Here is a 115,343-nt window from a genome sequence, read left to right as displayed (position 1 = left end):
TGTATCTATAGCGAAAAAGAGAGGTTTTACAAAGAAACAAAAAATAATCAATAAAGGATGGCAAAATGCTAAATGAAGATGGTCAAAGAAAAATTTTTCTATTGTAATTGAGAAGCTCAAATGCTATAATATTGAATGTTATTGCGCTCGCAAAGGGTAAAATGCTCCCGTAGCGGCGTGAAAGATGTGATTTATTTGAGAAATTTTAAAAGCAGGAGGTATAGAAGAGAGGATGTATGCAATAATAGAGACTGGCGGAAAGCAGTATAAAGTGCAAGAAGGCGATGTTTTAAAGGTTGAAAAGCTAAATGCAGATGTTGACAGTGTGATTAAGATTGACAAAGTGCTTGCTATTTCATCTGATGATGGGTTTGTGGTAGGCAAACCTTATGTTGATGGTGCTTATGTAGAAGCAAAGGTTTTAGAGCATGCTAAAGATAAGAAAATCATAGTATTTACCTATAAGTCAAAGACAGGGTATCACAGAAAACTTGGTCACCGTCAGTGGTATACAAAGCTTCAGATAACAAAGATTGTAAAATAGATTCTAAAGATTTTCAAAAGAATTCAAAATGATTATAGCAACCTTTTTTAAACGGAAAAAGATAGGATATTATTACAAAGTAGTTGTAAAAGGGCATAGTGGTTTTGCACCACGTGGGAAAGACATTGTATGTAGCGCAGTCTCAAGTGTAATTCTTGCAAATGTAAACGGGTGCATAGAAATATTAAAGGCAGTCCACAGAATAAAACAGGAAAGTGGATATTTAGAGTTTGAAATTATAGATGAAAATGAAAATGTTTTAAAGGAAAGTTCGCTGCTTTTGCAAACAGCGTATTTGGCTTTAAAAGAAATAGAATCTCAATATCCCAAATATGTTAAAGTGGAGGTGAAAGAAGATGAAATTGGTATTTGACATTCAGCTGTTTGCACACAAGAAAGCTGGCGGTTCAACAAGAAACGGAAGAGATAGCGAGTCGAAAAGACTTGGTGTTAAAAGGTCAGATGGCCAGTTTGTTTTAGCAGGCAATATCTTGGTAAGACAGAGAGGGACTAAATTCCACCCAGGCAAGAACGTTGGTCGTGGCGGAGATGATACATTGTTTGCCTTGGTAAACGGTTATGTAAAGTTTGAGACAAAACGTGGAAGAAAGTTTGTATCAGTTATTCCAGCCGAAGAGATGGTAGCTGTTCAATAATTCAAAAATAGTATGACTTTTTAAAAAGAGGCAAACTTAATTGAAGGTTTGTCTCTTTTTTTGTATCTTGAGAAATGATTCCTAATAGAGTTTTTCAAATAAGAGGTGAATTTTATGTTTGTAGATGTTGCTAAAATTTACGTAAAAGCAGGGGACGGCGGAGATGGTATAGTTGCGTTCAGGCGGGAGAAGTACGTTCCAGCAGGAGGTCCTGCAGGAGGAGATGGTGGAAAAGGCGGAGATGTAATATTTGTTGCAGACAGAGAACTCAACACCCTGCTTGATTTTAAATACAAAAGACATTACAAGGCTCAAAACGGTGAGCGTGGCGGACCTAACAATATGCACGGCAAAGACGGTGAGGATTTGATAATAAAGGTTCCTGTTGGAACTGTGATAAAAGATGCTGAAACTGGTGAGATAATTGCTGACCTGTCGAGAGAAGGCGACAGAGCAATTGTTGCACATGGTGGTAGAGGTGGCAGAGGAAATGCACATTTTGCAACAGCAACAAGACAAACACCAAGGTTTGCCGAGGTTGGGGAGAAAGGGGACGAGCTTTGGGTAATTTTGGAATTAAAAGTTTTAGCAGATGTTGGGCTCATCGGCTATCCCAATGTTGGAAAGTCAACCTTCTTGTCCGTTGCAACAAATGCAAGACCTGAGATAGCAAACTATCCATTTACAACAAAGTATCCAAACCTTGGAATTGTATATATTAGCGAGGGTGAAAGTTTTGTTCTTGCCGACATTCCGGGGCTTATTGAAGGTGCAAGCGAAGGAGCAGGTCTGGGGCATCAGTTTTTGCGACATGTTGAAAGAACAAAGGTCTTGATTCATATTGTTGATGTGTCGGGAAGCGAAGGAAGGGAGCCTGTTGAAGATTTTATAAAAATCAATGAGGAGCTTAAAAAATACAGTTCAGATCTTGCACAAAAGCCTCAAATTGTTGCTGCAAACAAGATGGACCTTCCTGATGCACAGGCGTATTTTGAACTTTTCAAAAGTGAGATTGAAAAGATGGGGTATGAAGTGTATCCCATCTCTGCTGCAACTGGCATGGGTGTAAAAGAGGTTTTAAAAAGAGCTTATGAACTTTTAAAGCAGCAAAAGGCAGCTGAAAATGAACAAGAGGATGCAAAGCCGCGGACGTTTGTGTACTATAAGAAAAAGGATGTAAAGCCGCTAACTATCAGAAAAGAAAATGGTATATATATTGTAGAAGGAACAGTTGTAGAAAAGGTTGCAAGAAACATAGTTTTAAATGACCATGACTCATTCAGGTATTTTCAAAATTTCTTAAACAAGCTTGGTGTCTTTGACAAGTTAAGAGAGATGGGAATCCAGGATGGCGACATTGTGAGGATACTTGATGTTGAGTTTGAATATTATGAATAAGTTTTAGATTTATCATAAAAATGGATATAGACAAAACAGCAAAAATGGGTTAAAATAATTGACAAGCAAAAAGAAATTCTTAAAAGGTTTGGAGGTTATCTTTTCTAAATGGAGTGCATCAATTGTGGGAACTGCAAGGTAGGTAATACCACATACTTTTGTTTTAAGGAAAACGGGTTTGTTGTGGATGTATCAAAACAAATGGTAGTTGAGAAGGTAAGAAGCGGTTGGAAAAAGGGGGATCCAGAGTACGAGAAGCAGCGGCGAAGGTCAAGAAAAGAAGTAGAAGTGTAAAGATAAAAAACGCCGGCAGAAAGGCAAGTTCCTTTCTGCCGTTTTAGTTTTATGGGGAGGTGTGAAGAATGCTTTCATCCAAACAAAGAGCAAAACTAAGGTCAATGGCAAATGCTTTAGATGCAATAGTTCACATTGGCAAAGAAGGAATTACTGACAGGGTATTAAGACAGATAGACGAAGCACTTTGTGCCAGAGAGCTTATCAAAATTTCAATTGAGAAGAATTGCAAAATAGAACCAAAAGAGGCGATAGCTATAGTTTGTGAAAAACTAAATGCTGAGCCTGTACAGGTAATTGGCAGAAAGATTGTTATTTACAGAAGGTCAGAAGAAAACCCGAGAATTCAGATTTAAAAAGTAGAGTATTGACCCTGGTAATATAATTTGATATAATCTAAAGCAATACAATTGAATATTATCAAAATTACTTCTTATCAAGAGTGGCGGAGGGACTGGCCCAATGAAGCCCGGCAACCGGAAAAAGGTAGGGGTGCCCTTTTTCTTGGTGCCAATTCCAGCAGGTATTTTTAAAATACCTGGCAGATAAGAAGTAAGAAGATTTTGAAAAAAGTCTTCTTGTAGCTTATCTGCAGGAAGACTATTTTTTTATCTTTTTTGAAAACCAGGATATTATAAAAATTAACGAAAGGGGAAAAGAGAAGATGGAAGAAAGAAAATACGGTTTTGATACTCTTCAACTTCATGCAGGGCAGTTTGTTGATAGAGAGACAAAATCAAGAGCTGTTCCAATTTACCAGACAACCTCTTACATTTTCGATACACCTGAAGAGGCAGCAGACCTGTTTGCACTCAAAAAAGCGGGAAATATATATACACGAATAGGAAATCCGACCACTGATGTTTTGGAAAAAAGAATTGCTGCACTTGATGGTGGTGTTGGAGCTGTTGCTACCTCTTCAGGGCAAGCTGCTATCACTTATGCGATTTTGAACATCGCAAAAAGTGGGGATGAGGTTGTAGCTGCTTCGACTTTGTACGGCGGGACATATACACTATTTGCTCACACATTAAGAAAACTTGGCATCACAGTAAAATTTGTAAACCCTGACTATCCAGAAGAATTTGAAAAAGCAATAACAGATAAGACAAAAGCCATTTTTGTTGAAACTCTTGGCAACCCTAATATAAACATTCCGGATTTTGAAGCAATAGCAGATATTGCCCATAAAAATGGAATTCCTTTTATTGTAGACAACACATTTGCAACACCTTATTTGTTCAGACCAATTGAACATGGTGCAGACATTGTTGTATACTCAATGACAAAGTTTTTAGGTGGACATGGGACGTCAATTGCTGGTATTGTAGTTGACTCTGGAAAATTTGAATGGAATGAGAAATTTCCAGACTTAACTAAGCCAGATCCGAGTTATCACGGTCTTGTTTATGCAAAAGAATTTGGAAATGCTGCATACATCGCAAAGCTAAGACTTACGCTCTTGCGCGACATTGGTGCATGCATTTCGCCGTTTAATTCGTTCTTGATACTTCTTGGTGTTGAGACGCTATCTTTGAGGATGCAAAAGCATGTTGACAACGCAATGAAATTGGCAAAGTATTTAAATGAACACCCAAAAGTGGAGTGGGTAAACTACCCGGCCTTAGAGGACAACAAATACTATGACCTTTACAAAAAATACCTGCCAAAAGGGCCAGGTGCTATCTTTACATTTGGACCAAAAGGCGGATATGAAGCAGCAAAGAAAATAATTAATAATGTTAAGCTGTTCTCACACTTAGCAAATGTTGGAGATGCAAAATCGCTTATTATTCATCCTGCTTCAACCACTCATCAGCAGCTTTCAGAAGAAGAGCAAAGGGCAGCTGGAGTTCTGCCAGAGATGATAAGATTGTCTGTTGGTATTGAAGATATTGACGATTTAATATATGATATTGAGAGTGCACTAAATAAAATTTAAAATAGTGAATATAAGCCCTATCATCTGCTGCATGAAAGATTGCTCCAGAAGAAGGTTAAAAATTGATATAAGAGGCAATCTTTCATACATTTTAAATAAGCTTCAATGTGGGGGTATAAGAGATTGGAGAAGTTTGAGTTTTGGGAAGAGGGCTATAAAAAGTTTGTAAAGTTCGCACACAACAAGGATTTTGTATTAGAAAGTGGCAAGAGATTTGGACCAATAACAGTTGCATATGAGACATATGGTGAAATTAACAAAGAAAAAAATAACATAATTTTAATAACTCATGCCCTGACAGGCGATTCACATGTTGCAAAACACTCAGAAGATGATCCCAAACCCGGTTGGTGGGACAAGTTTGTCGGCCCTGGCAAGATGTTTGACACAAATAAGTACTTTATTATCTGCTCAAATGTTCTTGGTGGCTGTCAGGGAACAACAGGACCATCTTCCATTGACCCTGAAACAGGCAAACCCTATGGTGCACGATTTCCAATTATAACCATAAAAGACATGGTAAACGTTCAGAGAAAGCTTATGGAGGCCCTTGGGATAGATCATATTCTCTGTGTTGTTGGTGGGTCAATGGGCGGTATGCAAGCTTTGGAGTGGGCTGTAAGTTACCCGGATTTTATGGACGGTGTTATAAACATTGCATCACCCCTTAAGCTCAATGCGCAGTCAATTGCATTTAATGAAGTTATGAGAAGGGCTATTATGGCAGACCCTAACTGGAACAATGGTGATTATTATGACAAGACAGGTCCTGCTCAAGGTCTTTCTATTGCAAGGATGCTTGGTATGATAACTTATCAGTCAGACAAACTAATGGATAGAAAGTTCAATCGCAGAATGAAAGACCCTGTTGAGAGCTTTTTTGAGTCTTTTAACACAGAATTTGAGGTGGAAAGTTATCTACACTATCAAGGTATGAAACTTGTTCAGAGATTTGATGCAAACACCTACCTTTATCTTACACGTGCGATGGACCTTTACGATTTAGAGAGAACATATGGTAGTGAAGAGGAAGCACTCAAAAGAATTAAGGCAAAGTTTCTCTTGATAGCTATAACCTCTGATATTCTCTTTCCAATCAGCCAAATGAGATATATGAGAGATAAACTAAAAGAAGCTGGTGTTGATTTGATTTACAAAGAGATTGAGTCTGACTATGGTCATGATTCATTCTTAGTGGAAGAGGAGAAATACAGGCACATAATTACTGAATTTTTAGAATTACTATATAACAAGGAGATGATAAAATGATTTTGACAATCCTGGGTGCAAGAGGTCCATATCCTGCCAAAGATGAGGCAACGTCTGGTTACCTGCTAAAAACAAAAAGTGCAAATATTCTTATAGATTGTGGAAGCGGTATTTTGGCAAGGCTATTAAACTATATTGCTTTTGACGATATTTCTTTTATAATATGCTCGCATCTTCACGCTGACCACACAAGTGATTTAGGGGTTTTGAGATACTACTTTGCATCCCGTGGTAAAGAGATAGATCTTTTTATTCCATCTGAGCCACAAGAGGAGTATAACTTAATTAGAAAAGGTGTTTACAAGATTAAAAATATCGAAGAAAACTTGCAAACCCAAATAGAAAATATTAAGCTTTCCTTTTTTGAAGGGCAGCATCCATATAAGAGTTTTGCTGTGAGAGTAGAAGAGGAAGGAAAAGTGTTTGTGTTCTCTGGTGATACAGGGTACAAAGAGGATTTTGTAAAGTTTTGCAGCGGTGCAGATTTGCTTTTGCTAAATGCAGCATATACCGATGAAGAGATTGAAAAGATTGAGGAGTCAAAGAGATACCATATGAGTCCAAAACAGGCAGCAATGGTGGCAAAAGAAGCTGGAGCCAAACTTTTAGTCTTGACACATCTAAAGCCTGAGTGCGATGAGCAAAAACATTTGGCAGCGGCAAAAGAGATTTTTAATAATGTAGTTCTTGCAACAAAAGAAAAAATAATAGAATTTTAGTAGGATCAAAATAAGGAACTTTCAATATATGTTTGCTGATGCTCACAGTGACACATTGACAGAAAGCTTTTTAAAAGGTCAAAGTTTATACCAAAATTCTCTTCAGTTTGACTTAAAAAGAGCTGAAGAAGTTGGGGTAGAACTTCAGTACATGGCAGTATGGCAGGATACAAGACAAAAAGATATTGATTTTATGAAGAACATATTTTCGATATTAGATTTTTAAAAGACTATGATGTAAACATTATTGGAAAAACAAATACTGTTGTTGAAGATAAACTAAATGTTGTTATAGCTATTGAGGATATTTCGTTTGTAAATAGTCTTGAGGATGTTGAGATACTAAAAGAAAATGGAATAATATCTGCCACGCTTTCGTGGAATCACAAAAATAAACTGTGTGGCGGTGCTTACGAAGACGGTAATCTTAGCAGTTTTGGTAAAGAGATTTTGAAAAAACTGTTGGACCTGAACTTTATCATTGACCTTGCACATGCACCACCAAGGACTTTTTTTGACGTTGTAGCTGTTGTTGATAGGCCATTTATAGTAAGTCATTCAAACTGCTGGGCGCTTTGCAACCATCCACGAAATCTTACAGATGAGCAGTTAAAAGATTGTAGGAAATTTTAATGGTTTGATTGGGATAAGCTTTTATTCGCCTTTTTTAAGTGAAAGCTTTGCCACAATTGAAGACATTGCAAGGCATATAGCACATGTCTCCCAGCTCACTGGCCACAAGCATGTGTGTTTGGATTCTGACTTTGACGGTGCAGACCAATTTGCAGATGGTATAAATGGGGTCGAGGATTTGCCAAAAATAAAAGAGGTGCTTCAGTGGATTTGGATTTACCGATGAAGAGATTTTTGATATCCTTTACAATAACCTTTTTAGCTTTACTTACGAATTTCTAAAATGAAATTTTTTTATTTAAAACTTGCGTTTTTACAATCTTAAATCCTATTTTTTCGTAACATTGATATTGAAAAATGCATATAAATATGATATAGTATTGCAAAAACAAGTTGAAAGGGCGAAGGGAGAAAGGATGAAGTATTCACAGAGAGCGCTAAGTATTTCAGCATCACCAACCTTAGCAATAGACACTTTGGCAAAAAAATTAAAAGAATCTGGGGAAAATGTAATTGGTTTTGGTGCAGGTGAACCTGATTTTGACACACCTGAAAACATAAAATATGCAGCAATTGCTGCCATTGTTAAAGGATACACAAAGTACACACCGGTTGCGGGGATTGCCTGTTTAAAAGAGGCGGTTGCAAAGTATTATAATGAAAATTATGGAATTTCTTATTCTGCAGATGAAATAGTCATTTCAAATGGTGCAAAGCACTCTCTGATGAATGTTTTTTTTGCTCTCTTGAATGAAGGTGATGAGGTACTCCTTCCATCTCCATATTGGGTTACATATCCAGAGCTTATTAAACTTGCAGGTGGTAAGGTTATAGTTGTGCCAACAACAAAAGAGTCAAATTACAAGGTAAATATAAAAGATTTACAAAAGTATCTCACATCTAGAACAAAAGCACTTGTTTTAAATTCTCCATCCAATCCAACTGGAATGGTTTATACATATGAAGAGTTAAAAGAGATTGTAGAATTTTGTATACAGAATGAAGTATTCATTATTTCAGATGAGATTTATGACAAACTCATATATGATGGACAAAAGCATGTTTCACCAGCTTCTTTCGGTGATAAGGCAAAAGATCTGACCATAATTGTAAATGGTGTTTCAAAGTCTTATGCAATGACAGGCTGGAGAATTGGGTATACTCTCTCAAACAAGGATTTAGCAAAGATTATAACAAACCTTCAGAGCCACACAACCTCAAATCCTAATTCAATTGCGCAGTATGCTGCATATGAAGCCTTGAGTGGTCCTCAAGAAAGTCTTAAGAAGATGGTAGAAGAGTTTGCAAAAAGAAGAGATTTGATATATGAGCTTGTAAATGGGATTGAGGGTTTAAGTAGCGTAAAACCCCAAGGCGCATTTTATATTTGGGTTGACTTGTCAGGCGTTATTGAGAAAAGTTTTGACGGGAAAGTTATAGACAGTGCAAATACCTTTGCAAAGCTTCTTTTAGAAAATGAAAAAGTTGCAGTTGTTCCAAGCGAAGGATTTGGTATGGAAAATCATATGAGGCTTTCGTATGCTACATCTGTGCAGAATATTAAAGAAGGCTTGGCAAGAATAAAGAGGTTTGTTGAAAAGCTCAAATAAAGGTATAATGAAGAGTAGAAAAAACTAAAGCTAAACAGGGGAAGTGAGAAAAGTTGCACCACATTTATGAGACGCCACTTAACTCACGTTATGCAAGCGAGGAGATGAAAAGACTTTTTTCAGATGACACAAGATTTAAACTTTGGCGAAAACTGTGGATTGCTTTGGCAGAGGCACAAAAAGAGCTGGGACTTGACATCTCTGATGAACAAATAGAAGAGATGAAAAAGTATGTCGATAGCATAAACTATGATGTGGCAAGACAAAAGGAAAAAGAACTTCGTCATGATGTAATGGCACATATTCATGCATTTGGCGAGCAGGCAAAAAAGGCAAGACCAATTATCCACCTTGGCGCAACAAGCTGCTTTGTGACAGACAATGCGGATATCATCATAATGTATGAGGCAATGAAGCTTATTAGAAAAAAGCTTGTCAGCTGCATAAAGGTGTTGTCTGAATTTGCTTTAAAATACAAAGACATGCCAACATTAGGATTTACACACTTTCAGCCTGCTCAGCTAACAACAGTTGGTAAAAGGGCAATGCTGTGGGTCCAGGACCTGGTGATGGACCTACAATTTTTAGAGTATGTAATGGACCACACTTATTTAAGAGGCGTGAAGGGGACAACTGGTACACAAGCAAGTTTCATGGCTCTTTTTGATGGTGATGAAGAAAAGGTAAAAAAGCTTGATCAGCTTGTTTGTCAAAAGATGGGATTTGAAAAGAGTTTTCCTCTTACATCCCAGACATATCCAAGGAAATTTGATTATTTAGTTTTATCAATGCTTGCATCAATTGCACAAAGCGCTTATAAATTTGCAAACGATATAAGGCTTTTGCAGCACTTAAAAGAGATAGAGGAACCTTTTGAGAACACCCAGGTCGGTTCGTCAGCAATGGCGTATAAGAGAAACCCTATGAGATGTGAGAGAATCTGTGCCTTGGCAAGGTATATAATGGTCAACATTCAAAATCCACTGTTTACAGCATCCGTACAATGGCTGGAGCGTACTTTGGACGACTCTGCAAACAGGCGAATTGCAATCCCTGAGGCGTTTTTAGCAACCGATGCTATTTTGAATCTTTATCACAACGTTGCAAGCGGTCTTGTTGTGTATGAGAATATGATAAAAAGGCATATTGAACAAGAACTTCCATTTATGGCAACAGAGAATATACTCATGGAAGCAGTAAAACGTGGCGGTGATAGGCAGGATTTGCATGAAAAGATTAGAAGGTATTCCATGCAAGCTGCTCAAAATGTCAAGGAATTTGGAAAGGAAAATAACCTGATTGAACTTATTTCAAACGATCCAAGCTTTGGGCTTTCAAAAGAAGAAATTGAAACTATTTTAGACCCTAAAAAGTTTGTAGGAAGAGCACCATCTCAGGTAAAAGAATACTATGAGGAATATGTAAAACCAATATTGCAAAAGTACAAGGATGACCTTGATTTTGAGTCCCAAGTAGAGATTTAAAAATGGGAGTTTAAAGAGGCTGTCCAAAAACAATAATTTTTAATAACCAAAATCAAGCATTTGATGGTATTTAATGTTAATATTGAACTATGCAGTAAAAAGCAAGAGGGTTGGCTGGCAATTTTGCCCCAACCCCCTATTATTATCTTCGCCAATCTTTCTATGTTATAGGCAATACAAACCAAACTCTACTTTAGCTTCACACCCTTCATACCCCTGAGCAGGAATCTCCTAAACCCTTTATTGTTCTTTATTATCCCAAATACTGTCTCAACTTCTATCTTCCTTTTTTCGTAAATCTCTTCGCCTTCTCTACTTAACAGCCTTTGCCTCACCTCTTCCTTCAATTTCTCTAACCTCGGTCTTATACTAAATCTCTTCTTCCATCTCTTACCTTTATAACATTTTTCTCTGTGTTCACAACCATTACAAATATCTTCACATTGATATACCTTCTCATAACTTACAAATCCTCTCTCATTTGCACTTATCTTCGGATATAAGTATTTCACCTTCTTACCAGCAGGACAAATATATGCATCTTCTTCAGCTATGTACTCCCAGTTCCTTACATTGAAAATATCCTTCTTAAATCTTCTTGTCTGTTCCAAGTCAAATGTGCTATACTTAATGTAGCTATTTATGCCACATTCTTTCAGATGAAGGTAGTTTTCTTCAGACCCATAGCCACTGTCTGCTACAATGTTCTTTGGCATGAAACCTGTTATCTTCGTCACAAGCTCAAGGTGTTCCTTTAGACAGACAGTGTCTGTGGGACTTTGGTGGATGCTAAAACCTATGACAAATCGGTTCTGTGTGCCGATTTGTACATTATACCCGGGTTTTAGCATCCCATTTTTCATATGGTCATCCTTCATCCTCATAAATGTGGCATCATTGTCTGTTTTTGAAAAACTATTCCTGCCATTTAAGATCTGCTCATAAGACTCATATTTCTTGAGTCTTAATACGCAGTTGTTTTGGAGAGTTTTTACAAGCTTTTTCACTCTCCTTTCTTTCCTTTTGCTCCCAAAGTTAGCTTCTGCTATCTTTTGGGAGAGTTCTTCAACTTTTTGTTCAAGCTCTTGGCTATCATAATCAGCTTCTAAATTGACATCCAACTCGCCAAGAATTCTGTCTTCTTCCTCATTTATCCTCTCTATTTCATTAAGAATTTCTCTTACTTTTTCTCTTAATTTCTTTTTGTATGTTCTTGTACTTCTTGCCCATACAAATGTATACTTGTTCGCATTTGCTTCAATCTTTGTCCCGTCAAGGTAGTAATACTCAAAGTTTACATACCCCAGTTTTACAAGAAGTTCAATAACTTGTGCGAAAATCTCTTCAATGCAATCACCTATTATCTCTTTTCTGAATCTATTGATAGTTCTGAAATCAGGGGTTTGAAGTTTTGAAAGCCACATAAAGGTTATATTCTCTTGAAGTGCTTTTGCTATCTTTCTTGAAGAGTATATCCCCTGTATGTAAGCATAGATAAGTACTTTCAAAAGCATCAAAGGATGGTAGCTGGAAGTCCCACCACCTTTGTATTTCTCTACTATGGTTGAGATATCTATTTTATCAATGATTTTATCGATTGCTCTTACTAGATGAGTTTGAGGGATAAAGGCTTCAGGGTCGATTGGCATTATTAATTGGTTGGGGTTATATTCTTTGAAGACTATTTTATCATGTTTGCGTGGCATATTAATCCTCCTTATGTAATCATTTCTGAGATATTATATCATAAATATCTCACAATGTAAATACAGTAAAAATAAAGAGGCTATCACCTCATCTTTTTAGACAGCCTCTAATTAGTGTTATACCTTGAACACTTCAACCTTTTTCATCATATCCTCAGCTAAGCTTTCTAATCTTTTCATTGTACTTGCAATTGTCTGGGCAGCTGCAGTTTGCTCTTCTGTTGATGCAGCTGTCTGCTCGGTTGCTGCAGCAGTCTCCTGAGCAATACTTGCAATATTGGAGATTTCAGTTGATATAGATAAGATATCTTGTGTTGATGCTTGAATACTTTGGTTTATTTCTTCAAATATTTCTATGAGCTTTTTGGTAAGTTCTATAATCTGACTATAAGCTTGTTTTGTGTCGTTTGTGATCTCATCTTGTTTTTTGAGAGCATCTTCAAAACTGCTAAAACCTGCTGTAAGGTTTTCTACATTTGCTTGGATGTTTTTGAGAAGATTACCTATCTGTTTTGCTGAACTTGATGTCTGGTCAGAAAGTTTTCTAATCTCGTTTGCAACAACCATGAATCCTTTTCCTGCCTCACCTGCTCTTGAGGCTTCAATTGATGCATTTAGAGCCAAGAGATTTATCTCTTTTGAAAGGTTGCTTATAAAAGATGTTATCTGGACAATCTCTGTGCTCATAGAAGAAAACTGATTCATCAAACTTTCAACCTTTTGCCAAATCTCTTTGACGTTTTTCATATTTTCTTCCTGGGAGTTAATAAGTAAGTTTCCTTCATTAATTGTGTTGAACACTGTCTGCGCATAGGAGTAAGACTCTTTCATTTTTTCAGAGATAACTTCAATAACCTCTGAAAGTTTGTTTAATCTTTGGCTTGATTGTTCAATAGAATTTGCCTGTTCAGTACTTCCTTTTGCAACATCAGAAATTGCTAAAGCTATTTGCTCAGAGACGTTTGCAATCTCATTTGAAGCAGATGTGAGCTCCTTTGCAGCTTCAAATACAGATAAAGAGACCTGTTTTATCTGTGATATCATATCTTTCATGTTTTGGCTCATGTTGCTGAAAGTTCTTGCAACCTTGCCAATTTCATCATTATAGCTTGTATTTAAGCCTTTATTTAAAGAAAGGTCAAATTTTGATAAAGACTCAGCAAATTCTTCAACTTGTTTTAGTCTTTGGCTGATCGAAATTGTTATTAGAAATATTATCAAAAAGCATATTAAAAGCACAAAAAGTGTTATCATTCTCAGGCTGTTTTTTATATTATTCTCATATGCAACTAAATCGTCTATGTAAACGCCTGTTCCTAAAACCCAGCCCCATGGTTTAAATAATACAACATAAGACTTTTTTGGAAAATTATTGTTTGAATTAGGCTTCGTCCATTGATATTTTACAAAACCTTCTCCTTTTTTCTTTACAACATCTACCATAGCTACAAATAACTTAAACCCTGTTGGATCTTTGTAGTCAGATAAATCTTGACCTTCTAACTCTTGGTTGAATGGGTGCATTATCATCTTTGGTTGTAAATCATTTATCCAGATGTAACCATTGCTGTTGTATCTAAGACCGCGGATAATTTCTTTTGCTGTCTGCTGTGCTTGAGATTCACTAAGTTTCCCGGATTTTTGGAGAGCATACTGGCTTTCACATATTGAAATTGCAACTTGGACGATGTTTTTGAGCTTACTTTCGACTTGTGACTCAATTGTTTTTGTAACAGAAGGAATAAAATAAATTTCAAAAATTAATATAAAAGCTAAAAAGACGAAGGCAAAAAGCAAAATGAGCTTTGTTCTGAGTTTTATGTTTTTTACCAAAAAAGCCACCCCGCTTTTCCAAAATATAGTTTTTGTTTTGTTCTACCATAATTTTTATCACTTTAAAATAGGCTTCAAACAAAAAATTCAGAGAAAGTACTTTAGCTTTGTATAATTTTAGTAAGCTCTTCATATAAGCTACTTAATACATTTTGATAATCCTTTTCGCCCATTTCAACGACTTCCATAAGTCTTTCAAGATTTCTTGTTGTCTCTTCGTTTATATAATCTTGGTAGTGTTGTGCAAGGTAAGAATACACTTTTCTTCCAAGTGCAGTTGAACGAATCCTTCTATATTGATCTTCAAATACATATCCTCTTTTGAAAAGGGTCTCAACCATTTTAGCATACGTGGATGGTCTTCCTATATTCTTTTGTTTCATCTCATCAATGAGCATTGCTTGGGTGAAAAGAGGGGTTGTGTGCTTCTTGTAGTTTTTCTTTTCTGTTATTTGGTATTCTCCACTTTCAAATTTTGAAAAAATCTGAATTGGATTGAACAAGAGCCACCCCTCTTCTATCACCCCAATGGGCATTTCTTTTTCTATTTCTTGTTTGTCAAACCTGAAAATTAGTTTTTGGTATTTTACAAGAGGGTTTTTCATCTGGCTTGTGAAAAATCTATTGAATATAAGTTCGTACACCTTAATATGATTAGCTGTCAAACCCTGAGCAAGTCTTTCACTTGACAGCTCTTTTAACTCCAAAGGTGAAATTGGCTTAACAGGTCTTATTGCCTCGTGCGCACCTTCTGACCCGAAACTTCGGCCTACAAACAAGTCCCTTTTGCCTATCTTTTCTAAGTATAATCTTGCCACATTTTGGCCTGTGAGTGATATTCTATTTGAATCAGTTCTGTGATAGGTTATAAACCCATGCTCAAATAAAAACTGTAAAATCTCCATGATTTCCTGCACGCTAAGGTTTAATTTTTGTGATGCATAAGACAGAAGTGTGGGTGTATTAAATGGCAAAATAGTCTCAAGCTCTTTTTCATTTTCTTCCACTACCTCTACTAATACCTTGTTGCCATCTATTTTGCCTTCTGCCTCAAATCCAAACCCATTTTCAAATCTCACAAAAGTAAATTCTTTTTGACTCTTTGCATATTCCTTTTCCCTTTCTATAATCCAGCCAAGGACAGTAGATTGCACTCTTCCTGCAGATAAATTATAGCTTTTAAAATTTTTCTGAAGCTTTGAACTCAGTTCAAAACCGACCCACCTGTCTTCAATTCTACGTACAATCTGAGATTTTACAAGGTTTGCATTAAAATCGCGCTGGTTTTTTATAGCACTTTCAAAACCAAATTTTGTTATTTCGTGCATTTCAATTCGTCTTAAGTTCGGATTGACAGGTTTTAGATACTGGGATATATCCCATGAAATCTTCTCGCCCTCAACATCAGGGTCTGTTGCAACTAAAACTTCGTCTACTTCAGCTGCTATCTCACGAAGCACCTTTAATATCTCCTTTTTGTCATCAATCTTATCAGAGCCACATTTAGGACATGAAGGATACTCATCAGTAAACTGTGTACCACAGCTTGTACAGCGTTTGATAGAGTTATAGTACGGGATAAAATTGCCGTTTGATATTTCTACCCCATGCACTCCTGTTTTTGTATCAAGGTCATACACATGTCCTTTTGAGGCAGTTATGAGCAAAATTCCATCTGGAGTTACTGATTCGTATACAGAGAGCCTTCCATACCTTCTTGTTGATGCTTTTTCTAAAAATCTTGAAATTGTCTCTGCTTTTGTGGGCGATTCTACAATCATAAGCCTTGACTTTAAATCTGAAGACCGCTCGTTTATTAAAGTTTCATTTCTGCTCATTTCAACCTCTTTAATCAAATCTTCAAAACATACCTCATTTTCGGTTTTCCACTCTTCATCAAGCAAAAACATAAGTCTTGACCTGAGACTTTCGAAAAGTAGATCATCATCTTCAAATAGGATTGAAACTCCTTTTGTCAAAGAGCTACCCAACATTCGTGATGTCCTTCCAGAACCTTGGATATATGTGAAAACATCAGGGAAGAATATCTGACCCTCATCTGAGATTTTCAAGTTTGAAAAGGACTTTTTAACAAAAACAGTCCACTTATCTTGAGAAATATATTTTTTTACTACCTCCCTTAACCTTTCGACCTGATATCTATCTATGCCTTTAAAGAAGCTTTTTAGCTTGGGATGTTCTTCAAGATAGTCAGAAAACACCCTTTCTAAGACAAACCGGGGCGCCTTTTCAATATCTGTTGAAAACCTAAACGAGGGCGTGCCCCAAAATATTGAATACTTTATTCTCAAGGGGAGGTCTATGCCTCTCACAAGCTTTCCATAGTATGAGTATATGCCACATAGAATTTTGAGCTTTCCATCTTTGAATTCCTCAAAACTTTTTTCAAAATCTTCCCACGTTTTACCGACAGATATTCCTTCGTTTTCTAAAAAGTGTGTCACATCTTTACCTTCTTCTTCATTTTCAACAAATAAGAGGATGCCATCATTGAGGATTTTGATTGTCTCAAGCAGCTTTTCTTTTGATTTTTCAGCAATTCTAATATTTGTAATATTTCTTATACTGAATGTGAATCTACCTATTTCGAAACCAAGTAGCTCTCTAAACAAAAGAGGTTTTAGTCCTTGTGGCTTTGCAGTGGCAGAAGATACAATGAGAATGCCTTTAGATAAAGTAGAAGATGTGCCGTTTTGTTTTTGTTCAGGATACTTAATACCTTTTTTGAGGTTTTCAAATGTCTGGTCAATTGTATTTTGGTCAATTCCAATCATTTGCAAAAGAGTGTCAATGTTTTTTGAAGATTTCAAAATAGCATCAACATCATCTACAAACACTAATGAAAATACCTTCTTTGCAAGGTCGTCTTTTCGCTTTGATATAAATTGCGATGAGACAATTAGGATGTCAAATTCGCCATTTTCAAAGCTTTTTTCAAACTCATCCTTTTCAGTTTTTTTCATCGATGACTTATATGACAAAATTTTAACATTTTCTTTTGGCTCTTTATTAGCAAATTCAAGGAGTCTCTGATGCGCTTGTTCAACCAGCGATACAGTAGGAAAGATTAAAGCTACCTTCTTGCCATTTTTTGTCATCCACAGTGTTGCAACAAGTCCAAATGTTGTCTTACCAAGGCCTGTGGGAGCAATTAAAGTGAAACTTTTTGAGAGTAAAAGTCGCCTTGCCCAGAGCCGTTGATATCCTGTCATCGGTTTTCCAACCTTTGATACAAAAAACTTTTCAAACTCTTTATATTCATTTTGGAAATTCCAAAAGTAGGCATAATCTTTTAGGCTATTATGTTGTTTCAAGCTTTCAAGGATATTCATGCTATTTTCAAATGGTAGACACTTTTCACATGGGAGTCCTTTTTGATTTCTTGTATCTGAGTTGATACCACCACAGTTTATACATGAATGATAATATTTTGCTCCTGTTGCCAAGCAAAAATCCCCCTTATTCTTTTTTGAGGGCTTTTAGTTTTTCTAATTTTCAAATATACTAAGGATTTTGGAAAAATTCAATATTAAAAAAAGCTGCCCGCTTTAAAATTTTCCCATCGGGGCAGCTTTTCAAAGTTTACTCTAATTCAAATCTCTGTTTTATAATCTCAACGGCCTTTTCCTCATCTTTCTGATCAATCAAGTATGAGATGTCGACCTCGCTTGTTGTCACCATCTTAAGTTCGACACCTGCTTCTGCCAAAGTGGTGAAAAGAGATGCTGCAACGCCTGGCAAATCTCTCATGGCTTCACCGTATATACTCAGCTTTGTCAGGTTAGAAATTATGTCAATTCTTAAATGCGGAATCTCTTTTTTAAACTTGCTCAGCGCTGAGATTGCCTTTGGCACATTTTCTTCATCAAGACTAAATGATAGGTTTATATTTCCTTTGTATGGAGCTGTTTGGCTAATCATGTCGATGTTTATTCCATGGCTTGCCACTTCATTGAAGATTGAGGCAATCAGGTCTATTTTGTTTGGGACATTATCCAATGTTATCATGGCAACGTTTTGGGTGACATTTAAATTTGTCACAGGCTTCAAATTCAAAACACCTCACATGAAATTAATCAAATCTTTCATATTATATATACCCGCACTTTTACCAACTAAAAACATCGCAGCCTTAATTGCGCCGTTTGCAAAAATCTCTTTTGAAAGTGCAGTGTGTTTTATCTCTATAATTTCATCTGGACCAGCAAAGATAACACTGTGCTCGCCAACAATTGTACCTCCACGCACCGAAAAAATTCCTATCTCATTTTGAGCCCTTTTCTTTCTTCTTGTGTGCCTGTCGTAGATGTACTCATACGCATTGTTTGCAATCTCATTGATAGCATCTGCAAGCATAAGAGCTGTGCCAGAAGGTGCGTCAATCTTCTGGTTGTGATGTTTTTCAACAATTTCAATATCAAACCTACTTCCCAGCGTCTTGTATGCTTTTTGTACAAGATCTGCAACAAGGTTAACACCAAGTGACATGTTGGCAGACCAAAAAATTGGTATCTCTTTTGAAGACTCAACAATCTTTTCTTTCTGTTCACTTGTAAAGCCTGTTGTGGCAATTACAACTGGTTTTTTCGTTGCCTTTGCAAATTCTAAAATTGCAAGTGTAGCCTCTGGCAGGGAAAAGTCAATTATTACGTCAAACTCTTCTTGGATTTGAGAAGGATTACTATAAACGGGGTAATCGAAATTTCTCGTGGTGTTCAAATCAACGCCTGCAACAATTTTAACATCTTCATATGTTTTTGCAACCTTACTTACAACCTGACCCATCTTGCCATTGCAACCGTTAAGTAAAACTCTCAGCATTTGTACATCACATCCATCTATGCTTAGTTTTTTAGAGATGTTTAAAAACGTATTTTTTACTCTTTTATGTGTATTCCATAGTCAATAAGAGCTTTTTTAAGTATCTCTCTATTTTTCTCAGTCATTGTAGTAAGCGGCAGTCTTGGCCTTCCGACATTGAATCCCATCATATTCATAGCTTCTTTTACAGGTATTGGATTTACCTCAATAAATAATGCTTTGATAATTGGAAGTAGCTTTAGCTGCAGCTCTTTTGCCTTTTCAACCTGACCGTTTAAGAAGTACTCAACAATATCATGTGTCTCATCAGGCAAAATGTTAGCAAGAACTGAGATCACACCAATTCCACCAACAGAGAGTACTGGTACAATCTGATCGTCATTTCCAGAGTAGATGTCAATGTCAGGGCAGAGCATAGCAATTTCTGCAACCTGTGTGATATTTCCGCTTGCTTCTTTGATAGCTCTGATATTAGGAAGTTTTGAAAGCTCCTTCATTGTCTCGGGCAGTATATTTAGCCCTGTTCTTGATGGAACATTGTAGACAATTATAGGGATTGACACAGCGTCGTTTATTTCTTTAAAGTGTTCAATCAGACCTTTTTGGGTTGTCTTGTTGTAGTAAGGTGTTACATGCAAAAGACCATCTGCACCAAGCTCCTGAGCTTTTTTGGAAAGATATACTGCATGTTTTGTATGGTTGCTGCCAACACCTGCAATGACAGGTTTTCTGCCAGCTACCCTATCAATGACAAATCTAATTACCTCTAAATGTTCATCATCTGGCATTGTCGAAGGCTCGCCGGTTGTACCGCATACGATGATAGCATCTGTTTTGTGCTCAAGATGAAAATCAACAAGCCTCCCAAGAACTTCAAAATCCACGCTTTCCTCGTCCTTAAAAGGTGTTATCAAGGCAACACCTGAGCCTTTAAAAATTGGCATAGCAATAAAACCTCCCATTTATTCAAAACATTAAATTATGGTCAAACTAAAAAAATTAACTAAAGAAATACTCAATTACCTTCTCAGCTATCTGAACAGCATTTGTAGCGGCACCTTTTCTGATATTGTCAGCAACAACCCAAAGATTTACACCACTTTCAACAGATTCATCTCTTCTGATTCTTCCAACATACACTTCATCCTTACCAGATACATAGATTGGCATTGGGTACAAAAGATTTTCTGGGTCGTCCTGAACAACAACACCCGGTGCCTGTCTTAAAGTTTCTTTTAATTCTTCTAAATCAAATTGTTTTTCAAATTCAACGTTAATGGACTCACTATGACCATTGAAAACAGGTACCCTTACGGTTGTTGCTGTAATTTTGATAGAGTCATCATGCAAAATCTTCCTTGTTTCATTTATCATCTTCATCTCTTCTTTTGTATATCCATTTTCTAAGAAAACGTCAATATGAGGAATTACATTTCCTGCAATTGGATATGGAAATTTTTTTGGTGGTGCACCTTTTAAACCTTCTTCCAAATCTAAATATCCTTGATATCCAGCACCTGAGACAGCCTGATATGTCGAGTACACAATTCTCTTTATTTTGTATTTGTCGTGCAAAGGCTTTAGAACAACAACTGCCTGAATTGTTGAGCAGTTTGGATTTGCGATAATTCCCTTATGCCACTTGATATCCTCTGGATTTACCTCTGGGACAACCAAAGGAACGTCTTTTTCCATACGCCATGCACTTGAGTTGTCAATTACAATGCAGCCTTTGGAAGCTGCAATTGGTGCAAAGTGAAGAGAGGTGGATGCACCGGCTGAGAAAAGAGCAATGTCTATTCCTCTGTCAAATGAATCTTCTTTTAACTCTTCAACAATGTATTCCTTTCCCATAAACTCAACCTTTGTACCAGCTGACCTGCTTGATGCAAAGAGGTAATATTCCTCAACAGGAAGATTTCTCTCTTCTAACACCTTCAAAAATGTTCTTCCAACCATACCAGTTGCGCCGACTATTGCCATTTTGATTTTTCTTGCCACTTTGTATAGACCTCCTCTAAAAATATTTTAATTTAAAGCTGAGAATAAAATCAAATAAAACTAAAAAAGCTGGTTTTTGAGCCAGCTTCTGTTAATATATTGTACTACAAGCATACAATATATTAACAGATAGCGCTCCACCAATTTTTCAATTGGTGACAGTTGCATGGATATTCTCCATGCACCCAGGGAAGTTTCCAAGAAGAAAGAAACTCCCTTCGGCGTCTTTTCCTTTCAGCAGGTTTCATCTGTGTCTTCTTTCACATCCACCTGCCTACTCTTAAAAGACGCGCCTCTATCTATTAATATATTATGAGCTATTCACTTGTGGTATTTATTTAATAATACCATTAAGATTCTTTGTATGTCAAATTTTTTTGAAAGACTAAGAGGTTTTTTCATGTGATATAATTTAAATATCGAAAAGTAAAAGAACAAAAAGAAAATGGAGGATGAATGATTTGGAAAAAATTAGAGAAAGATTTGCTAACTTTCAGAAAGCACTTTTGAGATTGAAAGAAGCGGTGTCGGAAAGAAGCGATAATCCTCTTTTGTATGACGGTGCTATTCAAAGATTTGAATTTACCTATGAACTTGCCTGGAAATTATTGAAGGCGTATTTGGAATATCAAGGCATAGTAAATATTTCTTCGCCTAGAGCAGTTTTCAAAGAAGCATTTTCAGTGGGCTTGATTGAAAATCAAGAAAAATGGCTAAGGATGATTGAAGATAGGAACTTGACGGTCCACACCTATGATGAATGTGTTGCCAAAATAATATTTGAGAGAATAAAAAGTGACTACTTACCTTTGTTTGAGGAACTTGAAAAAAAATTGAGGAGTTGATTAAATGAAATTTGGGATTGAAGATGTCATATTTGAGAAAATTATGGAGCTCATCAGAAGTGAAAGGACAATAAAAAAGGCTATATTATTTGGTTCAAGAGCAAGAGGTGATTATAAAATAAATTCGGATATTGACATTGCAATAGTAGTAGATGGTGAAACAACAGCTGGTTTTAAATTAGATTTGGATGAAGCTGCAGGGCTTTATAAGGTTGACTTAGTTGAACTTGAGAAATTAGAAAACGAAACATTCAAAAATAAAATCTTAAAAGAAGGAATTGTAATATTTGAAAGGAGAGTTTAAGTCAAATGTTTAAAGTAGGGATTGGATATGATGTTCACAGATTTGTCGAAGGAAGAAAACTAATCTTGGGTGGTGTTGAGATTCCATTTGAAAAAGGGCTTTTAGGGCATTCTGATGCAGATGTTTTAATTCACGCAATAATTGACGCGATCCTTGGTGCTATGGGTGAAAATGATATTGGAAGGCTGTTTCCTGATACTGATATGAAATACAAGGATGTCTCGAGTATCACTCTTTTAAAGGAAGTTTCAAAGCTTTTGGAAAGTAGAGGCATGAGTATAATTAACATAGATACAACAATAGTTGCACAAAGCCCAAAGATTTCTCCATATACAGATGAGATGAAGACAAACATTGCAAGTGCACTGAATATTGAAAAAAACCAGGTGAATATCAAAGGAAAGACAACTGAAGGCTTGGGGTTTGAAGGGAGAAAAGAAGGGATTTCCGCCTTTGCTGTTGTTTTACTACACGAATAAATGTTTGATAAGTTTTGTTTGAAATGATATAATTTAATTGTCCATATTTTTAATAGCGGATGTGAGAAAATGTTAGATTTTCATAACTTGGTTCAGCAGATAAATGAGAAGAAAAGTAGAATACTGGAAAAGGAAAGAGAGATAAGAGAAAGTATTAATGAAGTTTCTGAATTTTTGTACTCATTAGATGATAAAAAAATAGAAAAGGTACTTTCTAAAATTCCAAGGAAGGATGAGAAAAACGAAATTCTATTTTGCCTTCCATACTATAGCAATTTCAATGAGTTTATGAGAAGTTTTCCTTGTGAGGTTCAGACAAGTTATGAAGTGTTTGCAGTCGATGGCAGCAATACAGAGATTGACAGGCATATTTCGCAGCCTTACTATCTTTTGAACATTGCCTGTGTGGAAATTACTTATGACAGTAAAAATAGCAATTTTAACTATAAAACTCAAGGCTACATTTACCTTGATGAAGAACTTTACTCAAGAAAAGAAGCTCAGGCAATTAAAAACTCATCAGAAATCTCAAGAGAAAGACAGGCAAAAGAGTATATGGCTATCTTAGAGTATGTTGAAAATTCTTTGCCTAAGGATAGCTTAAGACTTGTACTCTATGATGGTAATCTCATTGACTGGACACAAGACAGGCAAGGTTTGCGCTTTGGCAGAAAGGCAAATCCTGAACTTGAAAAGATATTTAATTTGGCAAAACAAAAAAACATTGCAGTTTGTGGTTTCATCTCAATGCCAAAAAACTCTATTATTTCTAATCTTTACAGGATATATAACTGTGCTAAGATGAGGATTGACTGTAAAGAATGCAGTAGCTATGAGAAAAGAAATTGCGAAAAGGTTGAGAGGATAAGAGATGTATTTTTATTTTCACATCTAAAAACTGGTCAGCACTCTAATGTATTTTACACCTTAGGAAGAGCATTTGATGAGTTTGAGGACACAGATATTGCCTTTGTTTACCTTCAAACAGGCTATGAGGTTGCGAGAATTGAGATACCGCTCTATGTTGCAAAAGACCAAAGTTGGCTCAAAAAATGCATTGGTGCAATATACCATCAGTGCCAGATTGGATTTGGATATCCTATATCACTAACACATGCTCATGAGTTTTCTACAATCTCATATCATGACAAAATGGCCATAGAAAATATGCTTGTGGATTTCGGAGAAGATATTTTGCCATATTCTGCAAAGAAAAGTAATAAAATGAAAAGAATAGTTTAAATGAGGAGTTGTTCTGATAATGGCGGTTGGAGAGATAATAGACATTTCCTTTACTCAAATTACATGTGAAGCAAGAGACCTTGACAATATTCCAACAGCTGGGCAATTTATAAAATTTGACCTTGATAGCTATAGAGTTTTAGGGTGTGTTACGAGGTATGACATAGGAAGTATATCACAAGAAGGGTATCCGCGGGCTTTGTGGAAAACAGCTGAGGAGCTTAAAAAATTTTATCCGCAGCTTGACCAAATTTTAAAGGGCTACTTTAAGTGTATAATCCTTGGCTTTATAGCAAATGATAAATTCATAAATTCCCTTCCAGACAGGAGCATAAAGCTCCACACAATGGTTGAATTTGCGGACAAAAAGGATATACTTTTGGCAACCCAGAGTAGCTTATTTTTAAACTCTGTTATAAAAGCAAAGGATGTTGACATTGTTGAAGTGATTCCGTGGATGCTTTACTTTGCCTATGTTGCAAGAGATAGAGACTATGAGTACATAGAACATATGGGGAAAGAGCTCAATATATATCTTAAATATGATTTGAACCTTCTCACACCTATTATTGAGAGGCTGGAAAATCTAATTACAAACCTGTGATGTAAAGGGTGGGAAAAATGCAAGAAAATTTTTATAAACAGCAAAGAATTGGCAAAATCATAGGCGGGTCATTTTTAGAAGGGCTTGCAATAAAGGTAGAAGATGATTCTGCTGTGGAAGATACAAGGATAGGTAGTATCTTGGTTAGCCAGACGGAAAAGAAAAAGTACTACTGTATGCTCACTGACATGGTCATTGAAGGAATGAACAAGCAGTCGTTAGCTGAGCTTCCAAGGGGAAGCAGTTTTTCGCTATTAAACAGAATCACGAGAGGAACTTCAATTTACACAATATTCAAAGCCCAGCCTGTGCTTGCATTTGACCTGCAAGAGGGCAAAAACCAGCCAATAAGAAACATTCCTCTTCATGCATCAAGTGTGAGAAAGGCAACATATGATGATATCCAAGATGTGTTTGGGAGTTTTGAAAAAGACCCAAAGCGCTTTTTCCCAATCGGAAGCGTGCTTGACATGGATGAAAGTACACAGGTGTGTATTGACATTGACAGGTTTATTGAAAGAAGTAGCGGTATTTACGGTCGAACAGGTACAGGAAAGTCATTTATTGCAAGGCTTATAATGGCAGGAATTGTTCTTTCTGACAAAGCTTCTTTGCTGATATTTGACGCGCACTCAGACCATGGCCCGGATAGTGTTGATGAGGAAAATCATCAAGTAAAAGGGTTAAAGAGTCTTTTTGGAAATAAAGTTCAGATAATGACTATTGAGCCAAGTAGCGCAACCAGAGCAGGAGTCCTTCCTATAGAAATTGATGTGAGAGATGTTGAGGTTGAGGACATCTTGTCAATCTCAGAGGAACTAAACTTAAATGAAACAGCTGAACAAGTGATGATTGCGCTCAAAAACAGGTTAGAAGCCCAAGGAAGACATTGGCTTCAGGAAATCTTAGTAAATGGCGAGGATCTTGCTGAAGAGTTTAAAGATGTAGAAGCGGTTGTAAACAGAAGTTCACTTTTAGCGCTTATAAGAAAACTTTCTGTACTAAAAGAACTTCCTTATCTTAAGTATGACAGAAGCGCGGGTACAAATTCTATCGATATAATCTTAGATTACCTTCAAAGAGGAATTAGCGTTGACATAACCTTTGGCAAGGGAGACAAGCTACTTAATTACCTGTTTGTCACAAATGTGCTTTCAAGACGAATATATAACAAGTACATGGAGATGTATGAAAAACACATATCAAACAGAAAAAAATATCCAGCACCAAGACCACTTGTGATTGCCATAGAAGAAGCGCACAGGTTTTTATCACCAGATGTTGCAAAACAGACAATATTTGGAACAATAGCAAGAGAGATGAGAAAGGCAAAGGTAAGTCTTATGTGCATAGACCAACGCCCCTCGCAGATAGACAGTGAGATTGCCTCGCAAATAGGCACAAGGGTGATTTTAGCGCTTTCTGATGAGGCAGATATTGCAAGTGCGCTTGCCGGCATGAAAAATAGCAAGCAGCTTCGGGGTATCATTGAGTCTCTTGATTCAAAGCAACAGGCACTTGTAATTGGTCATGCGGTTCCAATGCCAATTGCAATAAAAACAAAAGGGTATGACCAGAGCTTTTATGATTTTGTTTCCCTCTACACTCCAAAGAGTGATGTTGAAGAAAATTACAAAAAAACACTGGAAGCTGCAGATGAGTTTTTGAAAGAGATGGAATATTAAAATTTTATAAAGGGTGGAATATAAATGCCTATAAAAGGTGTTCACACAGCAGACCTTCATTTCGGTGTGACAACATACAGCAAAGAAACTCCAGATGGGCTTGGTTCACGTGTCCATGATTTTTTCAGAACATTTGATAGGATTTTGGACTATATAAGAAAAGAGAATATAGATCTTTTACTAATTACAGGTGATATTTTCAAAGACAGGGAGCCAAACTCTACCTTGAGAAATATGTTTTACAAAAGGGTTGTTGAGATTGCAAAAGAAGGGGTATTGGTAATAATAGTACCTGGAAATCATGACATGCATCCATTTGAAGCAAGGCATCATACAGTCAAGGTTTTTGAGATATTTGATCAAGAGAATATTGTGGTAATGGATAGCTTTTTTGAAACAAGAGTATTTGATATAAAAGGAGAAAAGGTAAGGGTTATAGCTGTGCCATACCTTTACCTTGAAAGGTTTATAGATAAAACAATTCCTGAAAAGATTGAACAGCTTGAACAAAACATAGCCAATTTTTTCGAAGAGAAATTGGCAGAGGTTTTAGGTTCCTGTGAAGATGATATACCAACAATCTTGGCAGGACATTTTGCAGTTAATGAAGCTGAAGTTGGCAGTGAAAGAATGATTATGATAGGAAAAGATGTGAAAGTGCCACTTTCTGTACTTTTGAATCCAAAACTCAAGTTTGTTGCACTTGGGCACATTCACAAGCCACAGGTTTTGCACTCTGAAAGCCCAGCAGTTGTGTACTGTGGATCACCTGACAGGATAGACTTTTCAGAAGCACAGGACCAAAAGGGGTTTGTGGTGTTTGAAATAGACAAAAACAATTTTTGGTTTGGATTTCAGCCGGTTCTTGTCAGACCATTTTATCAGATTATAATTGATTTGTTTGAAGCAGACGGTGATGTGAATGAAACACTCTTTTCAGAAATAGATAGAAAAATAAAGAGTTTAGAAGAAAATTCGGGCAATGTAAAAGCATCGATTTTGAAACTTACAATAAAAACACAGAGCTTGTTAAAAGAAAGGCTTGATTTGAACAAGGTAGAAAAATATTTGAAAGATATCTGTTTCATTTTAGCTCCAATTGAAATAGAAGTGACAGATGTCAAAAGGGATTTTAGAATTGCTGACGTTGATGAAAAATCAGACCCTGTTTTTGCGTTTGAAAGATTCTTGTCTGCAAGTCCAAAGTATAAAGATATAAAGAACAAGAATGACATTGTTACAACTTTCAAGGCCTTGTTAGAAGAAGTGAAAAAAATCTAAAAAGGTGGAGGTTTAAAGAATTGAGACCGCTTTTTTTGAAAATTGAGAATTTCAAGTCTTATGGAGAAAGTCAAAACCAGATAGATTTTAATAATATAAAAGTTGCGTGCATTGTAGGTAAAAACGGCAATGGAAAATCCTCTATTGCAGAGGCGATTGCATGGGCGCTTTTTGGCGAGTTTGAAAGGCTTCAAACTGGCAAACGTGGAAAGATCTCGGAGACAGAATATATAAACGCACATAAAGATTACATGCAAGTTGAGTTTGAGTTCGAGATAGATGGTGTAATATACAGAGTTGTTAGAAGACTTGACAGAAGAGGAAAAAAATATCTTTCTCTTTTTATGAAGAAAAACGATGTGCTCATTCCCATTACTGAGGCAAACTACACCCAGACACAAAATAGGCTTGAGAAGATTTTAGGAATTGACTTTAACGTGTTTTTGCACTCTGCATACCTTTCTCAGAAACGAACAGAAGACTTTTTATTGTCTTCTCCAGAAGACAGGCGTGAGATTTTGGCTAAAATCTTAAACCTTAGCATATACGACCAAATAAACGAGCTTGCAAAAGAAAAGAGAAAAGAAAAGAAGGTATTGCTTGACATTAAAATCAAGGAAAATGAAGAAAATATAAAGATTGCTTCTGAAGAAGAGAATATCAAAAGGGCTATTATAGGTCTTGAGGAAAAATCAAAAAAGATTGCAAACGAGTTAGACACTCTAAAAAATGAGCTGAATAATCTTGTGGATCAGAAGTACCAAACAGAGCAAAAACTCAAAGATATCAGAAGGAAAAGGGAAGAGAAGGATGAGTATGTGAAAAAGCTAAATGAGATCAAAAAAAGGATTGAAAATACGCAAAGTGATCTTTTAAAAATAGAAGATGATCTTAAAAACGAACCTGAAATAACTTCAAAAGCTAAGGAGTATGAGCAACTAAAATCTACTTTAGAATGTCTTCAAAAAGATTACGAAACATATATATCACTTAAAAATAATATAGCACTTGTTGAAAAAGAGAAAAACAGCAAAGAAGAACAAAAAAAGATATTTGAAAAGTCTATAGAAGAATATAATACTAAGATTACCAATGAGGCTGCGGAACTTTCTAAATACCAGCAGGAACTGAAACACTTGGAGATGGAAATTTCAAGTGTTGAAAAAGAGCTTGAAAAAGTAAAAAAGCTGAAGTGCCAGTTAGATACAAAAAAAGAAGAGATTACAAAGATTGAAAAGGTTTTAGAGGTGTTTGAGAGCAAGCTCAAAGAACTTGCAACAAGTTACAGATTAATTGAGTCAAATAAAGGGAAATGTCCTGTATGTCTGCGAGAGATAAAGGGTGATGAGGAAAAGGAACATATTAAAAAAGAAATAGCAACTCAAGGTAAAGAGTATAAAGAAAAGAAAGAAGTGCTAAGTGCAAAATTATCAAACCTCAAAAAAGAATATCAACAACTCGAAGAAAAAGTTAAACAGGAAGATGCTTTGCGTTCAAAAGAAAAGAAACTTCATGGGCTTTTTGAAAACTTAAAAGCAAAGATAGACCAGAAGAACAAGAACATAGAGAACTTGCGAAACTCAATTTCAGAAAGCCAACAGAGGATAAATCTTTGTGATGATGAGATATCAAAACTTGAGAAAAAGCTTCAAGATTTGAAAAATGAACTTAATAGACTGAACTTTGATGGGGTAAATTACAGCCGTGTTTCTAAAAGAGTAAAAGAACTTGAAGTGTATTCACGCCTTTTAAAAGAGATAGAGATAAGCAAAGTTAAAGCAGAGAATCTTAAAAACAACCTCCTTGAGTATCAAAATGAAGCTCAACAGCTTGTCAAAAAAATCCAAGAAATAGACGAACAGCTTTTGCAGATGGTTTCTGATTCGCCAGAAGAAAACCTCAAGGAAATTCAGTCAAATATAAATACCTATGAGAGCAAGATCAAAAATCTTCAGGAAGACTTAACTTCTGTTCTAAAAGAAATAGGCATTTTTGAGCAAAAGCTTGAACAAGCAAAACAAGCAAAGGAAAAGGTAATTGCACTTGAGAAAGAGATGGAGGACATAAAAAGAGAAATAGAAGTTTATGACATCATCATTGACATAACTGGTCCTGATGGAATAAAAAATGAGATAATTGCCAACACCCTGCCACTTATCAGAGATGAGGCAAACAGGCTTTTGAAACTTTTGACAAACGGTGCTTTTTCAATTGACTTTAAAACCCAAAAGGAGACAGCTTCTGGTAAAACAATAGAGACACTTCAAATAGAGATTTCAGATATAAACGGTACAAGAAACTATGAACTTTTTTCAGGTGGTGAGCTTTTCAGAATCAACTTTGCAATCAGAATAGCTCTTGCAAAGGTGCTTTTAAAAAGGGCAGGTGCTTCAATTAGAATGCTTATCTTGGACGAAGGTTTTGGCTCACAGGACGAAGAAGGAAAAGACCATATAATAGAGTGTTTGAATCAAATCAAAGACCAATTTGACACGATACTTGTAATAACCCACATTGAGGACTTGATGGATGCATTTGACCAGAGAATAGTTGTAAAAAAAGATATGGAAGGATCTAAAATTTTTGTTGTATAATATATGAGTATTCACAGCAAAAATGAGGAGGTAAAAGAATATGGCAAAAACCAAGTTTCCAGGATTTGGTAGCGGGTTTAACATAAATCAGCTTCAAAAACAGGCAAAAAAAATGCAAGAGGAGATTGAAAAGCTGCAAGAGGAACTTAACCAGAGAGAACTTGAAGTTACTGCTGGCGGCGGTGCTGTGAAGGTTGTTATAAATGGCAAAAAGGAAATTAAAAGCATTGAAATTTCACCAGAGGTTGTTGACCCAGATGACATAGAAACACTTCAAGATTTGATTGTTGCCTGTGTAAATGAGGCAATCAGAAAAGTTGAAAAGATGATAGAAGAAGAGATGCAAAAGATTACAGGTTTGGGGCTTCCAGGTCTTTTTTAAGATGAGGTTGATAAAGTATGCAAAAAGAAAATGCTATATCAAAACTTATCCAGCAGCTTGAAAAGCTACCTGGGATTGGTCAGAAAACTGCCCAGAGGCTTGCCTTTTATATCATTAACATGAAAAGCGAAGATGTCAAAGCACTTGCTGAAGCAATCTTAAGTGCCAAGAATAGTACAAAGCTTTGCAGGATATGCTGTAACTTCACAGAAGGAGATATTTGTCATATATGCAGTGATGATAAAAGAGACAGGAGCATAATCTGTGTTGTTGAAGAACCCCAGGACGTTGTGGCGCTTGAGAAGGTAAAGGAATACAAAGGACTTTACCATGTACTGCATGGTGCAATATCACCACTCAAAGGCAAGTATCCTGAACAGTTGACAATTGATGTTCTTCTAAAAAGGCTTGCGGACACAACGGTTAAAGAAGTAATTATTGCTACAAACCCGGATGTGGACGGTGAAGCAACAGCCTCATATTTAGCAAGGCTTATAAAGCCAATGGGCATTAAAGTAACAAGGATTGCCCGCGGAATTCCGGTTGGCGGCGATATTGAATATGCAGATGAGGTAACAATTCTCAAAGCAATTGAAGGAAGAAAAGAGATTTAGTGTTATATCAAAGCAAATATTGGTGCATAATATATAAAAGAAATATTTCTTAGGCAGTTTAAAAGATGAATATGGAAGTTTTAAGCATTATCTCAAACCAAGTATCTGATGTAGAGTTGCTTTTGCAGATTAAAAACCGAAAAGAAAAGGATTATGAGTACTTACTCAAATACGTAAAAGGACTTTTAGAAGGCGCAAATACTCTTTTTAACTACTCTTCAGACCAAGATTTGATTGAGATTGCCATCTATCAACAGATACTTGCTGAGAAGTGGCTAAACTACTTGTATAAGCTCCTAAAAAAGAGGCTGTCCAAAAACAATAATTTTTAATAACCAAAATCAAGCATTTGATGGTATTTAATGTTAATATTGAACTATGCAGTAAAAAGCAAGAGGGTTGGCTGGCAATTTTGCCCCAACCCCCTATTATTATCTTCGCCAATCTTTCTATGTTATAGGCAATACAAACCAAACTCTACTTTAGCTTCACACCCTTCATACCCCTGAGCAGGAATCTCCTAAACCCTTTATTGTTCTTTATTATCCCAAATACTGTCTCAACTTCTATCTTCCTTTTTTCGTAAATCTCTTCGCCTTCTCTACTTAACAGCCTTTGCCTCACCTCTTCCTTCAATTTCTCTAACCTCGGTCTTATACTAAATCTCTTCTTCCATCTCTTACCTTTATAACATTTTTCTCTGTGTTCACAACCATTACAAATATCTTCACATTGATATACCTTCTCATAACTTACAAATCCTCTCTCATTTGCACTTATCTTCGGATATAAGTATTTCACCTTCTTACCAGCAGGACAAATATATGCATCTTCTTCAGCTATGTACTCCCAGTTCCTTACATTGAAAATATCCTTCTTAAATCTTCTTGTCTGTTCCAAGTCAAATGTGCTATACTTAATGTAGCTATTTATGCCACATTCTTTCAGATGAAGGTAGTTTTCTTCAGACCCATAGCCACTGTCTGCTACAATGTTCTTTGGCATGAAACCTGTTATCTTCGTCACAAGCTCAAGGTGTTCCTTTAGACAGACAGTGTCTGTGGGACTTTGGTGGATGCTAAAACCTATGACAAATCGGTTCTGTGTGCCGATTTGTACATTATACCCGGGTTTTAGCATCCCATTTTTCATATGGTCATCCTTCATCCTCATAAATGTGGCATCATTGTCTGTTTTTGAAAAACTATTCCTGCCATTTAAGATCTGCTCATAAGACTCATATTTCTTGAGTCTTAATACGCAGTTGTTTTGGAGAGTTTTTACAAGCTTTTTCACTCTCCTTTCTTTCCTTTTGCTCCCAAAGTTAGCTTCTGCTATCTTTTGGGAGAGTTCTTCAACTTTTTGTTCAAGCTCTTGGCTATCATAATCAGCTTCTAAATTGACATCCAACTCGCCAAGAATTCTGTCTTCTTCCTCATTTATCCTCTCTATTTCATTAAGAATTTCTCTTACTTTTTCTCTTAATTTCTTTTTGTATGTTCTTGTACTTCTTGCCCATACAAATGTATACTTGTTCGCATTTGCTTCAATCTTTGTCCCGTCAAGGTAGTAATACTCAAAGTTTACATACCCCAGTTTTACAAGAAGTTCAATAACTTGTGCGAAAATCTCTTCAATGCAATCACCTATTATCTCTTTTCTGAATCTATTGATAGTTCTGAAATCAGGGGTTTGAAGTTTTGAAAGCCACATAAAGGTTATATTCTCTTGAAGTGCTTTTGCTATCTTTCTTGAAGAGTATATCCCCTGTATGTAAGCATAGATAAGTACTTTCAAAAGCATCAAAGGATGGTAGCTGGAAGTCCCACCACCTTTGTATTTCTCTACTATGGTTGAGATATCTATTTTATCAATGATTTTATCGATTGCTCTTACTAGATGAGTTTGAGGGATAAAGGCTTCAGGGTCGATTGGCATTATTAATTGGTTGGGGTTATATTCTTTGAAGACTATTTTATCATGTTTGCGTGGCATATTAATCCTCCTTATGTAATCATTTCTGAGATATTATATCATAAATATCTCACAATGTAAATACAGTAAAAATAAAGAGGCTGTCACCTCATCTTTTTAGACAGCCTCTTTTTATTTTTGGTTTTACATAAAATAGATTAAAGAAACTATTTCTTAAGGAAGATATTAAATTGCAAGATGAAAATATTGGATTTTCTAATTAGATTTTTGTTCACTTGCTGTTTTATTGTGCTTTTTAATTTCTTATTTGAACCATACGGACTTCACATTGGGTTTAACATTGTAAACCTTGCAGTTGGTACATTAATAGGATTTCCCGGTTTTGCCTTGCTTTTTATTCTGGCCTTTCTTTTTAGGTAGAAAAATATATTCAGGTAGCTTTATTAATTCTTTCTTTTCCAGCACTCCGATTAAATAGCCTGTCCAGGAGGAAACTGGTAAAAACAATGTGGTTATCCAGTAAGTTATTATTATAACGTTGACTGAATGCTCAGCTTTTGCAATCTCATCTGCATATGAATACACTCCAATAAAAGGGGAGTTCCAAAGTCTGAATGCCACATTTGCCCAGTGAGAGTTTAAAAAACCCTTATCGTTCAGAGATACATAATTTGTTGCTAATATAGTTAAAATAATTGTGGGAAGTGAAGCAATAGCTACAGCTAAGACACCTTCCAAAAAAGACAATGCATCTCTTTTTTTTGCATGGAATCTGCCGCTTGAAAAATTACCGTACAAATAAAGCAGGCAGATAACTATGCCACTTATGAGCTGGGAGGTTATTCCTCTAAAGAGGGAGAAATATAAGTACATAAACGCTAAAAATATGACTGTTGTTAGAAAGTGATTTTTCAAAATGTGTAGACTATACAGAAATATCTTTTTGGCTTTCATTTTGTACGCTGACCATTTATAGTTTCTTAAAGATATTTCAAATTGCTCTTTTGAACGCCTGTATTCATAGTTACCAGGGTCACGATTATACGCTTCGATAAAGTATCGATATGCTTGATTTATCCATCCTCTTTTTTGATATATAATACCCATTAAATAGAACCATTCTGCGTCATTTCGAGGATTCTGATTTAGCAAAATTTCGGCCTGAGATATATTATCCTGCATAATTAATTCTCTTACTTGATGATAGAGAGAGGTTTCCTCGTATGTAGAGTATTTATTGTTTGAATATTGATTGTTGGTAAGGATATTATATGCTTCATTTATTTCTTTTAATTTTTCTTCTGCAAGCTCCCTTAAAGGATTATCTTTGAACTTATCCGGATGGTACTTTTTAACAAGTTCAAAATATGCCCTTTTAATTTCTTCCTTTGAAGCACCCTTTTGCACACCCAAAACCTCATATGGGTCTCTCATTATTCTTTCAACTCCTTGAAAAAGTTTGTTGCAAATCGATCCAAAATTTCCTGTTGTTTCAAGTACATGCCTACCTGAACGATGTTATCCAGTATTGAATTATTCATACTATTTTGAAATAGTCACATAATATAGCAAGATGATTCTCCACATTGACCTTCAAATACTCAGTTCATATTCAAAAAGATCTTTATCTTGCCTGCACTTCTTAACATGATGTTATAACACAGTATCTTATTTCTTCTTATTCAAAGAGCTTTATACTATTACCATTATATCAAAGTTTGCAATTGAAATAAATTAGATATATACTTTATCTATATACGAAATAAAAGGAGTGCAAAGTCTATTGGCTGTACTTGTGACAGGTGGTGCAGGCTTTATTGGCTCACATATTGTAGACAAGCTGATTGAGAAGAACTATGATGTGTGTGTTGTTGATAACTTGAGTTCAGGAAATCTCAAAAATATAAATCCAAAAGCCAAATTTTATAAACTTGACATTCGAGATAACTTGGAAGATGTATTTAAAGAGAACAAAATTGAATATTGTATTCATCAGGCAGCACAGGTAAGTGTGACAAAGTCAATGGAAGACCCAATTTTGGACTGTAGCGTGAATATTTTGGGTACGCTGAATTTATTGAGTTTTTGCGCAAAGTACGAGATAAAAAAGTTTATCTATGCTTCATCAGCTGCAGTCTATGGAGAGCCTCAGTATCTTCCTATAGATGAAAGTCACCCAAAAAATCCGATGTCATTTTACGGGATATCTAAGCTCACGGCAGAAAAGTATATAGAGAGATTTGCACAAAGTTATGGCTTTGTGTACGTTATCTTCAGATATTCAAATGTCTATGGACCAAGGCAGGACCCATTTGGAGAAGGTGGAGTTGTTTCAATATTTTGTGAGAGAATGCAAAATGGCAAAGATGTTGTGATTTTTGGTGATGGCAATCAAACTCGAGATTTTATATTTGTAGAAGATGTTGCTGAAGCAAATTATCTTGCACTTCAAAATCCGATAAAAGGTACATTTAATTTGAGTACAAATACAAGAGTTTCTATAAATGAGCTATTTGAAATAATTTCAGGCTTGACAGGATATCAAAAAAGTGCTGTATATACGCAAAAAAGACCAGGGGATATTCAACACAGCACGCTTGACAACAGTTTACTAAAAAGTCTGCTTTCGTGGAGTCCAAAATATTCGTTAAAAGAAGGGCTTACAAAAACCATTGAATATTTTAAAAATAGAACTGTTTAGCAAAGGATGAATATGGGTATCATTATATTGTTATAAAAACAAAACCATTTTTAGAAAAGGGGTAGTTTTGAGATGATAAAAAGAGGCTTTAGATATCAAACAGGTGAGATTGAAGAGATTGCAAAACTTTTGAAAGAAGGCAATATTCCTGAGGTTGACATTGACTTTGAGAGGGAGATTGAAGAGGTTATATCTGACCTAAAAGTGTACGGATTTGAGGTTGCCAAAGAAAATAGCTATGATTACGATGCAGTTAATAAGATAGAACATCCAGATTTTATGTTCAGGTTAAAGTTGATTGACACGGCTACTGGTAAGACTTGCTTTGTAGACTTTTACGAAGGGCCAAAGGATGAGGATGATGGTTATGATGAAATTTGGTGGGGATAATATAGTGTAGATGAATTTCATGTTGACATGTGCCAATTTTTATACTACAATAGTTTATATTTAGAAAAGAGGTGAAATTTTATGGATATGTTTGCAGACAATGTTGTAACATTAGTAGATGAGGAAGGAAGAGAGATATCATTTGAAATGCTCGATAAGGTTAATTACAATGGCAATGACTATATAGTCCTTCTTCCTTTAGAAGAGATTGAAAAGGAAGATGAGGAGGCAGAAGTCATCATCTTGCGAATCGAAGATAGAGATGGCGAAGAGGTTTATGTTGGTGTAGAAGATGAGGAAGAGCTTGAAAACGTATTTGAAATCTTCCAGTCCCGCTTTGACGATGAAGACTTTGACATGTATGATGAAGAAGATGAAGAATAAGTGGGAAAATAAAGCACGACCAATTTATTTTATGGTCGTGCTTTATTTTTTTGTTGTAAATTATGGTATAATAATAACTAAAAAGTTTAAAATTTTATTCTCCACAAAGAATTTAAAGAGGGTGGCAAGAAAAATGAAAAAACTTATAAAGAAAGCAATCATTCCTGCGGCAGGACTTGGGACAAGATTTTTGCCTGCAACAAAGGCCCAGCCCAAAGAGATGCTTCCTATTGTTGACAAGCCTACAATACAGTATATAGTTGAAGAGGCGTTGGAATCGGGAATAGAGAGCATTTTAATAGTCACAGGGCGCGGCAAAAGAGCTATAGAAGACCATTTTGACAAGTCGTTTGAGCTTGAGGTTGCTCTTGAGAACAAAAAAGACTTTGATAGCCTTCAGATGATAAGAAAGATTGCTGACTACAATGTGCATTATATCCGTCAAAAAGAACCAAGGGGGTTGGGTGATGCTGTTTACTGTGCAAGGCTTTTTATTGACAATGAACCATTTGCCGTGCTGTTGGGTGATGACATAATAATATCCGAGAAACCCTGTTTAAAACAGCTAATTGAGGTGTACGAAGAGTACAGGACAACAATTTTGGGTGTTCAAAAGGTACCAGAAGAGGATGTTAGCAAATACGGAATTGTTGTAGGAAAGCAGATTGAAGATAGAATTTACAAGGTAAAAGACCTTGTTGAAAAGCCCAAAAGAGAGGAAGCACCTTCTAATATAGCTGTTTTGGGAAGATACATAATCACACCTGAGATTTTAAACATTTTGGAGCACACCAAAGAAGGAGTTGGCGGTGAGGTTCAGCTTACTGATGCCTTAAGAGAGCTTTCAAAGAAAGAGGCTATGTACGCCTATGAGTTTGAAGGAAAAAGATATGATGTTGGAAACAAGCTTGGGTTCTTGCAGGCAACAGTTGAGATTGCACTTTCAAGAGAAGATATCGGAAAAGATTTTTATAACTATCTTACTACTGTGGTAAATGCTAAAGATTATAAAGAGAAGTTAAAAGAATTAGAGCAGATTTAAAAAATCTTTGGCCACTTTCAAAAAGTGGCCTTTTTGCTGTTGAAAATTAAATCATATTTTTATATAATATTGGCATAAGAATTTAATACCTGATATTAATATCAAATATTAAATCATGGTGATAAAAATATGGCAAAATTATCCAGGAAAGAAAGACACAGGCTGCTTCTGCAGAAAATAAAGGAAAACCCGTTTATTACAGATGAGGAGTTAGCAGAAGAATTTGGTTGTTCTGTTCAGACAATTAGGCTTGACAGGGCTATTTTGGACATCAAAGAGGTAAGAGAAAGAATAAAAGAGATGGCAAAAGAAAGTCTTGGAAAGCTTAAGACCATCTCACCGCGGGATGTTGTTGGTGAGATAATTGACATAGAGCTTGGCAACTATGCTATTGCTACCTTTGAGCCAGAGCTTTGGATGACCTTTTCAAATTCTCAGATGGTAAAAGGGCAGCATATCTATGCGTTTGCAGAGTCCATTGCAATGTCTGTGATTGATGCAAAAGCAGCACTCATCGGTATTGCGAATATCAAATACAAAACGCCTGTATTTGCAAATGACAGACTTGTTGCCAGAGCTGAGCTAAAAAAGAAGAGAAATAACAAGTATATAGTGTGGGTGTTTATCAAAAGAAACAATGAAGAGGTCTTTAGAGGCAAGTTTATCCTTGTTGCAATAGATGATGAAAATAAAGAAACACACTAGACAGGAGTGTAAGGTTTATGAAGATAGGTATTGATGCAATGGGTGGAGATAATGCACCATCTTCAGTTATTGAAGGGGTTGCGATATATCTTAATAAAAATAGTCAAGACAGTGTTGTTCTTTTTGGAAATAAAGATGTGATTGAAAAGGAATGTGTAGATAGGATAAAAGACCTTTCAAGAGTTGAGATAGTTGATTGCAAAGAGAAAATAGAATTTGATGATGAACCAGTAAAAGCTATAAGGCAAAAAAAAGACTCATCAATTGTTGTTGGCCTGAAATACTTAAAAGAAAAGCAAATAGATGCTTTTGTTTCAGCTGGAAGTACAGGTGCGCTAATGGCAGGCGGACTTTTGATAGTTGGAAGAATTAAGGGGATTGACAGGCCTGCACTTACCACAAAACTTCCTTACAAAAGTGGCCAGTATCTTTTAATTGATGTTGGTTCTAACACAGATTGCAGACCTATTAACATTCTGCAATTTGCTCAGATGGCAACTGTGTATGCCAGCAAGGTTCTTGGTAAAAACAACCCTACAGTAGGACTTTTGAATATAGGCACAGAAGAAACGAAAGGAAATGACCTTTCTAAACAGTCTTATGAAATTCTGAAAAATGCAAAGAATATAAACTTTGTTGGAAATGTGGAGGCACGAGATTTGCCATTTTCACCACCTGATATAGTTGTTTGTGATGGATTTGTAGGAAACATTGTTTTGAAACTCACAGAAGGTTTTGGACTTCTCTTTTTTGATATATTAAAGGATATAGCAAAACAGAGCGTTAAAGCTAAATTAGGTGCACTTTTGTTAAAACCCTACTTAAAAAACTTAAAAGGCAAGTATGATTACAAGGAAGTAGGAGGAGCTCCTCTTTTAGGTATAGATGGAATTATCATTAAATGTCATGGTTCTTCTGACGACCAGGCCATTTTCAATGGTATAAATCAAGCTAAAACTTTTTATGAAAATAATGTATTAGAGTTACTTAAAGAAGAAATCACAGCCGAAAGCGAGGTTTAAAAGTGGCTCAAAATGTCAAGATTCTTTCAACTGGAAGATATGTTCCAGACAGAGTTCTTACGAATTATGACTTAGAGAAGATGGTTGACACTTCAGATGAATGGATAACTCAAAGGACAGGTATAAAAGAGCGAAGGATTGTTGATGGCACAACTTCCACAACCGATTTGGCAGTAAGAGCTGCTAAAAATGCAATGGACAAGGCAGGCATTTTACCAGATGACATTGACCTTGTGATTGTTGCAACGGTTACACCGGAGATGTTTTTTCCTTCAACAGCTTGCCTTGTTCAAAAAGAGCTAAAACTAAAAAATGCATTTGCTTTTGACATTTCAGCTGCGTGTTCTGGTTTTATCTATGCGATGGCAATTGCAACACACTTTATTCAAAACGGGTTTTGTAAAAATGCACTTGTAATAGGAGCAGACGCGCTCTCCAGAATAACAAACTGGTCAGACAGGTCAACATGTGTTTTGTTTGGCGATGGAGCTGGTGCTGCAATTTTGAGTAGCAGTGATGAGCAAGGTATTTTGGGATTTGAGCTGGGTTCAGATGGTGAAAATGGGCTTTTGCTTTACTGTCATGCATTTGGATTGAGTGATGTAACTTATTCACAGGTAAAAGAAAATCCAAACTTTAGAAAAATCTATATGGAGGGTAATGAGGTCTATAAATTTGCAGTCAAGATTATGCCATATGCAGTTGAAGAGGTTTTAGAAAAGGTGGGACTTTCTTCCTCTGATATAGATGTTTTTATTCCTCATCAGGCAAATATAAGAATAATAGAAAGTGCTGCAAAAAGATTAAAAATACCTATGGAGAAGGTCTTTGTAAACCTTCACAAGTATGGCAATACCTCTGCTGCGTCAATCCCTATTGCTCTTGACGAAGCAGTCGAAGAAGGAAGAATTAAAAAAGGTGACAAGGTTGTTTTGGTTGGATTTGGCGGTGGCTTGACATGGGCATCCACTGTTATTAAATGGGTATAGAAAGGAAAGGTGTATAAGGGAAATGGGGAAGGTTGCGGTAATGTTTCCTGGGCAAGGTGCGCAGTTTGTTGGAATGGGTCTTGACTTTTACCAGAACTTTGACGAGTCAAAGAAGATTTTTGATTTGGCAAATGAGGCGCTTGGCTTTGATTTAAAGCACATCATATTTAATGGGCCAGAAGAAGAACTAAAACTTACAAAGATAACGCAGCCAGCAATTTTGACAACTTCAATCGCCATATATGAAGCTGTGAAAGACAAAATAAAACCAGATGCTGCTTTTGGTCAGAGCTTGGGCGAATATTCAGCGCTGGTTGCTGCAGGAAGCATTGAGTTTAAGACAGCAGTGTGGCTTGTTTCAAAAAGAGGAGAGTACATGCAAAATGAAGTACCAGAAGGTATTGGCACAATGGCGGCAGTGATTGGGCTTTCAATAGATGCTGTAAAAGAGGTTTGCCAAGAAGCAAGTAGCAAAGGCACTGTTGAGATTTCAAATATAAACTCACCTGACCAGACTGTCATCTCTGGGCACAAAGAAGCTGTACATTTTGCAATGGAGATAGCAAAGCAAAAGGGAGCAAAAAGGTGTGTCGAGCTCAATGTCTCAGCTCCATTTCATTGCAGTTTAATTAAAGGAGCTGGAGAAAAATTAAAAAAGCACCTTTTGGAGATTGATATTAAAGAGCCTCAAATTCCTGTGCTGTCAAATGTTACAGCAGAGTATCTATCAAAAGACACTATTGTAGACCTTCTTGAAAAACAGGTTTATACAACAGTTAATTTCTTAGGATGTGTAAATAAACTGATAGAAGAAGGGTTTGACACATTTATTGAAATAGGTCCGGGAAATGTTTTAAGCGGACTTGTTAAGAAAATAAAGAAAGATTTGAAGATTGTCAATATAAATAAGGTGGAAGATATTAAAAATCTGTAATAGCGATAAGTAGATTTTAAAATAGGAGGAAATTAGGATATGCAGCTTTTAAAAGACAAAGTAGCACTAATAACAGGCGCTTCAAGGGGTATTGGAAGGGCGATAGCTTTAAAGTTTGGTCAAAATGGTGCAAATGTAGTTATCAACTACTCTTCCAGTGAGTCTCAGGCCCAAACTCTAAAAGAGGAAATAGAAAAATTGGGAGTAAAAGCACTTACAATTAAGTGTGATGTTTCAAACTCAGAGGAAGTAAATGCTATGTTTTCACAAATAGAAAAAGAGTTCGGAAGACTTGACATTCTTGTGAACAATGCCGGGATTACTAAGGATGGATTAATTCTTAGAATGAATGAGGAAGATTTTGACAAGGTGATTGCTATTAATCTAAAAGGTGCCTTTTTGTGCGCAAAAGCAGCATCAAAGATGATGGTAAAGCAAAGAGAAGGTAATATTATAAATATTTCATCTGTTGTTGGGATTATAGGAAATGTAGGGCAAACAAATTATGCTGCGTCAAAAGCTGGTATAATAGGTCTTACAAAATCGCTTGCAAAAGAGCTTGCTTCTCGAAATATCAGAGTGAATGCTATTGCACCAGGGTTTATAAAAACTGACATGACGGAGGTTTTAAGTGACAAGGTAAAAGAAATGATGCTTTCTTCCATCCCACTTGGTCGGTTTGGTGAGGCTGAGGAGGTTGCAAATGTAGCCCTGTTTTTGGCGTCAAACTTGTCGTCGTATATTACCGGGCAGGTTATTGTTGTTGACGGTGGGATGGTTATGTAATAATATTCTTTATGTAATAATATTCTTATAGTGGACATTTTAAAAAGTTCAAATCTTTTAAATCCTAAATTTTTGGAGGTGTTTTATGTGAACAGTGAAATCTTTGAAAAGGTAAGAAAAATTATTGCAGACAAACTTGACATTGAAGTGGACAAAATTACACCTGAGTCATCATTCTTAGACGACCTTGGGGCAGACTCATTGGACATTGTTGAACTTATCATGGAGCTTGAAGAGGAATTCAACATTGAAATTCCAGATGAAGATGCGGAGAAGATTAGAACAGTTGCTGATGCGGTAAAGTACATCGAGGAGCATCAATAAAAAATACTTGCCCCTGCTTTTGATTTTTAAAAAAGCAGGGGTAAAGTATTCAAAATTTAAAGTTTAGGAGGTTGCTTGCATTGAAAAGAAGAGTGGTCATAACAGGACTTGGAGTTATATCCTCCTTGGGGTTTGATATAGATACATTCTGGAGTGCGATAAAGTCTGGGAAAAATGGTATAAAAGTTGTAGAAAAATTTGACATTTCAAACTACCCAACAAAAGTTGCAGCAGAGATTGTTGACTTTGACCCAACAAATTATATAGATAAAAAAGAAGTAAGGAGAATGGACAGATTCACACACTTTGCATTGGCAGCGACAAAGCTTGCTCTTGAGGATAGCAAATTAGACTTAGAGAATATTGATAAGACAAAGGTTGGTGTTGTTATTGGAAGTGGAATTGGCGGGATTGAAACATTAGAAGAGCAGGCAAACATTTTGAGAGAAAAAGGCCCATCAAGGATAAGTCCATTCTTTGTTCCAATGATGATAGCAAACATTGCAGCAGGGCACATTGCCATAACTTATGGTTTTAAAGGAATTAACGAGACAATTGTGACAGCATGTGCATCATCTGCTCATGCAATTGGCGAGGCTTTTAAGATGATTCAACGTGAAGATGCGGATATAATCATTACAGGTGGATCAGAAGCAGCAATCACTCCACTTTCATTTGCAGGGTTTTGTGCGATGAAAGCAATGTCAACAAACCCTGATCCGCAGACTGCCTGCAGGCCTTTTGACAAGGATAGAGACGGGTTTGTAATGGGCGAAGGCTCAGCAATACTGATTTTGGAAGAGCTTGAGCATGCCAAAAAGCGCGGTGCTAAGATTTATGCTGAGGTTGTTGGATATGGTGCATCAGACGATGCATATCATATAACAGCACCTGATCCGGAGGGCGAAGGGCCTATGCTTGCAATGCAAAAAGCAATAAAGGATGCAGGAATTGAACCTCAAGAGATTGATTATATAAACGCACATGGTACATCCACCCCATACAACGACAAGTTTGAAACACTTGCGATCAAAAAGGTGTTTGGGGATCATGCATACAAGCTTTCCATTAGCTCAACAAAGTCAATGACAGGGCACTGGCTTGGCGCAGCAGGAGCTGTTGAGACTTTGATTACAGCTTTAGCGGTATATAACCAGTTTGTTCCGCCAACTATAAACTATGCTACAAAAGATGAAGAGTGTGATTTGGACTACACTGTAAACCAAGGGAAAGAGAGAAGTATTAAGTATGCAATGACAAACTCGTTTGGTTTTGGTGGACACAATGCAGTTCTTGTTTTAAAAAGATATGAAGGCTGATATTAAATGCCCCAATTGAGTGTGTGAGTGGTTGGGGCATTTATATTTTTTGAGTGTTTTGAGTATTTTGTGTAAGATAGGAGAAATACAGCAATGAGAGGTACAGAAATGACAGATATAGAGAAAAAACTTGGTTATAGGTTTAAAAATCCAGACCTATTAAAGCTTGCACTAACTCACAAGTCAGCAACCCATGATGACAAAAGTTGCTACGAGAGACTTGAATTTTTGGGAGATGCTGTATTAGAGCTTGTTGTGAGCAAATATCTTTTTGAGCATTTTCCGCAACTTTCAGAAGGTGAGCTTACAAATCTTCGCACAACAATTGTGTGCAGTGAGACACTTTCAAAGGTTGCTGAAACGCTGAATCTGAAAAAGTATATTGTATTTGGGAAGAATGAAAGAAAAGAAGGTTTTGAGAATAACAAGTCAATTTGGTCGGATGTGCTTGAGGCAATATTTGGTAGTATTTTTCTGGAATCAGGATTTGAGATGGCTGAAAAAATAGTCATAAATCTTATAGAACCGTTTATTAAAAAGGCTGCTGAGGGAAAACTCTTTTATGATTACAAAACAAAGCTTCAAGAATTTATTCAGAGAGAGAAAAATATTGAGATTAAATATATAGATTATGAAAACCTTGAAAATAATTTATCAAGGTTCAAGTCAGAGCTCTACATTGGAAAAAATAAAATTTCAGAAGGGTATGGAAATAGCAAGAAGGAAGCGCAGCAAGAGGCAGCTTTAAAGGCACTTAAAAAGCTGAGAGTGATAGAGGATTGAAATATAGAATTCTTCCTATTTTTATTCCTCAATACGGATGCCCTTTTAAGTGTATATTCTGCAACCAGAAAATAATCTCAGGTGAAAAAGAGGATGTGACTGTGCAGAGAATAAAACGCCAGATTGAAGAGGGGCTTAGTAAAAATAAGGGTAAAGATGTAGAACTTGCATATTATGGAGGAAATTTCACGGCTGTTGATATAAGAATGCAGCAAAAACTTCTTGAGCTTGCAAAAAGCTTTGAAAAGATAAAAAGTATTCGAATTTCCACAAGACCAGATTGTATAGATAAAGAAACTTTGGGATTTTTGAAAGATTACAATGTAAAAACAATAGAGCTTGGTATACAGAGCATGTTTGATGATGTTTTAGAAGCTTCAAAGAGGGGGCATACTGCAAAAGATTCGGTTAAGGCAATAGAACTTATAAAATCATTTGATTTTTTGTTAGGTGTGCAGCTTATGGTAGGTCTTCCAAATTCAACTCCTGAGAAAGATATAAAAAGTGCAGAAATTTTATGCCGTTATCAGCCCAACATTGCAAGAATCTACCCTACCTTGGTTATAGAAGACACATATCTTGCTGAGATGTATAAAAAAGGTGAGTATCAGCCTTTGTCTTTGGAAGATGCAGTTCTAATAAGTAGCCAAATGAAAGAAATTTTTATGGACCATAATGTAAAAGTCATAAGAGTAGGTCTTCAGCCGACAGAAGAGATAAATTATAACGCTAAGGTAATTGCAGGCCCCTTTCATCCTTCATTTGGTGAACTTGTTGATTCAGAAATAATATTTAGAAAGGTGAAAAATGTATTGCCACAAGAAAACCTAAAAGATCTTAAGATTTTTGTACATCCAAAAAACTTCTCAAAGCTCGTAGGGCAGAAGAAAAGAAATATTGAGCGACTGAAAGAAAGGTACAATTTAGATGCCATAAAGATCATAAACGAATATGAAGACCCAGATGCGATAAGAATTTTGGCTGATGAAAAAGAGGTGATTATTGATATTAAAGGGCTGTGAGGTGTTTTTAACATAGATTTAACGTTCATTTTAAATTGATTTAACATTGATATTATAGAATTGAAAAAGTAAGAATCGATACAAAGGGTAAAAATATTTTGTAAACAAAAACTTTTATTGAGGAGTGAAAAGATGAACAAAAAAATTGTTACTCTGTTTTTGATAATTAGTATGCTAAGCTTTTTGCTGTTTGGATGCAAAAGTTCAACTGTTCAAGGCCCATCTTCTAAAAAGTCAATTACAGTTGCGGGTTCTACTTCTGTTCAACCTTTGGCAGACGATTTGGCAAAAGCGTTTATGCAAAAACACCCTGATGTAAAAATTGAGGTTCAGGGTGGTGGTTCTGGAGTTGGAATAAAATCAGCAAGAGATGGTGTTGCTGACATTGGAACATCTTCGCGTGAACTAAAACCTGAAGAAAAAGGTTTGAATGAATTTAAGATTGCAATTGATGGAATAGCAATTGTTGTCAATCCTTCAAACCCGATCAAAAATCTTACCTTGTCACAGATAAGAAATATCTATTCAGGAAAGATTAAAAATTGGAAAGATGTTGGTGGGAAAGACGCACAGATTGTTGTTGTAACACGTGAAGAAGGTTCAGGTACGCGCGGTGCATTTGAAGAGCTTGTCATGAAAGGTGAAAGTATCACAGACTCTGCGGTTGTGCAGCCATCAAATGGTGCTGTAAAGCAGTCAATTTCACAAGACCCCAATGCAATTGGCTTTATCTCTCTGGGAATTGTCGACTCAACTGTCAAGGCTGTGAGCATTGAAGGTGTTGAGGCAACAGAAGAGAATGTCAAAAACGGCAAGTACAAACTACAAAGGCCATTTTTATTCTTGACCAAGGATGAACCAACAGGGCTTGTAAAAGACTTTATTGACTTTGCTCTCAGTAACGAAGGACAGGCTATAGTTGAGAAATACCATTATATAAGAGTAAAATAAAGTTTTAGATTCATCTTACTATGTTTGGCATAAAAATTTTCATAAACGAGGAGTAGAAGAGTATGCCAAAGAAAAGTAGAGGAATTGAACTAATTTTGTTTTTAGCAGCTGCGGTTTCTGTAATCTCTGTCCTGTTGATAACAATATTTATATTCAAAGAAGGCTTTTCAATAATCAAAGAATACGGGCTTTTCAATTTTATTCTTGGCACAAAATGGGCACCTTTGAGTGGCAAGTTTGGTATTTTGCCAATGATAATTGGCTCTGTGTGTGTAACAATAGGGGCAATTATAATAGGAGTTCCTATTGGTATTGCAACTGCGATATTTTTGGGTGAGCTTGTGAGCGAAAAAATTGCGAGGGCAGTTCGACCTTTTGTTGAACTTCTTGCTGGTATTCCTTCTGTTGTGTATGGTTTTTACGGGCTTGTTGTAATTGTCCCACTTATAAGAAAAATGTTTGGCGGTTCAGGTTTTTCAGTTTTGGCTTCATCAATAATCTTGGGAATTATGATTCTACCAACTATTATAAACATATCAGAAGTTTCGATTAGGTCTGTGCCAAAGGAGTATAAGGAAGGTTCATTGGCACTTGGTGCAACCCACTGGCAGACAATAAAAGGAGTAATTTTACCAGCTGCAAGGTCAGGTATAATTGCCTCGGTAATATTGGGAATGGGAAGAGCAATTGGCGAGACAATGGCAGTAATTATGGTTGCAGGTAACAGTCCCAAGATTCCAAAAGGGATATTTGACCAGGTAAGGACTCTTACAGGAAATATTGCAATTGAGATGGGGTATGCATCAGGAAAACATGCCCAGGCTCTTTTTGCAACTGGTATTGTACTTTTTGTAATTATTATGATTTTAAATACAATTGCAAATGTAATTGCAAGAAGAGTTGGTGAAGAAAGATGATAAAGAAAAATAAAATAATACAGGGTATCGTGTTTGCCATTATTGGAATATTTACATTGATAACAATAGCTATTCTTTTAGCGATCTTATTTCACATTGTAATAAATGGAATACAAGGATTGAAATTGTCATTTATTATTGACTATCCTGAAGAAATGGGAAAAAGCGGAGGAATCTTTCCTGTAATAGTTGGTACCATTTACATTACAATCTTGGCAGTGGTTATTGCTGCGCCAATCGGTGTTTTGGCTGCAATCTATCTTACAGAATACGCAAAAAAAGGGAAGATATTGTCGCTTATTAGATTTGGTACTGAAACATTAGCTGGAATTCCTTCAATCATCTATGGGCTTTTTGGTTTTGCCTTTTTTGTCATTGCTCTTGGTTTTAGATGGTCTATCTTGTCTGGTGCACTAACTTTGTCAATAATGATTTTGCCAACAATTATAAGAACATCTGAAGAAGCAATAAAGACAGTTCCAATGTCTTTTAGAGAAGGTAGTCTTGCCCTTGGTGCCACAAAATGGCAAACAATTGCGAAAGTTGTCATACCTCCTGCAATGCCAGGTATTTTGACAGGTGTAATTTTAGGTGTTGGAAGGGCAATTGGTGAGACTGCTGCAGTGCTCTTGACTGCAGGAAGTTCCTTGAACCTTCCGACAAGCATATTTAGCCCGACAAGGACAATGGCTGTGCACCTGTATATCCTCTCTTCTGAGGGGCTTTCAAAGGTAAACTCTTATGCAACAGCAACCCTTTTGATTGTCATTGTACTTCTTATAAATACCTGTGCAAACATGATAATTAGAAGATACAGCAAGATATTAGGTCGCTAATATAAAAAATTTTTATACTTGTCAAGAAGGAATTTTTTAAATCGTGTAGAATTATATAACTGAATAGTTGAACAAGCTGTCACAACACCAAATTCAGGAGGTATGGAAAGGATGGAAGTTCTAAAGGTTGCTGCTACATCAAAACCACAGAAGGTGGCAGGGGCTCTAACTGCTGTGATAAAAGAAAAAAGATGTGCAGAGCTTCAGGCAGTTGGAGCAGGTGCTGTAAATCAGGCTGTTAAAGCCATTGCAATTGCAAGAGGTAAAGTGGCACCAAATGGCATTGATTTGATTGTAATCCCTGCTTTTTCAGAGATTAATATCGATGGGGAAGAGAGAACTGCAATAAAGTTCATAGTCCAAGCAAGATAACAAAGGGGACATTTTAAAGTGGGCAGGTAGAAAAAACTACCTGCTTTTTTTATTTGTTTGACTCTTTGTCAAGAGTTGGGGTGGGTGTTCTGAATGCCCACCTTTCAGTTTAATTAAGCATGTGTTTAATTACAACAATAATACAATATTATAGATATGACTATAATAAATATTTGATTGTGAAAGCTTATCGACCAATTCCATTCCATACTAAAAAGGGAATTTTTAAATATTTACATTTGCCACCTTCTTAATTTGTAAGACTTACCAGTATCCTCTTTTTGAACTTTTCAAATTCCTAAACTCGGTATGCTCTTCTCTTTAACATCTTTGTTCTGTTGTTAAATTCAGAATGTCTTCATATCACTGAAGCCAGTTGCGGAAATGGTAAAAGATAATAAAATATAACTCTAAATTTTGTGAAAAGTACACATTGATTTTTTTTCTTTTTCTTTTTTTATTATAAAGACAAATAAATTACCAAAGAGGCAATGTTATTCCATTAAAATTTTTGTATACTAAAATAATATATTTCCGTTTTATATTACTATTTATATTTCTGCTGAAATTATTAAGGAACATAAGAGTATAAGACTAACAAATCGAAATTGTTTCAATTGTGTAAAAGTTGAAGCAGCTTACAATAACTGGGGAGCTGCTTCATATGCAGATATTTGGGCACTAAGCAGAAATTCAAACTACCCTAGTTTTGACGCAGATTGCACAAATTTTGCATCTCAAGCAATGCATGAGGGAGGAACTTTGCCATTTGATAAACGAAATGGTTGGTATTGCAAGAAAGTTCTTTGGTGGTGGAATTGGGGAACAGCTTGGAGTGTAGCTGATGATTTGTACAGATATCTATCAAACTCAGCCAGGGGAACGATTTTAGGTAGATGGAAATATGAGGGGCAAATAGGCTTTAACGATTATAATGATGTACTTCAACCTGGTGATATTCTATTTTATGATTGGAATTCAGATGGAAGATTTGATCATGCTGGTGTTTCTGTAGGTTTAGGGTACGATTCTACTACTTATGGGAGAACTGGCAATGTTCAAGATCAACACACTTATGATAGATTTCATGCAATTTGGCATTTAAGTCCGTATAACCAAAAACGTACTACAACAACAATAGTTGCAATTCGCCCAAAATAAAAATAGAGAGGTGTTAAAAAATGAAAAGAAAGAAGAAAAGTATAGTTTTAATTATTTCTTTAATTTTAGTTGTAAGCAGTACAATAATAATTGGTATTAGTGTAAAAAGTAATCAACAATTAAATAATGAAAAACAAATAAAAGAGACAATAATAGGTGCTTTAAAGATATACGACCAGGCAAGTATCTTTCCTGCTGAATATGCAAAAGCACCGGACATTAAAATTCCTCAAGAAATTATAAATAAGAAACTGAATGAGGTTGAACAAGCATGTAAAAAGTATTTTAGTAACAAATCTGGTTGGCTTAATAATAGACTGGAAGTTTACAAGAATGCTGTTGTTGGTTCAGCGTATAGCGATCTTAGATTTGTTGAAGATAAAATGACTGATATAAAATTTTTAGAAATAAAAATTGATGGAGACAAAGCAATAGCTACTGTGGATGTATTTGGTGAAAGCAAATCAATTGGTCTTGCCTTGGATAATGATAAAATACCAACTTCTGAATTGAATGAAATAACCAATGCAAAAGGTTATAAAATGTCACCTGAAAAACAGAAAAGATTTGTCGAGAAAACTGAAAAACTACCTAAGAAAATACGTGAGTACAAAATAAAATATGGTATGCGCTACCAATATAGTTTAGAAAAAGAAAACGGAGAGTGGAAAATAATTTCGGAAGACTTTAATTATCTTCCCGGGTATGAGCCATAAAAGTTGCAAGAATGTAATATTTAATCCAAAAATTAAAAGGGGCTGTTCAATAAACAAATAGACAGCCTCTTTTTAATTTGTATTCTTAAATAATCATTCTGAGCCAGTTGCAATAGTAATATAGAATTGTCCCTGTATTTTTGCTAAAATAATTGTTGTTTTAATCTTTATGGGGGAAGAGCTAAAGATGTACATAAAATGGCTTGAAATCTATGGTTTTAAATCTTTTTGTGAAAAGACACGGATAGAGTTTGAAAAAGGCATTACTGCAATAGTTGGACCAAACGGTTGTGGCAAGAGCAATATCACTGACGCAATTAGATGGGCTTTGGGTGAGCAGAGCCTTAAACTTTTGCGAGCAAGTAAACTTGAAGATTTAATTTTTGCCGGGACAGAAAAGAGAAGATCACAGGGGTTTGCGGAGGTTTCTATATGCTTTGACAACTCTGATGGAAAGCTGCCTATTGATTTTGAAGAGGTTGTAATTACAAGAAGGCTTTTTAGAAGCGGTGAGAGCGAGTTTTTTATCAACAAGACAGCCTGCAGGTTAAAAGACATCTACGAACTTTTTCTTGATTCTGGTCTTGGCAAAGATGGTTATTCAATTATCTCACAGGGCAGAGTTGATGAGATAATAAATGCAAGGCCATTTGAAAGATATAAAATATTTGAGGAAGCGTGTGGTATTACAAAGTACAAATACAGAAAAGAAGAGGCTGAGCGGAAGCTAAAAAATACTCACGAAAACATCCTAAGACTCCAGGACGTGATGTTTGAGTTAAAGTCTCAGCTTGAAGAAATAGCCCCAGAGGTTGAAAAAGCAAAGGCATACATAGAGCTGAATAGAAAGCTGTCAGACTTAAAAAGAGAAAAGTATCTTTTTAGCTATAAATTGGTAAGCGAGAGCTACAAGTCTACAGAAGCACAGATAGAAAGTTTAAAAGAAGATCTAGAAAAGCTTACAAATAGCAAACTGGAAATTGAGAAAAGATTGAGCGAAAAGAAGCTTCAACTTGATTTATTAACTCAGCAACTTGAAAGTTCTAAAGAAAATTACAGTAGGCTGAAAGATGAACTTGCTGAGAATACTTCAAAACTGAAATTTTTAAAAAAACAGCTTGAAGGCAAATTTCAGCTCCTTGAGGATATAACAAATGAGCTCAAAAAGATTGATGAAGAAGGTCACGAAATTGTAAGAGTTTTGTCAGATTATAAAGAAAAACTTTCAGAAAAAGATCATATTTACAATCAGATTGTCGAAAAACAGAGCAAGCTTTTGGAAGAATTGGAAGATGTAAAAAATAGGATTTTTCAGATTGAAAATGAGATTCAAAACAAGGAAACCGAGCTAATAGAGAAGATATCTCAGATTGAAAAGGATAATCAGAAGTTAAATGGCCTTTTGCATCTTAAGAACGCTTTGCTTGAAAGAGAAAACAGAATAGAGGAAGAAGAAAAAGAAATTTTAAATGAACTTCAAAGACTGGATAAGATAAAAACAGAGAAAGAATTACAAAAGAGTAAGTTGGAAGCTGAGAAAGAAAGACTGACAAAAGAGCTTGATAACATAAAACAAGGTATAAAGGAGAGAGAAAAACAACTTTTAGATGTACAAAACAAAGTACATGAACTTTCAAGCGAGATGATAAAGAAAAAAGAGAAACTAAATGTATTAAAGGCAATGGAGGAGAATTTAGAAGGATATAGTAAAACCATAAAAGAAATATTCAAAAGGGTAAAAAACTTGCCAGTAGACTTATATGGAACTGTTGGAAGCTTAATCAATGTAAAAAAACAATATGTAAAAGCTGTTGAATCAGCTCTTGGCAATGCAATACAGCATCTTGTTGTTAAAAATGAAAGTGACGCTAAGAGTATTATTGACCTTGCTAAAAATGAAAAGCTTGGGAAAGTGACAATTGTTCCAATTGAGACAGTAGTGATTTCGTCTTCTAAAGAAGATGTGAAAGCAGAAGGTTTCCTTGGGTTTGCAGATGAATTTGTAGAAACAAAAGAGGAATTTAGGAAGGTTATAGAGCTATTGGTTGGACGGACACTTGTGTTTGATACTATTGACAATGCTATAGAGTATCAAAGAAGAACTTCATATAGATCACGATGTGTAACTCTTTCTGGTGAGCTTATAAACCCTGGTGGAATTTTCGTTGGCGGTGAAAAAAAAGCTGACTTTTCTTTGCTTGAAAGAAAAGTTGAAAAAGATGAGTTGGAAAACCAAGTTTTAATTTTGGCATCTGAACTCGATACCCTGGAAAAGCAGATTTTAGAAAAGAGTCAAGAAGTATATAGTTTGAATCAAGAAAAGGAATCAGTAGATGGTAAAATTAAGGATTTGGTTGCTAAGATTGATGGTATACAAAAAGAGGTTGAAATGTGTGAATACAAAAAAGAACAGCTTATTCAAAAAAGGCGGTCTTTAGAAAGTGAAAAAAAACTTATAAATGATCAGGCAACTAACCTACAGAGTGACATTGAAGTTACCAGAAAAACCATACAAAGTTTAGAAAAGTCAAAAGCAGAGATTGAAAGAGTGACCTCGGATTTAAAGTCAAAACTTAGAAAATTAAAGGAAAATTACAGCTTATTTGACAATGAATATAGAAGGCTTTTAGAAGAAAAAAACCAGATCGAAGCGGAAATTTCTATTTTAAAGCATAAGCTCGAAAGTGCACAGCAAAGTTTAAAAAATTTAGAAGATCAAAAGGTAAAAAAACAAGAACAGAAGTTAAAGTGTGATCAAGAGATAAAAGAGCTTGAGGGGCAAATTAGTGAAGTTTCACATGTGGTTGAAGCCCAAAAGGATCATCTTGACAAACTAAAAGATGAGATTGAGAAAATGGAAAAAGAACACTCAAACTTGGCTTTCATGTCTAATAAGGAGGTCGAAATTGTAAATAAAATATCAGAGGATATTCAAAATGCAGAGCGAAAACTAAATAGCCTCGTAATTGAAAAAAACAACTTAGAAAATCAAATTGGGAGCATAAAAGAAAAATATTCTGATCTTTTTAACGAAGAGATATATTTGCCAGATGGGGAAATTGAGTGGTCAGAAAAAAAAGAAGAGGAGATTGTAAATCTCTCTTCAGCTATTGAACAGCTTGGGCCAGTCAACCTTTATTCGATAGAACAAGAAAAGAGGCTAAATGAAAGAGTAGAGTTTTTGCAAAGGCAAATTGAAGACTTGGAAAAGACAAGCAATGAGCTACAAAACCTTATAGATGAGCTGAATAAGAATATGAAAAATATATTCTTGGAAAATTTTGAAAAGATAAAAAACATATTTTCAGAGACTTTTAAAGAATTATTCAATGGTGGTAGCTGTGACTTGAAGTTAATTCAAAGTGAGGAGGAATATGGGATAGATATTGATGTAAAGCCACCAGGCAAAAAACTTCAGAATATAAATCTCCTTTCTGGTGGAGAGAAAGCTTTAACAGCAATAGCACTTTTGTTTGCGTTTTTAATCTTCAAAGGTTCTCTTGTGGGTATATTAGATGAGATTGACTCAAGCTTAGACGAGGCAAATGTTCAAAGATTTGCTCAGTTTCTCAAAAATCTCAATAATCAAAGCCAGATTATAATTGTCACTCATAGAAAGCCTACCATGGAGATTGCAGATGTACTCTATGGTGTTACAATGGAAGAGCAAGGTGTGTCAAAGGTGCTGTCACTCAAGTTAGAAAAAATATAGAAAGGATGATGAGAAATGGGGCTTTTCGATAGATTAAGAGAAGGACTTTCAAAGACAAAGAAAAATTTTACTGAAAAGGTTGAAAATTTGTTAAAAGCATTCAAACAGGTGGATGATGAGTTATTTGATGAGCTTGAAGAGGTTTTAGTACTATCTGATGTTGGTGTAAGAACATCTCAAAAAATTATAGAAAACCTCAAAGAAAAAGTTAAAAAGAACAAGATTTCAGATAGCCAGGCTGTAAAAGAACTTTTAAAAGAAGAGATGTTCAATATCATAAACTTGCCGAATAAATTAAAGGAAAGATATCCGCTAATCATTCTCATGGTTGGTGTCAATGGGGTCGGAAAGACAACCTCAATTGGCAAGATTGCAAACCTTCTCAAGTCAAATGGCAAAAAGGTTATCATTGCAGCAGCAGATACTTTCAGAGCAGCTGCAATTGACCAGCTTGAGATTTGGGCAAAAAGGGTTGGATGTGATATTATAAAACACGTTGAGGGTGCTGACCCTGCAGCAGTTGTGTTTGATAGCATTCAAGCAATGAAAGCAAGAAGGGCTGATGTTTTGATTGTTGACACAGCAGGAAGACTTCATACAAAGAAAAATCTGATTGAAGAGCTTAAAAAGATTGACCGTGTGATAAATCAGCAAATGCCAGATGCTGAAAAAGAAACATTGCTTGTGATTGATGCTGCAACTGGTCAAAATGGACTCATTCAAGCAAAGGAATTTAACCAAGCAGTAAACATTTCAGGAATTGTTCTTACCAAGCTTGATGGTACAGCAAAAGGTGGAATTGTTGTTTCTATCTGTGATGAGCTAAAAATTCCTGTGAAATTCATTGGTGTTGGTGAAAAAATAGACGACCTCCAAGAATTTAATCCAAGAGAGTTTATTGACGCCCTGTTTGAATAGCAAACTTGAAGGCTGTCAGGGAAGAAATGAACTGCCCCCTGTCAAGTAGACAGAGAAAATAATAAAATAAAAATTTTTTCAGGTAGCACCAAGCACAGCGGTTGGTGCTACCTTTATTATCTTGATATACCAAGGAGATGGTTGCGATACTCCAATGGTGACATGCATTTCAATCGCTTCTGATTGTAATTCTTCCAATACAAAATATGCCAGGATTTTTGCAACTTCAAATAATTTTTTTACATTTTCATTTTTAAGTTTGTAACAAACATTTAACCCAATCTTTTCAGGTACTAAAATTTGGGCATCTTTTATAACCATTTCCTGCAGTTTACAAACATACTTAGATTTCTCTAATAGAAGTTTTACAATTTTGATTCTAACAGGATGTGATAAGGCTTAGAATACTTTTGCTATGTACTGAATTTAGTGGGATAATTAATTCACATAATTTTTATTGACAAACTCTTAACAATGTGATATTATATGATTAAATTTGAATATAATCATGGAAAGAGAAGAGTGAAAGATATGAAACTTGCTGAAATTTTCAAAGCATTGGGCGACCAAAATAGGCTTAGGATTTTGAATCTTCTTTTAGGAAATGAACTTTGCGTGTGTGAGATTGAAAAGGTCTTAGGGCTTACTCAGTCAAATGTTTCAAGACATCTTCAGGTACTAAAAATGAGGGGAATTGTTTCTTACAGAAAAACATCTCAGTGGATTTATTATCGCGTATCTGATGAGTTTTGCAGAGAATATGGTGAGCTTTGTGAGTTTTTGAAGACAAAATTTTCATCTGAAGAGCCTTTCAAAAGTGATTTGAAGAAGCTAAAGGAAGAAAATAAAAATGGATTTAGCTGTGAAAAAGCAACAGAAGAAGCTAATAAAACTTTTACAAAAGGTTAAAAAAAAGAAAGGAGATGCCATAGGTATGAAACCAAAAGTTGCTTTTGTGTGTGTTGGGAATTCCTGTCGAAGCCAGATGGCAGAAGGTTTTGCTCGCTACTATGGCAAAGATTTAATTGAAGTCTTTAGTGCAGGTACAGAGATAGCAGACAAAGTCAATCCTTTGGCAATTGAGGTTATGAAAGAAAAGGGGATTGACATCTCAACTCAATTTCCAAAAACAATTTTTGATATTCCCAAAGAGGTAGATTATTTAATCACAATGGGCTGCGGAGTGGAATGTCCAAACTTGCCTTGCAAACACAAAGAAGACTGGGGTTTGAGCGACCCTGCAGGAAAACCCATTGAGGAGTTTAGAAAAATCAGAGATGAGATAGAAAATAAGGTCTTAGATTTGATTGAAAGAGTGAAAAAAGAATATTATGGGGATGAAAAATAACAATGGAACAAAAAGGACTATTAACAAGGGTTATACTGGTAAAGAAAGTAAACCTTAGTTGCACTGTTGTTTACAGTCATTGTGATGTTTTCTCTTAAAGGTAAATACATTGTTGAACTTCCACTACACGTTATAAGGATTGCAATACCTCTTACATTTTACTTTGTAATAGTGTTCTTGATAACCTTCTTTACTTCATATAAGATGAGATATCCATATCCAGAAAATGCAACTGTTGGTTTGACAGCGGCGAGCAACCACTTTGAACTTGCAATTGCGGTTGCTGTTGCAACATTTGGTTGGGGTTCAGGAGAAGCATTTGCAACTGTAATTGGACCGCCAATTGAGGTGCCTGTTATGCTCATACTTGTAAATGTGGCTTTGTATTTTAAAAAGAGATTTTATAGAGCATACAATTAAAGCTACCTTTTGAACAGTGTTGTTGAGAAAAATTTTACTACTTAATACAATTGGTATATTATACCTTTAAAAATCGCTTGTTCTAAATAGAAGTTTTAATTTTTTTCTTATTTTACCAACACCGAATGCTCTTTTATTTTTCATTATACTCCATTCAGCTTCTCGCCTATATGGATTAATATCATTTATTCAGCAATGATTTTTGGAATGTTGAAAAAATAGTACTACTCCGAATTTCAATTTTTTATGAAAAAGTTTTGAAAAAGAAACCGTCCAACTGGTCAAAATACGATTTACGACAGTGACTATTTTATGTTACAATAAAAATAGCTAAGCTTTAAAATGAGGTGATAGCTATGATTGTGAATGCAACAGAATTTAAAATGAGAGTAGGGAAGTATTTAAAACTTGCTGAGAAAGAAGAGATTATTATTACAAAAAATGGAAAGCAGGTTGCTAAACTTATACCAATTAGAAAGAGTGATACCTCTGCAGTAGATTTTTTATATGGTTTGCTGGAGAATTGCAGTAATAAAGAGATAGATGTAAAACAAATAAGGAATGAGAGGCTAAAAAAGTATGAAGGTGCTAATTGACACTAATGTTATTTTGGATGTTTTATTAAAAAGACCACCATTTGACGTTGATTCCTATAAAGTATTAAAGTTTTGTGAGCAAAACATTGTGGAAGGGTACATTGCTTCTTTTGCTGTAACAGATATTTATTATTTTATCTCCAAAAATTTAGGAAATGAAAAAGCACATCAAGGTATTGAAGCATTACTTGGTATAGTAAAACTTGTTAGTATAAATAAAAAGGATGTAGAAGATGCTTTGAAAAATTCAGCTATAAAAGATTTAGAAGATGCTTTACAACTTCGATGTGCAAAAAAAATTAGGGCGGAGTGGTTAATAACGAGAGATGATAAGTTTAAAAAGCTTACATCAAGAGCGATAACTCCTTATGATTTTGTTCATAAGATAATCAAGCAATAAACAAGTTCTCAAGTCAGAACAACTTATGGGTCTGTAAACAATTTTGTGTATTTAAATTGAACCATCCCTCTTGGTAAGAAATCATTCAGGATAATCTTGCCTACCTTTATTTTTTAGTATTACCATTTCAAAGCCTTTCATGAACAAATTTTTTAAAAGCTGGACAAAATTTAATACTTATATGCTCTGATTTTTCTGGTTCTAATTTGTTTTAGATTGCTTCCATGTAAGCAATCTACTTAAATGTTCTTGATACATTATAAAAAACTGAACTAATATTATATCCCAATTTTGGGAGCACATCAAAATATTGAGGTGTGACAGCCTCTTTTTTTCTTTAACGGTATTTTTTAAGCATTTTCATATAAATACTCTTCAATTCTTTCCAGATTTTTAATCCAGATTTCCTTTCCCCAAAAATCTATAAGTCCCTCTTCTCTCATCTTTATCAGCTCTCTTGACAAAGAAGGTCTTTGCACATTGAACTTTTCTGCAAGTTCCTGCTTTGAAAGAGAAAGCTTTATCTTGAGGCTTTTTTGCTTTTTGAACTCTTCAAGCAAAAAATTACAGATCTTTCGTCGCAGAGTTATAAGTGTAGATTCTTTTAGTTTTGAATTTAGAAGTAGAATTCTATCTGACAATATATTTAGATAGTTGTACAAAAACCTTTCACATTTTTTGCTCATATTGATAATAGCTTCTTTTGGTATAAACAAGATTGTAGTATTACATTTTGCAACAACCATTGCTGGGAAAAAATTTGATGAAGAAAATACTACGGCTTCTCCAAATGTATCTCCAGGAAGCAAAGTTGTTATTGTATATTCTTTACCAGATGCAGAGACTTTTTTAATATCCACCATTCCATCAAGAATTAATCCTATTGATGTGCATTCATCTCCTTCAAACGCAATTATCTCATCTTTTTCAAAACTCTTTTGGACCAAGCTGCAGCCACACAAAAGCCTTTCGATATCATTTTCTTCTATACCTTTAAATAATTTCGTTTTGGATAGTTTAGAATAGCTCATAAAATTTTCTCCTCTCAAAATTTAAAACTGTAACATATGTTACCGCAAATATATTCTAAACCATATAAAATATAATTGCAACTAAACAGAGAGGGATGATTGGATATGGTGAGAAAAATAATCAAAATTGATGAAGAAAAATGCAATGGTTGTGGTCTTTGTGTAAATGCCTGCGTTGAGGGTGCAATTGAGCTGGTAGATGGCAAGGCAAAGCTTGTGAGCGAAGAGTACTGTGATGGGCTTGGGAACTGTCTTCCTGTTTGTCCAACTGGGGCGATTGAGATAATTGAGGCAGATGTGAAGCCTTTTAATGAAAAGGCTGTAGAAGAGAGAATTGAAAAAACTAAATCTAAGAGAGAATTTTCATGTATGTGTCCAGGTTCACAAGAAAGGATTATTGAGAAAAAAGAAGCTGCTGCACCTTCGGAAGCTAAGCCTTCAGTGCAAGAGGTGCAAGATTCATCTGAGCTTATTAACTGGCCTGTGCAACTTGCTCTTGTCAATCCATATGCTAAGTTTTTTGAAGATAGCCACATTTTGATTGCAGCTGACTGTGTTGCGTATGCTTATGCGGCTTTTCACAAGGATTTTATGAAAGGAAAGGTTACAATAATAGGGTGTCCCAAACTTGACGATATTGAATATTACTATGAAAAGATTTTAGAGATAATCCAAAATCATGAAATCAAGAGTATAACAGTTGTCAAGATGGAAGTGCTGTGCTGTACTGGTATTGCAAATATAGTTAAAAAAGCTATGCTTCAGGTACAAAAGATTTTACCGTATTCAGAGGTTACAATTACCACTGATGGTGGTATAAAAGAATAAATTTTTGGTAAAAATCTATAGATAACTTTTGGAGGTGTTATTTGAAATGATTCAAACAGAAATGTTTTGTTTTCAATGTGAACAGACAGCAGAGTTGCTAACTTGCAGGATCTTCTTTTGTACCAGCTAAAGGGCATTGCTTACTTAGGTGATCAACTTTTAAAACAGGGAAAGAAAATTGATCAGTACACAACAAGGTTTATGATGGATGCCCTGTTTTCAACACTTACAAACGTGAACTTTGATGAGAAAAGATTTGTAAAGTATATCCTTGAAGCACAAACAGTAAAAGAAAATCTCAAAAATCAGGTGGGTAGCTTACAAAACGTACCTGCTGCAGTAGATTACAGACCACCAGAAGATGTAGAAAAGATGATTGAAGATGGGAAAAAGGTTGGGATTTTAGCAGACGAGATTGACGAGGATATAAGGTCACTAAGAGAACTACTAATATATGGAATAAAAGGGATGGCAGCATATGCTCATTATGCAGCAACGCTTGGAAAGCAAGATGAAAATGTAAACAACTTCTTCTTTACAGCGCTTGCAAGAACCTTAGACAACAACATCTCAGCAGATGAACTGTTTAACCTATGCATGGAACTTGGTAAGATGAACTTCAGGTGCATGCAAATACTTGATGAAGCGCACACACAAACCTTTGGTCATCCACAGCCAACAGAGGTTTTGATTTCAAAGAAGAAGGGGCCATTTATAATTGTCTCTGGACACGATTTAAAAGACCTAAAAGATCTATTAGAGCAGACAGAAGGTAAAGGTATTAATATCTACACCCATGGCGAGATGTTACCTGCACATGGCTATCCAGAGCTCAAAAAATATAAACATTTAGTAGGAAACTATGGTGGAGCATGGCAAGACCAGCAAAAAGAATTTGACGGAATTCCAGGTTGTATCTTGATGACAACAAACTGTCTGCAAAAGCCAAAAGATAGTTACAAAGATAGAATTTTCACAACAGGTGTTGTCGGCTTTGATGGAGTTGCACATATTGAGGAAGTGGATGGCAAAAAGGACTTTACACCAATAATCCAGAAAGCGCTTGAACTTGGTGGCTGGCAAGAGGATGAAGAGGAAAAGAAGATACTTGTTGGCTTTGGACATCACACTGTGCTTGGCCTTGCAAACAAGATAATTGATGCAGTTAAAAGTGGCCAAATTAAACACTTCTTCTTAATTGGTGGATGTGATGGTGCAAAACCAGGCAGAAACTACTATACAGAGTTTGCAGAAAAGACGCTCAGGAATACGTTGATTTTGACCTTAGCATGTGGCAAGTACAGATTTAACAAAAAGGATTTTGGTACTATTGGCGAGTTTCCAAGACTTTTGGATATTGGTCAGTGCAATGATGCATACTCGGCTCTTGTCATTGCCATCGAGCTTGCAAAGGCATTCAATTGTGATGTAAATGACTTACCACTTACCTTAATTCTCTCATGGTTTGAACAAAAAGCTGTTGCAATACTATTGACACTACTGTTCTTGGGCTTGAAGAACATCTATTTAGGTCCATCATTGCCAGCTTTTGTATCACCGAATATTTTGCAGGTTTTAGTCGAAAAGTTCAATATAAAACCAATATCTAATCCTGAAAAAGATTTAAATGAGATTTTAAGCAGGAAGTAAAGTTTTTTTAGGATTTACAAAAACCTAAAATAGTGCTGCCCAAAAACAATAATTTTTAATAACCAAAATCAAGCATTTGATGGTATTTAATGTTAATATTGAACTATGCAGTAAAAAGCAAGAGGGTTGGCTGGCAATTTTGCTCCAACCCCCTATTATTATCTTCGCCAATCTTTCTATGTTATAGGCAATACAAACCAAACCCCACTCAAGCTTCACACCCTTCATACCCCTGAGCAGGAATCTCCTAAACCCTTTATTGTTCTTTATTATCCCAAATACTGTCTCAACTTCTATCTTCCTTTTTTCGTAAATCTCTTCGCCTTCTCTACTTAACAGCCTTTGCCTCACCTCTTCCTTCAATTTCTCTAACCTCGGTCTTATACTAAATCTCTTCTTCCATCTCTTACCTTTATAACATTTTTCTCTGTGTTCACAACCATTACAAATATCTTCACATTGATATACCTTCTCATAACTTACAAATCCTCTCTCATTTGCACTTATCTTCGGATATAAGTATTTCACCTTCTTACCAGCAGGACAAATATATGCATCTTCTTCAGCTATGTACTCCCAGTTCCTTACATTGAAAATATCCTTCTTAAATCTTCTTGTCTGTTCCAAGTCAAATGTGTTATACTTAATGTAGCTATTTATGCCACATTCTTTCAGATGAAGGTAGTTTTCTTCAGACCCATAGCCACTGTCTGCTACAATGTTCTTTGGCTTGTGGCCTGTTATCTTCGTCACAAGCTCAAGGTGTTCCTTTAGACAGACAGTGTCTGTGGGACTTTGGTGGATGCTAAAACCTATGACAAATCGGTTCTGTGTGCCGATTTGTACATTATACCCGGGTTTTAGCATCCCATTTTTCATATGGTCATCCTTCATCCTCATAAATGTGGCATCATTGTCTGTTTTTGAAAAACTATTCCTGCCATTTAAGATCTGCTCATAAGACTCATATTTCTTGAGTCTTAATACGCAGTTGTTTTGGAGAGTTTTTACAAGCTTTTTCACTCTCCTTTCTTTCCTTTTGCTCCCAAAGTTAGCTTCTGCTATCTTTTGGGAGAGTTCTTCAACTTTTTGTTCAAGCTCTTGGCTATCATAATCAGCTTCTAAATTGACATCCAACTCGCCAAGAATTCTGTCTTCTTCCTCATTTATCCTCTCTATTTCATTAAGAATTTCTCTTACTTTTTCTCTTAATTTCTTTTTGTATGTTCTTGTACTTCTTGCCCATACAAATGTATACTTGTTCGCATTTGCTTCAATCTTTGTCCCGTCAAGGTAGTAATACTCAAAGTTTACATACCCCAGTTTTACAAGAAGTTCAATAACTTGTGCGAAAATCTCTTCAATGCAATCACCTATTATCTCTTTTCTGAATCTATTGATAGTTCTGAAATCAGGGGTTTGAAGTTTTGAAAGCCACATAAAGGTTATATTCTCTTGAAGTGCTTTTGCTATCTTTCTTGAAGAGTATATCCCCTGTATGTAAGCATAGATAAGTACTTTCAAAAGCATCAAAGGATGGTAGCTGGAAGTCCCACCACCTTTGTATTTCTCTACTATGGTTGAGATATCTATTTTATCAATGATTTTATCGATTGCTCTTACTAGATGAGTTTGAGGGATAAAGGCTTCAGGGTCGATTGGCATTATTAATTGGTTGGGGTTATATTCTTTGAAGACTATTTTATCATGTTTGCGTGGCATATTAATCCTCCTTATGTAATCATTTCTGAGATATTATATCATAAATATCTCACAATGTAAATACAGTAAAAATAAAGAGGCTGTCACCTCATCTTTTTAGACAGCCTCTATTTTTTGGCTAAATAATGAAAAAATAAAAATGTAAACTTGCAAAATTTAAAGGTTGGTTGTCCAGAATGGCTTTAATATCAATCTGTTAAAAGTTTACTACAAAAATTTTTGAATAATCTTGACATTCAAATTTCATTTTGCTATACTAATGACCAGACTAATGTTATAGGCGAAAAACAAAAAGGGATGACAAAAGGACAGATATAAGCAAAAATCAGTGAAGCAGTCAGCAAGTTTGAAATGGAGTATATGGGCAGGGGTCCAAAACAAATAAAGACAATAATCACAGAAGATGTAATAGTTGTAAGATTAATTGGTTTTCTAAGCCCTACTGAAAAAAAGCTTGCCCAGACAAAAGAGGGGGTTGAGCTTATCAAAAAGGTAAGAGCGACTTTATTTGAAAATGCAAAAGATGAGTTAGAAAAACTCATAAAAGAGGTTATAGATGTTGACATTGCAGGAATATACTCTGATGTCAATACTACCAATGGGGAAAAGGTGATAGTAGTAACTTTAAATGAAAATTTAGAAAAACGTCTAAAGTAAAAAATTGGCAGACCGAGCAAAGGGCCAGAAAGATGGCCAGTTGCAAGGTAGGCCAATATTTACAAGGTAAAAAGCTTTGCAAATATTGGCTTTTTTTGTTGTTGTGTTAAGGTTGAAAAATGTAACTTAAGGAGGTATTTGTATTGTTTACTGAGATTTATGAGGTAAACCTCCACAGAACAAAAGATTTGGCTTCAAAACTTTTGACAAGAAAAGTTTTTTATACTTATAGAGAAGTTTTTTAAAGAGTATTGTGAAACCAATCCTTTTTTAGCAAGCTTCTTTTACAAATACTTTTGGGACGGGAGCTATGTTGATATATGGGCATTGCCACTTGTCTTGTTGGATGTATTTCACCTCAACACAAAGACACTTACCTTTTACACGAACAAAGACAAAAACTTTCTCAAAGATTTAAAGGTTGTTGTGCAGTGTTTAGAAGGTTATGTTGTAGAGTTTTTGAAGGATAATTTTGACGATATCAAGAAAACAAAGGAAACTGTAGACGATTAAAGATACATCTTGAGGCTTGTACTTGAGAAAATAGAGTTTATTGAGAATAACTAAAATTTCGAAACAGGGGGGTATTTATTACAATGAATAAATTATTAAACTTGAAGGTAAAAGATGAAGTCTTTGATATTTTGAATAGCTGCAAGGGAATAACTATGCCTGAAAAAAGATCTGATTTTATTGACCTATCACTTGGTGGAAAAGACAATATGATTTTTGAGGTCAAATACGAGGTTGAAGGCAAGGGTGAAGTAGTTGAGGCAATTGTCACAAGGTGCAAAAATGGCATTGTTGTTAATTATCCAGATGTATACATGAGACGAAGAGACCCTGATAGTTTGATTATCGGTGATGAAGGTGAGACTGATAAGCCAAGGTATAAAGATGTATACGGAGATAATTTTGAAGAGGTCAGAAAAGAAACAATTGAATGGTTAAAAAAACAGGAACTGATTGTATATGGTTTTTATGCTGGTGGGAAAGAACACGGTTATCCTGCTCTTGTAATAGCACCGCTTAATGCTGCGTTTTTTGGTTTTGCACTTGCTGATATTCAGGGGTTTATTCCAAGAAGTGAATTTGAAAAGATTGAGCTTTTTGAGCCGAAAGCGGTAATTTACGTTGCTCCACCATTCAGACACACACATTTTAACGGCAAACAAGTGGTTGTACACAATAGGGTAAACGGTGTTCATGAGATATTTTCGTATAATCTGTATCCAGGACCGAGTGCTAAAAAAGGCGTATATGGTGTACTTTTGAACATTGGCGAGATGGAAGGCTGGGTAGCTGCGCACGCCTCAACTGTGAGAATTGTCACACCATATGACAACGTCATAACAATCATGCACGAAGGTGCAAGTGGTGGCGGTAAAAGCGAAATGTGCCAGCAGATGCATAGAGAAAAAGACAACAGGGTTCTTTTGGGCGAAAACATTATAACAAAAGAGAGAATATACCTTGAGATAATAGAGTCATGCGAAATCCATCCTGTTACAGATGATATTGCTTTCGTTCATCCCAGCCTTCAAACAGGTTCTAAAATGGTTGTAAAAGATGCAGAACAAGGCTGGTTTGTAAGGCTTGACAATATTCCTCATTATGGCACAGACCCGCAATTAGAAAGGCTTTGTATTCATCCTCCAGAGCCACTTATTTTCTTAAACTTAGAAGGTGTGCCTGGTTCAACTTGTCTTATTTGGGAGCATACAATGGATGAACCAGGCAAGCCCTGTCCAAATCCGAGAGTGATTTTACCTCGCAGGTTCGTCCCTAATATTGTAGATGAACCTGTTGAGGTTGATATACGAAGTTTTGGGGTAAGAACACCACCTTGCACAAAGTCAAAACCCACATACGGAATAGTAGGCATATTTCATCTTCTACCACCTGCACTGGCATGGCTATGGAGGCTTGTCAGCCCCCGTGGCCATGCTAACCCAAGCATAACACAGGCTGAAGCTTTGAGCTCTGAAGGTGTTGGTTCTTACTGGCCATTTGCAACAGGTCTTATGGTAAAGCAGGCAAACCTACTTTTAGAACAAATATTACAATTTACAAGGACTCAATATATTCTCGTTCCAAATCAATACATTGGTGCATATAAAGTAGGCTTTATGCCACAATGGATTACAAGAGAGTACTTAGCAAAAAGAGGAAATGTAAGACTAAGACCTGACCAGTTAAAACCTGCTAAACTTCCTCTTTTAGGGTATGCACTTGAGTACATGAAGGTCGAAGGGACATATATTCCGAAGTTTTTGCTTCAGGTTGATCTTCAGCCAGAAGTTGGCGAAGAAGCATATATGGAAGGTGCAAAGATTTTGACAGATTTCTTCAAAAAAGAGATTGTCAAGTTCAAAACATTGGATTTGCATCCTCTTGGAAGACAGATTATAGAATGTTGCTTAGATGACGGGAGTTTAGAGGATTATGTTTCGTTGATAAAGTAGAATATATCTAAAAATAAATAGAATATACTTTCAAGCTGTTGACCTCCTCATGGAATTGAAGATAAAATATTCTTAATTCTATGAGGAGGTCATTTTTTGAAAGCTTTTAAAACAGCTACACTTTTAAAAAGGAGAGATGAGGGAAAAGAATGAACAAAGGAGTTTTTGGCTATCCTCTTATGAAAATAGGTATAATTGGCGGTGGACAGCTTGGGAAGATGCTCTCTCAAAAGGCAAAGCAGATGGGGTTTTATGTTATCTCTTTAGACCCAAGTGCTGCGTGTCCTGCAGCTTCAGTTTCAGACGAGCTGATTGTAAGTGATTTTTACAACCCAGAAAAATTAAAAGAGCTTGTTGAAAAAAGTGACATTACAACCTATGAAATAGAGCATATTAACACAAGCGTTCTAAAAGAACTTTATGATAAGGGATACAATATTCTGCCATCTCCATATTGCTTAGAGATAATTCAAGACAAACTGAAGCAAAAACAGGTGTTACAAAGTGCAGGGCTTCCTGTGCCGAGGTTTGAAAGGGTAGAGAGCTTTGATATATCTTTTTTTGAGAGCTTTGGTTTTCCGCTTGTTCAAAAAACAACAAAAGGCGGATATGATGGTAGAGGAGTTGTGGTTATAAAAAGTAAAGATGATATAAATAAAGTTCTCAAAACTGAATCTTATATAGAAGAATTTGTAGACGTAGAGAAAGAACTTGCTGTTATTGTTGCAAGAAATAAAAAAGGAGATGTTGTTTCATATCCTGTTGTAGAAATGGTTTTCGATGAGACTGCAAACATTCTTGATATGCTCCTTGTGCCGGCAAGAGTTGAAAAGGATATAGAGGATGAGGCAAAGAAGATAGCAATCAAGGCAGTTGAAGCACTCCAAGGTGTTGGTGTGTTTGGTGTTGAGCTTTTTTTAAGAAAAGACAGAAAAATTTTAATAAACGAGATTGCTCCAAGACCGCACAACTCAGGCCACTACACCATAGAAGCATGCATTACAAGTCAGTTTGAACAGCACCTTCGGGCTATTTGTGATTTACCACTTGGTTCTACCAAACTTTTGTCTCCTGCAGTGATGATAAATCTATTAGGTGAAAATGGATACAAAGGAAGACCTGTCATAGAGGGGTTGATTGATGCACTTTCAATAGAAGGTGTTTCGTTTCACTTCTATGGCAAAAAGATAAGTGCACCTTTCAGAAAAATGGGACACGTAACAATAGTTGACGATAACTTAGAAAGAGCTATAGAAAAGGCAAGGAAAGTAAAGGAAGTGTTGAAAATAAAAGCGGAGGTGTAAAGTGCAATGAAAAAGCCACTTGTTGGAATAATTATGGGAAGTGACTCAGATTTGCCTGTTATGAAAGAGGCAGCAAAAGTCTTAGAAGATTTTGGAATTGAGTATGAAATAACAATTGTGTCAGCACACAGGACACCTGAGAGGATGTTCAAATATGCAAAAGAGGCAGAGGCAAGGGGAATTGAGGTGATTGTGGCTGGTGCTGGTGGAGCTGCCCATCTTCCAGGAATGGTTGCTTCAATTTCAAACTTGCCAGTTATTGGAGTTCCTGTAAAAACATTTTCTTTAAATGGACTTGATTCTCTTTTATCCATTGTTCAGATGCCGGCAGGTGTTCCTGTGGCAACTGTTGCAATCAACAATGCTAAGAATGCTGGAATTTTGGCTGCTGAGATTTTAGGGGTGAAGTATCCTGAGATAAGAAAGAAGATAGCTGAGTACAAAGAAAAAATGAAGAATGAAGTTGAAGAGAAGGCAAAAGAGTTAGAGGAGGTAGGGTATGAGGGCTATCTTGAAAGAAGGCAGAGTAAATAGAAATATTTATGTATTATTAGGACTTATTATGAATATATGTCTTGGCTCAGTTTACTCTTGGAGTGTATTCAGAAAACCTTTAGAAGAGACTTTGGATTTGAATGCAACTCAAAGTGGCTTGCCTTATATGTTCTTTTTGGTATTTTATGCATTGTTTATGCCTATTGCTGGAAGATATATTGATAAATATGGTCCCAGAATTGTTGCAATAGCAGGTGGAACTTTAGTAGGAATTGGATGGCTTGTAGCTGGTTTTTCGGACAATTTGTTAATGATGACAATAGGCTATGGAATAATAGCTGGAAGTGGAGTTGGGATTGCCTATGGTGTGCCAATTGCAGTTTCAACAAGGTGGTTTGAAGATAAAAAGGGATTAGCTGTAGGACTGACTGTTCTTGGTTTTGGAATGTCTCCACTTGTAACAGCACCTATTGCAAGAAGGTTAATTACCTACTTTGGACCTTTCGTAACATTGAGGGTTTTAGGAATAATATTTTTCATCGTGATAGTATCGTTAGCATTATTTCTCAAATTTCCAAATCAAAATATGAGAAGAAAAAATAAGGAAATAATTAAAGAAACAAACAGTTTTACAAGAAATTTCACACCTTCTGAAATGCTAAGGACCTCTACTTTTTGGTATTTATGGTTGTGCTTTGTGATTGGTACATTCAGTGGTTTAATGGCAATCGGAATTTCAAGTCCTGTTGCTCAAGAAATTGTAAAACTGACACCTGAGATGGCAGCCTTGTCGGTTTCAATCTTTGCAATATTTAATGGGCTTGGTCGACCACTGTTTGGATTTTTAACAGATAAGATTTCACCACGATATGCTGCTTTGATTGATTTTGCAATTATATTTTTCTCTTCCTTAGGCATGTTATTTGTAAAAGAAGGGAGCAAGGTTCTGTTTATAATAGCCTTTAGCATGTTATGGCTGAGCTTAGGTGGCTGGCTTTCGATAGCTCCGACTGCTACTGCAAAGCTTTTTGGATTGCTTCATTATAGTAAAAATTATGGATTTCTTTTCACAGGTTATGGTGTAGGAGCTGTTTTAGGAAATTTGATTTCTGGGTCTGTGAGGGATATATTCGGAAGTTATGTGTTTAATTTTTATATTACCTCTATGCTATCTATAATTGGCATGATAATTGCCTTTTATGGATTAAAACAACTAAGGAAAAGTTAAAACCAAAGTTCTCCTACTTAACCTATGTTGATTAGATTCAATAACCTTGCCACAAGCAGGTTGATGGAAATTACTTCACCTGTGCTTGTGGCTTTTGTTCTTTTAGGATACATGAAGCAGACAAAAAATGGTGATAAAGACGGATATACATACAAATCCAAAACTATACACGCCCCCTCCAGTGTAAGTGGATACGCGAAATAAAATAGTATTGACATGAAAAAAATCCTGTATTATAATCTTAATAACCAAGTAATTAGATAGAAATTTATGAATTTAAAAAATGACAATTTACCTCTGCTCAAAACTGTTTTGAGCAGAGGTAATAAATTAACCTAAATTTATAGTATTTAGATACAAATAGTTAGTATTAAGTAGGAACATTAATAGAAATAAAAAGATATCAAAGAAATGATTGTTTTGTTTATACTGCAAGTTGTTATGTTGGTACTTCTTTCAGGATGTTATGCAAAAAAGAAAAAGTTAGAATTGCTTTTTTCCAAACATAACTCATGCACAGGCATTAGTAGGAAAAGAATTAGAAACGTTCCAAAAAAGGATAGGCAAAAATGTAAAAGTTGAATATAAGGTTTTCAAGGCAGGTCCGGCCGAGATAGAAGCGTTTTTAGCTGATGAGGTTGACATAGGTTATATTGAGCCAATTCCTGCGATAAACGGCTTTGAAAAGACAAACGGGGAAATAAAGATTATCGCAGGAGCTACAAATGGAGGAATGGTGCTGGTCTCAAGGCAAGGCTTGAATATAAAAAATTTAGGTGACCTAAAAGGTAAGAAAATTGCGGTTCCTCAATTTGGGAATACTCAGGATATTGTATTAAGGTTTTTATTAAACAAAGCTGGACTTAAAGATACTACCAAAGGTGGAAATGTTGAGATTATTCAAGCTGAAAATCCAGATATTAAACTTAGTGTAAAATATTTATAGGACTTGAGATAGAAAAAATGCTCCCTCCTCTTGGGAAAAATGAGAGAATGATATAAAATAATGAGTAAAAAAAAAAAGAAGAAGAGAACTGAAAGGAAAAACAAACCAAAGGAGGGAGCAAAATGTTTGATAATATTATAGCAAAAATAGAAAAACTTTTAAATAGATTTGGAGAAGGGATAGTGGAGATATTAAGAGGAGAGAAGGATATAGCGATGTATTCAATGGAATTGAAGGAGAAGATGGATGAGATAGGGAAGGAGATGATAAAAGAGGCATGCGGACTTGTAGATGAGATTGTAAGGAATAAAAAGAAGAGGAAGGCAAGGTATGAGGTTGTAAGGAAAGATAAGAGGAGCATAAAGACAATATTTGGAGATGTGGAATATATAAGGACGTACTACAAGAATAAAGGAGAGGGAGGGTATGTGTATTTAGCAGATGAAATTTTGGGGATAGAGAAATACCAAAGAATAGACAAAGCAGTCAAAGCAGCAATAGTTGAGAAGGTAGTAGAGATGTCATATGAAAGAGCAGCCAAAGAAGTATTAGGAGAAGAGAAAATTGCAAGACAAAGTGTAATGAATATTTTGAGGAGGATAGAGGCAGCTCAGTTAGATAGAATCGAGCATAATAGAAAAGGAGTTGCAGGCAGTAAAAAAGTGGTAAAAGAACTTTATATAGAGGCAAATGAAGATCATATTTCGTTACAAAACGGAGAAGGGAAGATAGCGAAGCTTGCGTACATAAATGAGGGATATAAGGGAGAAAAGGGAGTTGTCAAAAGGAGGGAATTGAAAGGGGTGCATTATTTTAGCAGTATTAAAGAGAGACCAGAAGATTTTTGGTCAAAAGTAAGTGAATATATAGAGGAGCACTATGAAACGGAGAGGATAGAGAAGATTATATTTGTTAGGGGATGGAGCGGCATGGATAAAGGAAGGGCTTGAATGGATAGTGGGTGCAGAATTTGTATTAGACAGGTTTCATCTAATGAGAGAGGTAATCAAAATAAGCGGTGGAGATAAGAATATATTTGCTGGGATAGTAGAAGCGTTGAGGGATAAGGATAGAGAGAAGTTTGAGGGATTGGTAGCTAAAGCGATGGAAAAGGCTGGAGGGGACAAAAGAGCGTTGAAGAGGATAAGTGAAAGTAGGAGATATATAGCCAATCATTGGGATAATATAGTATTAGAGTTAGATAATAGGATTATAAAAGGATGCAGTGCAGAAGGGCATGTAAGCCATGTATTAGCAGATAGGATGAGTTCAAGACCAAGAGGATGGAGCGAACAAGGAGCAGAAGTAATGGTAAAGTTATTGAGCTTGAAGTATAATGGTGTAAACTTGAAAGAAGCATATTTAAAAGAGATTTGTAGCAAGGAAGAGAAAGAAGAAAAAATATTGAAAGAAATTGTGAGAAAAGATGTTAAGAAGATAAAGAAACAGATTGAAGAGACGAGGAATAATGTGCCAATTTTAGCAAGAGGAAAAGTTTATTTGACGTTTAGAGTACTGAAAGGTCTAAGTACTGGAGATTTCTTAAATGCAGTCGTATTTTAATAAAAAATTTCCCTACAAACTCTTGACACTATCCAATCTTTCTATAGCTATTGACAACAATTATTTTAGATATTATAATATCTATTGTGCAAAGGACAAGCAAATAAGAGCGGGTGTAGTTCAATGGTAGAACACCAGCCTTCCAAGCTGGTAGCGTGGGTTCGATTCCCATCACCCGCTCCAGATAAGAAAGCATACCCCTCAATGGCCAAAGAGCCATTGAGGGTTTTTTGTTTTGCATTTATAAAGCAAAATATTCTATTTCGACAAAATATTACATAAAATACTGAAGGATTTTTTGGGGTAATATAGAATTAGAAGTAATATAACTTTCAAATCGAGGTGCAAAAAATGGATTTTGAAGCAATTATGATGGAAGGAACGCTGATTTTAAAGATAAGAGGTGAACTTGATCAATATAATGCAGATAGATTTCGATTAAGATTTGACATGAAAATAGTAAGTCCTGAGGTACAAAAAGTGGTAATTGACATTTCAGAACTTACCTTTATGGACTCATCAGGTGTTGGCTTTCTGGTCGGAAGGTTCAAAACTGCAAGGGCTTTTGCAAAAGAACTTGTCTTGGTTTGCAGCTCAAGCTATATCAACAGATTTCTTTCAACTTGTGGAATAGAAAAGCTGATAAAGAAATATACAACTATTGATGAGGCTTTGAGCTAAAATTTTTGTAAAATGAACGGATGTGAAGGAAATATAATGAGAATTTTAAACTATATGGAACTTAAAATTTCTTCTAAATCGCAAAACGAAGCGTTTGCAAGGGTGGCTGTTGCTGCATTTGTTGCTCAGCTTGACCCAACATTGGATGAGGTTACAGAAATCAAGACTGCTGTATCTGAAGCTGTAACAAATTCCATAATTCATGCATATGAGGATAAAATTGGGGAAATAATAATAAAAGGAAAGATTTATGAAAATTTTGTTGTTGAGATTGAGGTAACTGACTTTGGCAAGGGAATTGAAGATGTTGAGCTTGCACGCCAGCCACTTTTCACAACCAAGCCTGATGAAGAGCGGTCTGGTATGGGTTTTACTGTGATGGAGACGTTTATGGATAAGGTTGAGGTTACATCAGAGGTTGGCAGGGGTACATGTGTGCGGATGTTCAAAACCATTAAAAAACGAAAGAGCGAGGGAGTGGAAATTGAGCAAAGTTTCCCAGGAGGAATTGATAAGTAAGGCAAAGAACGGTGATAAAAAGGCGCGGCAAGAACTCATTGAAAACAATCTTGCGCTTGTGTGGAGCATTGTCAAAAAGTTTGCAATCAAAGGAATTGAAGCTGACGATTTGTTCCAGATAGGATGTATTGGACTTATCAAAGCAGTTGATAGGTTTGACCCAAGCTTCAATGTCAGATTCTCAACATATGCTGTGCCAATGATAATTGGAGAAATAAAAAGGTATTTACGAGATGATGGTAAAATAAAGATTTCACGAAAGATAAAGGAAAACCAAAACAAGCTCAAGAGATTTCGCGATGAGTTTTTATTTCAAAACGGCAGAGAGCCAACAATTAGCGAGATTTCAGAGACAACAGGTTTGAGCCAAGATGATATTTTGCTTTGCATAGATGCATCACTTGATGTCACATCTTTAAATGAGGTTATAAACCAAGAAGAAGGAAAGCCTATCACACTTATGGACATTGCAGCTGATGAGGACTACTCAAGCAGACTTTTAGACATAATGGCTTTGAAAAAAGGATTGAGAAAATTAAAAGGACGTAAACGCTACATAATACTTATGCGCTACTTTAAAAACAAAACACAGTCTGAGATTGCAAAAGAACTCAATATCTCACAAGTGCATGTTTCGAGGATTGAAAAAAAGCATTGGAAAGTATAAAGAGAGAGTTTCTCTGAAAATGATAAAATTTCAGTTTGACACGCAGTCGGAAAAAATGCGTGTCTTTTATTTTTTTATATTTTGTGATTTAATATAGATAAAATAAATTAAGTTTTAAACTTTGAGAAATGGAAAGACTAATCCAATTTTTCTTTCCTCGTCGCTGCTCATTTTGTGGTAAGGTGGGAAATGACCCATGTGATGAGTGCAAAAAGTTTATACAGTTTATCCAAGGCAAAACCTGTGAAAAATGCGGAATGCCAATTGGTGACTTTGTCTATAGTCTTTGTCCAAACTGTCAAAGAGAGAGTTTTACCTTTGAAAAGGTGCTTCCCGTTTTTTACTATGAAGGTGCTGTCCGAAAAGGTGTTCATCTTTTCAAGTATAGGGGTTTTTACCAGAATGCTTTAACATTTTCAAATCTGATGGCAAATAAAATAATAAGCTCTAATGTACACATAGATATTGTAATCCCTGTACCAATAAGTTATGAGAGGTACTTGAAAAGGGGATATAATCATTCCTACCTTTTAGCAAAGAATATATCAAAAACGTTGAAAGTACCTCTGCTTGATGCTCTAAAAAGAACGCAGCCTACAAAGTCCTTTTACAACCTTTCAAAAGAAGAGAGAAAGAAGGAGATAAAAGATAAGATTGCACTCAAAAGAAGATATGAAAATAGTGTAAAGGGAAAGACAATCCTGCTTATTGATGATATCTTCACAACTGGTGCAACAGCAGATGAGTGCTCAAAGGTTTTGTTAAAAAACGGTGCGAAAAAGGTATACGTATCTGTTCTGGCAATAACAAGACCATCAAGAGAATTAAAATAGGGGGTTGTGAAAATGGATGTTAGAAACTGCAGAAGGTGTGGAAAGCTTTACCTGTATGATGGAAGTCCTATCTGCCCTCAGTGCAGAAAGGAAGAAGAAGAGGATTTTAAAAAGGTAAAAGAGTATTTGTATGAGCATCCAGGTGCGACGTTGCCAGAGGTGTCTAATGCAACAGGTGTGTCACCTGAGAAAATTTTAAGATTTTTAAAAGAGGAAAGACTTGAGATTGTGGGAGAGAGCAATATCATTTTAGAGTGTGAAAGATGCGGAAAAGCTATAAAAACAGGTAGGCTTTGTGATGAGTGCAAAAGAGAAGTTGGTACACGGTTTTTGAGCTATCTTGATGATAAAAAGCTTCGAGAGAGCATGAAGAAGAATGAAGAGTATGCTAAGAGAAAAGAAGGCGGCTATAGATATCTTTCTAAAGATTTCAAGGATGACGAGAAGAAATAAAATTCTGTTAAACTTTTTTGCAAGTTTTAACGATATATTAAGTGAGAATGTTGAGTGCAAAGGATGGGATTTGCTATGAGGATAGAAGATAGGATGAGGATATTCCAGCTATACAGTAGCAGCACAAGAGTAAACAAGGTAGAGAAGAAGCAAGATGTAAGAAATGCAGATAAACTTGAAATCTCAAGTGAAGCAAGGGATTTTCAAGCAATTCTGAATGCTATAAAGTCAACACCTGACATTCGAGAGGAAAAGGTAAATGAAATAAAAAGTAAAATTGAGTCAGGCACTTATAATGTAAGTGCCAAGGACGTTGTGGAAAAACTAATAAGGGAATATAAGCAAGCGAAAAACGCATGGTAAAAAATTTTTCGGTGGCTGCTTTTGAATTTTTAGCAGCCTTTATATTTATTGCTTAAAATTTAGTTAGGAAAGAGTTGATTTTTCATGAATCAAGATGTAAATAGTGTAATTGAAATTTTAGAGAAAGAACACAATATTCTAAGAGAAATACTTGAACTTTGCAACTCCAAAACAAAATTTATAGTTGAAAACAACATATCAGCCCTCATAGAGCAGTCAACAATTGAAAAACAAAAAGCAGAGGAGATAAACAAGTTAGAAGATTTAAGACAGAGCTTGATTGCTAAGATATCAAAGGAAAAGAGTACAGAAATCTCATCACTTGATAACTTGGTAGAATTTTGTAAAGATGAGCAGAAACAGAAGTTAATTGACATAAAAAATTCTATCAGTAAGGTTGTCAGCGAAATAAAGCGTGTAAATGATCTAAATTTGAGGCTTATTCAAAGCTCACTTGAGTATATAGATTTTATGACAAATTTGATCTCTTCCTATTTCACCGACGACACTACTTACCAAAAAAATGGTCAGAGCAAAATTACAAAAAAGAACTTGTTTGATGTAAAGCTTTAAAAATAACAAAGGAGCTGAAAGAGATGTCTTTTTATGGTCTTGAGATTGCAAGAACAGGAATTTATGTAAATAGAAAAGGGCTTGAGGTTACATCCCACAACGTTGCAAATGCCTCAACACCAGGGTATACAAGACAGGTTTTGAATGTAAAATCAATTCCCCCTTCAAATCAGGTGGGGATTTATGATCCAAAGTTTCAGGTGGGAATGGGTGCAGATGTTCAGAGCCTTGTTCAGATTAGAGATATGTTTTTAGATATGCAGTATAGAAATGAATATTCGCGCCAGGGTGAGTATGAAATAAAGGCTGATAACTTAAATTTTATCGAAGCCATATTTAATGAGCCAAGCGATACAGGCTTGTCTGCTGTTATGGATCAGTTTTTCTCAAGCTTGCAGGAACTATCAAAAAATCCTGAGAGCTTGACAGTTCGTGCGCTTGTGCGCCAGAGAGCTCAAGGTTTAACTGATGCAATACATAAGATGTACAAACAGCTTGAGGACTTGCAAAGTGAGCTAAACGACCAGATTTACGACAGAATCCTTGATATAAACAGTATTGCTCATCAGATAGCAGACCTGAACAAACAGATTTTCGTATTAGAACTTCGTGGCGAGAAGGCAAACGATCTTCGAGATCAGAGAAATCTTTTGGTAGATAAGCTTTCTAAAATTGTTGACACACAAGCATATGAAGATTCAGAGGGCAGATTCATAGTCCAAATTAGTGGGGAGACATTGGTTAACCACTTTACTGTGTATGAGCTTGAGACAGACAAAGCAAAGATAAAAAGATTAAGTGGTTTTGATTCAAATGGTCAGCCAACAAACTTTGACCCTGATAATGCACTTTCGCAGCAAAACCTCTATGATGTTCCGGGACTCTTTGTTGTAATGTGGAAAGATACAGGGCAGGTTTTAAATGTTAAGTCTGGCGAGCTAAAGGGGCTTTTGGATATGAGAGATGGTATTGGTGGGATTGACGAAGATTTGACTGTAAATGGACAGGATATTGATGTACCAAATAAAAATAACTTTACAGGGATACCATATTACCTAAACAGGCTAAATGAGTTTGCAAAAAAGCTAATTGAAAAGTTTAATGAGCTTCATACACAAGGATATTCATTAAACGGGCAGAACACAGGTATTAACTTTTTTGAACCGCCGGTTGATTCTGGTAATTTCTTCTTTGCAAGGTATATCAAAGTATCAGACGATATAATGAATGATCTGAACAACATAGCAACAACAACTGACCCTGATAATCTTCCGGGTGGCAATGACCTTGTTGTAAAGATGCTACAGCTTAGAAATGACACATCAATCTTTAGAGAAGGCAAGTTTGAAGACTTTTTAAAATCGCTTATTTCAAACCTTGGTGTTGATTCACAAGGTGCAAAGAACTTTGCAGAAAACCAGAAAGTTATGGTCACCCAGCTTGACAATCGTCGTCAGGCTTTGTCTGGTGTTTCAATAGATGAAGAGATGACAAACCTCATAAAGTACCAGCACGGGTTTCAGGCATCAGCAAGAATGATAAATGCATTTGATGAAATGCTGGATGTCCTTATAAACAGGCTTGGACTTGTAGGAAGATAATTTGAAGCTTTGAGGTGAGAGCAAAATGAGAATAACAAGTAATATGATGGTAAACAATTTCCTTATAAATCTTAATAAAAACCTTGCAAGACTTGACGATTTGCAATATAAGATGGCAACAGGCAAAAAAATTAGATACCCTTCTGATGACCCAGTGATAACTGCAAGGTCGCTAAGGCTCAGAACTGATGTGTCTGAGATAGAGCAGCTTCAGAAAAATGTTGATGATGCAACGTCATGGGTTGATATGACAGAAAGTGCTCTTGCAGATATTACAGAGTCACTGCAAAGAATTAGAGAACTTGCAGTCAGAGGTGCAAATGGTACAAATACAAAAGAAGACATGGCTCAGATTGCAAAAGAGGTTGCGCAGATAAAACAGCATATAATTCAGGTGGGAAATACAAACTATGCAGGAAGATATATCTTCTCTGGTTTTAAAACAGACACAGCACCACTTAATTCAGATGGTTCTTTTTCAGATACAGGCAATTTTGCCTCAAGTGGCGGGTATCCTGTTGATTTGTCAACTGGAAAAAATATTATTCAATTTGAACTTATGAAAGCAAACTATATTAATATAAATAAAACAGCCAACCAGATTTTTTACATCCAGGGTGAAGCAGATGAAAATAAAGGCAATTTATTCAAAGTTTTAGATAATCTTATAAATGCACTTGAAAGCGGGGATGCAACTACAGTAAATTCTCTTTTGAGCGATATTGACAGACACATTGACAATGTTGTTGCACAGCGCGGCGATATTGGAGCACTTCAGAACAGGCTTGAGCTTATTAAAAATAGGCTCAGTGACGACAATGTGAACTTTATTACATTGCTATCAAACAACGAGGATGTTGACATGGCAGAGATTATAATGCAGCTGAAAACCGCAGAAAATGTTTACAGGGCAGCACTTCAGACAGGGGCACAGATTTTGCCACCAACACTTTTGGATTTCTTGAGGTTTTAAATAGTCTTTAACAGAAAAGCTTGAGGAAGTGCTAAAGATGCAAATTGCAAGGATTCAAATTCATCAAACTTTTGCTAAAATAAAACTTCATCAAGAGCATCTTAAAGTCAGAATAAATCAAGACAGGTGCTGGGAAGAAGTAAACCTTGGTTCAACAGATTACTTGGTGCGTCAAAGCGCCCAGCAAGGATATAAACAGGTTTTGAGGTATATACAAAAGACAGCAGAAAATGGCAACAGACTTGCCAGAATTGAAGATGGTGGTGAGCCTATAATTGACATCTGCATTGAAGAGGCTTTTCCAACCTATGACTACAACGTTGATATAATCCCAAAAAGCCGCCCAGAAATCTATTTTGTAGGTGGCAAGGTGTATATAGATTTTGAGATGGGCAAGGTTGATGTGAGGGTATGAACGAAAGAGAGGTTATAATAGATAAGATAAGCAAAATAATGTTTAGAATGAAAAGAATAGAGAGATTTAAAAGTATTACTTTTGAAGATTTTAAAGATAATAGTAATATTCAAGATGTAGTTGCTTACAATTTGTTTTTGATAGCTCAAAATCTAATAAGCCTGTGCAATCACATAATTGCTGATAAACAATTTGAAGTGCCTGAGAATTTTGAAGATATTCCTGAAATTTTAGCTAACGAGAAGGTTATTTCGGATGCTTCTTCCATCTTTATGAAGAAAATAATTGATTTGAGAAATGCAATTGTTTCTGAATATGCCCAATTAGATTTAAATGTTGTATATGACATCTTGAAGAATGATTTAAATGAGATTAAGAAAGTTCTAAAGGAAATTGTGGATTATTTAAAACTATAAAAAAGGGAGAATAAAAAAATGGTAGTTCAAAAGTCAGTAGTCCAGTCAAGGGTATTTGGAGAGCTTGAAGTAAATGAAGAGAATATAATAACCTTTGAAGAGGGGATTCCTGCGTTTGAGAATTTAAAAAAATTTGTAATTGTCAAAGAAGAAGGCAGTCCATTTTTGTGGCTGCAGTCAATCGAAGATAAAGACGTTGCATTTGTCATCATTAATCCATTTGACATAAAACCTGACTATGAATTTGACATAGGCGAGGAAGTTTTGAAAAAGCTTAAGATAGAATCAGAAAGAGACGTTGCAGTTTTTTGTATTGTTGTAATTCCAGAAGATGTAAAGAAAACAAGAGTTAATCTCAAAGCTCCAATTATTATAAATGTGAACAAGAGAAAGGGAATGCAGTATCTTTTAGACGATGAAAGATATCCTCTTAGGTATTACCTTTTTGAAAATTTAAATTCAAACGTGCAGAAATGAGGTATATAAAAGATGCTTGTTCTTTCGCGCAAAGTTGGTGACCAGATTTTAATTGGAGATGATATAATAATAAAAGTCATCAGCATAGAAAAAGATAGTGTAAAACTTGGAATAGATGCCCCGAAAAATATAAAGGTTTTGCGATATGAGCTACTTCAAGAGGTTAAAAATGAAAATGTCGAAGCTTTACAAGGCAAAGATAGACTTAGCAAGATTAAAGATTTAAAAGAAATTTTGTCTGATGGGCAAAGATAAAGGGGCAATAATCAAAAATTTGGAAGAGTAACTAAAGGCAGGAGAAAGGCCTGCCTATTTTTTTTGTAAAATTATTTTATTTGGGATAAGCTCAAAAATCCAAAGTATACTTTAAAAGATTAGCTTCAAAGATATAAAGTATACTTTATATTTTTAGGCTAAAAATTAGAAGTATACTTTACAAAATGCAAAAATGTTTTAAAAGCAAAGCAGAGAATATATATCTGACCCAGCTATTAGAAATGCAGTTTTGATGATAGACAATCTCTTTATTGATAGCAAAAAACTTGGAATTACGGTCGAAACAGCAGTTTTTAAGCATGTATATAACTTTTACAGTGAAGAAAATGCAAAGATAGGCTATTTTAGAAAATCAACTGATAATTAAAAAGAAATTGACATAGTTGCCCAGTTTCCAAATGGTAAGAGCTTAATTGAAGTGAAATTTAGAGAAGATAGCGCACTTGCCGAAAATGATGCAATTGTGCAGATGTGCCAAAAAGAAAAAGATATAATCTCAGCAGTGCTTATTACAAAAAGAGCAGAATACTATGGCAGACTTGAGCTTAATACAAAGGTTCCAATTATAAAGATTCCTGCATTTGTGTTTATGTATTTGTTTGGGAGAGAATGATTAAAAAATTTGAATACTATTAGTGATCATTTATACTGACGTGACATTTTATTATTTTGAAAGATTTATATCAAAAATACTTTATAACTTTAGATTAAAATAGAATCAATGTGGTATAAATAAATTAAAAGTTATTAATTCTGTAAAAAACACTAAAGATGAGGAGGATAGATTAATTTGAAACAAACTTCAGAACTTGAAATTATTATAAAAGAGCTAAAAGAGACTTTAAAGGTATTCAATAAAGCAACAGAGATAAAGCCGAATGACAAAGATGTTTTAGAAAAATTGGAAAAATTTTTAGATGGTATATCAAATCTTAATAGTATTTTTGAAACACTGAATGATATTATAGGTAAAGCAAAAGATATAATTGCCAAAGAAAAGGAAAAAATATCTTACAACTTTAAACTAATTGAATCTGAATTGATCATGGAACTAAAAGAAAAAGGAGTTCCTCTAAGAGAGTGCAGTGATGGTTGGAGAATAAAAAGTATTCAGTTAAAGACTAAACCTCAATCATCAGCTGTTAGCATTTCTTATAATAATCAAACAATCATTGGTTGGACAAGGGTCAATTCAAAAGAAGATATTAAATCTTTGATAGAAGAGGCAGAAAAGTTACTATTTCAATTCCTTATGCCTAAGGATGAACTTATAGATATATTCTGGGATGCATATAAATATGCAAGATTTAAAAGTGGAAAGGATGTTGTGAGTATTTTCGATTTTTATACAGAAGTTAGACTACTTCAAATAAGAAGATATTTAGAAAAAAACAAACCTGATGCTAAGATAACAAAGTATACAGAGTTTCCTAAATGGGCGTTTTTGTATAATTTAGATATCTACAGAAGCATATGGGATGAGATACCTAAAGACAAACGGCTTGCCTTGCAAACTGGCAGTATGCAAGAAACAATGCAGGGTAAGGGTATGTATATAAACGGGCTTAATCCTGATGATGACTACAAGATAATGTGTTATGTGTATGAAGCAAAAGAAGGTGTTTAAAAAATGCAAGTGATAAGCAAGGATAGTATAATAACCTCACTTAATAAAATTGCTCAGAATGGGACAGATGATGTTGAGATTGCAGATTTGATTGATGTTGGGAATCAAGATTACATGAATTATTTTGAAAGCGAAGTGATTGAGAATCTTATTGCAAAAGGCGGGGCAACATGTAAATTTATTGAAGGTGCATATGGTGCGGGGAAAACTCATCTTTTAAATCTAATTTACAAAAAAGCTTTATCGAAAGGTATGCTGGTTGCATTTACAACTTTGGACAGTGCTGTTTCATTGACTGATTGGAAGCTGGTGGTTGAGTACATCTTGGAAAACGTCGAATACAGGCATGAAGGGATAACATACAAATCACTGCCAGAGATTCTAACGTTTGCAGGGGAAAGGTTGGTAGATGGGAGGCAAAAGGAAATTTTAAAGTCAGCAAAATTGCCATCTGCAAGTTTTAAAAATGCCATTTTGCTTGCTCTTAACAAAAAGAATTTGAACAATGAGGCATGGGAAGTTGTAAAAGAGTATTTGGTTGGTCGAAAAGTCAATGTTCAAACCTTTAAAAGCGTAGGGATTTATAATGTAAAGGCAAGCTTGAGTAAGTCTAACGCAGAGAATGTTTTAAAAACAGTTTTATCATCTTTACATATTTTGGGTTTTAAAGGGGTTGTATTGTTGTTTGATGAAAATGAAAGAATGCTTTCAGGTTTTGGAGGAAGAATTTCAAGGCGTAACCAGCTTGCAGCAAACCTTATGCGTCGATTAATTGATGGCTGTTCAAGTGGTGCTTTGGAAGGGGTTTTGATAGTATTTTCAGTTTTGCCTGATTTTATTTCCCAAGTTGCAAATAGGTACGAGGCTCTGGCTCAGCGCTTGCAGATAATTAAAGGTGAAAATAAATGGATTGGTTGGCGTATTCCCTTTCAAAAGGTTGACTCTGTTAACACATTGAGAGACAACCCACAGAGTTTTATGGATAGCATGGTTGAAGCTTATTTGAGATTGGCTAAAAATTTTGGTATTTTAGATGATGATTTTAAAAAAGAAGTCATAAACAGTTGCGTAATGGTACTAAGAAGAAATGTAGGCTCAGGTTACAAACGAGAGCTGGCAAAGACTATTGCTACTATGATATTGGAAAGGATGAGATAAATTGGATAAGGACTTATTTTTAAGAGCATTATATACTATGGCACAACACGGAACAGCACCAGCTGAAGGATGTAAATATTTTGGTGTGGGATATGAGAATGTGTTTGAGGCAATTAGACAAAAATACTTTTATGAGCATTTTGGCCGAAACATTTGCGCACAAAAATTTGTTATAGGTCCATATGGGTCGGGGAAAACACATTTTTTACGTCATTTAATGGAAATTGCAAGAGATGAAAACTGTGTTACTTCTGAAATTGCTTTAAATCGGGATATTGATTTTTCTGATAAGCTACTGATTTACAGTGAAGTTGTACGGAATATGAAAGCACCATTACAGCGGAATGAGGGTTTGAGTGAGTTTTTAAGATACACACTTGAAAATATGGTAAATGACACCCAAAATTCTCAGTATTTGAAAGAAAAATTTTTAAGAGATATCAATGATGGTAGCTTTAAATCACGAGAATTTGGAAAGGTTATAAAATTAGCAATGATTTCTTACCTCAACGGGGATATTTCAACCTTTGATTTGTGCTGTGATTATTTATTAGGCAATATTTCAGACAGTAAACTTTGTAGAGAATTGGGTATATCCAAAGTGACAAAATCAGCTCAAAATAAGCGTGCAGAGGATATGCTTTTTTCTCTTTTCCAGTTTGTTTATTATATTGGTTATAGAGGAATAATTGTGGGTTTTGATGAGGCTGAACAGAGTTTTAATGTTGATAGAAAAAAACTTGCCAAGATTTTTTCAACACTGCGTTCTTTATTAGATGCTATTGTCAACTTAAAAGATGCCTCTGCCCTAATTGTATATGCTATGACAAATGATGTTTATGAAGAAATGAATAAATACCCAGCATTGCAGCAAAGGCTTTCAAGTCCGTATGAGAAGGATTTTTTTAGTGGAAATGTTTTAGCCCCAGTTATTGACCTTACACGACTTGATTCTATTGATTTGTCAAAGAAAATTGCTATGAAGATTTCAGATGTATTTTATGAGACTTTCAAAGACCAAATTAACATTTCAAAAAATGAGATACTAAGAAAAGCTGATGAGATATCAGGGGAAATCATAAAAAAGGGTGTTTCGAGCTCAAACAAGCGTGAAATAACAAAGGCTGTTTGCACATATTTGTTAGAAATTCTTGAAGAAAGAGAGATTGATTATGGTAATTTAGGAAAAATATATACACAAAACATATACGAAGATGAGGTTTAAAAACATGATGAGAGAAGATACCACATTTAAAAAATTAAGGGTTATAGAATCACTTAGATTTGGATTGGTGCCAGAGTATTACATAGACCAGCTTACAATAGGTTTTGATCAGATCAAAGATGTTACAGAAAAGATACTGAGAAAATGCGAGTCTTTTTTGCCTGTTGGATTTCAAGTTTGTGGAGAATATGGCTGTGGAAAAAGTCACACCCTATCTGTTATGAGATATATAGCACGAAAAGAAGGGTTTTTTACTTTAAAAGTGGAAGTTGATGGAGAAGGCATAAGCCTTTCTAATCCATCAAAACTATTGAACATATTATTTTTAAGTATTCAAGACAATGATATATATTCAGACTACCCGTTAGTAAGTCTTTTTTTAAAGGCATTGCTACTGAAAAATGGCAGCTTTGAAAAACTAAAAAGATTTGAAACAATCCAAAAATACCTAAATGTTATAACAGCTTTAGCTGAGGTGGGTTTATTAGATGAATATTCTTATTTTATAGAATCACTTCTTACATGCAGTGATGAGGTAAGTGCAACTGATGTAAATGAAATGCTATCAAGTGCTTTGAGATATTCTGGATATTCAAATTTAAAACTAAAAACTCTTATTAGCAGAAAAGTAGATGAACGATATTTTGATTTTATTGAGGCATTAGCAGGGATTGCCACTTTAGTAGCTGCTGCAGGTTATAAAGGCCTTATGGTTACAATAGACGAGTATGAGGTTGAAAGAATAAAAAATCCAAGCAATTATAAAATGGTTCAAGACATGTTGTACGTAATTGGACGATATTTAAGTGGCGGGTTGAATGTTCCAAGAGCTCCACTTTGTATAATATTTTCAGCAATAAATCAGGGTGGTGAAAAGGGTGACCCAGACATCACAAGATATATTTCAAAAACACCTGAAAATATGTTTGAGGTAACTAAGTGGAGTGAATCTCAAAAAATAGAGCTTTTAAAGAAGCTGCATGTCCTTTACTGTGAGACTTATCAATTGTGGTCTGAGTTTAGCTTAAGCACAGGAGAAAATCTAACAAAACTCATAGAAAGTAAACTTCCTAACAGTGAGAGCAGGCAAATTCGTTCGATTATAAAATGGTATTTGACACTACTGGATTTGCAGTATGGACCACCAGGCATAAGAAGGTGATAAGAAATATGGATAATGGCTATTTAGAAGATCTAAATATTAAGAATCAGCTTTCTTCAACATGGGATATGTTTTTTGGAAGCTATGGTAGACTAAAAGATGTTCAAAGAAAGGCAATTCCCAAAATACTTGAGGGAAAAGATATTTTAATATGCTCACCTACTGCAAGTGGCAAAACAGAAGCTGCATGTGCACCCTTGATTGAGAGGTTAAAGTCAAGGTTCAAGGTCTGGACAATTTTATACATTTGTCCAACAAGAGCACTGGTTAACGATATCTATGAAAGGCTTTATTCACGGCTTATCTATTATGATATTAATATTTTAAGAAAAACAGGGGATTATCAAGCCGAATTTAAAACAATTCCGAATATACTAATTACAACACCAGAGTCATTTGACAGTATGATGTGTAAAGGAAAACTTAAAAATGGTTTTGGGCATATTTTATCTTGTGTTTATGCGGTTATTTTAGATGAGGTACATCTTTTATATGGTAGCTCAAGAGGTGAACAAGTAAGATGGCTACTTGAAAGGTTAAGAAGGCTAAAAGCTCAAGCTTTTAAAGAAAAGTGGTGTGATGATGAAAAGATTCAGATTATTGCAATGAGCGCAACAATGAAGGAACCTGAAAAGATATTAAAGTATTATATTCCTGATGGTGAAATAATAAAAGCTGAAGGGAAAAGAGAAATAAATCTAATATCAGATGAAATTGTTTCAATTGATGAGACAATATTCAAGCATTTTTGCAGCATTGATTTTCAAAACAGGTTTAAGAAAATTCTAATTTTTTGTAATTCAAGAAATAAAGTTGATGCTTTAGTAGCAGAGCTCAGAAGTATTTTAAAAGATTCAAGCTACCAAATTGTATCTCATCATGGCAGTTTAGCAAAGTCTGAAAGAGAAGAAACCGAAGAAATTTTAAAAAGGCATGAAAGGGTTATAGCAGTTTCATCTTCTACCTTTGAAATAGGAATTGATATTGGCTCAATTGATTTGGTTGTTTTGGCAGAACCGCCACTTGATATGAATAGCTTTCTTCAAAGAATTGGGCGTGGGAACAGAAAAAACGAGAGAATAGATGTCCTTTTATGTGCTGAAAATGATACTCAAAGACTAATTCAAAAAGCCATGCTCTTTTGTGCACAAAATGGAATTCTTTTAAATACAGCAGCGGGGAATATTTTTCATGTTATTATCCAGCAGATAATCTCATACATATTTCAGTCAAAAGATTTGAAACGAAGCAAAGATGCACTAAAAAGCTTAATAGAATCTTGTTTAAAATATTATTTTGAAGACTTATCAGTTGCAAATGACATTATAAACAATCTAATTTTAAGCGGCCAGCTCAAAGAAGCGGATGATGGCAAGCTAACTGTAAAGAAGGATTGGTTTGATAAGTTTTCAAACGGACAAATTCATTCAACAATTAGATTTGCAAATGGAATGTCAATCTATGATCTTGAAAAAAACAGGGTTTTAGCAACAAATGTCCAAGATTTTCAAAACAAAAGGATTAAAATTACAGGTCAAAACAAAGAGATAATAAATATTCAAGGAAACAGTATAATTGTAAAAAATTCCTCTGAGAAGTTGGATGGTGGTCTTTTAAGTTATGCACCATATGAAACTATATTTTTTAATACGCAGCCTTATGCAATAAGGACATATTTGGGATTAGAAGATAAAGTTTTTCCTTATATTATTAGAGATAACAAGGTTTATATGTTTCATTTGGGGTCCACACAGAGGGAGTTTTTTATAAAGTTATTAATAAGGATGTTAAACTTAAAGGTTATTGAAGCTGTTAATTCGTTTTTAGTACAATTTGATAAAGGTTATTGCAAAAAAGTTATTTCTTCTTTTAAAGATATAAAATGTCTAAACGATTATTCAATGATTAAGTTTATAGAAAAAGATATAGATAAAATTGAAAAAGAACTCAAAATTGATCCTTTGAACAAACTGCTCCCAATGAAAATAAGAGTGGAAGAAGTATTAAGGATTATAAACTTAGAAGAGGAACTAAAACTATTTAAAAAAGCAGAATTTCAAAATGTCACTCATACACAATTAGAAATGTACCTTGCAAAATTAATACATTAAATTCAAAAATTTTTCACATAACCCCTAAATTCATAAAACCATCTTACCGATAATCTTAATGAAAACAAAATAAAGCTTCACAGGGACGTGAAGCTAAAAAAATTAAGTTCAGGGAGGGTGTTGTTAAGATGCGTATTAATAATAACATTCAAGCGCTTAATACTTACAACAGATTGACAATTAACAATGAGATGCTTTCAAAATCACTGGAAAAACTTTCATCTGGTATGAGAATCAACAGAGCGGGCGATGATGCAGCAGGTTTGGCAATTTCAGAAAAGATGAGAGGACAGATCAGAGGTTTGAACCAAGCTATTAGAAATGCTCAAGATGCTATTTCATTAATTCAAACAGCTGAAGGTGCTTTAAATGAGACACATTCGATCTTGCAAAGAATGAGAGAGCTTGCTGTTCAGGCAGCAAACGACACCAATACAGATGATGACAGGAACGCTCTGCAGGCTGAAGTTGATCAGCTGAAGGCTGAGATTGACAGGATCGCAAGTACTACACAATTTAACACAAAGACCTTATTAAACGGAGGATTGGTAGCAAATACTGGATTAATATTCCACATTGGAGCTAATATCGACCAGAATATTACTTTAACGATACGTGCTGTTAACACAAGCTCATTGCAAATTACTTCTTTATCGGTTGCTGCACAAACGTCTGCAAATAACGCAATTTCTACAATTGACAATGCGATAAAATATGTTTCTGAAGTAAGAGCAAAATTTGGTGCATATCAGAACAGACTTGAACATACAATAAATAACTTAGGTGTTGCTTCTGAAAATCTCACTGCTGCAGAAAGCAGAATCAGAGACGTTGATATGGCAAAAGAAATGATGGCATTTACAAAAAACAACATTTTGATGCAGGCAGCAACAGCAATGCTCGCTCAGGCAAATCAGCTTCCACAAGCTGTTTTACAGTTGTTGAGGTAAGAGGTTTAAAGCTAAATAAAAGGGCCCTGGTTTTAAGCCAGGGCTTTTTTAAAGTTTTTTGGAAGGGAGATGTCATTGGTTTGAGTTGGAGAAAGCTTAGTATTTGTATGATGGTAAAAGACGAAGAAAAAAATTTGAAAAGATGTTTGGAAAGTTTAAAACCGATTCTTAAAGGCGACGAAGTTGAATTGATTGTGGTTGATACAGGTTCGAAAGATAGAACTGTTGAAATTGCAAAACAATATACTAATAACATCTTTTATAAACCTTGGAATTATAATTTTTCTGAGATGAGAAATTACACGATTTCACTTGCAAAAGGTGAATGGATTTTTATTTTAGATGCTGACGAAGAGCTTGAAGACGCAAAGATAATATTAAAGGAAATAGAAATGGCTGAGAAGGAAGGTGCAAATGCAATTAATATAGCCGTAAAAAATTTAGTTGAAGAAAATAATAAACAAAACTTTGTTTTCGGTTTTTCACCAAGACTCTTTAGAAATGGTTTTATAAAATACGAAGGAGCAGTTCACAATCAGCCTATTTTTAGAACTCCTATATACAACAGTAAAATTGTTATTTACCATTATGGCTATATTATGAATGATACTAAGCTTATGGAATATAAATATAAGAGAACAGTTTCACTTCTTAAAAAAGAACTTGAGAAAGACCCATTAAATATTTATTATAGATATCAACTTGGTGTTAGTTATAGTATGTATGGAAAAATTAGGGAAGCAATAGAAGAATTTAGAAAGGTCTATAACCTTTTGAAAATGGAAAATAGTGAAATGAAAAAAGGCTTAGTTGTGGTATATGGTTTGTATGCAAATAATCTTTTATTACTTGGACTTTTCGATAAAGCCTTAGAGGTTGCGGAAGAGGGACTTAATTTTAATGATGAGTATATTGATTTGTATTACATTGCTGGGCTATCTCTTTATGCAATGGGAAGAAGACAAGAAGCATTGGTATATTTCAAAAAATACATGGACCTTTTTAAAAAGCTAGATCAGATTAAACTCCTATACGATGCAAGAGTTGTATTTTACAATATAAGTAATAGTTATTTTGATAATGCTAACGCTATGGTTGTGCAATACTTATTAGATATAAATAATTTTTTAGAAGCCAAGGTACATATAGAGCAATTTAAAGACAATAAGCTAAAACTTCAGTATAGGACTCTTTTGCATATAAAAGAAAGAAATTTTAATGAATTGTTTGATTTTTATTCTTCTTGTAACCTAGAAGACAAAGAAAAAGTTTCTGAATTTATTGAAAAATATATTACTTACTTCAAATTTGATGAGGATGAAAGGTTAGAAATATATAAGAAATTTTCGGAATCAAATGATTTCTATGGCAAATATTGCTGTATAATAACAAAAAAAGAAAAGGTAGAGTCTGCTATTTTAAATATATTTGACTCAAATGTTTTCGGATTACTACCTTCCTTTTACACAAAAGTTCTTTTTAGGGTTGCAGAAAAAAAAGAATTTTTGATTGAGGCATTAAAGAAAGTTGATGTAATGGTTCTGAGGACAAAAATAGCAGAGGCGTTGACAGCAAAGTTTATTGATTTTGAAGATGTTATTAGTCTTTTAGAAGTAATAAAGCCAGAAAAAGCAGATATAGATATTTTAGCTCGTTATATAGCTTTAGCATTGTTGGTATTGTTAAATTTTCCTCGCCAAAGTGATGAAAGATTATATGAGATATTCTTAAACTACACAGAAAATGGTATATTATTGATGAGCAAGCTTTATAAAAGTGAAGAAATTAAAGAAAAATACAGATATTTTTTATCTGAGGAAGAAAAATATTTTGCTTTGATGTACTTGATTTACCTTTCATTGCAAGAGAAGAGAATGGACAAAAGTATAAAATACTTGCGTGAAGCAATATCAACAATGCCAAAATTGGTTAAACACCTTAAAAGATTCTCTAAGGACATCTTGGGAGTGGATGTTGAGAAGTTAGATTAAGTAAAAGTGTAGGGAACAGTTAGTAATTTTTACATACATTTGAGGGAGTGAATTTAAGTGAATGAAAACATTGAGAGTAAAGTTGAGAGAATAAAAAAGCTTCTTAATGAACTTGTTGAAAAAGGAGAATTAGATTATGCGTTAGAAGTGATTAACAAGTGCGAAAATGTTATTAAAAATGATATAGAGATTATTTCAATGAAAGGGATAATATACTACGCTAAAAATGAAATTGAAAAAGCAGAAGAGATTTTCAAAAAAGGTTTGCTTGTTGATGCAACGTATACAGATTTTTATTACAACTTGGGCTGTGTATACGAATTAAAAGAAGAATATGAAAAAGCGGCGAAATTCTTTGCTCGAGCCTTAGAGTTTGCTACTGGCGATGAGACAATAGAAATTGGCAGAAAGTTGAATAATATTTTGTATAAAATTTCTACACCTTTAAAAGACGAGACCAAAATAGCTTTCTTTGTAAAACCGGGGTTAGATAGTTTTTTAAACGATATAATATTAGGCTTGATGGACGAGTACTTTGTAAGAAAAATTGTTGTAACAGATTTTAAACAAATCGACGAAGGCATGCAATGGGCTGATATTTGTTGGTTTGAGTGGTGCGATGAGCTTGTGATATATGGGAGCAGGCATGAGCTTGCAAGAGGGAAGAAGTTAATATGCAGAGTTCATAGTTATGAAGCTTTCACGGATTATATTTTCAAAGTGAATTGGGATAATATTGATAAAATAATATTTGTTGCAAAGCATATTTTTGAACTTGTAAACGATAAATTGCAGGGTGTTCTACGTTCGAAGAGCGTGGTAATTCCAAATGGGATTGATCTCAAAAAATTTACTTTTGAAAAAAGAAATAGAGGATTTAATCTCGCTTACGTGGGTTATATAAATTACAAGAAAGGTCCAATGTTATTATTACAGCTTTTTAAAGCTTTACACGATAAAGATAACAGATATAAATTACACATTGCCGGCGAGTTTCAAGATGAGAGATATCTTCTCTATTTTAAACAAATGATGAAGGAATGGGAATTAGAGGATTCTATAGTATTTGAAGGTTGGCAAAATGATATTAATAAATGGCTTGAAGACAAGAATTATGTTATATGTAGTAGTATCTTAGAATCTCAAAATATTAGTATCATGGAAGCAATGGCAAAGGGGATAAAACCTGTGATACATAATTTTGTAGGAGCAAGAGAGATATATCCTTCACATCTAATATGGACTACAATTGATGAGGCTATAGATATTATATTATCTGAAAATTATGATTCTGTAAAATACAGAGAGTTCATTGAAAAAAATTATTCATTAGAAAACAAACTTTGCGAAATAAAAAAACTTTTAGAAAGTATTTTGCATGAGCAAAATCCTGAAAAAATTAAATTTATCACAAAGGTATATTTCGAGAATGAAGAATATAAGTTTTACCTTCCTAATTTATCCGATTATATTCAAAAAGTCATGTACAAAACCTCTCGCTTTTATGAAGAAGAAATGTTAAGAGACATTAAGCAAAGAATAAAGGGAGAAAGCATTGTTATTGACATTGGTGCTAATATTGGTAATCATACTGTTTTTATAGCTTCTCTGAAAAGGGTAAAGAAAGTTGTTTCAATCGAACCCTATGAATATAGTTTCAAAATTCTACTAAAGAATATAGAGTTAAATGGTTTAAACGAAAAAGTAGTACCTCTGCAGATAGCTTTAGGGAATAGTAATGGAAGATGCAAACTAATTATAGAAAACAAAAATAACTTGGGTGGATGTAAAGTTGCAAAAGATGAAACTGGAAATATAACTCTTGAAACTCTAGATAAAATAGTTGGACAATTAAATTTAAAGAGAGTAGATTTAATCAAAATTGATGTGGAAGGCATGGAGTTGGAAGTTCTAGAGGGTTCTATTCAGACTCTTCTATATTATAAACCAATACTATATGTAGAAATTTTAAATGAGAATTTTAGTAAGGTTAATTCGTTCTTAAATAATTTAGGATATAAGGCAACAAAGGTATTTAATGCCACACCAACATACTTATATGCAAAAGTGGAGTAATATTATATGCTTGTAGACTTGCTATTTTATTTTAAAGTGGTTGTTGAAATTTTTGCTAAAAAAGTTTGTTAAAAACGAAATGGAAAATTTAAACAATACAATGTTGATAATAGTAACAAGTGAGTAAACATGGAAAAGTTCTTCATTGTTATGAAGATAAAATTTTTGCTATTAATTTCCTTTACTTACACTGAGAAAGAAGGTGTTAAAAATGATGAGAAATTACGCCGAGGAACTTGCATATTGGTATTTTAGGCTCAATGGCTTTTTTATCTTAGAGAATTATGTTTTAGAAAAGAAAAATGACGAATTCGGTAATACATATGAAACAGACATTATTGCTGTAAGATTTCCATATGTTTACGAAGATGTTGGAGGTTATAAAGATGATTGGCATGATAAGTTGAAAGAGCTTATTCCTAATTTTGATAAAAATATTTTAGGAGTAATTTGTGAAGTAAAAAGTGGAGAAGGTAATTATCACACGCGTAAATTGTTCAGAAAAGAAAAGCTGGAGAAGTGCTTATCAAGGTTGGGCTTTTTTGAGTATAAAAGTGAAGAGTTTTCTGTGGCGTTGAATGAATTAGAAAAAGGCTCAGTTTACTCTAATGAAATGTATACAATAGTCAAAATTCTTATTTCATTACAAAATAACAATTGCAAGCAAGATGTTAAAAATATATCGTTATTTGAGGTTGATAATTTCATTTGTTCTAAAATTAAGAAGTATGAAGAAAAGTATTCAGACAGAGGATTCTTTATGTCTAATTTGATTCAGTATCTTACATGGGTAAAACATAATAAACCCTAATTTGGTAAATGTTTAAAAAACTCTAATAGTGAAAACTAAAGGTGAGTTATGTTTCTCTGTAATAGTCGTAATAAAATATTTTTGCATATGAGTCAATAAAAGTTATTCCAATACAAGGAACATATAAGCTCATCAAATTAGAGTTTGAAAAAGTTTAAAAAGAAAATGTTAATTTAGTATTTAATATTTCCATCTTATGGAGATGCAAAGACTACAGTTGCCTATGGTCAATTTTAAAGACTTTCTTTACAATAGTTAGATTTGTGGGAATACGACGTTGATAAAGAGATTTTAGGAGGTAAAAATATAATGATAGATTTTTAAAGATCTTTCAATATGCTTCAGTTTTAAAAGATTTAATTATATATCACAGATAGATAAGAAAAAAGCGACAGAGTTAGTTAGTTTTTTTATGACTATTTCTGTGCAATAGAAAAATTAGCTAAATTAATTGAACTTAAAGGATATGCAATTTGTGTTGTTGCAAGCAGAAGGGTTCAAGGTATAGAATTTCCAATTAATGAGATTACAAAAGAAATTTTAAAGTTTTTAATTTTGAATGGGTTGAAACGCTTCGTAATATTGTAAACAAACGGATGCCACTTAAAAATAGTCCTACTAATATTCGAGGAGAAAAAGGTGACACTATGTTGAAAGAAAAAATAGTTATTCTAAGAAAGAAGTAAGGGCAGGTGGACATTTTTGTGTCATCTTCTTTAATTTTTGTTAATAGCTTGTTGAATAAATGAATTAACAGAAAAGTCAAATAATAGATATAAATAAAAAGTCATCATCCTTGAGGTAAAATTTATAAAAGGCAAAACGTACGGCAAAAAGGATGATAATGCTAATTTAGTTATAGCACAAAAACAAAAATTTCAAAGGTCCTTATAACAATTGAGGCATAAAATGGTTTGTTGTAAGGTGTTATCGATGAATAATAACAGTAAGGATACCTTTATCGTAAATTTATATGAGAAGATATTTTACATTTTAGAAAAAATCTCAATATTCTACTGGCTCAGAAGAATTATAAAAAATATAAGTTATTTTTTTGTTGATGCTTGGGTATTAGGAAATTTATTTCTATCATTTTTGGCTGTTATACTAACCTACTACATAATATTCGGTTTAAATTTTTATTTTGGATAATTTTAACTTATGGTATTTTGAGAGTTTTCGAAATAATAATATACCAGCTCAATGTATTATTTTTTGATAGAATAAGGGCACAAAAGAAAAATCAAGATTATTCTATAAAATCAGCAACCAAAATGGTTATGTTACTACTTCACAATTTTGCTGAAATAATGTTTTGGTATTTGTCTATGATGATTTGTATTTTAAAGCTTGAAGGAGACTTTTCTCAACAAAGTACTGTTTGGGATTATATAAGATCAAATATTTTAAATGTGGCAACATTTAATAGTAATGAAATAGAGAAAATAGTAAATAAAACAAATTCAAATATAGCTAATCTAATATTTTTTGAAAATATTACAGGCTTATTTATGACATTATTGTGCTTGGCAAGATTTGTCAATCTACTACCAACAGTTAAGAGTAAAGATGAGATGTAAGATATAGTTATAGATACAAAATTTAAGTATTTTCCTCAAACAACCAAACATTATTCATTTTTTAACAATGAAGATCATATCAATGAAGTGTATGAGCTACAGATGAAGAAAATATTAAAGCTTAAGAATAAATAAGTTCTAATTGAATGGTTAGAAAAGAAGTTTTTGGGTATAATAAAATACGGAAAGGAATAATATCTACAAAATAAATTTTAGTTGTCGTTTTGCTATCCATATGCATATAATTGAATAGTATTTGTTTAATATGCGCGATTATTTACCAATTTAAGAAGGTGATAAGTAATGGAAGCAAATTTTAATTTTTCTAATGATATAATTTATCGTTTGGAGCAGCTTAAAAAAAGTAATAATAAAAAATTTTCCAAGTTAATTGAGTTTTTGAAGATTTATTTTGAAATGATTTATTTTGTTCAGAAAACTCCTATGGTATCAGAAGAAGAAAAGAAACTGTTTAGAGAATGGTTTGAAGAAAAAGGTAAGGACTACTTATTGAGTTTAATAGATTTAGTTGAAACATATGGAGCATTTCTGCCTAATTTTGAAGCAGTAGTTGATTATTATATATTTTATTTAAAAGATGCATACGAGAACAATGATATTGTAGAAATAATTGACTGGCTATATGGAATATTAAAGAGTCTAAATGATAGGCTTTTAGAAAGATTTGATTTCAATTTAAAGTCTGAAGTAAACTTCATCTCTTATGAGGGATTTGTAGAAATTAGTGACCATAAGATTGTAAAAACCTGCGGTACAGACGCAGGTTTTTATTTATATTGTAATTACAATTTATGGGAGTGAAATAAATGTTCAATTGGGAAAATATTATTTTTCTCCAATTCAGCTTGTTAAGACTGAACTGATAAAATTAAGAACAAAAAAGCTAAAGGAAATAGAACCATTTAAATTCAGAAATATTCCATTTTTACTTGAGGTAAAAACTTGGAGTGAAGCTATTGATAATGCAAATGGTAATATGTATGTTGCTTTACGATTAGGAGTAACAGAGGAAAACGAAAAGATATTTGAAATTGAAGCGGTCTACAAAGGCAGCTGTATTAATAATGATGCGTCAATATCGAAAGAAGATTTTCAAAAATTTTTGGAAATTCAAAGTGTAAGATTTTTATGGCCATACTTAAAGGAAGTAGTTTCCGACGTGATGAGCAAAATTGGTTTGATACCTCAACCTTTACCTACAATTGATATTTTAAACACTTTAAAGAAAAATATGAATAGTAGAGAGATAGAAAGGGATGAAAGGTCAGATAAGTAATTTTATTGAATTTGAAAGATATGATTTAATGATACTTCGTTTGATAGGATTGTAGAGCCTATAGTCACTTCTGTAGTTAATAACACTCACCTTCTTCCTTACTTATGTGAGTGTATCCTTTATATTAACAATTATGAAAAATATAGTAGGAAAGAAGGAAATATTACATCATTTGAAAAATGGCAAGAAAGATTGAAAAGTATCTTTAAGACTGAGTTTGTTGATGATTTTATTTTGAAATTAAGGAGACTTTATGAAGAAGGTAAAGATGATCATAAAAAGTTGTCACGTTTGAGAGGTAGAATTTTAGAACTTTTCATTCTTCATTTTGTTTATAAAAGATATAATGCGCCAGGTTACATAGTTTTACAAGGTTGTGGTGTTAAGATAAATGGGAGACTAATTGCAACTGAAGAGAGAAAGACTGTTGATATAGCAGCTTGGAATGGTATGTTTGGTGAGTTTTACGAAACTAAAGTAGGTCCTAACTTGTTTGACGAAAAAGTTATAAAGTATTTGGGTTTATTGGCAGTTGAATTACAGAAAGTGAGTCTAAAATCTATTGTGGCTTGTGTTACAAAATGGCAAGTGTGGAGAGGTTAGAAAGGCAAATAAAAAAATTTAACTGGATAGAAGGCTCAAAGTTTTTAAAGTGTGTTGAACGTGAGAATTTATTAAATATATGTAACTCTTCTTTATAAATAATAAACTTGTTGAATAAAATAAACAAACAAAAAGCAATAAGTTGAAACAGATAAAAAGCCATCTTTATTGAAGTAAATTATAGTAAGAACGCAGAAGCACACAACAAGGAGGATGACATTGACTAATCTTATTAAACATACAAAAGAAAAGCTTTTTGTTGTGCCAAGTATCTATTGCCAGTAGTTAAATCTAAGGTTGAAATATATGTACAGTTATGCTTGAAAGCTGAAATGTGTTTTCTATTTTATTTTGATAATTGGAAAAATCTAATTATGACTTATTGGTTATATAAGAATTGATGCACAAGTTACAATTTTTAGAAAATTATAGGGGGGGGGTAATTTTGTGAAGCCAATATATTCCATTCGATATTCATCTGTAAAATTTGACGATTTTTTAGAGATACTTAAAAGTTTCAGAATTTCAATAGATATAAGAACAAACCCTTTTTCAAGGTTTGTTCCAGAGTATAGGAAAGAAAATTTAGAAAAAGCTTTAAAACAGGCAAATATTGGCTACATTTTTCTTGGGAATCTCCTTGGCGGAAAGTTGGAAAATCCTTCTTTCTATACTCCCGAGGGTTATTGGAACTACAACGCAATAATCCAGTCAATGGAGTTTAAAGAAGGCATAGAGACTTTACTTGAACTTGCGGAAAGAGAAACAATAGTTTTGATGTGCAGTGAATTTGATCCTGCACAATGTCACAGAGCCCTTATAATTGGTCGATATTTGCTGAGTTATCACAACATAGCTATCAATCATTTGATGGGGAGATGGGTACAAGTAGATCAGCGTGCATTAGAAGAGAGTCTTTTTTTTAGGTATTTTCCTCAAACAAGCGAACAGCATTCATTTTTTAGCGATGAAGAGCTTTTCAATAAAGCATATGAGCTGCAGATGAAGAAAATATTCAATGTTAAGAACAAATAAGTTTTAATATGGTATTCTAATTCCGTACTCTTTAATTTCTTTTACAAAAGGATTCTCATCGGTAAAATCTTCAGGTCTAAAAGGATGGGGTTCAATCCTAAGGTCGATGTCTCTTCTAAGTCGCATTAATAATAATCTATCTTCAATGCAGTCACCTTTGAACTGGTCAGAAATTACTGCAATATCAATGTCGCTATCATTATGATAATTTCCTTTTGCATATGAACCAAATAGATATACATCAATAACATTTATTTCTTTTTTGAGTTTACTAATATACTCCATAATTGTATTTTTTACTCTTGAATCAATCTTTTTAACCATTCTATAACATTCTCCACTTTTTCAATTATATTTTGTGTATATTCTCGTGTGCATTTTTTGTGAAATTCTCTTTTATAATCGGGATACCTTGTATTTATATTAAAAGTTGTAAGAAGGTCAAAAAATCTGCCATAGAAGTGTCCAAAGGAAGTTGTATTTTCTTTGCAAGAAACAATAAATCATGTGTTTTTGGAGGAATGGTTTCAATATTTTTGACATATAAAGCTTTTAATAATTTCTCGGCAATTATATGACACATAAATAAACGCCAAAGATAGTCCTTACTTTCAAATAAATGCTTCATGGTCTTGTAATCGTCAAGTGCCGAATCAATCCAGTACTGAATTATTTCTTCTTTTTTCAAAACGTTCACACTCACAAAATCTATAATGTTCTTACTAAATATTTTATCACAAATCTAAAGTGCAAAAAAAGCACTCATTAAACTTTTTCCTTTCCACAACCGATAATATAATAAGAGAAGACTAAAAAGAGAGGGAAACGATAATGGTTGTTGATAGCATTGGAGTCAAAGCTGTTGATATATCAAATACAGTCTCAAGAGTTCAAGACAGCAGAACAAAACTTGAAAATATCGAAGTTAACTTGCAAGAAGAGAAGGGTATAAACAAAGAAGAAGTTAATGATAAGCTTGCAGACAAGAACAGCAGAAAAGAGCTTGATGAAGATACACTTATTAAAATGATAAACCAGGCAAATAAAGCGTTTGAGGCGAAGTACACAAGGCTTGAATTTTCAATACACAAGGAGACACATGAAATTGTTGTAAAAGTATATGATAAAGAAACAAATGAACTAATAAGAGAAATACCTCCAGAGAAGATATTAGATATAATTGCAAAGCTTTGGGAGCTTGCAGGCATTTTTGTGGATGAGAGAAGATAAGGAGATGATGAAAGATGAATGTTGGCTCGACAAGTTCTACAAGTTACACAAATCCCTATAATGCATACAAATACTATACAAGAATCGGTGGACTTGCCAGCGGGCTTGATACAGACTCAATTATACAAGGCTTAATGAGTATTCAGAAAGCAAGATATAATAAACTATATCAGCAGCATCAGCTTCTTCAATGGCAAAGAGAAGATTATATGAATATGGCAAAAGAAATCTCAAGTTTTAAAGATTATGTATTTAATCTTAAGCTTTCAAGTAACTTTGTTAAGTTCAAAGCAACAGGTCCGGCAATTGATGGCGGCTATATAAATGTTACTGGAACGGCCAATGCTTTAGAGGGTAATTATGAAATAACAATAAATAGTATCGCAAAACCTTCTACGATGGTGCTTTCAAATATTTCTGCAACTTTTGATAAGCTAAAATCTAATAATATCAGCACACTATATGTCAGTATTAGCACTCAAACAGACGCCGATATAAACACCTTCGATTATGTAACAGTAAAACTTTCAACTACTCAACCATCCACCTCTGATTATCTTACTATAGATGTGACAAAATTTTCTGATGCAAATAGTTTTGCAGCAGAGATAGTATCCAAACTAAATTCTACGGGCACAGTGAGTGCTTATTATGATTCGACATTGGGAAAGCTTCTTGTTACCACAAAACAAACTGGTTTAATAGAACTTAACTTAGATACTGGTGGAGACCCAAATTTATCAGATCTGACGGTAGATAGTAGGACACGAGGAACTAATGCAGAAGTGTCTATCAACGATTTGTCAAGAAATGTTGCTTATTTAAATTTAAAATATTCCCGAAATTCATTTAGTTTTTTAGGAATGGTTATAACGTTGAATAAAGATACGACTGGGGCAACAGTGGGATTTACTGTCTCTAAAGACATTGATGCGATTGTAAATAATGTAAAGGATTTTATAAATAAGTATAATGACCTAGTTAGCAAGATTTACAGCAAAATTACAGAAAAAAGAAATAGAGACTATCCACCTCTCACAGAAGACCAAAAGGCTCAGATGAAAGAAGAGGACATCAAAAAATGGGAAGAGGCAGCAAAAAAGGGACTATTGAATAATGACCCTATATTAAGCAGTTTTCTGAACAATATAAGGTATTACCTCTATAAAGCAGTACCTGGTCTTCCTTCAAGTTTGGATGTTATTACAGAAGCAGGGATTGAAACATTTAGTTACTTTGAGAGCAAAGAAGGGAAGCTTTATATAAGAGACGAAGGCAAACTTAGAGAAGCAATATCTAATAATTTAGACGCATTTGTAAAACTTTTCACATACACCGACTCAGATCCCGATACACCAATAGAAAATCAAGGAATTTTACAAAGATTTTACAAGCTGGCAAATGATACTTTGAAGAAAATTAATGACATAGCAGGCAAGCCTTACTTTACAAATTATTATGATCCCAACAGCTATATTGGTAAACAATTAAGAAGCATTGCAGATCAAATGAATGCTGAACAAGAAAGATTAAAACAAATAGAGGATAGATACTACAGACAATTTACTCAGCTTGAACGACTGATTGCTCAAATGAATACACAAAGCTCATGGCTTTCTCAACAATTCAGTGGTAAGTAATGAAGATGACAAAAGTTCGAACAATAGAAGTGTTAAATAAAACATAGAGGAGAAACAAAAACTTCAAGTTTAAAAAATATGAGGGGGAAGAGATTTTATGGATGCTGCAGCAAGATATCAAGAAGAGGTTATAATGACAAAACCACCTGAAGAACTAACTTTAATGCTATATGATGGTTGTATTAGGTTTATTAAAGCTGCAATGCAAGCAATTGATGAAAAAAAGCTTGACAAGGCAAATGAGAACATTATAAAAGCCGAAAATATCATCACAGAGCTTATGTCAACACTTGATATGAGTTATGAGATTTCAAAAAATTTGATGAGCCTATACGATTTTATCTACAGATGGCTTATTCAAGCAAATCTTAAAAAAGATAAGAAATATTTACAAGAAGCTCTTGAAATTGTTGAGGAGATGCGAAATACTTGGGCAGAGGCAATTAAGATTGCAAGACAGCAAAAAAATAAGTAAAAGGGTTGGGGTTTATGTATGAAAAATTGATAAATCTTCTTGAAGAAAAGGAAAAGCTTGTTGATAAGTTTTTAGAGCTTACAAATCTTCAACAAGAATATATTTTAAATGACAATTTTGATGAATTATCTGAAATTGTTGATAAGAAAGCAAAGCTAATTGAAAGGATAAATATCCTTGACGATGAGTTTATAAAGGAGTTTGAGGGGATAAAAAAGGCAAAAAATATCAAAAGCTTTGATGAGATAACTGATATAGACAAAGAGACAGGGATTTTGCTCAAGAGCTTGACTTCATCAATTATGGAGAAATTAAAAGTAATAAAAGAGATTGATGAGAAAAATAGCATTCTAATTCGAGCAAAGTTTGATGAGGTAAAAAGGACTATAAAAACTCTTAGATACAAAAAAGAGGCTATAAAAGATTATACATCTTATAAACAAATAGACTATCATTCTGGATTTGACAAAAAGGAATAAAAGGGCTCCTTTACTTTAACAAATCAGAACCAACAAAGAAGAGGGACCCTTTTTCTTTGCTATTTAGTATTTTTGTCTTCACTTTGTTTAAACAACCATTCTGGTTCGTCAACATCAGGACAGGTCTGATACAAAACAAGTGGGTCTAAATCAAGACAGGTCGCCTCATCGTAGTTTCCACTCACATCCCATGCAAGTGTGCCATTTAAAACTGTGCACCTTTCCATAAAAAACTTTTTGTCTCTTGACTTTGTCAGTTAAGAGGTGTTTTTGAGCTAACAAAAAATAACAAAGTCTTAATTTATGCGGGTTTCAAGAAGAGAAAAATAAAAAATTTTAAAAAATGTAGGGACAAATTTTAGCTTAATATATACTGAATTTGCTTGACTTTTTAAATATTTTGTGGTACAATATAACAAACTATCTTCAAGGAGTTGCCATATGTTTGTCAAAATTACTAATGCTGGCGGTTATCAGTATGTTAGGTTAGTCGAAAATTACCGTGAAAATGGTAAAGTAAAGCAAAGAGTACTATTTAACTTTGGTAGACTTGATATTCTCAAAGATGACCCCGCTTTTAAAAACATTGTAAAAAAACTATCTGATATTGTCGCTGAAACAACTACTGAGAATGCAAAAGCTGTTACTATTGAATCTGAAGAAGATATTTCGGATGCAGTTGTAAAAAACTGGGGATACATTGTATACAGAAAGTTATGGCAGGAGCTTGAAATTGATAAGTTTTTAAAAGGGAAAGCAGCAAAAGAGAGAAAGATAAAATTTGATGTAGACAAAGTAAGTTTTTTAATGACCATACAGAGATTGATAGAGCCAATGAGCAAACTAAGAACTTATCATCAGAGAAGCAAATATTTTGGATTTGAAGAGGATATAGATTTGAATCAATTGTACAGGTGTTTAGATTTTCTTGACAGTGTAAAAGAAGATTTAGAGACATACCTGTATCAGAGAAATAAAGACTTATTTAAGATGGTAGTTGATGTAGTGTTTTATGATGTGACGACAATATACTTTGAGAGTTGTAGAGCGGATGAACTTAAAAATTTTGGGTTTAGCAAAGACAACAAGGTAAATGAAGTGCAAGTTGTATTAGGGCTTTTGGTGGACAAAGAAGGCAGACCGATAGGGTATGAACTTTTTCCTGGTAATACGATAGATAGCAAGACGATGGTAAAGATACTGAGGAAGCTGAAGGAAAAATTTAGTATAGATAAGATAATAATAGTAGCAGACAAAGGGCTTAACAGCAGAATAAATTTAAAGATGATAAAAGAAGCTGGGTACGACTATATAGTAGCAAGCAGATTAAAGAATGCAAGTAAAGAAATTTTAGATGAAGTTTTTAATGAAGAAGGATATAAAAGACTTGATGGCAAAAGATGTTTGAATGCTGAAGAAATTTATGGTGATGAATTCAAATATAAGGTATTGGAAAGAACAAATATTGTCAAGGATGAAGAGGGTAAAGAGTTCAAAATAGAAGAGAATTTGATAATAACGTATTCAAGCAAGAGAGCCAAGAAAGACAAAGAAGACAGAGAGAGATTGGTAAGAAAAGCCAAAGAGCTTTTAGAGAACAAAGGAAGCATAACAGCCTTAGAAAAGAAAGGTGCAAGGAAATATTTGAAGAAGAAATCAAAATCAGAAGAATATGTATTGGATGAGGAAACGATAAAACGAGATGAGAAATTTGACGGTTATTATGCAATTCAAACGAGCAAAAAGGATATGGATGTAGAAGAGGTTTTAGGAGCATATCACGATTTATGGAAGATAGAACAGTCATTCAGAGTAATGAAAAGCTGTTTAGAAGTGCGACCGATATATCACTTTACAGAAAGCAGAATAAAAGGACATTTTGTGATATGTTTTTTGGCATTTTTACTGCAAAGGACATTGGAATATATTTTGAGGAGAAAAGGTAAAGGAATAAGTAGTGAAAGGATAATGGAAGCAATATATTCAATGAACTTTTTTGAAATAGAGATAAAAGGGAAGAAATATTTGATAAAGCAAAAAATTGAGGGAGAAGCTGGAGATATACTGAATGTAATGAAGATAAAGGGTCCAAAAAACTTCATGACATATGAGGAAGGCTTAGAATTTATTGGTATTAGCAAATGATGTAGTGACAAAATTGAGGTCCATATTTTGTCAATCCCAGTCCTCCCAAGCTTTTTGAGCTTCAAACTGACAAAGTCAAGAAAAACTTTTTGTCTTTAAGTCTTTGAAATTCACCCTTTTCAAGAAGACTTGATGCATCAAAGAGTTTTATGCTACCATCATCAAAGTAAATATAAACTTTATAGTCTTCTGTAGGTATAACCTGAACAACCTCAGGATAATATTCCATCATGTTTAAAATCCCCTCCTTTCAAATTTCTATCTTCCTCACAAAATACAAATTCCCCAGGGCAAAGAGAGCTGCAAGTAAAAACACATATTCATACCCGAACTTATTCCACAAAAAGCCAGATAGCACAGGAAGGCTCATAGAAACTGCATGGTCCATGCTTGTGCCTGTTGAAAGAGTTGGAGTCAAATCATCAGGATGTTTTATAATTTTCTTTATGTACGTTGACCTTGCCATTGATGTTGCAAACATTAGATTATCAATTATATAACACGCATATGCCAAGCCCAAAGCCAAGCTTTTTATCTTTATGTTCTCGGTCATAGCATATCCTATACAAATTAAGAAAATGACAATCGCATCAAATGTCAAAACTTTCTTTTCACCAAGCTTGTCAATAAGCCTGCCTATAACGTTTCTAAACCCAATTCCTAAAATGGAGCAGATTATTCCAACCAGAGCAAAATTTGAAACAGGCTGTTTAAATATCTTAATCAACACCCAAGGAGCAAATGTGATAAAAATCTGCTTTCTTGCACCAAAGAAGATAGAAAGAACATAGTAGAGCCAGTAATCTTTTTTGATTACAAACTTTAGACCTTTGTGATTTCTCACATTTGGCATTTTGATTGGCATCAAAAATATTGCAGCAAGGATGTACATCACTGCAGCAATGAGGTAGGCTGTTTTGAATGAAAAATTGAGAAATTTAAACCCTACCATGACAGTGAAATAACCAATAACTGCAGCGGCGGTTGAAACAGAGCCAATGAGCCCTAAGGTTTTGCCGTAAGAGTCTTCTTTTGAAAGTGCCATTCCAATGCTTGATGTCAAAACCATGTTAAGGTGGGTGCCTGTGTTGTAAAAAGCTGTCCATAAAATCAAAAGAGCAAAGCTTGGCGCAAAATAGCCAAGTCCAACCAGAGATACAGAGCAAAGAAGTGTTGCTATGATGCTTACTCTCAAATCCCCAAGGAAGTATAAAAAGCCTATTAAAAAGATTATCAAAAACCCTGGTGTCTCGCGAGGAAACTCAAGCACACCTCGTGCCACAGGTGAAATTTTAAAAGTTGCTGCAATATAGTTGTTAAAGATAGTGTCATTAATCCCACCACCAATTCCCATAAATGCATTTGCCAATATAAAAAGTGAAATAGCTGAGAATGCAAGTCTAACGCTGCCCTGTGTCTTTTGCATATTAAAATCCTCAGTCCTTTCTAAAAATTTTTTATTAAATTTACTTACTTTAGCTTTATCTCAAAAAGTGGTGTGTAGACTCTTTTTCTATCAATCTCTTCGCTTAAAAATAAAATAACACTTTCAACAGGAATTAGGTCAAATTTGTAGTTTTCAACGTACTGCTTGAACTTGTCAAAAGACTCATCCAAAATAACATCCTGAGCAATTGTTATATGAGGAGTATAGTCTCTTTTTTCTTTTTCAAAACCGATTGAATAAAGAGAGTCTTCCACTATTTGATAAAGATTATTTAACTTATCTAAATCACCATCTGGCTTTAAATATACAACACGCAAAGCGTTTTTGCTTCCTTTGAAATATCCACAAGAGAAAATCTTAAGTGAAAAAGAAGAAAAACCTTCTAAATTCTTTGTTAACACCTCTTTAATCTTCTCAACATGGTCATATTCTATCTCACCTAAGAATTTTAAAGTAAGATGAAAGTTATCGATGTACTTCCACCTTCCTTTTTTACTGATTGATTTTAAATAGCTCTGTGCTTCGACTATTTGCTCTTTTAGCTTTCTTGGGAAATCAATTCCAATGAAGGTTCTCATTTTGGTTTTTCTCCTTTCTTTACATCATTTTTTCAAAAACCTTTGAATGCGCGCATACAATTTGGTAGAATAAAAAGGAGGAAGGTCTATTTTTAAATTTTAGCAGGGGGAAAGAGGCAATGGAAGCACTTTATAACACAAAGCTTCTATATCCCACAGACAAACCTGTATCGCCAGGAATTATCAATGTAGAAATATACAAACCGCAAAAAGGAAAGCTTCCAATCTATGTAAAAAGCCTTGATGAAAATGACATAAAAAAGTATATACCAAACATTGCCACAATTATCCAAGAAGAACTTCTAAGAAGAATCAATATCGATTTAGTTACACAGACAGATTTTTACATCGTCGAAGAAGATAATAAGTATCATGTATATTTTAACAAATCCCCTGAAGATTTTAAAATAGAAAAAGAATAGGTACTGGGGGCAGGCTAATGAGGAATTTTGCTGATGTCAAAAAGATTGTAGTTAAGGTTGGAACAAGCACTGTTACATATCCAACCGGCAAACTAAATCTTTCGCGATTGGAGAAACTTGCAAGAGTTCTTTCTGACATAAAAAATGAGGGAAGAGACGTTGTGCTTGTCACATCTGGCGCTGTTGCATCAGGCTTGGGGCGGCTTGGGCTTACAAAAAATCACAAAACAACCCAGGAAAAACAGGCGCTTGCAGCTATTGGCCAGGGAATTTTAATGCAGATTTACGAAAAGCTTTTTGGTGAGTATGGAGTTGTGGTTGCCCAGGTACTCTTGACAAAAGATGTTGTTGATGAGGAAAAAAAGATGTTGAATGTTAAAAACACTTTTGAGCAGCTTTTCAAGTTTGGTGCAATTCCAATTGTAAATGAGAATGACGTTGTTGCCATCGAAGAGCTTGAATTTGGCGACAATGACACGCTCTCTGCCTATGTTGCAACAATAATTGGTGCAGACCTTCTGATAATTCTTTCTGACATAGACGGACTTTATTCATGTGACCCAAGACTGAACAAGGATGCAGAGCTTATAAAAGAGGTTTTTGAGATTGACTCATACATAGAGAGCATTGCAGGAGGAGCTGGGTCTTTGAACTCAACTGGTGGTATGCAAACCAAAATTGAAGCGGCAAAGATTGCAATGCAAAATAAAATTCCTATGGTAATTGCAAATGGAGAAAATCCATCAGTTTTGAGGGATATCTTAGCAGGGAAAGATGTTGGCACACTGTTTATTTGCAAAGAAGTATATCAAAGAGGGAGTGAAGTGAAAAGATGAGTGACTTGATTTACAAAGCAAAAAAGGTGAAAGAGGCTTCAAAAAAACTTATGAATCTTTCTGAAAGCCAGAAAAACCTTGCCTTGAGCTGCATATCAAAAAAGATTTTAGATAACATGGAATACATTCTTGTTGAAAACCAAAAAGACATGGAAAATGCACAAAACAAAGGTATAAAGGGTGCGCTTTTAGACAGGCTAAAACTAACAGAAGATAGAATAAGACAGATTTGCAAGGGAATAGAAGATGTTATAAAGCTTCCAGATCCTGTTGGCGAGGTTATTTCTATGTGGAAGCGCCCAAATGGGCTTATTATTGGACAAAAAAGAGTACCAATTGGGGCAATTGGTATAATCTATGAGGCACGTCCAAATGTGACAGTTGACGCAGCTGTGCTGTGTTTAAAAGCAGGAAATAGCGTTCTTTTGCGAGGCGGCTCAGAAGCTATAAATTCTAACATCGCACTTGTCAAGACAATGAAAGAGGGATTGATTGAAGCAGGGATTGATGAAGGTAGCATAGAGATTGTAGAGGATACATCAAGAGAGACAGCAGTGGCTATGATGAAGCTCAATGAATATTTAGACCTTTTGATTCCGCGCGGGGGAGCAAATTTGATAAAGACAGTTGTTCAAAATGCAACTGTGCCTGTAATTGAAACAGGTGTTGGCAACTGCCATGTGTTTGTCGATGAGAGTGCTGATTTTGAGATGGCAAAAAGAATTGTAGTTAACGCGAAAACACAGCGGCCCGGTGTTTGCAATGCAGCTGAAAAGCTCCTTGTCCACAAAAATATAGCAGAGAGCTTTTTGCCAATGATTGTAAGGGAACTTATGTCAAAAGGTGTTGAAATAAGAGGTTGTAGCAAGACAGTTGAAATCTGCAAGAAAAATGGTATTGAGGTAAAAGAGGCAACTGAAGATGACTGGTACACAGAGTATTTGGATTTGATAATAGGTGTGAAGGTTGTTGATAGTGTTGATGCGGCAATAGAACACATAAATAAGTACGGTTCGAAACACTCAGAGGCAATTGTTACAAGGGATTATTTCAATGCACAAAAGTTTTTGGACTTGGTTGATGCGGCAGCTTGTTATGTAAACGCCTCAACAAGATTCACAGACGGATTTGAATTTGGCTTTGGTGCAGAAATTGGAATCTCTACTCAAAAGCTTCACGCAAGAGGTCCTATGGGACTAAAAGAGCTCACAACTATAAAATACATTATCTATGGAAGCGGGCAGGTAAGAGAATAGAAGAAATTGGAGTTGATTTGTTGTGAGTGATATCAAACTGGAAAATTACCAAGATGTTATTAATAAAGTGGTTGAAGAGTTAAAAGAATTATATGGTGATAAACTAAAAAAAATAGTCCTCTATGGTTCATATGCTAAAGGAACTCAAAATGAAGAATCTGATATTGATATAGCGGTATTAGTTGATGAGGACGAGCAAGCGTTAAAAGACTATGAAAATAAGTTGGATGAAATAATAAGTGAAATTGGATATAGAAGCTTGAAATTAATTTCTATAGTAGACATCAGTTATCAGAGATATATGCAATATAAAGAAATCTTACCTTACTATAAAAATATAGAGAACGAAGGGATTGTATTGTATGGATGAGTATATTAAAGCTCTTTCATTTTATCGTCTGGAAAAAGCCAAAGAAGATTTAAAAGCTGCTAAAGTAAATTATGAGAATGGACTTTACAAAGCTTCTATTAATAGGTCTTATTATGCAATATTTCATGCGATTCGAGCCGTTAATGCAATAAACAAATTTGATTCGAAAAGACATTCAGGTGTAATAGCATATTTTAATCAGCATTTTATTCATACTGAGAAATTTAGCAAAGAACTCTATAAAATAGTAGCTTCGGCATTTAAATTAAGAGAAAGATGTGACTATGATGATTTTTATATGGTGTCAAGAGACCAAGCAGAAAATCAACTGAAAAATGCTGAATTTTTCATTAAAGAAGTTGAAAGGTTTATTTGCGAGCATTTTAAAGAAAAATAAAAAGAAAATGTTAGGGGCTGTTTTCATGAATTATGAAGACAGCCCGCTTTTGTTTTGTGGTATAATTAAAACTTGAGAACTTAAATTCATATAAGAAGGGGTTTTGAAAGTTGAACCAAAAGACACTCAAAGCGTTGGAGTATGACAAGATAATTGAGATTTTAAAAAACATGGCAAAGTCAACTCCAGCAAAGGAATATTTTGAAAACCTCATTCCATCAACCAATGTTGCAGATATAGAAAATGAACTTAATAAGGTCGATGAAGGCTACAGGTACGTTCTAAAGTATGGAAATCCACCAACTTTGGAGTTTGAAAATATACTGCCAAGCCTTAAGAAATCAAAGCTTGGGGCAACTTTAAATCCACAAGAGATTTTGCAAATTGGAAAAGTGTTGAAACTTTCTTATGAGATGCGAACTTATCTTTCTTACACACAAGACTTTAGTTTTCTTGAAAGTATGAAAAAAAGACTTGTAAATTTAAAAGAAGTAATCTCAAGAATTGACCAGACATTTTTAACAGCAGATGAAATCTTAGATACTGCATCACCAAGGTTAAAGGAAATAAGAGATAGGATTAGAAAACTTGAGAGTAGAATAAGAGATGAACTAAATAGCATGATTCGCGACCCAAAAATCCAAAGGTTTTTACAAGAGCCAATTATAACAATCAGAGGCGAAAAGCTCTTACTTCCTGTTAAGGCAGAGTTTAGAAATGAAGTGAAAGGAATTATCCATGACCAGTCAGCAACAGGTGCAACTTTATTTGTTGAGCCTTTTGTTTGTGTTGAGATATCAAATCAAATCAGAATTTTAAAAAATCAAGAAAAAGAGGAAATAGAGAGAATTTTGCAAGAGATATCCTCTTTGATAGCAAGCTATTGTGAGGAAATTGAAACATCTTTTTATGCACTTGTTGAGCTTGACATAGTATTTACGAAAGCTATTTGGGCAAAAGAAATGAACGCAAGCAAACCAATAATAACTACAGATGGCATTATAAATCTCAAAAAAGCTCGGCATCCATTAATACAAAAAGACAAGGTTGTTCCTATTGATATTCATTTAGGCAAAGACTTCGACGTTCTTATAATAACAGGCCCCAACACAGGTGGAAAGACTGTAACACTAAAGACGGTAGGGCTTTTTTGTCTTCTTTGCCAGAGCGGAATATTCATCCCAGCAGATGAAGGCTCCCAGCTTTGCATATTTCAAAAGATTTTTGCTGATATTGGAGATGATCAAAGTATAGTCCAGAGCCTTTCCACATTTTCGGCACATATGAAAAACATCATTGAAATAACAAAAAATGCAGATGATAAAACTCTTGTGCTATTAGATGAGATTGGAGCAGGTACAGACCCTGAAGAAGGTGCAGCTTTGGCGAAAGCAATCTTGAAATATCTTTCTGAGAAGGGCAGCAAGGTGATAGCTACAACACACTATGGTGAGCTAAAAATATTTGCTCAGCAAGAAGATCGGTTTGAAAACGCTTCTTGTGAGTTTGATGTAAAAACCCTAAAGCCTACGTACAGGCTTTTGATAGGAATTCCTGGAAGGAGCAATGCACTTGTAATTTCATCCAATCTTGGACTTGACAAAGGTATTGTTGAGATGGCAAGAGGGTATTTGTCTCAAAAGACAATTGATCTTGACAGAATAATAAACGAAATGGAACAAAAGAGAAAAGAAGCTGAGGAAAACCTTGAACTTGCTCAGAAATTGAAGCTTGAAGCACAAGCTTTAAAGGCGGCGTATGAAGAGGAGAAAAAAAGGTTTGATCAAGAGAAGGAGAGAATTCGCAAAAAGGCCATAAATGAGGCAAAAGAGATTGTAGAAAGAGCACAGTATGAAATAGAAAATCTTTTTAAAGACCTTCGAAAACTTGCTGAAAACTTAAAAGAAAAAGAGGTTTTAAAGGAGTTAGAAGAGAAAAAAAGAGAATATGAAAGGTTGATTCAAAGCATATCACAGCAGGAAAAACAAGAAGCTGAGTTCAAAACCAAAAAAACACTGCAAAATATTCGATTAGGTCAAAAAGTGTATGTCAGAAGCTTTGATGCGGTGGGGTTTGTCGAGAGCCTGCCCGACTCAAAAGGAAATTTGACTGTTCAGATAGGAATTATGAAGCTAAATGTCAATATCTCTGATATTGAAGAGGTAGAAGAGGAAGAAAACAAAATTTATCAAACAGCCTCTAAAAACGTCAAACTCAAAGAAAAAAGAGTTGATTTGTCTATTGATGTCAGGGGAAAGACAAGTGATGATGCAATTTTAGATGTGGATAAGTATTTAGATGATGCGTACACAAGCGGGCTGAAGCAAGTTACAATAATTCATGGGAAAGGCACAGGGGTGTTACGCCAGGCAATCAGGAACTTTTTAAAACGCCATCCGCTTGTGAAGTCTTTCAGAGACGGAACATACGGTGAAGGTGAGCAAGGGGTTACCATTGTTGAGCTGAGAGACTAACTTCTAATTATTGACTTGATAAATAAATTCATTTAAACTTATATTTAAGCTTTTAATTCTATTTTTTGCAAAGAAGGAGACGGTCATGAAAATGGAAGAGCAAACATTAAAACTACAAAACAAAGTACTCAAAGAAGTTATTGAATGGATTTTGTGGATAGGCGGAGCAGTTTTAGTTGCCCTTATTTTAAGAACATATGTCTTTTCGCTTGTAATTGTTCCCACAGGGTCGATGCTAAACACAATTCAACTCAATGACAGGTTGTTTGTGTACAAGCTTGGATACGCTCTGCATATCCAAGATGTAAAACGAGGCGATATTGTTGTGTTCAAGTACCCTGACGACAGAAAAACACTGTATGTCAAAAGGGTAATTGGACTTCCGGGCGATACAATAGAGATAAAAGATGGTATTTTGTACATCAACGGAAAAGTGTACAAGGAAAACTATCTAAAAGAGCCAATGGTAGGGAGCTTTGGACCGTATAAAGTGCCACCTGGGCATTATTTCATGATGGGTGATAACAGGAACGACTCACACGACAGCCGATTCTGGGAAAACAAGTATGTTCCCCGTGATGATATTATTGGCAAGGTTGAATTTAGAATATGGCCTCTTTCCAGAATAGGGATTGTAAAATAGTTTTTTAAAGATAAATCGAGGCGGAGGGTTGATATTTAAATATGAATGATGTATTTCACGAACAGTTGATAGTCAGAAGAAAGACCTCAAGCGAAAAGGCAAAACAGGTTTTGATAATCATAGGCGGGGTGCTTGTAGGACTTGCAACCTTCTTCATTCCAATTCTAAACACCTTAGGCCCAGTTCTTTTGGTCTTGGCAATCTGGGGAGCAGTCTATCTTTCAAAAAACTACAATATTGAGTTTGAATATGCTGTAACAAACTACTATCTTGACATAGACAAGATTATTGCCCAGAGGAAACGAAGCAGGGTTGTGTCTTTAGACATTCGAAAGATTGACTATTTCATATCCTCAAAAGATAGCAGTATGTACAACGCTCAAAAGAATGACAAAAGCATTGTCCAGTCGTTTGACTGCACTTCTAACAAAGGCGAAGAAAACGTGTATGCTATAATTGCAAACGTCGATGGGAAAAAGACACGCATTTTGTTTGAACCAAATGAAGAGATTGTCGAGGCAATTAAGAGATTTTTGCAGAAAAAGCCTTACCAGGTTTACAGGTAACAAAACTTTTCTAAAAGGAGACTGAGAAAAATGGGTTTTAAAGACAAAGTGATAAAGGAAGCACTGACTTTTGATGATGTTCTGCTTGTACCACAGTACAGTGAAGTGCTGCCAAAAGATGTTGACGTTTCTACTCATCTTACAAAGACAATAAAACTCAATATTCCTCTTATGTCTGCAGGGATGGACACTGTTACAGAATCACGCATGGCAATTGCAATTGCCAGAGAGGGCGGTATTGGTGTTATACATAAGAACATGACAATTGAAGAGCAGGCAAGCGAGGTTGACAAGGTTAAAAGGTCCGAGCACGGGGTTATAGTTGACCCGTTTTACCTGTCGCCTGAAAATAAAATCTATGAGGCTATGGAGCTGATGGCAAAATACCGCATCTCAGGTGTTCCGATTACAGTTAACGGAAAGCTTGTCGGAATTATAACAAACAGAGATATTAGGTTTGAAACTGACTATTCAAAGCCTATAAAAGAGGTCATGACATCAAGCAATCTCATCACAGCAAAAGAAGGAATTACTTTAGAAGAAGCAAAGGAAATTATGAAAAAATACAAGATTGAAAAGCTTCCAATCGTCGATGATGAGGGTAACTTGAAAGGATTAATTACAATAAAAGATATTGAAAAAGCTGTAAAATATCCAAATGCAGCAAAAGACAGCAGAGGAAGGCTTTTGTGTGCTGCAGCAGTTGGTGTGTCAAAGGACACAGAACAGAGAGTTGATGCACTTGTAAAAGCCCAGGTTGATGTTATAGTTATTGACACAGCTCATGGCCATTCGAAAGGTGTTATTGAAACTCTCAAAAAGATTAAAGCAAAGTATCCAAATCTTCAGGTTGTTGCTGGAAACATTGCAACAGCAGAGGCTGCGTATGACCTTATCAAAGCAGGAGCAGACTGCATAAAGGTTGGAATTGGTCCCGGGTCGATCTGTACAACAAGAGTGGTAGCTGGAGTTGGTGTTCCACAAATAACGGCTATCATGGACTGCGCAGAGGTTGCAAAAGAATACGGGATTCCTGTTATTGCAGATGGTGGTATAAGGTATTCAGGTGACATTACCAAGGCTTTAGCGGCTGGTGCAGATGTTGTAATGATAGGAAGCCTATTTGCTGGGTGTGAGGAAAGCCCTGGCGAGTGTGAGATTTATCAAGGCCGAAGGTTTAAGGTTTACCGTGGCATGGGCTCACTTTCTGCAATGAAAGCAGGAAGCAAGGATAGATATTTCCAAGAAGATGCTTCAAAGCTTGTGCCAGAAGGTGTTGAAGGAAGAGTGCCATATAAAGGGCCATTAGAGGATACAGTGTTCCAGCTTGTTGGTGGTCTTAAAGCTGGAATGGGTTATTGCGGTGCAAGGACTATCAAAGAGCTTCAGGAGAAGGCAAAGTTTGTGAAAATTACACAAGCAGGTGTGAGAGAAAGCCATCCGCACGATATTTACATTACAAAAGAGGCACCAAATTATTCACTGCATGTTGAGTAAAAAAAGGGAGGAAGAAAGCTTGGATTTTGTAGAAAGCTTTGCAGAAAACGGTCTGGAGTTTATTAAAGTATACTCAAAGACAAAAAACTCATATTTTACAGTTGCACCCGAACGGGGTGCAATTGTTGTTTTACTGAATTTAAGTGGCAAAGACATACTGTATCTTAACAAAGAGACGTTGTTTGACAGGACAAAGAATGTTCGAGGCGGAATTCCTATTCTATTTCCTATATGTGGAAGGGTTGTGGACGGCAAAATTACATTCAAAGGTCAAGAGTATTCCATGAAGAATCACGGGTTTGCACGAGATGCTGCTTGGGAAGTTGTAGGCTATATAGATGAGCTTTCTCAAAATGGAGTAGTATTAAAGCTTTCAAGTAATAGCTTCACAAAGGCATTTTATCCATATGACTTTGAACTTTTCATCAAATACACAATAAACGATGAAATTTTTGCTGTTGAGATGCTTGTAAAAAACAACGACAGAGAAGAGTTGCCATTTTATGCAGGGTTTCATCCATATTTTCTGTGTAACAAGGATGAGTTTACACTAAAGCTTGACTGCGAGAAATGTTTTGATGATGTTGAGAAGAAATTTGTTGACCTTGAAAATTACAAAGAACTTGACTTTTCAAAACCTGAGATCAACCTTGATTTTTTTGATGTTGGAAGCGATAGCATTGAGTTTACTCTTGACAAGGACAAAAAGCTTTTACTCGTAAAAGACAAAAGCTTTAAAAACATTGTCGTGTGGTCTTTAAAAGACTACGATTTTGTTTGCATAGAACCGTGGATGGGAGAGCATGAAGGATATCTTCAAAACAAGTACTATTATTTAAAACCAAATGATATTTTTAAAGCAACATTTGCGATTGTATTGAAAAAAGAATAAAAAGGAAGGTTTGAATAATGGTTGATCCAAAGCTTTCTTATGAGAAGCTTGAGAAACTAAAAAATCTTTTACAGTCTTACAAAAGCGTACTTGTTGCGTTTTCAGGGGGAGTTGATTCTACATTTTTATTAAAAGTCTGCCATGATGTTTTGGGTGAAAATTGCGTTGCTGTTTTTTCAAACTCTGCCTTAAGTCCAAAAAGAGAAAAACAAGAAGCAGAAAAACTTGCTGGTGCTATCGGAGCAAAACTAATTGTGCTTGAGAGGGATATATTTGCTAATGAGGATTTTTTAAAAAATGACATGTTCAGGTGCTATTATTGTAAAAAGGACTTGATAAAAAGACTAAAAGAGTTAAAAGAGAACTTGAGACTAAACCAAATAGTTGAAGGTTCTAACATAGACGACTTAAAAGATTTTCGGCCTGGCAGAAAAGCTTTGGAGGAAGGAGGTATTAAAAGCCCTTTATTTGAGGTTGGATTTACAAAAGATGAGATAAGATTTTTATCAAAAGAATTTGGTCTTCCTACTTTTAATAAGCCATCAATGGCGTGTTTAGTTACCCGTATACCCTATGGTAGTCAAGTAACC

At 34.8% G+C, this 115,343-nt stretch carries 119 protein-coding genes, 1 tRNA gene, 9 pseudogenes and 2 riboswitches (2 of these 131 only partly in view); of the genes and pseudogenes, 108 read left to right on the top strand and 21 right to left on the bottom strand.

All coding sequences use genetic code 11. The features are described from left to right. The 15 genes from OTJ99_RS08600 to purB all read left to right on the top strand — a co-directional run. Positions 1 to 54, top strand: the end of a protein-coding gene (locus OTJ99_RS08600) for an epoxyqueuosine reductase QueH (protein ID WP_045165795.1). The gene continues 492 nt to the left of window position 1, outside the view; 54 of the gene's 546 nt are visible here — the last part of the coding sequence; the start codon falls outside the window, past its left edge; the stop codon is at positions 52 to 54. A gap of 178 nt (positions 55 to 232) precedes the next feature. Continuing rightward, positions 233 to 544: a 50S ribosomal protein L21 gene (rplU, locus tag OTJ99_RS08595; RefSeq protein WP_045165796.1), complete on the top strand. Its 312-nt coding sequence runs from the start codon at positions 233 to 235 to the stop codon at positions 542 to 544. A gap of 28 nt (positions 545 to 572) precedes the next feature. Next, entirely contained in the window at positions 573 to 917 is a 345-nt protein-coding gene (locus tag OTJ99_RS08590; RefSeq protein ID WP_045165797.1) for a ribosomal-processing cysteine protease Prp, read from the top strand. Beyond that, on the top strand, positions 901 to 1,200 hold the full coding sequence (gene rpmA / locus OTJ99_RS08585; protein WP_045165798.1) for a 50S ribosomal protein L27: 300 nt from the start codon (positions 901 to 903) through the stop codon (positions 1,198 to 1,200). Before OTJ99_RS08590 ends, rpmA begins: the two co-directional genes overlap by 17 nt. 114 nt (positions 1,201 to 1,314) lie before the next feature. Continuing rightward, positions 1,315 to 2,598 (top strand): GTPase ObgE, encoded by a 1,284-nt coding sequence (gene obgE, locus OTJ99_RS08580; RefSeq protein ID WP_045165799.1) that lies wholly within the window; start codon positions 1,315 to 1,317, stop codon positions 2,596 to 2,598. 108 nt (positions 2,599 to 2,706) lie between these two features. Then, positions 2,707 to 2,892: a hypothetical protein gene (locus tag OTJ99_RS08575; protein WP_045165800.1), complete on the top strand. Its 186-nt coding sequence runs from the start codon at positions 2,707 to 2,709 to the stop codon at positions 2,890 to 2,892. Between the two features lie 68 nt (positions 2,893 to 2,960). Further along, entirely contained in the window at positions 2,961 to 3,248 is a 288-nt protein-coding gene (gene yhbY / locus OTJ99_RS08570; RefSeq protein ID WP_045165801.1) for a ribosome assembly RNA-binding protein YhbY, read from the top strand. A gap of 74 nt (positions 3,249 to 3,322) precedes the next feature. Further along, positions 3,323 to 3,444: riboswitch (SAM riboswitch) on the top strand. A gap of 112 nt (positions 3,445 to 3,556) precedes the next feature. Further along, on the top strand, positions 3,557 to 4,834 hold the full coding sequence (locus OTJ99_RS08565; protein ID WP_045165802.1) for an O-acetylhomoserine aminocarboxypropyltransferase/cysteine synthase family protein: 1,278 nt from the start codon (positions 3,557 to 3,559) through the stop codon (positions 4,832 to 4,834). A gap of 123 nt (positions 4,835 to 4,957) precedes the next feature. Next, entirely contained in the window at positions 4,958 to 6,103 is a 1,146-nt protein-coding gene (gene metX, locus OTJ99_RS08560; protein WP_045165803.1) for a homoserine O-acetyltransferase MetX, read from the top strand. Further along, a complete protein-coding gene (locus OTJ99_RS08555; RefSeq protein WP_045165804.1) occupies positions 6,100 to 6,822 on the top strand; it encodes an MBL fold metallo-hydrolase in 723 nt (240 codons plus the stop codon). The genes metX and OTJ99_RS08555 overlap by 4 nt, the downstream gene beginning before the upstream one ends. A gap of 28 nt (positions 6,823 to 6,850) precedes the next feature. Next, complete coding sequence (locus OTJ99_RS08550) at positions 6,851 to 7,048, top strand: hypothetical protein (protein WP_235374815.1); 198 nt, start codon at positions 6,851 to 6,853, stop codon at positions 7,046 to 7,048. After that, complete coding sequence (locus OTJ99_RS08545) at positions 7,027 to 7,455, top strand: membrane dipeptidase (protein WP_307735271.1); 429 nt, start codon at positions 7,027 to 7,029, stop codon at positions 7,453 to 7,455. The genes OTJ99_RS08550 and OTJ99_RS08545 overlap by 22 nt, the downstream gene beginning before the upstream one ends. A 4-nt stretch (positions 7,456 to 7,459) precedes the next feature. Next, a complete protein-coding gene (locus tag OTJ99_RS08540) occupies positions 7,460 to 7,681 on the top strand; it encodes a membrane dipeptidase (protein WP_268748502.1) in 222 nt (73 codons plus the stop codon). A 190-nt stretch (positions 7,682 to 7,871) separates the two neighbouring features. Further along, entirely contained in the window at positions 7,872 to 9,065 is a 1,194-nt protein-coding gene (locus tag OTJ99_RS08535) for a pyridoxal phosphate-dependent aminotransferase (RefSeq protein ID WP_045165805.1), read from the top strand. Positions 9,066 to 9,118: 53 nt separating this feature from the next. Continuing rightward, on the top strand, positions 9,119 to 10,549 hold the full coding sequence (gene purB / locus OTJ99_RS08530; protein WP_045165806.1) for an adenylosuccinate lyase: 1,431 nt from the start codon (positions 9,119 to 9,121) through the stop codon (positions 10,547 to 10,549). Here purB and OTJ99_RS08525 read toward each other — a convergent pair. The 7 genes and pseudogenes from OTJ99_RS08525 to OTJ99_RS08495 all read right to left on the bottom strand — a co-directional run bounded on the left by OTJ99_RS08525 (position 10,546) and on the right by OTJ99_RS08495 (position 20,913). Next, positions 10,546 to 12,255: pseudogene (locus OTJ99_RS08525) on the bottom strand (IS1182 family transposase). The gene purB and the pseudogene OTJ99_RS08525 sit on opposite strands and share 4 nt — an antisense overlap. Before the next feature lie 117 nt (positions 12,256 to 12,372). Next, on the bottom strand, positions 12,373 to 14,097 hold the full coding sequence (locus OTJ99_RS08520) for a methyl-accepting chemotaxis protein (RefSeq protein ID WP_269015328.1): 1,725 nt from the start codon (positions 14,095 to 14,097) through the stop codon (positions 12,373 to 12,375). Between the two features lie 92 nt (positions 14,098 to 14,189). Continuing rightward, positions 14,190 to 17,555, bottom strand: a complete 3,366-nt coding sequence (gene rgy / locus OTJ99_RS08515) for a reverse gyrase (RefSeq protein WP_045165808.1) — start codon at positions 17,553 to 17,555, stop codon at positions 14,190 to 14,192. A 136-nt stretch (positions 17,556 to 17,691) separates the two neighbouring features. Continuing rightward, positions 17,692 to 18,159, bottom strand: a complete 468-nt coding sequence (locus OTJ99_RS08510) for an ACT domain-containing protein (protein WP_011917109.1) — start codon at positions 18,157 to 18,159, stop codon at positions 17,692 to 17,694. A 12-nt stretch (positions 18,160 to 18,171) separates the two neighbouring features. Then, the gene (gene dapB / locus OTJ99_RS08505; protein ID WP_045165809.1) at positions 18,172 to 18,930 is read right to left on the bottom strand and encodes a 4-hydroxy-tetrahydrodipicolinate reductase; all 759 of its coding nucleotides are present in this window, start codon (positions 18,928 to 18,930) and stop codon (positions 18,172 to 18,174) included. A 56-nt stretch (positions 18,931 to 18,986) separates the two neighbouring features. Continuing rightward, complete coding sequence (gene dapA, locus OTJ99_RS08500) at positions 18,987 to 19,874, bottom strand: 4-hydroxy-tetrahydrodipicolinate synthase (RefSeq protein WP_045165810.1); 888 nt, start codon at positions 19,872 to 19,874, stop codon at positions 18,987 to 18,989. 55 nt (positions 19,875 to 19,929) lie between these two features. Further along, complete coding sequence (locus tag OTJ99_RS08495; RefSeq protein ID WP_045165900.1) at positions 19,930 to 20,913, bottom strand: aspartate-semialdehyde dehydrogenase; 984 nt, start codon at positions 20,911 to 20,913, stop codon at positions 19,930 to 19,932. 140 nt (positions 20,914 to 21,053) lie between these two features. After that, positions 21,054 to 21,237, bottom strand: a riboswitch (Lysine riboswitch). A gap of 155 nt (positions 21,238 to 21,392) precedes the next feature. On the opposite strand from OTJ99_RS08495, the gene OTJ99_RS08490 reads away from it, so the two are divergent. The 11 genes from OTJ99_RS08490 (at position 21,393) to OTJ99_RS08440 (ending at position 31,293) form a co-directional block, all read left to right on the top strand. Further along, on the top strand, positions 21,393 to 21,776 hold the full coding sequence (locus tag OTJ99_RS08490) for a nucleotidyltransferase substrate binding protein (protein ID WP_083943557.1): 384 nt from the start codon (positions 21,393 to 21,395) through the stop codon (positions 21,774 to 21,776). A 4-nt stretch (positions 21,777 to 21,780) separates the two neighbouring features. Continuing rightward, on the top strand, positions 21,781 to 22,080 hold the full coding sequence (locus tag OTJ99_RS08485) for a nucleotidyltransferase family protein (protein ID WP_045165812.1): 300 nt from the start codon (positions 21,781 to 21,783) through the stop codon (positions 22,078 to 22,080). A 5-nt stretch (positions 22,081 to 22,085) separates the two neighbouring features. Further along, entirely contained in the window at positions 22,086 to 22,559 is a 474-nt protein-coding gene (ispF, locus tag OTJ99_RS08480) for a 2-C-methyl-D-erythritol 2,4-cyclodiphosphate synthase (protein ID WP_045165813.1), read from the top strand. 69 nt (positions 22,560 to 22,628) lie between these two features. Next, positions 22,629 to 23,801 carry a DNA double-strand break repair nuclease NurA gene (locus OTJ99_RS08475; RefSeq protein ID WP_045165814.1) on the top strand — a complete coding sequence of 391 codons (1,173 nt, stop codon included), beginning with the start codon at positions 22,629 to 22,631 and terminating at the stop codon, positions 23,799 to 23,801. 19 nt (positions 23,802 to 23,820) lie between these two features. Continuing rightward, on the top strand, positions 23,821 to 24,405 hold the full coding sequence (locus tag OTJ99_RS08470) for a hypothetical protein (RefSeq protein ID WP_045165815.1): 585 nt from the start codon (positions 23,821 to 23,823) through the stop codon (positions 24,403 to 24,405). 17 nt (positions 24,406 to 24,422) lie between these two features. After that, positions 24,423 to 26,090: an ATP-binding protein gene (locus tag OTJ99_RS08465; protein ID WP_045165816.1), complete on the top strand. Its 1,668-nt coding sequence runs from the start codon at positions 24,423 to 24,425 to the stop codon at positions 26,088 to 26,090. A 24-nt stretch (positions 26,091 to 26,114) separates the two neighbouring features. Continuing rightward, complete coding sequence (locus OTJ99_RS08460; protein ID WP_045165817.1) at positions 26,115 to 27,371, top strand: metallophosphoesterase family protein; 1,257 nt, start codon at positions 26,115 to 26,117, stop codon at positions 27,369 to 27,371. A gap of 20 nt (positions 27,372 to 27,391) precedes the next feature. Continuing rightward, positions 27,392 to 29,965, top strand: coding sequence for an AAA family ATPase (locus OTJ99_RS08455; protein WP_045165818.1), 2,574 nt, complete (start codon positions 27,392 to 27,394; stop codon positions 29,963 to 29,965). Positions 29,966 to 30,005: 40 nt separating this feature from the next. Next, the gene (locus OTJ99_RS08450) at positions 30,006 to 30,347 is read left to right on the top strand and encodes a YbaB/EbfC family nucleoid-associated protein (RefSeq protein WP_045165819.1); all 342 of its coding nucleotides are present in this window, start codon (positions 30,006 to 30,008) and stop codon (positions 30,345 to 30,347) included. Between the two features lie 17 nt (positions 30,348 to 30,364). Next, positions 30,365 to 30,961 carry a recombination mediator RecR gene (gene recR / locus OTJ99_RS08445; RefSeq protein ID WP_045165820.1) on the top strand — a complete coding sequence of 199 codons (597 nt, stop codon included), beginning with the start codon at positions 30,365 to 30,367 and terminating at the stop codon, positions 30,959 to 30,961. Between the two features lie 65 nt (positions 30,962 to 31,026). Continuing rightward, positions 31,027 to 31,293: a hypothetical protein gene (locus tag OTJ99_RS08440; protein WP_045165821.1), complete on the top strand. Its 267-nt coding sequence runs from the start codon at positions 31,027 to 31,029 to the stop codon at positions 31,291 to 31,293. Here the strand turns inward: OTJ99_RS08440 and OTJ99_RS08435 are convergent. Continuing rightward, positions 31,265 to 32,956 (bottom strand): annotated as a pseudogene (locus tag OTJ99_RS08435) (IS1182 family transposase); the annotation flags it as partial. The gene OTJ99_RS08440 and the pseudogene OTJ99_RS08435 overlap by 29 nt on opposite strands. 177 nt (positions 32,957 to 33,133) lie before the next feature. Here OTJ99_RS08435 and OTJ99_RS08430 point away from each other — a divergent pair. Beyond that, the gene (locus OTJ99_RS08430; RefSeq protein ID WP_083943552.1) at positions 33,134 to 33,316 is read left to right on the top strand and encodes a pro-sigmaK processing inhibitor BofA family protein; all 183 of its coding nucleotides are present in this window, start codon (positions 33,134 to 33,136) and stop codon (positions 33,314 to 33,316) included. Here the strand turns inward: OTJ99_RS08430 and OTJ99_RS12545 are convergent. Both OTJ99_RS12545 and OTJ99_RS12540 read right to left on the bottom strand, forming a co-directional pair. Next, entirely contained in the window at positions 33,260 to 33,850 is a 591-nt protein-coding gene (locus OTJ99_RS12545) for a hypothetical protein (protein WP_045165901.1), read from the bottom strand. The genes OTJ99_RS08430 and OTJ99_RS12545 overlap by 57 nt on opposite strands. 306 nt (positions 33,851 to 34,156) lie before the next feature. Further along, a pseudogene (locus OTJ99_RS12540) lies at positions 34,157 to 34,330 on the bottom strand (DnaJ domain-containing protein); the annotation flags it as partial. Between the two features lie 349 nt (positions 34,331 to 34,679). On the opposite strand from OTJ99_RS12540, the gene OTJ99_RS08420 reads away from it, so the two are divergent. The 21 genes from OTJ99_RS08420 (at position 34,680) to ftsY (ending at position 54,880) form a co-directional block, all read left to right on the top strand. Further along, positions 34,680 to 35,597 (top strand): NAD-dependent epimerase/dehydratase family protein, encoded by a 918-nt coding sequence (locus tag OTJ99_RS08420; protein ID WP_045165822.1) that lies wholly within the window; start codon positions 34,680 to 34,682, stop codon positions 35,595 to 35,597. Positions 35,598 to 35,669: 72 nt separating this feature from the next. Next, positions 35,670 to 35,987 (top strand): hypothetical protein, encoded by a 318-nt coding sequence (locus OTJ99_RS08415; RefSeq protein ID WP_045165823.1) that lies wholly within the window; start codon positions 35,670 to 35,672, stop codon positions 35,985 to 35,987. Between the two features lie 81 nt (positions 35,988 to 36,068). After that, complete coding sequence (locus tag OTJ99_RS08410) at positions 36,069 to 36,371, top strand: DUF1292 domain-containing protein (RefSeq protein ID WP_011917127.1); 303 nt, start codon at positions 36,069 to 36,071, stop codon at positions 36,369 to 36,371. Between the two features lie 133 nt (positions 36,372 to 36,504). After that, the gene (gene galU, locus OTJ99_RS08405; protein WP_045165903.1) at positions 36,505 to 37,413 is read left to right on the top strand and encodes a UTP--glucose-1-phosphate uridylyltransferase GalU; all 909 of its coding nucleotides are present in this window, start codon (positions 36,505 to 36,507) and stop codon (positions 37,411 to 37,413) included. 129 nt (positions 37,414 to 37,542) lie between these two features. Next, positions 37,543 to 38,118 (top strand): transcription factor FapR, encoded by a 576-nt coding sequence (gene fapR / locus OTJ99_RS08400; protein ID WP_045165824.1) that lies wholly within the window; start codon positions 37,543 to 37,545, stop codon positions 38,116 to 38,118. Between the two features lie 17 nt (positions 38,119 to 38,135). Then, positions 38,136 to 39,140, top strand: coding sequence for a phosphate acyltransferase PlsX (plsX, locus tag OTJ99_RS08395; RefSeq protein ID WP_045165825.1), 1,005 nt, complete (start codon positions 38,136 to 38,138; stop codon positions 39,138 to 39,140). Between the two features lie 2 nt (positions 39,141 to 39,142). Further along, entirely contained in the window at positions 39,143 to 40,129 is a 987-nt protein-coding gene (locus tag OTJ99_RS08390) for a beta-ketoacyl-ACP synthase III (protein WP_045165826.1), read from the top strand. Positions 40,130 to 40,151: 22 nt separating this feature from the next. Next, positions 40,152 to 41,063, top strand: a complete 912-nt coding sequence (fabD, locus tag OTJ99_RS08385; protein ID WP_045165827.1) for an ACP S-malonyltransferase — start codon at positions 40,152 to 40,154, stop codon at positions 41,061 to 41,063. A gap of 39 nt (positions 41,064 to 41,102) precedes the next feature. Continuing rightward, positions 41,103 to 41,849: a 3-oxoacyl-[acyl-carrier-protein] reductase gene (gene fabG, locus OTJ99_RS08380; protein WP_045165828.1), complete on the top strand. Its 747-nt coding sequence runs from the start codon at positions 41,103 to 41,105 to the stop codon at positions 41,847 to 41,849. Between the two features lie 87 nt (positions 41,850 to 41,936). Beyond that, the gene (gene acpP / locus OTJ99_RS08375) at positions 41,937 to 42,173 is read left to right on the top strand and encodes an acyl carrier protein (protein ID WP_045165829.1); all 237 of its coding nucleotides are present in this window, start codon (positions 41,937 to 41,939) and stop codon (positions 42,171 to 42,173) included. A gap of 80 nt (positions 42,174 to 42,253) precedes the next feature. Next, entirely contained in the window at positions 42,254 to 43,492 is a 1,239-nt protein-coding gene (fabF, locus tag OTJ99_RS08370) for a beta-ketoacyl-ACP synthase II (RefSeq protein WP_045165830.1), read from the top strand. Positions 43,493 to 43,585: 93 nt separating this feature from the next. Next, positions 43,586 to 44,275, top strand: coding sequence for a ribonuclease III (gene rnc / locus OTJ99_RS08365; protein WP_235374817.1), 690 nt, complete (start codon positions 43,586 to 43,588; stop codon positions 44,273 to 44,275). After that, the gene (locus tag OTJ99_RS08360) at positions 44,272 to 45,297 is read left to right on the top strand and encodes an elongator complex protein 3 (RefSeq protein ID WP_045165831.1); all 1,026 of its coding nucleotides are present in this window, start codon (positions 44,272 to 44,274) and stop codon (positions 45,295 to 45,297) included. Before rnc ends, OTJ99_RS08360 begins: the two co-directional genes overlap by 4 nt. Positions 45,298 to 45,429: 132 nt before the next feature. Further along, the gene (locus OTJ99_RS08355; protein ID WP_045165832.1) at positions 45,430 to 46,248 is read left to right on the top strand and encodes a phosphate ABC transporter substrate-binding protein; all 819 of its coding nucleotides are present in this window, start codon (positions 45,430 to 45,432) and stop codon (positions 46,246 to 46,248) included. Positions 46,249 to 46,310: 62 nt separating this feature from the next. Then, the gene (gene pstC, locus OTJ99_RS08350) at positions 46,311 to 47,165 is read left to right on the top strand and encodes a phosphate ABC transporter permease subunit PstC (protein ID WP_045165833.1); all 855 of its coding nucleotides are present in this window, start codon (positions 46,311 to 46,313) and stop codon (positions 47,163 to 47,165) included. Then, a complete protein-coding gene (gene pstA, locus OTJ99_RS08345; protein WP_045165834.1) occupies positions 47,162 to 48,001 on the top strand; it encodes a phosphate ABC transporter permease PstA in 840 nt (279 codons plus the stop codon). The genes pstC and pstA overlap by 4 nt, the downstream gene beginning before the upstream one ends. 111 nt (positions 48,002 to 48,112) lie before the next feature. Further along, complete coding sequence (locus OTJ99_RS08340; protein ID WP_011917140.1) at positions 48,113 to 48,373, top strand: stage V sporulation protein S; 261 nt, start codon at positions 48,113 to 48,115, stop codon at positions 48,371 to 48,373. Between the two features lie 528 nt (positions 48,374 to 48,901). Then, entirely contained in the window at positions 48,902 to 49,534 is a 633-nt protein-coding gene (locus OTJ99_RS08335) for an amidase domain-containing protein (protein ID WP_307735269.1), read from the top strand. 20 nt (positions 49,535 to 49,554) lie between these two features. Then, positions 49,555 to 50,250: a hypothetical protein gene (locus tag OTJ99_RS08330; protein ID WP_045165836.1), complete on the top strand. Its 696-nt coding sequence runs from the start codon at positions 49,555 to 49,557 to the stop codon at positions 50,248 to 50,250. Between the two features lie 187 nt (positions 50,251 to 50,437). Beyond that, positions 50,438 to 53,962 (top strand): chromosome segregation protein SMC, encoded by a 3,525-nt coding sequence (smc, locus tag OTJ99_RS08325; protein WP_045165837.1) that lies wholly within the window; start codon positions 50,438 to 50,440, stop codon positions 53,960 to 53,962. A gap of 15 nt (positions 53,963 to 53,977) precedes the next feature. Beyond that, positions 53,978 to 54,880 carry a signal recognition particle-docking protein FtsY gene (gene ftsY, locus OTJ99_RS08320; RefSeq protein ID WP_045165838.1) on the top strand — a complete coding sequence of 301 codons (903 nt, stop codon included), beginning with the start codon at positions 53,978 to 53,980 and terminating at the stop codon, positions 54,878 to 54,880. A gap of 78 nt (positions 54,881 to 54,958) precedes the next feature. On the opposite strand, the gene OTJ99_RS13145 is transcribed toward ftsY, so the two are convergent. Next, positions 54,959 to 55,201 carry a hypothetical protein gene (locus OTJ99_RS13145; RefSeq protein ID WP_045165839.1) on the bottom strand — a complete coding sequence of 81 codons (243 nt, stop codon included), beginning with the start codon at positions 55,199 to 55,201 and terminating at the stop codon, positions 54,959 to 54,961. A gap of 210 nt (positions 55,202 to 55,411) precedes the next feature. Between OTJ99_RS13145 and OTJ99_RS08310 the strand changes: the two genes are divergently transcribed. The 5 genes and pseudogenes from OTJ99_RS08310 (at position 55,412) to OTJ99_RS08290 (ending at position 57,644) form a co-directional block, all read left to right on the top strand. Next, positions 55,412 to 55,789 carry an ArsR/SmtB family transcription factor gene (locus OTJ99_RS08310; protein ID WP_045165905.1) on the top strand — a complete coding sequence of 126 codons (378 nt, stop codon included), beginning with the start codon at positions 55,412 to 55,414 and terminating at the stop codon, positions 55,787 to 55,789. Between the two features lie 25 nt (positions 55,790 to 55,814). Beyond that, positions 55,815 to 56,228, top strand: a complete 414-nt coding sequence (locus tag OTJ99_RS08305; RefSeq protein ID WP_045165906.1) for an arsenate reductase ArsC — start codon at positions 55,815 to 55,817, stop codon at positions 56,226 to 56,228. Positions 56,229 to 56,279: 51 nt separating this feature from the next. Continuing rightward, positions 56,280 to 56,648, top strand: a pseudogene (locus tag OTJ99_RS08300) (arsenic resistance protein); the annotation flags it as partial. Positions 56,649 to 57,004: 356 nt separating this feature from the next. After that, positions 57,005 to 57,244, top strand: a complete 240-nt coding sequence (locus tag OTJ99_RS08295; protein ID WP_045165841.1) for a type II toxin-antitoxin system Phd/YefM family antitoxin — start codon at positions 57,005 to 57,007, stop codon at positions 57,242 to 57,244. Continuing rightward, entirely contained in the window at positions 57,228 to 57,644 is a 417-nt protein-coding gene (locus OTJ99_RS08290; RefSeq protein WP_045165842.1) for a type II toxin-antitoxin system VapC family toxin, read from the top strand. The genes OTJ99_RS08295 and OTJ99_RS08290 overlap by 17 nt, the downstream gene beginning before the upstream one ends. A 350-nt stretch (positions 57,645 to 57,994) precedes the next feature. Here OTJ99_RS08290 and OTJ99_RS08285 read toward each other — a convergent pair whose 3' ends face one another. Beyond that, positions 57,995 to 58,675 (bottom strand): Crp/Fnr family transcriptional regulator, encoded by a 681-nt coding sequence (locus OTJ99_RS08285; protein ID WP_045165843.1) that lies wholly within the window; start codon positions 58,673 to 58,675, stop codon positions 57,995 to 57,997. Positions 58,676 to 58,780: 105 nt separating this feature from the next. On the opposite strand from OTJ99_RS08285, the gene OTJ99_RS08280 reads away from it, so the two are divergent. Together OTJ99_RS08280 and hcp are read left to right on the top strand one after the other, a co-directional pair. Continuing rightward, positions 58,781 to 59,503 (top strand): ATP-binding protein, encoded by a 723-nt coding sequence (locus OTJ99_RS08280; RefSeq protein WP_045165844.1) that lies wholly within the window; start codon positions 58,781 to 58,783, stop codon positions 59,501 to 59,503. 46 nt (positions 59,504 to 59,549) lie between these two features. Continuing rightward, positions 59,550 to 61,153, top strand: a pseudogene (hcp, locus tag OTJ99_RS08275) (hydroxylamine reductase). Positions 61,154 to 61,177: 24 nt separating this feature from the next. On the opposite strand, the gene OTJ99_RS08270 reads toward hcp, so the two are convergent. Then, positions 61,178 to 62,875: an IS1182 family transposase gene (locus tag OTJ99_RS08270; RefSeq protein ID WP_045165845.1), complete on the bottom strand. Its 1,698-nt coding sequence runs from the start codon at positions 62,873 to 62,875 to the stop codon at positions 61,178 to 61,180. A gap of 324 nt (positions 62,876 to 63,199) precedes the next feature. Here OTJ99_RS08270 and OTJ99_RS08265 point away from each other — a divergent pair, with 324 nt between their 5' ends. The 6 genes from OTJ99_RS08265 (at position 63,200) to OTJ99_RS08240 (ending at position 69,024) form a co-directional block, all read left to right on the top strand. After that, complete coding sequence (locus tag OTJ99_RS08265) at positions 63,200 to 63,532, top strand: DUF2294 domain-containing protein (RefSeq protein WP_268748509.1); 333 nt, start codon at positions 63,200 to 63,202, stop codon at positions 63,530 to 63,532. Between the two features lie 327 nt (positions 63,533 to 63,859). Next, positions 63,860 to 64,045, top strand: coding sequence for a hypothetical protein (locus OTJ99_RS08260; protein WP_235374820.1), 186 nt, complete (start codon positions 63,860 to 63,862; stop codon positions 64,043 to 64,045). Between the two features lie 83 nt (positions 64,046 to 64,128). After that, a complete protein-coding gene (locus tag OTJ99_RS08255) occupies positions 64,129 to 65,997 on the top strand; it encodes a DUF4914 family protein (RefSeq protein ID WP_045165846.1) in 1,869 nt (622 codons plus the stop codon). 149 nt (positions 65,998 to 66,146) lie between these two features. Beyond that, complete coding sequence (locus OTJ99_RS08250; RefSeq protein WP_045165847.1) at positions 66,147 to 67,301, top strand: 5-(carboxyamino)imidazole ribonucleotide synthase; 1,155 nt, start codon at positions 66,147 to 66,149, stop codon at positions 67,299 to 67,301. 6 nt (positions 67,302 to 67,307) lie between these two features. Next, positions 67,308 to 67,835 carry a 5-(carboxyamino)imidazole ribonucleotide mutase gene (gene purE / locus OTJ99_RS08245; RefSeq protein WP_045165848.1) on the top strand — a complete coding sequence of 176 codons (528 nt, stop codon included), beginning with the start codon at positions 67,308 to 67,310 and terminating at the stop codon, positions 67,833 to 67,835. After that, positions 67,801 to 69,024: an L-lactate MFS transporter gene (locus tag OTJ99_RS08240; RefSeq protein WP_045165849.1), complete on the top strand. Its 1,224-nt coding sequence runs from the start codon at positions 67,801 to 67,803 to the stop codon at positions 69,022 to 69,024. Before purE ends, OTJ99_RS08240 begins: the two co-directional genes overlap by 35 nt. 17 nt (positions 69,025 to 69,041) lie before the next feature. On the opposite strand, the gene OTJ99_RS08235 is transcribed toward OTJ99_RS08240, so the two are convergent. After that, positions 69,042 to 69,185: a hypothetical protein gene (locus OTJ99_RS08235; protein ID WP_162182157.1), complete on the bottom strand. Its 144-nt coding sequence runs from the start codon at positions 69,183 to 69,185 to the stop codon at positions 69,042 to 69,044. A gap of 225 nt (positions 69,186 to 69,410) precedes the next feature. Here OTJ99_RS08235 and OTJ99_RS08230 point away from each other — a divergent pair. The 31 genes and pseudogenes from OTJ99_RS08230 to OTJ99_RS08080 all read left to right on the top strand — a co-directional run. Then, positions 69,411 to 69,949: pseudogene (locus tag OTJ99_RS08230) on the top strand (ABC transporter substrate-binding protein); the annotation flags it as partial. Between the two features lie 143 nt (positions 69,950 to 70,092). Further along, positions 70,093 to 71,533: pseudogene (locus OTJ99_RS08225) on the top strand (ISLre2 family transposase). Positions 71,534 to 71,642: 109 nt separating this feature from the next. Further along, positions 71,643 to 71,716, top strand: a tRNA-Gly gene (locus OTJ99_RS08220). A gap of 168 nt (positions 71,717 to 71,884) precedes the next feature. Continuing rightward, complete coding sequence (locus tag OTJ99_RS08215) at positions 71,885 to 72,214, top strand: STAS domain-containing protein (protein WP_045165850.1); 330 nt, start codon at positions 71,885 to 71,887, stop codon at positions 72,212 to 72,214. Between the two features lie 36 nt (positions 72,215 to 72,250). Beyond that, the gene (spoIIAB, locus tag OTJ99_RS08210) at positions 72,251 to 72,733 is read left to right on the top strand and encodes an anti-sigma F factor (protein ID WP_045165851.1); all 483 of its coding nucleotides are present in this window, start codon (positions 72,251 to 72,253) and stop codon (positions 72,731 to 72,733) included. Continuing rightward, complete coding sequence (locus OTJ99_RS08205; protein ID WP_045165852.1) at positions 72,699 to 73,400, top strand: SigB/SigF/SigG family RNA polymerase sigma factor; 702 nt, start codon at positions 72,699 to 72,701, stop codon at positions 73,398 to 73,400. The genes spoIIAB and OTJ99_RS08205 overlap by 35 nt, the downstream gene beginning before the upstream one ends. A gap of 128 nt (positions 73,401 to 73,528) precedes the next feature. Next, positions 73,529 to 74,233 (top strand): ComF family protein, encoded by a 705-nt coding sequence (locus OTJ99_RS08200; protein WP_045165853.1) that lies wholly within the window; start codon positions 73,529 to 73,531, stop codon positions 74,231 to 74,233. 12 nt (positions 74,234 to 74,245) lie between these two features. Beyond that, positions 74,246 to 74,686: a TIGR03826 family flagellar region protein gene (locus OTJ99_RS08195; RefSeq protein WP_045165854.1), complete on the top strand. Its 441-nt coding sequence runs from the start codon at positions 74,246 to 74,248 to the stop codon at positions 74,684 to 74,686. Between the two features lie 75 nt (positions 74,687 to 74,761). Beyond that, positions 74,762 to 75,049, top strand: a complete 288-nt coding sequence (flgM, locus tag OTJ99_RS08190) for a flagellar biosynthesis anti-sigma factor FlgM (protein ID WP_045165855.1) — start codon at positions 74,762 to 74,764, stop codon at positions 75,047 to 75,049. A gap of 84 nt (positions 75,050 to 75,133) precedes the next feature. Next, on the top strand, positions 75,134 to 75,622 hold the full coding sequence (locus OTJ99_RS08185; protein ID WP_045165856.1) for a flagellar protein FlgN: 489 nt from the start codon (positions 75,134 to 75,136) through the stop codon (positions 75,620 to 75,622). A gap of 23 nt (positions 75,623 to 75,645) precedes the next feature. Continuing rightward, a complete protein-coding gene (flgK, locus tag OTJ99_RS08180; protein ID WP_045165857.1) occupies positions 75,646 to 77,223 on the top strand; it encodes a flagellar hook-associated protein FlgK in 1,578 nt (525 codons plus the stop codon). A 25-nt stretch (positions 77,224 to 77,248) separates the two neighbouring features. Beyond that, positions 77,249 to 78,196, top strand: a complete 948-nt coding sequence (gene flgL, locus OTJ99_RS08175) for a flagellar hook-associated protein FlgL (protein ID WP_045165858.1) — start codon at positions 77,249 to 77,251, stop codon at positions 78,194 to 78,196. A gap of 37 nt (positions 78,197 to 78,233) precedes the next feature. Further along, on the top strand, positions 78,234 to 78,611 hold the full coding sequence (locus OTJ99_RS08170) for a DUF6470 family protein (RefSeq protein WP_045165859.1): 378 nt from the start codon (positions 78,234 to 78,236) through the stop codon (positions 78,609 to 78,611). Further along, on the top strand, positions 78,608 to 79,027 hold the full coding sequence (hepT, locus tag OTJ99_RS08165) for a type VII toxin-antitoxin system HepT family RNase toxin (RefSeq protein ID WP_045165860.1): 420 nt from the start codon (positions 78,608 to 78,610) through the stop codon (positions 79,025 to 79,027). The genes OTJ99_RS08170 and hepT overlap by 4 nt, the downstream gene beginning before the upstream one ends. An 18-nt stretch (positions 79,028 to 79,045) precedes the next feature. Beyond that, positions 79,046 to 79,504, top strand: a complete 459-nt coding sequence (gene fliW, locus OTJ99_RS08160; protein ID WP_045165861.1) for a flagellar assembly protein FliW — start codon at positions 79,046 to 79,048, stop codon at positions 79,502 to 79,504. A 12-nt stretch (positions 79,505 to 79,516) separates the two neighbouring features. After that, the gene (csrA, locus tag OTJ99_RS08155; protein WP_045165862.1) at positions 79,517 to 79,759 is read left to right on the top strand and encodes a carbon storage regulator CsrA; all 243 of its coding nucleotides are present in this window, start codon (positions 79,517 to 79,519) and stop codon (positions 79,757 to 79,759) included. Positions 79,760 to 79,948: 189 nt separating this feature from the next. Further along, a pseudogene (locus OTJ99_RS13070) lies at positions 79,949 to 80,393 on the top strand (DUF4143 domain-containing protein); the annotation flags it as partial. Positions 80,394 to 80,570: 177 nt separating this feature from the next. Further along, positions 80,571 to 81,407: a hypothetical protein gene (locus OTJ99_RS08145; protein WP_045165864.1), complete on the top strand. Its 837-nt coding sequence runs from the start codon at positions 80,571 to 80,573 to the stop codon at positions 81,405 to 81,407. A gap of 3 nt (positions 81,408 to 81,410) precedes the next feature. Next, positions 81,411 to 82,565 (top strand): BREX system ATP-binding domain-containing protein, encoded by a 1,155-nt coding sequence (locus OTJ99_RS08140; protein ID WP_045165865.1) that lies wholly within the window; start codon positions 81,411 to 81,413, stop codon positions 82,563 to 82,565. 37 nt (positions 82,566 to 82,602) lie between these two features. Then, positions 82,603 to 83,790 carry a BREX system ATP-binding domain-containing protein gene (locus OTJ99_RS08135; RefSeq protein WP_235374822.1) on the top strand — a complete coding sequence of 396 codons (1,188 nt, stop codon included), beginning with the start codon at positions 82,603 to 82,605 and terminating at the stop codon, positions 83,788 to 83,790. A gap of 4 nt (positions 83,791 to 83,794) precedes the next feature. After that, the gene (locus tag OTJ99_RS08130) at positions 83,795 to 84,952 is read left to right on the top strand and encodes a BREX system ATP-binding domain-containing protein (protein WP_045165867.1); all 1,158 of its coding nucleotides are present in this window, start codon (positions 83,795 to 83,797) and stop codon (positions 84,950 to 84,952) included. A gap of 8 nt (positions 84,953 to 84,960) precedes the next feature. Next, positions 84,961 to 87,063, top strand: a complete 2,103-nt coding sequence (locus OTJ99_RS08125; protein ID WP_269015327.1) for a DEAD/DEAH box helicase — start codon at positions 84,961 to 84,963, stop codon at positions 87,061 to 87,063. A gap of 128 nt (positions 87,064 to 87,191) precedes the next feature. Further along, positions 87,192 to 88,013, top strand: a complete 822-nt coding sequence (locus tag OTJ99_RS08120; protein WP_045165869.1) for a flagellin N-terminal helical domain-containing protein — start codon at positions 87,192 to 87,194, stop codon at positions 88,011 to 88,013. Between the two features lie 107 nt (positions 88,014 to 88,120). Then, positions 88,121 to 90,004 carry a TPR domain-containing glycosyltransferase gene (locus OTJ99_RS08115; protein ID WP_269015326.1) on the top strand — a complete coding sequence of 628 codons (1,884 nt, stop codon included), beginning with the start codon at positions 88,121 to 88,123 and terminating at the stop codon, positions 90,002 to 90,004. A 57-nt stretch (positions 90,005 to 90,061) separates the two neighbouring features. Further along, positions 90,062 to 92,080, top strand: a complete 2,019-nt coding sequence (locus OTJ99_RS08110; protein ID WP_052671504.1) for an FkbM family methyltransferase — start codon at positions 90,062 to 90,064, stop codon at positions 92,078 to 92,080. A 211-nt stretch (positions 92,081 to 92,291) separates the two neighbouring features. Further along, positions 92,292 to 92,891: a hypothetical protein gene (locus OTJ99_RS08105; protein ID WP_235374824.1), complete on the top strand. Its 600-nt coding sequence runs from the start codon at positions 92,292 to 92,294 to the stop codon at positions 92,889 to 92,891. 1,169 nt (positions 92,892 to 94,060) lie between these two features. Beyond that, complete coding sequence (locus tag OTJ99_RS08100) at positions 94,061 to 94,471, top strand: hypothetical protein (protein ID WP_045165873.1); 411 nt, start codon at positions 94,061 to 94,063, stop codon at positions 94,469 to 94,471. Positions 94,472 to 94,774: 303 nt separating this feature from the next. After that, a complete protein-coding gene (locus OTJ99_RS08095; protein ID WP_269015325.1) occupies positions 94,775 to 95,293 on the top strand; it encodes a hypothetical protein in 519 nt (172 codons plus the stop codon). A 13-nt stretch (positions 95,294 to 95,306) separates the two neighbouring features. Then, entirely contained in the window at positions 95,307 to 95,768 is a 462-nt protein-coding gene (locus OTJ99_RS08090) for a protein-export chaperone SecB (RefSeq protein WP_269015324.1), read from the top strand. A 192-nt stretch (positions 95,769 to 95,960) separates the two neighbouring features. Further along, complete coding sequence (locus OTJ99_RS08085) at positions 95,961 to 96,371, top strand: hypothetical protein (RefSeq protein WP_269015323.1); 411 nt, start codon at positions 95,961 to 95,963, stop codon at positions 96,369 to 96,371. Positions 96,372 to 96,818: 447 nt separating this feature from the next. Then, positions 96,819 to 97,406, top strand: coding sequence for a DUF488 domain-containing protein (locus OTJ99_RS08080; RefSeq protein ID WP_269015322.1), 588 nt, complete (start codon positions 96,819 to 96,821; stop codon positions 97,404 to 97,406). A 3-nt stretch (positions 97,407 to 97,409) separates the two neighbouring features. Here the strand turns inward: OTJ99_RS08080 and OTJ99_RS08075 are convergent, their stop codons facing one another. From OTJ99_RS08075 to OTJ99_RS08065, 3 genes are read right to left on the bottom strand one after another with little or no spacing between them, the layout of a single operon-like run. After that, positions 97,410 to 97,730 carry a nucleotidyltransferase domain-containing protein gene (locus OTJ99_RS08075; protein WP_045164550.1) on the bottom strand — a complete coding sequence of 107 codons (321 nt, stop codon included), beginning with the start codon at positions 97,728 to 97,730 and terminating at the stop codon, positions 97,410 to 97,412. Continuing rightward, on the bottom strand, positions 97,703 to 97,828 hold the full coding sequence (locus OTJ99_RS13065; RefSeq protein ID WP_268748472.1) for a HEPN domain-containing protein: 126 nt from the start codon (positions 97,826 to 97,828) through the stop codon (positions 97,703 to 97,705). Before OTJ99_RS13065 ends, OTJ99_RS08075 begins: the two co-directional genes overlap by 28 nt. Continuing rightward, positions 97,825 to 98,094 (bottom strand): HEPN domain-containing protein, encoded by a 270-nt coding sequence (locus OTJ99_RS08065; protein ID WP_235374549.1) that lies wholly within the window; start codon positions 98,092 to 98,094, stop codon positions 97,825 to 97,827. Before OTJ99_RS08065 ends, OTJ99_RS13065 begins: the two co-directional genes overlap by 4 nt. A 143-nt stretch (positions 98,095 to 98,237) precedes the next feature. Between OTJ99_RS08065 and OTJ99_RS08060 the strand changes: the two genes are divergently transcribed. From OTJ99_RS08060 to OTJ99_RS08045, 4 genes are all read left to right on the top strand, one after another. Beyond that, positions 98,238 to 98,636: a flagellar protein FlaG gene (locus tag OTJ99_RS08060; RefSeq protein WP_045164549.1), complete on the top strand. Its 399-nt coding sequence runs from the start codon at positions 98,238 to 98,240 to the stop codon at positions 98,634 to 98,636. Between the two features lie 14 nt (positions 98,637 to 98,650). Then, positions 98,651 to 100,276, top strand: a complete 1,626-nt coding sequence (gene fliD, locus OTJ99_RS08055; protein ID WP_045164548.1) for a flagellar filament capping protein FliD — start codon at positions 98,651 to 98,653, stop codon at positions 100,274 to 100,276. A gap of 97 nt (positions 100,277 to 100,373) precedes the next feature. Then, the gene (gene fliS / locus OTJ99_RS08050; protein WP_045164547.1) at positions 100,374 to 100,751 is read left to right on the top strand and encodes a flagellar export chaperone FliS; all 378 of its coding nucleotides are present in this window, start codon (positions 100,374 to 100,376) and stop codon (positions 100,749 to 100,751) included. Positions 100,752 to 100,765: 14 nt separating this feature from the next. Beyond that, positions 100,766 to 101,230, top strand: a complete 465-nt coding sequence (locus OTJ99_RS08045; RefSeq protein ID WP_045164546.1) for a flagellar protein FlgN — start codon at positions 100,766 to 100,768, stop codon at positions 101,228 to 101,230. 59 nt (positions 101,231 to 101,289) lie between these two features. Here the strand turns inward: OTJ99_RS08045 and OTJ99_RS08040 are convergent, their stop codons facing one another. Next, complete coding sequence (locus OTJ99_RS08040) at positions 101,290 to 101,457, bottom strand: hypothetical protein (protein ID WP_083943481.1); 168 nt, start codon at positions 101,455 to 101,457, stop codon at positions 101,290 to 101,292. A 214-nt stretch (positions 101,458 to 101,671) separates the two neighbouring features. Between OTJ99_RS08040 and OTJ99_RS08035 the strand changes: the two genes are divergently transcribed. Next, positions 101,672 to 103,375: an IS1634 family transposase gene (locus tag OTJ99_RS08035; RefSeq protein WP_045164553.1), complete on the top strand. Its 1,704-nt coding sequence runs from the start codon at positions 101,672 to 101,674 to the stop codon at positions 103,373 to 103,375. Positions 103,376 to 103,451: 76 nt separating this feature from the next. Here the strand turns inward: OTJ99_RS08035 and OTJ99_RS08030 are convergent. From OTJ99_RS08030 to thpR, 3 genes and pseudogenes are all read right to left on the bottom strand, one after another. Beyond that, positions 103,452 to 103,604: pseudogene (locus OTJ99_RS08030) on the bottom strand (DUF2442 domain-containing protein); the annotation flags it as partial. A 21-nt stretch (positions 103,605 to 103,625) separates the two neighbouring features. Further along, a complete protein-coding gene (locus OTJ99_RS08025; RefSeq protein WP_045164554.1) occupies positions 103,626 to 104,801 on the bottom strand; it encodes an MFS transporter in 1,176 nt (391 codons plus the stop codon). A gap of 44 nt (positions 104,802 to 104,845) precedes the next feature. Further along, positions 104,846 to 105,400, bottom strand: coding sequence for an RNA 2',3'-cyclic phosphodiesterase (gene thpR, locus OTJ99_RS08020; protein WP_039766380.1), 555 nt, complete (start codon positions 105,398 to 105,400; stop codon positions 104,846 to 104,848). A gap of 119 nt (positions 105,401 to 105,519) precedes the next feature. On the opposite strand from thpR, the gene OTJ99_RS08015 reads away from it, so the two are divergent. From OTJ99_RS08015 to larE, 11 genes are all read left to right on the top strand, one after another. Continuing rightward, complete coding sequence (locus OTJ99_RS08015; RefSeq protein WP_045164555.1) at positions 105,520 to 105,822, top strand: hypothetical protein; 303 nt, start codon at positions 105,520 to 105,522, stop codon at positions 105,820 to 105,822. A gap of 17 nt (positions 105,823 to 105,839) precedes the next feature. Further along, positions 105,840 to 106,658: a glutamate 5-kinase gene (proB, locus tag OTJ99_RS08010; RefSeq protein WP_045164556.1), complete on the top strand. Its 819-nt coding sequence runs from the start codon at positions 105,840 to 105,842 to the stop codon at positions 106,656 to 106,658. Then, positions 106,655 to 107,914 (top strand): glutamate-5-semialdehyde dehydrogenase, encoded by a 1,260-nt coding sequence (locus OTJ99_RS08005; protein ID WP_045164557.1) that lies wholly within the window; start codon positions 106,655 to 106,657, stop codon positions 107,912 to 107,914. The genes proB and OTJ99_RS08005 overlap by 4 nt, the downstream gene beginning before the upstream one ends. Before the next feature lie 22 nt (positions 107,915 to 107,936). Beyond that, positions 107,937 to 108,284, top strand: coding sequence for a nucleotidyltransferase family protein (locus OTJ99_RS08000; protein WP_045164558.1), 348 nt, complete (start codon positions 107,937 to 107,939; stop codon positions 108,282 to 108,284). After that, the gene (locus tag OTJ99_RS07995) at positions 108,277 to 108,681 is read left to right on the top strand and encodes a HEPN domain-containing protein (RefSeq protein ID WP_045164559.1); all 405 of its coding nucleotides are present in this window, start codon (positions 108,277 to 108,279) and stop codon (positions 108,679 to 108,681) included. Before OTJ99_RS08000 ends, OTJ99_RS07995 begins: the two co-directional genes overlap by 8 nt. 110 nt (positions 108,682 to 108,791) lie before the next feature. Further along, complete coding sequence (locus OTJ99_RS07990; protein WP_045164560.1) at positions 108,792 to 111,155, top strand: endonuclease MutS2; 2,364 nt, start codon at positions 108,792 to 108,794, stop codon at positions 111,153 to 111,155. A gap of 85 nt (positions 111,156 to 111,240) precedes the next feature. Beyond that, positions 111,241 to 111,798, top strand: coding sequence for a signal peptidase I (gene lepB / locus OTJ99_RS07985; RefSeq protein WP_045164561.1), 558 nt, complete (start codon positions 111,241 to 111,243; stop codon positions 111,796 to 111,798). Positions 111,799 to 111,839: 41 nt separating this feature from the next. Continuing rightward, positions 111,840 to 112,364, top strand: coding sequence for a DUF6106 family protein (locus OTJ99_RS07980; protein WP_045164562.1), 525 nt, complete (start codon positions 111,840 to 111,842; stop codon positions 112,362 to 112,364). 30 nt (positions 112,365 to 112,394) lie between these two features. After that, positions 112,395 to 113,861: an IMP dehydrogenase gene (guaB, locus tag OTJ99_RS07975; RefSeq protein WP_045164563.1), complete on the top strand. Its 1,467-nt coding sequence runs from the start codon at positions 112,395 to 112,397 to the stop codon at positions 113,859 to 113,861. A gap of 19 nt (positions 113,862 to 113,880) precedes the next feature. Further along, positions 113,881 to 114,753, top strand: a complete 873-nt coding sequence (locus OTJ99_RS07970; RefSeq protein ID WP_045165506.1) for an aldose epimerase family protein — start codon at positions 113,881 to 113,883, stop codon at positions 114,751 to 114,753. Between the two features lie 17 nt (positions 114,754 to 114,770). Next, positions 114,771 to 115,343 carry the 5' portion of an ATP-dependent sacrificial sulfur transferase LarE gene (gene larE / locus OTJ99_RS07965; RefSeq protein WP_045164564.1) on the top strand. Its footprint extends 240 nt past the window's final position, so 573 of the gene's 813 nt are visible here — the first part of the coding sequence; the start codon lies at positions 114,771 to 114,773; its stop codon lies beyond the right edge, outside the window.

This window comes from Caldicellulosiruptor naganoensis (assembly GCF_026914285.1).
Taxonomy (GTDB): Bacteria; Bacillota; Thermoanaerobacteria; order Caldicellulosiruptorales; family Caldicellulosiruptoraceae; genus Caldicellulosiruptor; species Caldicellulosiruptor naganoensis.
The sequence above is the reverse complement of the archived record's forward strand: the minus strand, read 5'-3'. Positions and strand labels throughout refer to the sequence as shown.

What these genes read in the sequence shown, in the direction of transcription:
- ispF (WP_045165813.1), top strand. Translation starts at nt 22,086, where the DNA reads ATGTTTAAAGTAGGGATTGGATATGATGTTCACAGATTTGTCGAAGGA.
- OTJ99_RS08075 (WP_045164550.1), bottom strand. Translation starts at nt 97,730, where the DNA reads ATGGTTAAAAAGATTGATTCAAGAGTAAAAAATACAATTATGGAGTAT.
- OTJ99_RS08115 (WP_269015326.1), top strand. Translation starts at nt 88,121, where the DNA reads ATGATGGTAAAAGACGAAGAAAAAAATTTGAAAAGATGTTTGGAAAGT.
- rnc (WP_235374817.1), top strand. Translation starts at nt 43,586, where the DNA reads ATGAGAGGTACAGAAATGACAGATATAGAGAAAAAACTTGGTTATAGG.
- OTJ99_RS08015 (WP_045164555.1), top strand. Translation starts at nt 105,520, where the DNA reads ATGGAAGCACTTTATAACACAAAGCTTCTATATCCCACAGACAAACCT.
- hepT (WP_045165860.1), top strand. Translation starts at nt 78,608, where the DNA reads ATGAACGAAAGAGAGGTTATAATAGATAAGATAAGCAAAATAATGTTT.
- fapR (WP_045165824.1), top strand. Translation starts at nt 37,543, where the DNA reads ATGGCAAAATTATCCAGGAAAGAAAGACACAGGCTGCTTCTGCAGAAA.
- fliS (WP_045164547.1), top strand. Translation starts at nt 100,374, where the DNA reads ATGGATGCTGCAGCAAGATATCAAGAAGAGGTTATAATGACAAAACCA.
- spoIIAB (WP_045165851.1), top strand. Translation starts at nt 72,251, where the DNA reads ATGAGAATTTTAAACTATATGGAACTTAAAATTTCTTCTAAATCGCAA.
- OTJ99_RS08340 (WP_011917140.1), top strand. Translation starts at nt 48,113, where the DNA reads ATGGAAGTTCTAAAGGTTGCTGCTACATCAAAACCACAGAAGGTGGCA.
- thpR (WP_039766380.1), bottom strand. Translation starts at nt 105,400, where the DNA reads ATGAGAACCTTCATTGGAATTGATTTCCCAAGAAAGCTAAAAGAGCAA.
- fliW (WP_045165861.1), top strand. Translation starts at nt 79,046, where the DNA reads ATGGTAGTTCAAAAGTCAGTAGTCCAGTCAAGGGTATTTGGAGAGCTT.
- OTJ99_RS08125 (WP_269015327.1), top strand. Translation starts at nt 84,961, where the DNA reads ATGGATAATGGCTATTTAGAAGATCTAAATATTAAGAATCAGCTTTCT.
- rplU (WP_045165796.1), top strand. Translation starts at nt 233, where the DNA reads ATGTATGCAATAATAGAGACTGGCGGAAAGCAGTATAAAGTGCAAGAA.
- plsX (WP_045165825.1), top strand. Translation starts at nt 38,136, where the DNA reads ATGAAGATAGGTATTGATGCAATGGGTGGAGATAATGCACCATCTTCA.
- pstC (WP_045165833.1), top strand. Translation starts at nt 46,311, where the DNA reads ATGCCAAAGAAAAGTAGAGGAATTGAACTAATTTTGTTTTTAGCAGCT.
- OTJ99_RS08310 (WP_045165905.1), top strand. Translation starts at nt 55,412, where the DNA reads ATGAAACTTGCTGAAATTTTCAAAGCATTGGGCGACCAAAATAGGCTT.
- recR (WP_045165820.1), top strand. Translation starts at nt 30,365, where the DNA reads ATGCAAAAAGAAAATGCTATATCAAAACTTATCCAGCAGCTTGAAAAG.
- flgK (WP_045165857.1), top strand. Translation starts at nt 75,646, where the DNA reads ATGTCTTTTTATGGTCTTGAGATTGCAAGAACAGGAATTTATGTAAAT.
- fliD (WP_045164548.1), top strand. Translation starts at nt 98,651, where the DNA reads ATGAATGTTGGCTCGACAAGTTCTACAAGTTACACAAATCCCTATAAT.
- OTJ99_RS08240 (WP_045165849.1), top strand. Translation starts at nt 67,801, where the DNA reads ATGAGGGCTATCTTGAAAGAAGGCAGAGTAAATAGAAATATTTATGTA.
- OTJ99_RS08355 (WP_045165832.1), top strand. Translation starts at nt 45,430, where the DNA reads ATGAACAAAAAAATTGTTACTCTGTTTTTGATAATTAGTATGCTAAGC.
- flgM (WP_045165855.1), top strand. Translation starts at nt 74,762, where the DNA reads ATGAGGATAGAAGATAGGATGAGGATATTCCAGCTATACAGTAGCAGC.
- OTJ99_RS08255 (WP_045165846.1), top strand. Translation starts at nt 64,129, where the DNA reads ATGAATAAATTATTAAACTTGAAGGTAAAAGATGAAGTCTTTGATATT.
- OTJ99_RS08330 (WP_045165836.1), top strand. Translation starts at nt 49,555, where the DNA reads ATGAAAAGAAAGAAGAAAAGTATAGTTTTAATTATTTCTTTAATTTTA.
- OTJ99_RS08105 (WP_235374824.1), top strand. Translation starts at nt 92,292, where the DNA reads ATGATGAGAAATTACGCCGAGGAACTTGCATATTGGTATTTTAGGCTC.
- OTJ99_RS08450 (WP_045165819.1), top strand. Translation starts at nt 30,006, where the DNA reads ATGGCAAAAACCAAGTTTCCAGGATTTGGTAGCGGGTTTAACATAAAT.
- OTJ99_RS08575 (WP_045165800.1), top strand. Translation starts at nt 2,707, where the DNA reads ATGGAGTGCATCAATTGTGGGAACTGCAAGGTAGGTAATACCACATAC.
- OTJ99_RS12545 (WP_045165901.1), bottom strand. Translation starts at nt 33,850, where the DNA reads ATGAAAGCCAAAAAGATATTTCTGTATAGTCTACACATTTTGAAAAAT.
- OTJ99_RS08430 (WP_083943552.1), top strand. Translation starts at nt 33,134, where the DNA reads ATGAAAATATTGGATTTTCTAATTAGATTTTTGTTCACTTGCTGTTTT.
- OTJ99_RS08120 (WP_045165869.1), top strand. Translation starts at nt 87,192, where the DNA reads ATGCGTATTAATAATAACATTCAAGCGCTTAATACTTACAACAGATTG.
- OTJ99_RS08410 (WP_011917127.1), top strand. Translation starts at nt 36,069, where the DNA reads ATGGATATGTTTGCAGACAATGTTGTAACATTAGTAGATGAGGAAGGA.
- OTJ99_RS08550 (WP_235374815.1), top strand. Translation starts at nt 6,851, where the DNA reads ATGTTTGCTGATGCTCACAGTGACACATTGACAGAAAGCTTTTTAAAA.
- OTJ99_RS08465 (WP_045165816.1), top strand. Translation starts at nt 24,423, where the DNA reads ATGCAAGAAAATTTTTATAAACAGCAAAGAATTGGCAAAATCATAGGC.
- OTJ99_RS08250 (WP_045165847.1), top strand. Translation starts at nt 66,147, where the DNA reads ATGAACAAAGGAGTTTTTGGCTATCCTCTTATGAAAATAGGTATAATT.
- OTJ99_RS08005 (WP_045164557.1), top strand. Translation starts at nt 106,655, where the DNA reads ATGAGTGACTTGATTTACAAAGCAAAAAAGGTGAAAGAGGCTTCAAAA.
- lepB (WP_045164561.1), top strand. Translation starts at nt 111,241, where the DNA reads ATGAAAATGGAAGAGCAAACATTAAAACTACAAAACAAAGTACTCAAA.
- OTJ99_RS08270 (WP_045165845.1), bottom strand. Translation starts at nt 62,875, where the DNA reads ATGCCACGCAAACATGATAAAATAGTCTTCAAAGAATATAACCCCAAC.
- OTJ99_RS07980 (WP_045164562.1), top strand. Translation starts at nt 111,840, where the DNA reads ATGAATGATGTATTTCACGAACAGTTGATAGTCAGAAGAAAGACCTCA.
- OTJ99_RS08095 (WP_269015325.1), top strand. Translation starts at nt 94,775, where the DNA reads ATGGAAGCAAATTTTAATTTTTCTAATGATATAATTTATCGTTTGGAG.
- dapB (WP_045165809.1), bottom strand. Translation starts at nt 18,930, where the DNA reads ATGCTGAGAGTTTTACTTAACGGTTGCAATGGCAAGATGGGTCAGGTT.
- OTJ99_RS08305 (WP_045165906.1), top strand. Translation starts at nt 55,815, where the DNA reads ATGAAACCAAAAGTTGCTTTTGTGTGTGTTGGGAATTCCTGTCGAAGC.
- galU (WP_045165903.1), top strand. Translation starts at nt 36,505, where the DNA reads ATGAAAAAACTTATAAAGAAAGCAATCATTCCTGCGGCAGGACTTGGG.
- OTJ99_RS08290 (WP_045165842.1), top strand. Translation starts at nt 57,228, where the DNA reads ATGAAGGTGCTAATTGACACTAATGTTATTTTGGATGTTTTATTAAAA.
- obgE (WP_045165799.1), top strand. Translation starts at nt 1,315, where the DNA reads ATGTTTGTAGATGTTGCTAAAATTTACGTAAAAGCAGGGGACGGCGGA.
- yhbY (WP_045165801.1), top strand. Translation starts at nt 2,961, where the DNA reads ATGCTTTCATCCAAACAAAGAGCAAAACTAAGGTCAATGGCAAATGCT.
- OTJ99_RS08470 (WP_045165815.1), top strand. Translation starts at nt 23,821, where the DNA reads ATGGCGGTTGGAGAGATAATAGACATTTCCTTTACTCAAATTACATGT.
- OTJ99_RS08495 (WP_045165900.1), bottom strand. Translation starts at nt 20,913, where the DNA reads ATGGCAATAGTCGGCGCAACTGGTATGGTTGGAAGAACATTTTTGAAG.
- OTJ99_RS08590 (WP_045165797.1), top strand. Translation starts at nt 573, where the DNA reads ATGATTATAGCAACCTTTTTTAAACGGAAAAAGATAGGATATTATTAC.
- OTJ99_RS08200 (WP_045165853.1), top strand. Translation starts at nt 73,529, where the DNA reads ATGGAAAGACTAATCCAATTTTTCTTTCCTCGTCGCTGCTCATTTTGT.
- OTJ99_RS08475 (WP_045165814.1), top strand. Translation starts at nt 22,629, where the DNA reads ATGTTAGATTTTCATAACTTGGTTCAGCAGATAAATGAGAAGAAAAGT.
- OTJ99_RS08035 (WP_045164553.1), top strand. Translation starts at nt 101,672, where the DNA reads ATGTTTGTCAAAATTACTAATGCTGGCGGTTATCAGTATGTTAGGTTA.
- OTJ99_RS08130 (WP_045165867.1), top strand. Translation starts at nt 83,795, where the DNA reads ATGATGAGAGAAGATACCACATTTAAAAAATTAAGGGTTATAGAATCA.
- fabG (WP_045165828.1), top strand. Translation starts at nt 41,103, where the DNA reads ATGCAGCTTTTAAAAGACAAAGTAGCACTAATAACAGGCGCTTCAAGG.
- OTJ99_RS08535 (WP_045165805.1), top strand. Translation starts at nt 7,872, where the DNA reads ATGAAGTATTCACAGAGAGCGCTAAGTATTTCAGCATCACCAACCTTA.
- purE (WP_045165848.1), top strand. Translation starts at nt 67,308, where the DNA reads ATGAAAAAGCCACTTGTTGGAATAATTATGGGAAGTGACTCAGATTTG.
- ftsY (WP_045165838.1), top strand. Translation starts at nt 53,978, where the DNA reads ATGGGGCTTTTCGATAGATTAAGAGAAGGACTTTCAAAGACAAAGAAA.
- guaB (WP_045164563.1), top strand. Translation starts at nt 112,395, where the DNA reads ATGGGTTTTAAAGACAAAGTGATAAAGGAAGCACTGACTTTTGATGAT.
- smc (WP_045165837.1), top strand. Translation starts at nt 50,438, where the DNA reads ATGTACATAAAATGGCTTGAAATCTATGGTTTTAAATCTTTTTGTGAA.
- OTJ99_RS08565 (WP_045165802.1), top strand. Translation starts at nt 3,557, where the DNA reads ATGGAAGAAAGAAAATACGGTTTTGATACTCTTCAACTTCATGCAGGG.
- pstA (WP_045165834.1), top strand. Translation starts at nt 47,162, where the DNA reads ATGATAAAGAAAAATAAAATAATACAGGGTATCGTGTTTGCCATTATT.
- OTJ99_RS08485 (WP_045165812.1), top strand. Translation starts at nt 21,781, where the DNA reads ATGAAATTTGGGATTGAAGATGTCATATTTGAGAAAATTATGGAGCTC.
- OTJ99_RS08280 (WP_045165844.1), top strand. Translation starts at nt 58,781, where the DNA reads ATGGTGAGAAAAATAATCAAAATTGATGAAGAAAAATGCAATGGTTGT.
- OTJ99_RS08415 (WP_045165823.1), top strand. Translation starts at nt 35,670, where the DNA reads ATGATAAAAAGAGGCTTTAGATATCAAACAGGTGAGATTGAAGAGATT.
- OTJ99_RS08440 (WP_045165821.1), top strand. Translation starts at nt 31,027, where the DNA reads ATGAATATGGAAGTTTTAAGCATTATCTCAAACCAAGTATCTGATGTA.
- OTJ99_RS08215 (WP_045165850.1), top strand. Translation starts at nt 71,885, where the DNA reads ATGGATTTTGAAGCAATTATGATGGAAGGAACGCTGATTTTAAAGATA.
- rpmA (WP_045165798.1), top strand. Translation starts at nt 901, where the DNA reads ATGAAATTGGTATTTGACATTCAGCTGTTTGCACACAAGAAAGCTGGC.
- fabD (WP_045165827.1), top strand. Translation starts at nt 40,152, where the DNA reads ATGGGGAAGGTTGCGGTAATGTTTCCTGGGCAAGGTGCGCAGTTTGTT.
- dapA (WP_045165810.1), bottom strand. Translation starts at nt 19,874, where the DNA reads ATGCCAATTTTTAAAGGCTCAGGTGTTGCCTTGATAACACCTTTTAAG.
- OTJ99_RS08060 (WP_045164549.1), top strand. Translation starts at nt 98,238, where the DNA reads ATGGTTGTTGATAGCATTGGAGTCAAAGCTGTTGATATATCAAATACA.
- OTJ99_RS08195 (WP_045165854.1), top strand. Translation starts at nt 74,246, where the DNA reads ATGGATGTTAGAAACTGCAGAAGGTGTGGAAAGCTTTACCTGTATGAT.
- OTJ99_RS08045 (WP_045164546.1), top strand. Translation starts at nt 100,766, where the DNA reads ATGTATGAAAAATTGATAAATCTTCTTGAAGAAAAGGAAAAGCTTGTT.
- csrA (WP_045165862.1), top strand. Translation starts at nt 79,517, where the DNA reads ATGCTTGTTCTTTCGCGCAAAGTTGGTGACCAGATTTTAATTGGAGAT.
- OTJ99_RS08285 (WP_045165843.1), bottom strand. Translation starts at nt 58,675, where the DNA reads ATGAGCTATTCTAAACTATCCAAAACGAAATTATTTAAAGGTATAGAA.
- OTJ99_RS08555 (WP_045165804.1), top strand. Translation starts at nt 6,100, where the DNA reads ATGATTTTGACAATCCTGGGTGCAAGAGGTCCATATCCTGCCAAAGAT.
- OTJ99_RS08025 (WP_045164554.1), bottom strand. Translation starts at nt 104,801, where the DNA reads ATGCAAAAGACACAGGGCAGCGTTAGACTTGCATTCTCAGCTATTTCA.
- OTJ99_RS08140 (WP_045165865.1), top strand. Translation starts at nt 81,411, where the DNA reads ATGCAAGTGATAAGCAAGGATAGTATAATAACCTCACTTAATAAAATT.
- OTJ99_RS08185 (WP_045165856.1), top strand. Translation starts at nt 75,134, where the DNA reads ATGAATCAAGATGTAAATAGTGTAATTGAAATTTTAGAGAAAGAACAC.
- OTJ99_RS07995 (WP_045164559.1), top strand. Translation starts at nt 108,277, where the DNA reads ATGGATGAGTATATTAAAGCTCTTTCATTTTATCGTCTGGAAAAAGCC.
- proB (WP_045164556.1), top strand. Translation starts at nt 105,840, where the DNA reads ATGAGGAATTTTGCTGATGTCAAAAAGATTGTAGTTAAGGTTGGAACA.
- OTJ99_RS08135 (WP_235374822.1), top strand. Translation starts at nt 82,603, where the DNA reads ATGGCACAACACGGAACAGCACCAGCTGAAGGATGTAAATATTTTGGT.
- OTJ99_RS13145 (WP_045165839.1), bottom strand. Translation starts at nt 55,201, where the DNA reads ATGGTTATAAAAGATGCCCAAATTTTAGTACCTGAAAAGATTGGGTTA.
- flgL (WP_045165858.1), top strand. Translation starts at nt 77,249, where the DNA reads ATGAGAATAACAAGTAATATGATGGTAAACAATTTCCTTATAAATCTT.
- OTJ99_RS08460 (WP_045165817.1), top strand. Translation starts at nt 26,115, where the DNA reads ATGCCTATAAAAGGTGTTCACACAGCAGACCTTCATTTCGGTGTGACA.
- OTJ99_RS08170 (WP_045165859.1), top strand. Translation starts at nt 78,234, where the DNA reads ATGCAAATTGCAAGGATTCAAATTCATCAAACTTTTGCTAAAATAAAA.
- OTJ99_RS08040 (WP_083943481.1), bottom strand. Translation starts at nt 101,457, where the DNA reads ATGGAAAGGTGCACAGTTTTAAATGGCACACTTGCATGGGATGTGAGT.
- OTJ99_RS08295 (WP_045165841.1), top strand. Translation starts at nt 57,005, where the DNA reads ATGATTGTGAATGCAACAGAATTTAAAATGAGAGTAGGGAAGTATTTA.